This window comes from Bradyrhizobium sp. 14AA, assembly GCF_054185205.1.
Map to the genome: position 1 here is coordinate 1 of NZ_JAVAYM010000006.1, position 113,310 is coordinate 113,310.

Annotated in this window: 102 protein-coding genes and 1 tRNA gene (1 of these 103 only partly in view); 50 read left to right on the forward strand and 53 right to left on the reverse strand. The window is 65.3% G+C overall.

Annotation, left to right across the window (positions count from 1 at the left end):
• Together RAD15_RS13205 and RAD15_RS13210 are read left to right on the forward strand one after the other, a co-directional pair.
• Positions 1-295: hypothetical protein (locus tag RAD15_RS13205; protein WP_458178019.1), on the forward strand; the 295-nt coding region annotated here is incomplete at its 5' end.
• Positions 296-329: 34 nt separating this feature from the next.
• A complete protein-coding gene (locus tag RAD15_RS13210; RefSeq protein ID WP_458178021.1) occupies positions 330-710 on the forward strand; it encodes a thiol-disulfide oxidoreductase DCC family protein in 381 nt (126 codons plus the stop codon).
• 18 nt (positions 711-728) lie between these two features.
• Here RAD15_RS13210 and RAD15_RS13215 read toward each other — a convergent pair whose 3' ends face one another.
• The 3 genes from RAD15_RS13215 to RAD15_RS13225 form a co-directional block, all read right to left on the reverse strand.
• On the reverse strand, positions 729-965 hold the full coding sequence (locus tag RAD15_RS13215; RefSeq protein ID WP_014492112.1) for a hypothetical protein: 237 nt from the start codon (positions 963-965) through the stop codon (positions 729-731).
• Between the two features lie 496 nt (positions 966-1,461).
• Positions 1,462-1,803 carry a hypothetical protein gene (locus RAD15_RS13220; protein ID WP_458178024.1) on the reverse strand — a complete coding sequence of 114 codons (342 nt, stop codon included), beginning with the start codon at positions 1,801-1,803 and terminating at the stop codon, positions 1,462-1,464.
• A gap of 84 nt (positions 1,804-1,887) precedes the next feature.
• A complete protein-coding gene (locus tag RAD15_RS13225; protein ID WP_458178026.1) occupies positions 1,888-2,820 on the reverse strand; it encodes an OmpA family protein in 933 nt (310 codons plus the stop codon).
• Between the two features lie 175 nt (positions 2,821-2,995).
• Here RAD15_RS13225 and RAD15_RS13230 point away from each other — a divergent pair, with 175 nt between their 5' ends.
• Complete coding sequence (locus RAD15_RS13230; protein ID WP_458178567.1) at positions 2,996-3,802, forward strand: lytic murein transglycosylase; 807 nt, start codon at positions 2,996-2,998, stop codon at positions 3,800-3,802.
• 317 nt (positions 3,803-4,119) lie between these two features.
• Here RAD15_RS13230 and RAD15_RS13235 read toward each other — a convergent pair whose 3' ends face one another.
• Positions 4,120-4,950: an SDR family NAD(P)-dependent oxidoreductase gene (locus RAD15_RS13235; protein ID WP_458178028.1), complete on the reverse strand. Its 831-nt coding sequence runs from the start codon at positions 4,948-4,950 to the stop codon at positions 4,120-4,122.
• A 121-nt stretch (positions 4,951-5,071) separates the two neighbouring features.
• Between RAD15_RS13235 and RAD15_RS13240 the strand changes: the two genes are divergently transcribed.
• The 4 genes from RAD15_RS13240 (at position 5,072) to RAD15_RS13255 (ending at position 8,664) form a co-directional block, all read left to right on the forward strand.
• Positions 5,072-5,446, forward strand: a complete 375-nt coding sequence (locus RAD15_RS13240; RefSeq protein ID WP_458178030.1) for a response regulator — start codon at positions 5,072-5,074, stop codon at positions 5,444-5,446.
• A 133-nt stretch (positions 5,447-5,579) separates the two neighbouring features.
• Positions 5,580-6,191, forward strand: coding sequence for a LysE family translocator (locus tag RAD15_RS13245; RefSeq protein ID WP_458178032.1), 612 nt, complete (start codon positions 5,580-5,582; stop codon positions 6,189-6,191).
• Between the two features lie 600 nt (positions 6,192-6,791).
• The gene (locus RAD15_RS13250) at positions 6,792-8,003 is read left to right on the forward strand and encodes a GGDEF domain-containing protein (protein ID WP_458178569.1); all 1,212 of its coding nucleotides are present in this window, start codon (positions 6,792-6,794) and stop codon (positions 8,001-8,003) included.
• A gap of 34 nt (positions 8,004-8,037) precedes the next feature.
• Entirely contained in the window at positions 8,038-8,664 is a 627-nt protein-coding gene (locus RAD15_RS13255) for a peptidoglycan recognition protein family protein (protein WP_458178034.1), read from the forward strand.
• 9 nt (positions 8,665-8,673) lie between these two features.
• Here the strand turns inward: RAD15_RS13255 and RAD15_RS13260 are convergent, their stop codons facing one another.
• The 3 genes from RAD15_RS13260 to RAD15_RS13270 all read right to left on the reverse strand — a co-directional run bounded on the left by RAD15_RS13260 (position 8,674) and on the right by RAD15_RS13270 (position 11,516).
• On the reverse strand, positions 8,674-9,015 hold the full coding sequence (locus RAD15_RS13260; RefSeq protein WP_458178036.1) for a hypothetical protein: 342 nt from the start codon (positions 9,013-9,015) through the stop codon (positions 8,674-8,676).
• Positions 9,016-9,389: 374 nt separating this feature from the next.
• The gene (gene rpoH, locus RAD15_RS13265; RefSeq protein WP_458178038.1) at positions 9,390-10,289 is read right to left on the reverse strand and encodes an RNA polymerase sigma factor RpoH; all 900 of its coding nucleotides are present in this window, start codon (positions 10,287-10,289) and stop codon (positions 9,390-9,392) included.
• A 219-nt stretch (positions 10,290-10,508) separates the two neighbouring features.
• The gene (locus RAD15_RS13270) at positions 10,509-11,516 is read right to left on the reverse strand and encodes an RluA family pseudouridine synthase (protein WP_458178040.1); all 1,008 of its coding nucleotides are present in this window, start codon (positions 11,514-11,516) and stop codon (positions 10,509-10,511) included.
• Between RAD15_RS13270 and RAD15_RS13275 the strand changes: the two genes are divergently transcribed.
• The 3 genes from RAD15_RS13275 (at position 11,515) to RAD15_RS13285 (ending at position 14,150) form a co-directional block, all read left to right on the forward strand.
• On the forward strand, positions 11,515-11,859 hold the full coding sequence (locus RAD15_RS13275) for a hypothetical protein (protein ID WP_458178042.1): 345 nt from the start codon (positions 11,515-11,517) through the stop codon (positions 11,857-11,859). The genes RAD15_RS13270 and RAD15_RS13275 overlap by 2 nt on opposite strands.
• Positions 11,860-12,080: 221 nt before the next feature.
• Positions 12,081-12,155, forward strand: a tRNA-Glu gene (locus tag RAD15_RS13280).
• A 177-nt stretch (positions 12,156-12,332) separates the two neighbouring features.
• A complete protein-coding gene (locus RAD15_RS13285; RefSeq protein ID WP_458178044.1) occupies positions 12,333-14,150 on the forward strand; it encodes a DEAD/DEAH box helicase in 1,818 nt (605 codons plus the stop codon).
• Positions 14,151-14,173: 23 nt separating this feature from the next.
• Here RAD15_RS13285 and RAD15_RS13290 read toward each other — a convergent pair whose 3' ends face one another.
• Positions 14,174-15,199, reverse strand: a complete 1,026-nt coding sequence (locus tag RAD15_RS13290; RefSeq protein ID WP_458178046.1) for an alpha/beta hydrolase — start codon at positions 15,197-15,199, stop codon at positions 14,174-14,176.
• Positions 15,200-15,480: 281 nt separating this feature from the next.
• Positions 15,481-15,912, reverse strand: coding sequence for a hypothetical protein (locus RAD15_RS13295; RefSeq protein WP_458178048.1), 432 nt, complete (start codon positions 15,910-15,912; stop codon positions 15,481-15,483).
• 909 nt (positions 15,913-16,821) lie between these two features.
• Here RAD15_RS13295 and RAD15_RS13300 point away from each other — a divergent pair.
• Positions 16,822-18,312 (forward strand): amidohydrolase family protein, encoded by a 1,491-nt coding sequence (locus tag RAD15_RS13300; protein ID WP_458178050.1) that lies wholly within the window; start codon positions 16,822-16,824, stop codon positions 18,310-18,312.
• A 3-nt stretch (positions 18,313-18,315) separates the two neighbouring features.
• A complete protein-coding gene (locus RAD15_RS13305) occupies positions 18,316-19,245 on the forward strand; it encodes a CobW family GTP-binding protein (protein WP_458178052.1) in 930 nt (309 codons plus the stop codon).
• Positions 19,246-19,281: 36 nt separating this feature from the next.
• On the opposite strand, the gene RAD15_RS13310 is transcribed toward RAD15_RS13305, so the two are convergent.
• Both RAD15_RS13310 and RAD15_RS13315 read right to left on the reverse strand, forming a co-directional pair.
• Positions 19,282-19,677: a GFA family protein gene (locus RAD15_RS13310; RefSeq protein WP_458178054.1), complete on the reverse strand. Its 396-nt coding sequence runs from the start codon at positions 19,675-19,677 to the stop codon at positions 19,282-19,284.
• Positions 19,678-19,768: 91 nt separating this feature from the next.
• The gene (locus tag RAD15_RS13315) at positions 19,769-20,146 is read right to left on the reverse strand and encodes a tautomerase family protein (RefSeq protein WP_458178056.1); all 378 of its coding nucleotides are present in this window, start codon (positions 20,144-20,146) and stop codon (positions 19,769-19,771) included.
• Between the two features lie 160 nt (positions 20,147-20,306).
• Between RAD15_RS13315 and RAD15_RS13320 the strand changes: the two genes are divergently transcribed.
• Positions 20,307-20,906, forward strand: a complete 600-nt coding sequence (locus RAD15_RS13320) for a TetR/AcrR family transcriptional regulator (RefSeq protein ID WP_458178058.1) — start codon at positions 20,307-20,309, stop codon at positions 20,904-20,906.
• A gap of 104 nt (positions 20,907-21,010) precedes the next feature.
• On the opposite strand, the gene RAD15_RS13325 is transcribed toward RAD15_RS13320, so the two are convergent.
• Complete coding sequence (locus RAD15_RS13325; RefSeq protein ID WP_458178060.1) at positions 21,011-21,460, reverse strand: hypothetical protein; 450 nt, start codon at positions 21,458-21,460, stop codon at positions 21,011-21,013.
• Positions 21,461-21,491: 31 nt separating this feature from the next.
• Positions 21,492-21,992 carry a hypothetical protein gene (locus RAD15_RS13330; RefSeq protein WP_458178062.1) on the reverse strand — a complete coding sequence of 167 codons (501 nt, stop codon included), beginning with the start codon at positions 21,990-21,992 and terminating at the stop codon, positions 21,492-21,494.
• Between the two features lie 293 nt (positions 21,993-22,285).
• Between RAD15_RS13330 and RAD15_RS13335 the strand changes: the two genes are divergently transcribed.
• On the forward strand, positions 22,286-23,968 hold the full coding sequence (locus RAD15_RS13335; protein ID WP_458178064.1) for a methyl-accepting chemotaxis protein: 1,683 nt from the start codon (positions 22,286-22,288) through the stop codon (positions 23,966-23,968).
• On the opposite strand, the gene RAD15_RS13340 is transcribed toward RAD15_RS13335, so the two are convergent.
• From RAD15_RS13340 to RAD15_RS13360, 5 genes are all read right to left on the reverse strand, one after another.
• Positions 23,965-24,864 (reverse strand): polysaccharide deacetylase family protein, encoded by a 900-nt coding sequence (locus tag RAD15_RS13340; RefSeq protein WP_458178066.1) that lies wholly within the window; start codon positions 24,862-24,864, stop codon positions 23,965-23,967. The genes RAD15_RS13335 and RAD15_RS13340 overlap by 4 nt on opposite strands.
• Before the next feature lie 2 nt (positions 24,865-24,866).
• On the reverse strand, positions 24,867-25,676 hold the full coding sequence (locus RAD15_RS13345) for an ABC transporter permease (protein ID WP_458178068.1): 810 nt from the start codon (positions 25,674-25,676) through the stop codon (positions 24,867-24,869).
• Positions 25,666-26,523, reverse strand: coding sequence for an ABC transporter permease (locus tag RAD15_RS13350; protein WP_458178070.1), 858 nt, complete (start codon positions 26,521-26,523; stop codon positions 25,666-25,668). Before RAD15_RS13350 ends, RAD15_RS13345 begins: the two co-directional genes overlap by 11 nt.
• A complete protein-coding gene (locus RAD15_RS13355; RefSeq protein WP_458178072.1) occupies positions 26,524-27,513 on the reverse strand; it encodes an extracellular solute-binding protein in 990 nt (329 codons plus the stop codon).
• A 61-nt stretch (positions 27,514-27,574) separates the two neighbouring features.
• Positions 27,575-28,696, reverse strand: a complete 1,122-nt coding sequence (locus RAD15_RS13360) for an ABC transporter ATP-binding protein (RefSeq protein WP_458178074.1) — start codon at positions 28,694-28,696, stop codon at positions 27,575-27,577.
• A gap of 200 nt (positions 28,697-28,896) precedes the next feature.
• Here RAD15_RS13360 and RAD15_RS13365 point away from each other — a divergent pair, with 200 nt between their 5' ends.
• From RAD15_RS13365 to RAD15_RS13385, 5 genes are all read left to right on the forward strand, one after another.
• Positions 28,897-29,667, forward strand: a complete 771-nt coding sequence (locus tag RAD15_RS13365; protein ID WP_458178076.1) for a GntR family transcriptional regulator — start codon at positions 28,897-28,899, stop codon at positions 29,665-29,667.
• 1 nt (position 29,668) lies between these two features.
• The gene (locus RAD15_RS13370; RefSeq protein ID WP_458178078.1) at positions 29,669-30,325 is read left to right on the forward strand and encodes an aspartate/glutamate racemase family protein; all 657 of its coding nucleotides are present in this window, start codon (positions 29,669-29,671) and stop codon (positions 30,323-30,325) included.
• A gap of 146 nt (positions 30,326-30,471) precedes the next feature.
• Complete coding sequence (locus RAD15_RS13375) at positions 30,472-32,193, forward strand: AMP-binding protein (protein ID WP_458178080.1); 1,722 nt, start codon at positions 30,472-30,474, stop codon at positions 32,191-32,193.
• A gap of 12 nt (positions 32,194-32,205) precedes the next feature.
• Positions 32,206-35,511, forward strand: a complete 3,306-nt coding sequence (locus tag RAD15_RS13380; RefSeq protein WP_458178082.1) for a carboxyl transferase domain-containing protein — start codon at positions 32,206-32,208, stop codon at positions 35,509-35,511.
• Positions 35,512-35,607: 96 nt separating this feature from the next.
• Positions 35,608-37,473, forward strand: a complete 1,866-nt coding sequence (locus tag RAD15_RS13385) for a sigma-54-dependent Fis family transcriptional regulator (protein ID WP_458178084.1) — start codon at positions 35,608-35,610, stop codon at positions 37,471-37,473.
• Between the two features lie 165 nt (positions 37,474-37,638).
• On the opposite strand, the gene RAD15_RS13390 is transcribed toward RAD15_RS13385, so the two are convergent.
• Positions 37,639-38,193: a flavin reductase family protein gene (locus RAD15_RS13390; RefSeq protein WP_458178086.1), complete on the reverse strand. Its 555-nt coding sequence runs from the start codon at positions 38,191-38,193 to the stop codon at positions 37,639-37,641.
• 56 nt (positions 38,194-38,249) lie between these two features.
• A complete protein-coding gene (locus RAD15_RS13395) occupies positions 38,250-39,347 on the reverse strand; it encodes an LLM class flavin-dependent oxidoreductase (protein ID WP_458178571.1) in 1,098 nt (365 codons plus the stop codon).
• Positions 39,348-39,560: 213 nt separating this feature from the next.
• Here RAD15_RS13395 and RAD15_RS13400 point away from each other — a divergent pair, with 213 nt between their 5' ends.
• From RAD15_RS13400 to poxB, 3 genes are all read left to right on the forward strand, one after another.
• The gene (locus tag RAD15_RS13400) at positions 39,561-40,475 is read left to right on the forward strand and encodes a 2-dehydro-3-deoxygalactonokinase (protein ID WP_458178088.1); all 915 of its coding nucleotides are present in this window, start codon (positions 39,561-39,563) and stop codon (positions 40,473-40,475) included.
• Positions 40,476-40,488: 13 nt separating this feature from the next.
• Positions 40,489-41,121: a 2-dehydro-3-deoxy-6-phosphogalactonate aldolase gene (locus RAD15_RS13405; RefSeq protein ID WP_458178090.1), complete on the forward strand. Its 633-nt coding sequence runs from the start codon at positions 40,489-40,491 to the stop codon at positions 41,119-41,121.
• Positions 41,122-41,229: 108 nt separating this feature from the next.
• Positions 41,230-42,966: a ubiquinone-dependent pyruvate dehydrogenase gene (gene poxB / locus RAD15_RS13410; RefSeq protein ID WP_458178092.1), complete on the forward strand. Its 1,737-nt coding sequence runs from the start codon at positions 41,230-41,232 to the stop codon at positions 42,964-42,966.
• 53 nt (positions 42,967-43,019) lie between these two features.
• On the opposite strand, the gene RAD15_RS13415 is transcribed toward poxB, so the two are convergent.
• Positions 43,020-43,385 (reverse strand): hypothetical protein, encoded by a 366-nt coding sequence (locus RAD15_RS13415; RefSeq protein WP_458178094.1) that lies wholly within the window; start codon positions 43,383-43,385, stop codon positions 43,020-43,022.
• 68 nt (positions 43,386-43,453) lie between these two features.
• Positions 43,454-44,377, reverse strand: coding sequence for a PaaI family thioesterase (locus RAD15_RS13420; protein WP_458178096.1), 924 nt, complete (start codon positions 44,375-44,377; stop codon positions 43,454-43,456).
• A gap of 151 nt (positions 44,378-44,528) precedes the next feature.
• Between RAD15_RS13420 and RAD15_RS13425 the strand changes: the two genes are divergently transcribed.
• Complete coding sequence (locus RAD15_RS13425; protein WP_458178098.1) at positions 44,529-44,846, forward strand: hypothetical protein; 318 nt, start codon at positions 44,529-44,531, stop codon at positions 44,844-44,846.
• Between the two features lie 13 nt (positions 44,847-44,859).
• Here the strand turns inward: RAD15_RS13425 and RAD15_RS13430 are convergent, their stop codons facing one another.
• The 3 genes from RAD15_RS13430 to atzD all read right to left on the reverse strand — a co-directional run bounded on the left by RAD15_RS13430 (position 44,860) and on the right by atzD (position 48,515).
• On the reverse strand, positions 44,860-45,756 hold the full coding sequence (locus RAD15_RS13430; RefSeq protein ID WP_458178100.1) for a DUF1186 domain-containing protein: 897 nt from the start codon (positions 45,754-45,756) through the stop codon (positions 44,860-44,862).
• A gap of 62 nt (positions 45,757-45,818) precedes the next feature.
• Positions 45,819-47,288 carry an amidase gene (locus tag RAD15_RS13435; RefSeq protein ID WP_458178102.1) on the reverse strand — a complete coding sequence of 490 codons (1,470 nt, stop codon included), beginning with the start codon at positions 47,286-47,288 and terminating at the stop codon, positions 45,819-45,821.
• Positions 47,289-47,408: 120 nt separating this feature from the next.
• Positions 47,409-48,515 carry a cyanuric acid amidohydrolase gene (gene atzD / locus RAD15_RS13440; RefSeq protein ID WP_458178104.1) on the reverse strand — a complete coding sequence of 369 codons (1,107 nt, stop codon included), beginning with the start codon at positions 48,513-48,515 and terminating at the stop codon, positions 47,409-47,411.
• A gap of 441 nt (positions 48,516-48,956) precedes the next feature.
• On the opposite strand from atzD, the gene RAD15_RS13445 reads away from it, so the two are divergent.
• The 4 genes from RAD15_RS13445 (at position 48,957) to RAD15_RS13460 (ending at position 53,953) form a co-directional block, all read left to right on the forward strand.
• A complete protein-coding gene (locus RAD15_RS13445) occupies positions 48,957-51,293 on the forward strand; it encodes a Tex family protein (protein WP_458178106.1) in 2,337 nt (778 codons plus the stop codon).
• A gap of 258 nt (positions 51,294-51,551) precedes the next feature.
• Positions 51,552-52,097, forward strand: coding sequence for a hypothetical protein (locus RAD15_RS13450; protein WP_458178108.1), 546 nt, complete (start codon positions 51,552-51,554; stop codon positions 52,095-52,097).
• Between the two features lie 100 nt (positions 52,098-52,197).
• Positions 52,198-52,890: a response regulator transcription factor gene (locus RAD15_RS13455; protein WP_458178110.1), complete on the forward strand. Its 693-nt coding sequence runs from the start codon at positions 52,198-52,200 to the stop codon at positions 52,888-52,890.
• Positions 52,877-53,953, forward strand: a complete 1,077-nt coding sequence (locus RAD15_RS13460) for a sensor histidine kinase (protein WP_458178112.1) — start codon at positions 52,877-52,879, stop codon at positions 53,951-53,953. Before RAD15_RS13455 ends, RAD15_RS13460 begins: the two co-directional genes overlap by 14 nt.
• A gap of 12 nt (positions 53,954-53,965) precedes the next feature.
• On the opposite strand, the gene RAD15_RS13465 is transcribed toward RAD15_RS13460, so the two are convergent.
• Both RAD15_RS13465 and RAD15_RS13470 read right to left on the reverse strand, forming a co-directional pair.
• Complete coding sequence (locus tag RAD15_RS13465) at positions 53,966-54,337, reverse strand: response regulator transcription factor (RefSeq protein ID WP_458178114.1); 372 nt, start codon at positions 54,335-54,337, stop codon at positions 53,966-53,968.
• Positions 54,334-55,200, reverse strand: a complete 867-nt coding sequence (locus RAD15_RS13470; protein WP_458178116.1) for a S1C family serine protease — start codon at positions 55,198-55,200, stop codon at positions 54,334-54,336. The genes RAD15_RS13465 and RAD15_RS13470 overlap by 4 nt, the downstream gene beginning before the upstream one ends.
• Positions 55,201-55,404: 204 nt before the next feature.
• Between RAD15_RS13470 and RAD15_RS13475 the strand changes: the two genes are divergently transcribed.
• The 3 genes from RAD15_RS13475 (at position 55,405) to RAD15_RS13485 (ending at position 59,873) form a co-directional block, all read left to right on the forward strand.
• A complete protein-coding gene (locus tag RAD15_RS13475) occupies positions 55,405-56,370 on the forward strand; it encodes a VOC family protein (protein WP_458178118.1) in 966 nt (321 codons plus the stop codon).
• 56 nt (positions 56,371-56,426) lie between these two features.
• Positions 56,427-57,302, forward strand: a complete 876-nt coding sequence (locus RAD15_RS13480; protein ID WP_458178120.1) for a dihydrodipicolinate synthase family protein — start codon at positions 56,427-56,429, stop codon at positions 57,300-57,302.
• 246 nt (positions 57,303-57,548) lie between these two features.
• On the forward strand, positions 57,549-59,873 hold the full coding sequence (locus RAD15_RS13485) for a xanthine dehydrogenase family protein molybdopterin-binding subunit (protein WP_458178122.1): 2,325 nt from the start codon (positions 57,549-57,551) through the stop codon (positions 59,871-59,873).
• 81 nt (positions 59,874-59,954) lie between these two features.
• On the opposite strand, the gene RAD15_RS13490 is transcribed toward RAD15_RS13485, so the two are convergent.
• Genes RAD15_RS13490 through RAD15_RS13500 form a run of 3 tightly spaced genes read right to left on the reverse strand, consistent with a single transcriptional unit; the run spans position 59,955 to position 63,173 of the window.
• The gene (locus tag RAD15_RS13490; protein ID WP_458178124.1) at positions 59,955-61,151 is read right to left on the reverse strand and encodes an acyl-CoA dehydrogenase family protein; all 1,197 of its coding nucleotides are present in this window, start codon (positions 61,149-61,151) and stop codon (positions 59,955-59,957) included.
• 13 nt (positions 61,152-61,164) lie between these two features.
• Positions 61,165-62,313, reverse strand: coding sequence for an acyl-CoA dehydrogenase family protein (locus RAD15_RS13495; RefSeq protein WP_458178126.1), 1,149 nt, complete (start codon positions 62,311-62,313; stop codon positions 61,165-61,167).
• Positions 62,314-62,318: 5 nt separating this feature from the next.
• Positions 62,319-63,173 carry an enoyl-CoA hydratase gene (locus RAD15_RS13500; RefSeq protein ID WP_458178128.1) on the reverse strand — a complete coding sequence of 285 codons (855 nt, stop codon included), beginning with the start codon at positions 63,171-63,173 and terminating at the stop codon, positions 62,319-62,321.
• A 157-nt stretch (positions 63,174-63,330) separates the two neighbouring features.
• Here RAD15_RS13500 and RAD15_RS13505 point away from each other — a divergent pair, with 157 nt between their 5' ends.
• From RAD15_RS13505 to RAD15_RS13530, 6 genes are all read left to right on the forward strand, one after another.
• Positions 63,331-63,939 (forward strand): LemA family protein, encoded by a 609-nt coding sequence (locus tag RAD15_RS13505; protein ID WP_458178130.1) that lies wholly within the window; start codon positions 63,331-63,333, stop codon positions 63,937-63,939.
• A 168-nt stretch (positions 63,940-64,107) separates the two neighbouring features.
• A complete protein-coding gene (locus RAD15_RS13510) occupies positions 64,108-65,037 on the forward strand; it encodes a TPM domain-containing protein (RefSeq protein ID WP_458178132.1) in 930 nt (309 codons plus the stop codon).
• Between the two features lie 5 nt (positions 65,038-65,042).
• Positions 65,043-65,540, forward strand: a complete 498-nt coding sequence (locus tag RAD15_RS13515) for a TPM domain-containing protein (protein ID WP_458178134.1) — start codon at positions 65,043-65,045, stop codon at positions 65,538-65,540.
• A gap of 217 nt (positions 65,541-65,757) precedes the next feature.
• Positions 65,758-66,753 (forward strand): hypothetical protein, encoded by a 996-nt coding sequence (locus RAD15_RS13520; RefSeq protein ID WP_458178573.1) that lies wholly within the window; start codon positions 65,758-65,760, stop codon positions 66,751-66,753.
• A 93-nt stretch (positions 66,754-66,846) separates the two neighbouring features.
• Complete coding sequence (locus tag RAD15_RS13525; RefSeq protein WP_458178135.1) at positions 66,847-68,382, forward strand: hypothetical protein; 1,536 nt, start codon at positions 66,847-66,849, stop codon at positions 68,380-68,382.
• Between the two features lie 26 nt (positions 68,383-68,408).
• Complete coding sequence (locus tag RAD15_RS13530) at positions 68,409-68,573, forward strand: hypothetical protein (RefSeq protein WP_458178136.1); 165 nt, start codon at positions 68,409-68,411, stop codon at positions 68,571-68,573.
• Positions 68,574-68,673: 100 nt separating this feature from the next.
• Here the strand turns inward: RAD15_RS13530 and RAD15_RS13535 are convergent, their stop codons facing one another.
• The 3 genes from RAD15_RS13535 to putA form a co-directional block, all read right to left on the reverse strand.
• Entirely contained in the window at positions 68,674-69,321 is a 648-nt protein-coding gene (locus RAD15_RS13535; RefSeq protein WP_458178137.1) for a glutathione S-transferase family protein, read from the reverse strand.
• Between the two features lie 197 nt (positions 69,322-69,518).
• Positions 69,519-70,724: a CaiB/BaiF CoA transferase family protein gene (locus RAD15_RS13540; protein WP_458178138.1), complete on the reverse strand. Its 1,206-nt coding sequence runs from the start codon at positions 70,722-70,724 to the stop codon at positions 69,519-69,521.
• A gap of 116 nt (positions 70,725-70,840) precedes the next feature.
• Positions 70,841-73,840 carry a bifunctional proline dehydrogenase/L-glutamate gamma-semialdehyde dehydrogenase PutA gene (gene putA / locus RAD15_RS13545; protein ID WP_458178139.1) on the reverse strand — a complete coding sequence of 1,000 codons (3,000 nt, stop codon included), beginning with the start codon at positions 73,838-73,840 and terminating at the stop codon, positions 70,841-70,843.
• Between the two features lie 114 nt (positions 73,841-73,954).
• Between putA and RAD15_RS13550 the strand changes: the two genes are divergently transcribed.
• The gene (locus RAD15_RS13550; RefSeq protein WP_458178140.1) at positions 73,955-74,416 is read left to right on the forward strand and encodes an Lrp/AsnC ligand binding domain-containing protein; all 462 of its coding nucleotides are present in this window, start codon (positions 73,955-73,957) and stop codon (positions 74,414-74,416) included.
• A 167-nt stretch (positions 74,417-74,583) separates the two neighbouring features.
• On the opposite strand, the gene RAD15_RS13555 is transcribed toward RAD15_RS13550, so the two are convergent.
• From RAD15_RS13555 to RAD15_RS13570, 4 genes are all read right to left on the reverse strand, one after another.
• On the reverse strand, positions 74,584-74,784 hold the full coding sequence (locus RAD15_RS13555) for a cold-shock protein (protein WP_008134691.1): 201 nt from the start codon (positions 74,782-74,784) through the stop codon (positions 74,584-74,586).
• Between the two features lie 207 nt (positions 74,785-74,991).
• Complete coding sequence (gene sorB / locus RAD15_RS13560; RefSeq protein WP_458178141.1) at positions 74,992-75,300, reverse strand: SorB family sulfite dehydrogenase c-type cytochrome subunit; 309 nt, start codon at positions 75,298-75,300, stop codon at positions 74,992-74,994.
• 12 nt (positions 75,301-75,312) lie between these two features.
• The gene (gene sorA, locus RAD15_RS13565; RefSeq protein ID WP_458178142.1) at positions 75,313-76,512 is read right to left on the reverse strand and encodes a SorA family sulfite dehydrogenase catalytic subunit; all 1,200 of its coding nucleotides are present in this window, start codon (positions 76,510-76,512) and stop codon (positions 75,313-75,315) included.
• A gap of 235 nt (positions 76,513-76,747) precedes the next feature.
• Positions 76,748-78,481: an adenylate/guanylate cyclase domain-containing protein gene (locus RAD15_RS13570; protein ID WP_458178144.1), complete on the reverse strand. Its 1,734-nt coding sequence runs from the start codon at positions 78,479-78,481 to the stop codon at positions 76,748-76,750.
• 420 nt (positions 78,482-78,901) lie between these two features.
• Between RAD15_RS13570 and RAD15_RS13575 the strand changes: the two genes are divergently transcribed.
• Complete coding sequence (locus RAD15_RS13575; RefSeq protein ID WP_458178575.1) at positions 78,902-80,431, forward strand: glycosyltransferase family 39 protein; 1,530 nt, start codon at positions 78,902-78,904, stop codon at positions 80,429-80,431.
• Positions 80,432-80,608: 177 nt separating this feature from the next.
• On the opposite strand, the gene RAD15_RS13580 is transcribed toward RAD15_RS13575, so the two are convergent.
• Together RAD15_RS13580 and RAD15_RS13585 are read right to left on the reverse strand one after the other, a co-directional pair.
• A complete protein-coding gene (locus RAD15_RS13580; protein WP_458178146.1) occupies positions 80,609-81,637 on the reverse strand; it encodes a YcjF family protein in 1,029 nt (342 codons plus the stop codon).
• Positions 81,634-83,103: a YcjX family protein gene (locus RAD15_RS13585; RefSeq protein ID WP_458178148.1), complete on the reverse strand. Its 1,470-nt coding sequence runs from the start codon at positions 83,101-83,103 to the stop codon at positions 81,634-81,636. Before RAD15_RS13585 ends, RAD15_RS13580 begins: the two co-directional genes overlap by 4 nt.
• 184 nt (positions 83,104-83,287) lie before the next feature.
• On the opposite strand from RAD15_RS13585, the gene trhA reads away from it, so the two are divergent.
• Both trhA and RAD15_RS13595 read left to right on the forward strand, forming a co-directional pair.
• Entirely contained in the window at positions 83,288-83,983 is a 696-nt protein-coding gene (gene trhA / locus RAD15_RS13590; protein WP_458178150.1) for a PAQR family membrane homeostasis protein TrhA, read from the forward strand.
• A 65-nt stretch (positions 83,984-84,048) separates the two neighbouring features.
• Entirely contained in the window at positions 84,049-84,843 is a 795-nt protein-coding gene (locus tag RAD15_RS13595; protein WP_458178152.1) for an SDR family oxidoreductase, read from the forward strand.
• 91 nt (positions 84,844-84,934) lie between these two features.
• On the opposite strand, the gene RAD15_RS13600 is transcribed toward RAD15_RS13595, so the two are convergent.
• Positions 84,935-85,399 (reverse strand): MarR family winged helix-turn-helix transcriptional regulator, encoded by a 465-nt coding sequence (locus RAD15_RS13600; protein WP_458178154.1) that lies wholly within the window; start codon positions 85,397-85,399, stop codon positions 84,935-84,937.
• A gap of 75 nt (positions 85,400-85,474) precedes the next feature.
• Between RAD15_RS13600 and RAD15_RS13605 the strand changes: the two genes are divergently transcribed.
• Positions 85,475-86,251, forward strand: coding sequence for an SDR family NAD(P)-dependent oxidoreductase (locus RAD15_RS13605; protein ID WP_458178156.1), 777 nt, complete (start codon positions 85,475-85,477; stop codon positions 86,249-86,251).
• Positions 86,252-86,292: 41 nt separating this feature from the next.
• On the opposite strand, the gene mdlC is transcribed toward RAD15_RS13605, so the two are convergent.
• The 4 genes from mdlC to RAD15_RS13625 all read right to left on the reverse strand — a co-directional run bounded on the left by mdlC (position 86,293) and on the right by RAD15_RS13625 (position 91,207).
• A complete protein-coding gene (mdlC, locus tag RAD15_RS13610; protein WP_458178158.1) occupies positions 86,293-87,915 on the reverse strand; it encodes a benzoylformate decarboxylase in 1,623 nt (540 codons plus the stop codon).
• Positions 87,916-88,056: 141 nt separating this feature from the next.
• Positions 88,057-88,908 (reverse strand): FAS1-like dehydratase domain-containing protein, encoded by an 852-nt coding sequence (locus RAD15_RS13615; protein ID WP_458178160.1) that lies wholly within the window; start codon positions 88,906-88,908, stop codon positions 88,057-88,059.
• 15 nt (positions 88,909-88,923) lie between these two features.
• Positions 88,924-90,027, reverse strand: a complete 1,104-nt coding sequence (locus RAD15_RS13620) for a CaiB/BaiF CoA transferase family protein (RefSeq protein WP_458178162.1) — start codon at positions 90,025-90,027, stop codon at positions 88,924-88,926.
• A gap of 10 nt (positions 90,028-90,037) precedes the next feature.
• Positions 90,038-91,207: an acyl-CoA dehydrogenase family protein gene (locus tag RAD15_RS13625; RefSeq protein WP_458178164.1), complete on the reverse strand. Its 1,170-nt coding sequence runs from the start codon at positions 91,205-91,207 to the stop codon at positions 90,038-90,040.
• A 124-nt stretch (positions 91,208-91,331) separates the two neighbouring features.
• Here RAD15_RS13625 and RAD15_RS13630 point away from each other — a divergent pair, with 124 nt between their 5' ends.
• Entirely contained in the window at positions 91,332-92,252 is a 921-nt protein-coding gene (locus tag RAD15_RS13630) for a LysR substrate-binding domain-containing protein (protein WP_458178166.1), read from the forward strand.
• A gap of 203 nt (positions 92,253-92,455) precedes the next feature.
• Here RAD15_RS13630 and RAD15_RS13635 read toward each other — a convergent pair whose 3' ends face one another.
• The gene (locus RAD15_RS13635; protein WP_458178168.1) at positions 92,456-93,730 is read right to left on the reverse strand and encodes a cytochrome P450; all 1,275 of its coding nucleotides are present in this window, start codon (positions 93,728-93,730) and stop codon (positions 92,456-92,458) included.
• Between the two features lie 62 nt (positions 93,731-93,792).
• Entirely contained in the window at positions 93,793-95,058 is a 1,266-nt protein-coding gene (locus tag RAD15_RS13640) for a cytochrome P450 (protein ID WP_458178170.1), read from the reverse strand.
• A gap of 384 nt (positions 95,059-95,442) precedes the next feature.
• Here RAD15_RS13640 and RAD15_RS13645 point away from each other — a divergent pair, with 384 nt between their 5' ends.
• From RAD15_RS13645 to RAD15_RS13655, 3 genes are read left to right on the forward strand one after another with little or no spacing between them, the layout of a single operon-like run.
• Complete coding sequence (locus tag RAD15_RS13645; RefSeq protein WP_458178172.1) at positions 95,443-96,597, forward strand: YjgN family protein; 1,155 nt, start codon at positions 95,443-95,445, stop codon at positions 96,595-96,597.
• A gap of 3 nt (positions 96,598-96,600) precedes the next feature.
• Positions 96,601-97,713, forward strand: a complete 1,113-nt coding sequence (locus RAD15_RS13650) for a M48 family metallopeptidase (RefSeq protein WP_458178174.1) — start codon at positions 96,601-96,603, stop codon at positions 97,711-97,713.
• Between the two features lie 56 nt (positions 97,714-97,769).
• Positions 97,770-97,928 (forward strand): hypothetical protein, encoded by a 159-nt coding sequence (locus RAD15_RS13655; RefSeq protein WP_458178176.1) that lies wholly within the window; start codon positions 97,770-97,772, stop codon positions 97,926-97,928.
• Positions 97,929-97,936: 8 nt separating this feature from the next.
• On the opposite strand, the gene upp is transcribed toward RAD15_RS13655, so the two are convergent.
• From upp to RAD15_RS13670, 3 genes are all read right to left on the reverse strand, one after another.
• Entirely contained in the window at positions 97,937-98,566 is a 630-nt protein-coding gene (upp, locus tag RAD15_RS13660) for a uracil phosphoribosyltransferase (protein WP_458178178.1), read from the reverse strand.
• Positions 98,567-98,730: 164 nt separating this feature from the next.
• Positions 98,731-99,969, reverse strand: coding sequence for a URC4/urg3 family protein (locus RAD15_RS13665; RefSeq protein WP_458178180.1), 1,239 nt, complete (start codon positions 99,967-99,969; stop codon positions 98,731-98,733).
• 7 nt (positions 99,970-99,976) lie between these two features.
• Positions 99,977-101,233: a GTP cyclohydrolase II gene (locus RAD15_RS13670; RefSeq protein WP_458178182.1), complete on the reverse strand. Its 1,257-nt coding sequence runs from the start codon at positions 101,231-101,233 to the stop codon at positions 99,977-99,979.
• Between the two features lie 350 nt (positions 101,234-101,583).
• Between RAD15_RS13670 and RAD15_RS13675 the strand changes: the two genes are divergently transcribed.
• Entirely contained in the window at positions 101,584-102,711 is a 1,128-nt protein-coding gene (locus tag RAD15_RS13675) for a threonine synthase (protein ID WP_458178184.1), read from the forward strand.
• Between the two features lie 362 nt (positions 102,712-103,073).
• Complete coding sequence (locus RAD15_RS13680) at positions 103,074-103,742, forward strand: class I SAM-dependent methyltransferase (RefSeq protein ID WP_458178577.1); 669 nt, start codon at positions 103,074-103,076, stop codon at positions 103,740-103,742.
• A gap of 203 nt (positions 103,743-103,945) precedes the next feature.
• On the opposite strand, the gene RAD15_RS13685 is transcribed toward RAD15_RS13680, so the two are convergent.
• Both RAD15_RS13685 and RAD15_RS13690 read right to left on the reverse strand, forming a co-directional pair.
• Positions 103,946-104,761 carry a DUF2927 domain-containing protein gene (locus RAD15_RS13685; RefSeq protein ID WP_458178186.1) on the reverse strand — a complete coding sequence of 272 codons (816 nt, stop codon included), beginning with the start codon at positions 104,759-104,761 and terminating at the stop codon, positions 103,946-103,948.
• Positions 104,762-104,841: 80 nt separating this feature from the next.
• Positions 104,842-105,420 carry a L,D-transpeptidase gene (locus RAD15_RS13690; RefSeq protein ID WP_458178188.1) on the reverse strand — a complete coding sequence of 193 codons (579 nt, stop codon included), beginning with the start codon at positions 105,418-105,420 and terminating at the stop codon, positions 104,842-104,844.
• Positions 105,421-105,785: 365 nt separating this feature from the next.
• Between RAD15_RS13690 and RAD15_RS13695 the strand changes: the two genes are divergently transcribed.
• Entirely contained in the window at positions 105,786-107,333 is a 1,548-nt protein-coding gene (locus RAD15_RS13695; protein ID WP_458178190.1) for an acetolactate synthase large subunit, read from the forward strand.
• 39 nt (positions 107,334-107,372) lie between these two features.
• On the forward strand, positions 107,373-107,891 hold the full coding sequence (locus RAD15_RS13700) for a hypothetical protein (protein ID WP_458178192.1): 519 nt from the start codon (positions 107,373-107,375) through the stop codon (positions 107,889-107,891).
• A 124-nt stretch (positions 107,892-108,015) separates the two neighbouring features.
• Here RAD15_RS13700 and RAD15_RS13705 read toward each other — a convergent pair whose 3' ends face one another.
• Entirely contained in the window at positions 108,016-108,345 is a 330-nt protein-coding gene (locus RAD15_RS13705) for a nuclear transport factor 2 family protein (protein ID WP_458178194.1), read from the reverse strand.
• Positions 108,346-108,495: 150 nt separating this feature from the next.
• On the opposite strand from RAD15_RS13705, the gene RAD15_RS13710 reads away from it, so the two are divergent.
• Positions 108,496-112,806, forward strand: coding sequence for a LuxR C-terminal-related transcriptional regulator (locus RAD15_RS13710; RefSeq protein WP_458178196.1), 4,311 nt, complete (start codon positions 108,496-108,498; stop codon positions 112,804-112,806).
• A 116-nt stretch (positions 112,807-112,922) separates the two neighbouring features.
• On the opposite strand, the gene RAD15_RS13715 is transcribed toward RAD15_RS13710, so the two are convergent.
• Positions 112,923-113,310, reverse strand: the 3' end of a protein-coding gene (locus tag RAD15_RS13715; protein ID WP_458178198.1) for a peroxidase family protein. The gene runs 1,151 nt beyond the window's last position; only the last 388 of its 1,539 coding nucleotides appear in the window; its start codon lies beyond the right edge, outside the window; the stop codon is at positions 112,923-112,925.

Sequence of the window (113,310 nt, forward strand, 5' to 3'; positions counted from 1 at the left end):
ATACTGTATTGTGGTGCGGCATGGCGCTGATCTCCATTCGTGTCCCGGAACGCTTGCAGACGTCCAGGATCGAGTAGAATCAACGCCATGCGCTCTGTCCAATAATTTTGAACCGGACAGCCGTGGGTCCGACCCGGGCATCCATCGAAACGAAAACGGCGGGCCGAAAGCCCGCCGTTTTTGTTTGTGCCTCCTTGTCGTCAGCGTCAGCCAAAGAGGCTCATCTGCTTTTCCATCGGCTTATAATTCCGACGAGAACCGCGCATCGATCCTGGAATTCCGGGGATGGCTCTAGCCTCGACGTCGGGAGGATCGATATCTATGCTTCGATGATGCCGGCTAACCTCACCGTCTGGTACAACACCCGCTGCCCCGTCTGCGACGCGGGCATCGACTGGCAGCGCAACAAGCTGCTGGCGCTGGTGCGCGCGGGTACGATCGAGTTCAGGGACATCAACGAGCAGCCCGACGCGCTGGCGCACTTTGGCGCCTCGCTCGACGACATCAGGCGGCGCTTGCATGCGACCGACGAGGCCGGCCGGCTCGTCGTCGGCGCGGATGTCGCGATTGCGCTGTGGAGGCTGACGCCCGGGGAGGGGTGGCTTGCGGCGCTGTTCGGCAATCGCGTGGCGTTGCCGTTCACGCGGTTCTTCTATGACCGGTTTGCCGATCTGCTGTTTGCCTGGAATAAACGGCGCGGGCGCTGGTGAGCGCCTGCCTTTGTCGGCCTACTTCTTCTTCACCCCGACCCGCTCGATCCGCTTGATCTCGAGCGCGGGCCGGCCGCTCTTCTCCGCGATCTCGCGGTCCTGCTCCATGATGAAGCCGCGCGCGGGTTCGTCGCCGTCGAGGCCGCCGAGCAATTCGCTGGGAACGCGGCGGTTGGAGCGCTGGGAATCGTCTTCATAGAAGACGTTGAAGAAGGCAAATTCGCCTTTGGGGTTGGTTCCGGGTTTTTTGGCCATGGCCGGCTTGTCGTCGATAAGAAGGCCGCAGTCAAATGACTTCAGCGGTTATCGACGTCGGCGATCAGTCGAAGGCAGGGGGCGCGGCTGCCCGACGAGGTGTGTTGGCCGGGAGAGGTATCTACGGCCTTCCCTCAATAAACGGCGGGCCGCGAAGCCCGCCGTTTATTTTTGGTCTTCAGCGTCGCCCGGGGCTGGCGGGGCAACAACCTAAAATAGAATGCTATAGAATGCGCCATGCGATGGCAAGTTGAATCGTGACGGCGCTGATGTCGCAGTGTGCGCATCAGATATGCGTCGATCGCGACATCCGGTTCCGGTGTAGACCGAAACAAGTGCTTGGATCGTCAAATCACTTTGTTCACCTTGGCTGCTCTCGCAATGCAACGGGAGTCGCGCGGTTGTAGGAACGCGCGTCAGCCTGCACGCCTTCCCGCCTGCGTGCAGATGATGTCGGCTAACATATGTTAAGCGCCGGACGTTTCCGGACTGCGCCTCATCCCGTGCGGGCGCGCTGTGTCAGTTCCTGCACGGCGAGCCGCGATCCGTGTCCGCCGCCTTTGCCGCTCTTCTCCTTCCGTCCCTGCGCCATGATCGCGCTGCCCATCGCGGTGGAACCGAAGGTGATGAGGAAGGAACCAAGCAGCAGCAGGAGCGCGACGCCGGGCGAACGGTCGGCGACGATCAGCTCGCGCAGATGTCCGGGGTTGAGCCAGAGCAGCCCGCCGACAAGGAGAATTGCGGCGCAGGCGCCGATCGCGAGGTTGACGGCGAGCAGGCGGAACAGGGGGATGCGGAGGAGGGGGCGGCGGGTTGATGTCGGGCTGTCGTCGGGCATCGCTGGTTGCTTCACGTCGGTCGCGACTGTTCATCTCATGTCGCTCGCGCAGCGATGTTGACGCGCATCAAACTCGCGAGCGCATCACGGCGCCACCAGCTCCACGCGCCGGTTGAGCGCGCGGCCGGCATCCGTCGCGTTCGGGCCGACCGGCGCCAGCAAGCCGACGCCGGCGGTGCGGAGCCTCGTCGGCACAATCCGAAAACTCTTCACCAGCTCGGCCGCGACCGCCTCGGCGCGGCGCTTCGACAAATCCAGATTGTACTCATAGGCGCCCTGGCTGTCGGTATGGCCGACGATGAAGACGCTCAGCTGCGGCTGGCTGGTCAGGAGCTTTGCGATCTGCTCCAGCGTCGGGCGACTCTCGGGCTTCAGCACCGCCTTGTCGGTGTCGAAATAGATGCCGTAGAGCGCGATGTGGCCGGTCTCGCTAATGCCCTTCGCCATCGCGGCGGCATCGACCATCTTGTTCGCGATGGCGCCGAGCTCGGCGACGGTGACCTGCGCGGTGATGTCCTGGTTGTTCTGGCTGACGATGACGCTGGCATAGATCTCGCGCCCGCCCTCGGTCTTGCGGCCGGCATAATAACGGTAGTTGAAGCCGTCGACCCACATCTGCGGCACCGGCAGCGTGTCGATGCTTTCCGTGAAGGGAATGGCGCCGCAGGCGTCGGTGTCGCAGGCGAGCAGGGTCTCGAAGCCGGCTTTCGCCAGCTGCGTCTCGAAATTGCGCGACACTTCCAGGATCGAGGGGCCGGGATTGGTGCGATAGGCGATGCGGACAACGCGGCCCTCCAGCCGCCGCGCGTCGGTCGGCTGGCCGTCTTTGAACGCCGCCCCCTGCATCCGTGTCGCGTCAAAGTCCTTCACGACGTAGCCGGTGATGACGCTGCCGGCGAACCGGCCGATGCCGGGATAGTCGCGGCTACCCGCCACGTCGCGCGTCTGCGCGGTGGCGGGGACGGCGTGAAGGGCCAGCAAAGCGAGGACAGCGAGCATCCGGCAGGGAATGAGCATGGTCATCTCGATCGGTTGGGGCGGGGAGAGCGCTGCTCCTTAGTCGCGCCCATACGGCAATCGGTTCTGGCGAGGTTTTGCCGCTTTGACGCGAATCCGGTTCCCGGGCATGATCGCGCACTGATTTTCCACGCATGGTCCAAAAGGATTTTCCCGCATGCTGAGACACGCCCTGATGCTCGGACGAGGCTTGGCCACCGCTTTCGTCGTCTGTCTCGCCGGCGGCACGGCGCAGGCCGCGCGCTGCGGCGGCGACTTCAACAGCTTCGTCGCCAGCATGACCTCGGAGGCGCAGGGCGCCGGCGTCTCGGCCGGCGTGACCAGCGCGGCTTTCAGCGGCATCACCCAGGACGGCGCGGTGCTCGCCTTCGACCGGCGCCAGCGCTACACCTTCAACAAGAGTTTTGAGCAGTATGTTTCGACTCGCGTCGGCCCCGGCCGCATCAATGGCGGGCGCGCGCTGCTGCAACGTCATGCCGCGCTGCTCTCGCGCATCGAGCAGCAGTTCGGTGTGCCCCGCTATATCCTGGTCGCGATCTGGGGCCTCGAGAGCGATTTCGGCAAGGGCGACATCGGCAAGCTGCCGGTGATCCGCACGCTGGCAACCCTCGCGCATGATTGTCGCCGCACTGAGCTTTTCCAGGGCGAGCTGCTCGCCGCCCTCAAGATCGTGCAGCGCGGCGACCTGCCGCTGCGCGACCTGATCGGCGCCTATGCCGGCGAGATCGGCCAGACCCAGTTCCTGCCGTCGTCCTACATCAAATACGGCGTCGATTTCGACGGCGACGGCCACGTCGATCTCCGCCACAGCGTCCCCGACGTGCTCGCCTCGACCGCGAACCTGCTCCACACCAGCGGCTTCAAGATGGGCCAGCCCTACGGCGAAGGCACCGCCAATTTCGAGGCGATGCGGGAGTGGAACAGGGCGGTGATCTATCGCAAGACGATCGGCTATTTTGCCGATCGGCTGGCGGGGCAGTGAGGGCTGGTACACTGCTAACCCCACCCGTCATTGCGAGCGTAGCGAAGCAATCCAGGATTTCTCCGCGGAGAAAGTCTGGATTGCTTCGTCGCTACGCTCCTCGCAATGACGGCGCGGGGACGGGCGGGCGCGATCTGCCCCATTGTCGTCCTGGCGAAAGCCAGGACCCATTACCCCAGGGAGAAGTTGTTACGACGGCTGACAGCCACTTGCCTAAAGCTGAGTAACTGCTGGCCGTCGCCAAACTGAGTTCGGTGGTTATGGGTCCTGGCTTTCGCCAGGACGACGATGCGTAGTAACGCCATCGCACGAGGCGACTACTTCCCCTTCGCCATCTTCTCCAGCTTCCTTTGCAACGGCGCCCAATACGTCCCCGGGCGGAAGCGCTGCAACAGATCCATGAATCTGGCGTCGTTGCCGATCAGGATGCGCGGCTCGTTCTTTTCGATGCCCCTGATGATGCGCAGTGCGGCATCCTTCGGCGTGGTCTTGGCCGCAGTCTCGAACCGCTCGATCGATTGCGCGCGGCGGGTGTTGTCGGTGACGCCGACCCCGGTGCGCGAGTTGCGCGCAATCGCAGTGGCGACGCCGCCGGGATGCACGACCGAGAGCCGGACCGGGCTGCCCGCAACCGCAAGCTCGTGGCGCACGCTCTCGGAAAAGCCGCGCACCGCGAACTTCGCCGCGGCATAGGCCGACTGTCCCGGCGGCGCGATGATGCCGAAGATCGAGGAGAGGTTGACGATATGCGCCTCCGGCCTCGTCTTCAGGTGCGGCAGGAAGGCGCGCGTGCCGTGCACCACGCCCCAGAAATTGATGTCGAACAGCCAGTCCATCTGCGCCTGGTCGATCTCCTCGAACGAGCCCATCAACGCCACGCCGGCATTGTTGACGACGATGCCGAGCGCGGGATGCGCGGTGGTCGCCTCGTTTGCGAACTGTTTGATGTCGTCGGGCTCGCTGACATCGACGCGGTGCACGCTGATCTTGCGTCCCGCACCGATCTCGGCCGCGAGCGCCTTCAGCCCGGCCTCGTCGCGATCGGCGAGCGCGAGATCGCAGCCGCGGCTTCCCAGCTCAATGGCCAGCGCGCGACCGATGCCGCTCGCGGCACCCGTGATGGCGGCGGCGCCGCGAATCGCAGTCATGAAATCCCCCGTCAAGCCTTGGACCGCGGAACTATGATTTACATTTTTTCAGAATGGAACCGAACCGCAAGCGAGTTGGCTCTTTAACATACGTTACGCAAGCAAGCATTGGGAGCCGCCGATGGGACAAGCACAACCATTTCGCGCGACAGCGCTCATCGTTGAAGACGATGCCATGCAGCGGGAGATGCTGAGCCTTCTGCTGGAAGAGAGCGGTTACCAGGTGATCCAGTGCGAGAGCGCCGAGGCGGCCGAGCGTGTGCTCGACAAGAACGCCGGCGTGCTCTGTCTGATGTTGACCGACGTCCAGCTAGCGGGGCGCATGAACGGGGTCGAGCTCGCGTATGTCGCCAAGGACCGCAATCCCAGGCTCGACGTCGTCGTCACCTCCGGCCGCCCCTTGATGCAGCCCTTGCCGGACGGCGCAAAGTTCTGGGCAAAACCATGGGCACCGCTGGACGTGCTGCGCGAAGCCGAGCTCGCGCAAATGTCCTGACCGTTCTCAACCCGTCATCCCAGCGCAACGGCGAAGCCGTTGTCGCCCGCGCAACGGCTCGGGATGACGGTGTCAGATCCTGAAGGCCGAGGTCCGGCTTTCTTGCAGTGAGGCGGACTGATAAGGTCCGCCCATGTCCCTGTCCTTCCTGCTCACCTCGCTCATCGTCGTCGCTTCCCCCGGTACCGGCGTGCTCTATACGCTGGCCGCGGCATTGACGCGCGGCTCGCGCGCCAGTGTCGCTGCCGCCTTCGGCTGCACGCTCGGGATCGTGCCGCACATGATCGCGGCGATGCTCGGCCTTGCGGCCGTGCTCCACACCAGCGCGCTTGCCTTTGCCGCGCTGAAATGGGGCGGCGTGCTCTATCTGCTCTACATGTCCTGGCAGGCGCTGCGCGAAACCGGCGCGCTGGCGGTGGAGGGTGAGATCAAGGAGCGGTCGAGCGGCCGCGTCATCGTCACCGGCTTCCTGATCAACATTCTCAACCCGAAGCTCTCGATCTTCTTCCTCGCCTTCCTGCCGCAGTTCATCGCCGCGGACGAGGCAAACGTGCTGGCGCGGATGCTGGAATTGAGCGGCGCCTTCATGGCGATGACGTTTGCGGTGTTCGTGGTCTACGGCCTCTGCGCCGCCTCGGTGCGCGAGCGCGTGATCTCCCGCCCGCGCGTGATGGCCTGGCTGCGCCGCAGCTTCGCCGCCGGCTTTGCCGCGCTCGGCGCCAAGCTGGCGTTCGCGGAGCGGTAGGCCCTCCACCCAATAAAAAAGCGGGCCTCGCGCCCGCCCCCTTCACACACTCTCAACCCTGACCCGAAGCCCGGGCGGAGCGAGGCTCCACCCGGGCAAAGAAACAGAAGCCTCGTTACTTCTTCTTCGCCTTCTTGGCCTTCTTCGCCTTCTTCTTCGTCGCCTTCTTCGCTTTCTTAGCCATAGGATCCTCTTAAGGGTTAATGGTGAAACGCGACACGAGGAACGCTCGGCGGAGGGCCAGCCTCGCAGCATCCTCAGGCGTAAACTCAGCAGATTCGCGCCCGTCTGCCCCGCGCTGTCACATCCGTGTCATCGCGTTATCCACAGCTCAGATGCGTTTTCGGGTGATTTTGGCGCGCGAATCCGCATCGACGCGCGCCGCGATGCGACGGCGCAGGGGGGCGGCGACATGCCTAACGATCCGACAACACGGAAACGCCGTTCATGAATCCCAAACCAAGGGCGCGCTTCGAAGGAACACAGTGAGACTCCGTTAAGCGCGGCGGCCGCATTGTTCCCCGCAAGAAAACGGGGATGGATCATGGACGGACGGCTGTCAGGGACGGGGGGCGCGGCGCTGCGCGTGCCGCACGCGCCATGCTGAACGTACCGACACTCTGGACGGTGTTCATCGTCAACTTTCTGGCGCTCGGCCTGATCTGGGCCTACGTGACGCGCTCCTATCCGAAATTCGCGGCCGCGCGGTTCTGGATGGCATCGTCCTTCGTCGGCGCGACCGGCGCGATGACGGCCCTGATCCGCCTGTTCGTCGTCTCTCCCCTTCCGCTTCTGCTTGGCGCTGCCGGTGTCATCGCGGCGAGCTGCCTCGCGGCCATGGGCATCCAGCGCTTCTATCACCGCCCGGTCGCGTGGCGCGTCATGACCGCGACGGGAGGCTTGAGCCTCGCCGGCGTCGTGTTCTTCATGGTCGGCTTCGAGCACATGCAGCTGCGCATGTTCAGCTACACGGTCGGTCAGGGCCTGCCGCTGGTGCTGGCGCTGCGTCTGCTCTTGTTGCCGCCGGAGGGCCAGGTCAGCCCGGGCGCGCGGCTGTCCGGCATCGTCATCCTCGGCATCATCGGGATCCTGGTGGTGCGGACGGTGGGCAATCTGCTCGGCTACGATTTCTCGGCGGTCGCGGGCGGTCAGACCCACGCCGTCCTGGTGCTGGGGCTCCTGTTCCTGTCGATGACGCTCAATTTCGGCTTCCTGCTGATGGCGATGGACCGCCTGCGAGGCGAGGTCGCCGACCTCGCGCTGCTCGACGATCTCACCGGCGTCGCCAACCGGCGGCACCTGTTGCAGCGCCTGTCCGAGGAATGCGCCCGTTCGGAGCGCAGCGCCGAGCCGTTCTCGCTGCTGGTGATCGATCTCGACGGCTTCAAGACCATCAACGACACCCACGGCCATGCCGCGGGCGACGCATGCCTCCAGCACTTCACCCTGATGGCGCAGACGCGCTTGAGGCCCGGCGATATGCTCGCCCGCACCGGCGGCGACGAGTTCTGCGTCGTGCTGCCGTCCTCGTCCCTGCGCGAGGCCGCCGCGATCGCCCGCCGCGTGCTCGAGGTCTGCCGCCAGGATGCTGCCGGCTGCAACGGCAACGACATCCCGATCGCGATCTCGATCGGCGTGGCGCAATGGGACCGCGGCATCGGCCAATACCCCGACCGCCTGATCGCGCATGCCGACCACGCCCTCTATGCCGCCAAGAAGAACGGCAAGAACGACTTTGCCGTCTACGATCCGTCCCCGCCGCTCTCGCCGGAGCCGATCGGTCCGGGCGTGGTCGCGCGCAAGTTTGCGTAAAGCCTGCTAGGCTCGGGTCTCCTGCTGGACCCCCATGATGATATCCCGCCTGTTCGCGGCCGTTGTCGCCGCTCTCTTCCTGATCGCCCCAGCCGCTGCAACCGACGCCGAGCTCACGAAGCTCGCGCGCGCTTCGGGCACGCCTGACATTCCCGGCCTGAAGATGGTCTGGCTGGCGCCGTGGGGCGATGTCGACAAGGCTCATGCCTGGCGCAACATCATCGTTCACCAGACCGAGGGGCCGGCCGGCTCGGCGCGCGGCGGCGCGGCGGAGCAGTCGAAGAACCCGACGCGGCGTGGCGTCACGGTGTGGGTCGAGACCGACGGCACGGTCTATTGGGCGGTCGCAGAAAATCTGGTGCCGACCCATGGCGACGGCGCCAATCGCAACGACAGCAAATACATCGACAACAGGACGACCTATCGCCAGGTGGTGCGCGACAATTCGATCGGCGTCGAGTTCGCCGGCAATTATCCCGATGTCACCTCTGGTCCGACTGACGCGCAGGTCGCGGCCTGGAAGATCCTCGTAAGAGTGCTGCGCGCGCGCTACGACATCCCGCTCGATCACGTCTATGCGCACAACTGGATCGACTACAAGGATGCCCGCTATTGCGAAGGCTGCTGGCTCGCGACGCTGGCGCGGATTTGGGCGGAATGATGAGAGAGATCACACCGCCTGCGCCATCCACCCGAAGAACCGCCGCAGCAGTCCCGGCCGTTGCGGCAATTCGGGCGGACCGTCGGCGGCGAGCACGCGTTTGAGGAAGTAGTCCAGGAACACCATGTCGTTCGGCTCGGTGACGGAGAATTTCTCGTCACCGAAGAACACGCTGTAATCGTAGAAGAACGGTCCCATGATCGGGATCGCCACGGTCGAGGCGTAGTCCTTGGAGATCACGAACTCCGACGGCTCGAGCCCGTGCTCGCGCATCGCCTGCTCGACCAGCGGCAGCTTGCGCATGAACTGGGCAGAGAAGCCACCGACGGTGGATTGCAGGATGATCGACACGGTGTCCGTCCAATCGATGCTGTCGGTCCGGTATTTTTGGGTCGATTGACCGGATGCGCGGGTTCAAGGCGAGGCTCGGTTCTACGTCGGGCGAGAGGAGGGGACTGTGATGACCGTCTCACTTGGCTAGACGATGCGCCGACTGTAGCCACAACTATGCTGTCATCGCCCGGTTTAGCCGGGCGATCCAGTATTCCAGAGGCTTGGGTTGGATATCTCGCTGTCGCTACTGTCGCCGCGGCGTACTGGATGCCCCGCTTTCGCGGGGCATGACAGCGAGAGTGCTGTGATTCCCCCAAACAAAAAAGCCGGCGTTGCCGCCGGCTTTTCGTCTCTTTCGATCCGCCAATTTCTTGCCGTAGCGAAACCCGCGCTTAGTGCGCGGCTTCCAGCGCGGCCTGTTCCTGCCTTGCGATCGTGCCCTTGACCGCGGACTGCACCTTCTCGAAGGCGCGGACCTCGATCTGGCGGACGCGCTCGCGCGACACGCCGAACTCGGCGGCAAGGTCTTCCAGCGTCATCGGCTCATCGGCGAGGCGGCGGGCCTCGAAGATGCGGCGTTCGCGCGGGTTGAGCACGCCCATGGCGCCGTTCAGCGCGTCGCGGCGGTGATCATATTCCTCGTGCTCGGCCAGCATGGCTTCCTGGTTGGGCGAATTGTCGACCAGCCAGTCCTGCCATTCGCCGGCTTCGCCGTCGTCGCGGATCGGTGCGTTGAGCGACGCGTCGCCACCGAGGCGGCGGTTCATGTCGATCACGTCCTGATCGGTGACGCCGAGGCGCTTTGCAATGATCTTCACCTGGTCGGGGCGGAGATCGCCTTCGTCCAGCGCGCTGATCTTGCTCTTCGCCTTGCGCAGGTTGAAGAACAGCTTCTTCTGGTTCGCGGTGGTGCCCATCTTCACGAGCGACCAGGAACGCAGGATGTACTCTTGAATCGACGCCTTGATCCACCACATCGCGTAGGTGGCGAGGCGGAACCCCTTCTCGGGTTCGAAACGCTTCACCGCCTGCATCAGGCCGACATTGCCTTCCGAGACGACCTCGGAGATCGGCAGGCCGTAGCCGCGATAGCCCATGGCGATCTTGGCCACGAGCCGGAGATGGCTGGTGACGAGTTGGTGGGCCGCCTCGCGATCGTCATGCTCGCGCCAACGCTTGGCGAGCATGTATTCCTGCTGGGGTTCCAGCATCGGGAACTTGCGGATCTCGGCGAGGTAACGGGAAAGGCCGGATTCTCCATTGAGGACCGGCAGAGCAGCGGTACGGGCCATAGTTAAGCCCTCCAAAGGTTCAGGCCCCCGATAGCGGCGGGCCAGGCAGACGACCGCTTTGTTAAAGCCGGCCGTAGCTGCGATGTTCCGCGTTGGTCATTTCCAACGCAGGCGCAATATACCCCATGGGGGGTCAAAAAGGGAAGGATTGCTGACGTCACGTCCGCGTGTGGCAGCTATAACTTTTTGTAATGTAACGTTTTTCTTAAACGCCCTGCGTCATACCGCCGCTTTCAGGGTGCTCTGGAGGAGAAGCAAATCCTCCGGCAGAGGCGCCTCCCAGTGGAGTAATTCTCCGGTCCTGGGGTGCTCCAATACCAGCATATAGGCATGCAGGGCCTGCCGGCCGAGCGCGGCCAAAGCTGCCTGCGACTCGGGGCCGAGCTGGTTCGCCTTGGTCTTGAAATGCGGGCCATAGACCGCATCCCCCATGAGAGGATGGCCGATATGGGCGAGGTGGACGCGGATCTGGTGGGTGCGCCCGGTCTCGAGCTCGCAGGCGAGCAGCGCCGCCACCGGCTTGCCGTCGCGCCCGGCAAAACTCTCCAGGATCTCCCAATGCGTCACGGCTTCGCGGCCGCCCTGGCGCACCGCCATCTTCTCCCGCGCATGCGGGTGGCGGTCGATCGGCGCATCCACCGTGCCGCGATGGCGGCCGGGCACTCCCCAGGCGAACGCCATATAGCCGCGCCGCATCTCGCCGGTGCGGCCGTGATCGGCGAACTGGGCCGATAGCGAGGCATGGGCGAGGTCGTTCTTGGCGACCACCATCAGGCCTGTGGTGTCCTTGTCCAGCCGGTGCACGATGCCGGGCCGGCGCACCCCGCCGATACCCGAGAGCGAGCCTCCGCAATGGGCGATCAGCGCATTCACCAGCGTGCCGGTCTCGTGGCCGGCCGCGGGGTGCACGACCAGGCCCTTCGGCTTGTTGAGGACCACGATGTCGTCGTCCTCGAACACGATATCGAGGGCGATATCCTCGCCTTTCGGCTCGGCCGGCGCCGCTTCCGGCACGTCGATTATGATCGTATCGCCGCTACTGACGTGATAAGCGGGGTCGCGGATCGCGGAGGCCTTCAGGGTCACCGCGCCCGCCAAAATCAAGGCTTTCAGCCGTGATCGCGACAGGTCGGTGAGGTGCGCCGCCAGCACGCGGTCGAGCCGGGCCGAGCCCTCGTTGCCGGCGACGACAACCTCCAACCTTTGCGCAGAGCCTGAGCTATCCATGACGACGTCTGATACCGCTGTTCCCGAACCGAGCCCCGAGCAGGCCGCGCTGTTCGCGCGGGTGCGGCGGATGATGCTGATCGCGGGGTTGACCACGGCGCTGGCGATCTGCGCCGTTCTGATCGCGGTGGGCTACCGCCTTTTCAAGTCGGAGGGAAGGGCACCTGAACCCGTAGGCGACGTCACCGCCACTTTGCCCAAGGGCGCCAGAATCGTCTCGACCGGGGTCGCCGGCGACCGGCTCGTGGTCACGCTCGACGTCGGCGGGGTCACCGAGATCCGCACGTTCGATGCTCACACCCTGAAGCCGGCCGGAAAGCTGAAATTTGCCAATGAGCCGTGAGGCCGGGCTCGGAGCCCCTCGATCGTCGTCCTGGCGAACGCCAGGACCCATAGCCACCGAATCCGATTGTGTGAACGAGATCGTGGCTCCGGTCCTCCTTAACCATGACCATTCGGGGTAATGGGTCCTGGCTTTCGCCAGGACGACGCCAGAAGAGACAGTTTGAAACCCCAATCTCACCTTGCCGCCGGCAAATTTCGCGGCTATGTCCTCTCCCTCACGCTCCCTTCGTCTAGCGGTTAGGACGCGGCCCTCTCAAGGCTGAAACAGGGGTTCGATTCCCCTAGGGAGCGCCATTGTCTTCAGAATGCCGTCGCACGGGTGTTGACGTCGCCCCTGCCCAAATTGACCTTCCTGAAGAAGTAGCTCCGAGAACGCTCGATTAGCGATGGGCCGGCCCCCGCGGGCATTGATCAAAGCATCCTGAGGTCGTGTAAGCTTCCGAGCTGGGCTCTCAACCTCTCGGCCGCTGCATGGCAATCCTGATCCCCAGCCTTGGCTTCGCGCGCTTCGACACCCGCGGCGAGTTGCGACTCGCGGAGCGCCTCAAGGACTTCCTCGAAGAGAACGCCGTCGTTTGGCACAATCTGCCGGTCGGCCCGCGCAGCCGGCATCCGGACTTCATCATCGTTCACCCGGCGAACGGCCTGCTCGTGCTCGAGGTGAAGGACTGGCGGCTGGAGTCCATCGTGTCGGCCGACAAGACAAACGTCGAACTGCTGACGAGCCGCGGCACCGTGCGGGAGAGCAATCCGCTGGAGCAGGCCCGAAAGTACACGTTCGATGTCGTGCGCACGCTGGAGCGGGACGGGCAACTGCTGTTTCCGGCCGGTCACCGCTTCATGGGCAAATCCATCCTGCCGTTCGGCTTCGGGGCCGTGTTCACCAATATCACGCGCAAGCAGTTCGATCAGACCGACCTGAAGGAGGTGTTCGCCGAGCATCTCTGTGTGTGCAAGGATGACATGACGGAGGGCGCGGACCCCGAGGAATTCCGGTCCAGATTGTGGCGTATGGTCCATCCGCGCCTCGGCGAGCCTCTGTCGATGCCGCAATTCGACCGGCTGCGCGCGCTGCTCTTTCCCGAAATCCGCATACGACAGATTGCGCTGCCTCTGGACGAACCAATCGCGCCCGATCCATCCGACCGGACGCTTGCCGTCATGGACATGCATCAGGAGCAGATCGCGCGCAGCCTGGGAGACGGGCATCGCATCATTCGCGGCGTCGCTGGATCGGGCAAGACCCTGATCCTCGCCTTTCGAGCCGAATATCTGGCGCGTGCAGCGACAAAGCCGGTGCTGATCCTGTGCTACGCGAACGGCATCGCCGGGCGGCTCGAGGATGCCATGCAGGATCGCGGCGTCGAGGACCGCGTTCAGGTCCTGACCTTTCACGCCTGGTGTTACCGGATGCTGCGGACTTACGGGATTCCTGCCCCGTCCGAGCGAGACTATCCGGACTATGCAACGCGACTGGCTGCGAGCGTTGCGGAGGTCATGAAGGCCGTCGATCAGGGACATATCCCGGCGGAACAGTACGACGCCGTTCTCATCGACGAGGCACACGACTTCGAGCCGCAATGGCTCGCGCTCGCGGCCAAGATGGTGAACCCGCGCACGAGGGCGCTGATGGTCGTCTACGACGACATCCAGGCCATCTACAAGGGACGCGAGCGGCCGGTGTGGAAGCAGCTCGGAATTGAAGCGACGGGCAGAACGACCGTACTAAAAGTCAACTACCGCAACACCGCGCAAATCGTTGCCTTCGCCAGACGCTTCGCTTCCGACGTGATCGGCGCTCCGGGCACGACGGCCGATGATGAGCACCCCATCCTGTTGCCCGAAGATGCGGGTCGGCAGGGACTGGTGCCGGACGTGCGGCAGTGCGTGAGCATCGACGCGGAAGCTCACTGCGTCGCCGAGTGGTTTCTCGGGCGGAAAAAGGCGGGGTACGAGTGGCCGCAAATGGCTTGCCTCTATCCGGAGCACTGGATCGGAGAGCGGGTCGCTCAGGTCCTCGCCAAGCATGACGTGCCGATCGACATGGCCAAGAACAACAGGAACAGAGTGTCGACGAAGCGTGTCGCTGTGCGCTTCCTCAGCATGCACACGGCGAAAGGGCTCGAGTTTCCATGCGTCGCCATTGCAGGGTTGGGCTTGCTCGGTCGCCACGGCGAGGCGGTCGAGGAATGTGTTCGACTGACCTATGTCGGGGTGACCCGGGCGACGCACGAGGCGCTTTTGACGTACTCGAGCGAGTCGGCGCTGGTGCAGCGGTTGATCGCGTAGAATAGCGCCGCGCAGGTGTTCTCTTACGCCGTCGTACCGTCGATCGAGCGGCGGATCACCCGCTGCACTTCCGCATTCGACAGAAACAGATCGTGGTTGATGATGCCCCAGCCTTCCTGGGACGCATCGACCACGCGCACGCCGAGCCGCGCGATGGCGGCCTTCTCGGCGGCGCCGACCCTGGTCATTCCACCTGCGATCTGTCCCGATAGCGCCAGTGCGCGATCGTTCGTCGCGGCGATCACGGTGATCTTGCCGGCTAGAGGACCGACGCGCTGGATCGCCGACGAGAACACGTCCATGTCGATATCTGGCGCGGCAAACACGACCGCGCCGATCTTGCTCGTAACCGTGTCGCCGTATCGCGCATAGAGCTGACGCAGGCTTTCGAGCGCCAGCATGGTTCCCATGCTGTGCGCAACGATGTGCACGCGGCCGCCGCTTGGCGCCGACACGAGCGCAGAGAGCACGCGCTCGAAATCGTCGCGAGACCACATCGCGCTGTCGCGGTCATAGGCATAGTCGAACAGTCCCGCCTTGGAGGGCCAGGAGAACGCCATGGTCCGGCCGCGGAACTTGATCCCGTCGGAGAGATGGGCGGCATCCAGCACCGCCGTCTCGAATGTCTGCTTGAAGCCGTGCACGTAGATCAGCACGTCCCCTCCGCCGGCCTGCGCAGAGAGATCGCCAGCGTCCGCCGACACCGGTTCGATCCGATCAAGTCGCCAATCGCCTATTCCAACCGAGGTGAGAGAAAGACGGCTCTCGTCCGGGGCCACCAGCTTGGCCCGCGCGACCGTCATGCTCGTCGCGCGCTCCGGCCCGAACCAGGGTTTCGTGCGGCCGCCGTTGACGGGCTTGCGCGTGGTGGTGACAAGCAACGTGGGGTCAACGGAGAGGGAGGACGCGTCGAAGCGCGCGCCGGTCGCACCCAAGCCGGCGCATCCGCCGAGCGCGAGGGCACTTCCTGCCGACACAAATCCGCCGAGGAGAGCGCGGCGCGAGACAGGATGACGGGAGACGTGTTGCAGGGGACGTCGGTCGATCACACGGAACCTTCGGGAACTTTGCCCACCGTAACGCCGCCCCGGCTAGCTCACTGAACGACAATGGGGGCGAGAAGACGGCGGCGGAGCTTCGCGGTCGGTTCAAGTCGTGGCGTCCGCGTTCGCCTGGAACCCTGCGGCGCCCCGTCGAACGGGCCGCATCGCGCTCATACTCGGACGAAGCGGGTTCGCTTCAACGGCGCAGGTAGCCCGTAGAATGGGTCGAGCTCTTGGGAAACCCATCACCTGCCTCGGACGTGATCCGCTGTCTCGGGTGACGGCACCTAGCCCACGACCTCAATCCCCTGCTCCTTGCACCACTCACGCAAGGCCTGCTCTGTCGCTTTATTCTCGTACGCATGCCATCGATCGATCGCGCCTCGTCGGGCGATCAGGGCCTTGAATTTCGGATAGGCACCTCGCTTGCTGAAGAAATAACGGACGTCGTCGAAATCGTCCGGCAGGTGTTCGCGGGCAAATGCCAGCACCAGGGGTTTGCCGAGATCGAGGTCACGCTTGTCCGGCAGAGGGATGTATTTGGCCTCATCCTCGATGTCATCAGGCAGTTCGTCGTCGAAATCTTCGGAGCCCAGGCCCTCGGTCTGATAGTAGGTCTTTCCTGTCTGTCTGCATATGAAGGCACGAAACTCCGCCACGCCACCGTCGGTGTTGGCGAACTCGAAGGCTCGAATGATGTCTCCGATATGAGTTGGCATGGCCGGCTCCAGCGAAGCGTAGAATACGGAAATACGTCCATCCTGGAAGAGGTGCGGAGTTTTGCAAGGGGCTGCCCTGTCGGCGAAACAGCCCAGATCGCTGTCAACCCCTTTCCTCAAAAATATTCCACTTTACCGAAATTCGGATTTGTCGTATGTGTCGGCCATCCCAGCCCACCAAAGGGGCGGTCGTACGTCGTTTCGAGCGCGGGCTGGGAGTTGCGGTGGACGCGGGCGGCGTTAAAGGCGGGCTTGTTGTGTGCAGGGCGAGATGAACCTCGTGAGCATGGCACAAACCGCGAAGACGGACGGCGCTCATATCTGGCGAAGCCGGATGGTCTGCGTACGGCGAAACCGTGTGGTCCTGGCCGTCGTTGCTACGGTCAAGCCTTTGCGAAGGCGTCATCGCGTCAACCGGCGCGAGAAGCGTGAATTTCGCGAGGGCGAGGGAGGCCAGAAGGAACTCGGCTCCCGGGAGAGCGCGGCATAGGCCGTCAAACCATCGCGCAGGGAAGGCCTGGTTTCGGCTGCCCTGTGTTTCCCCTGTGCACTGCGTGTGCATTCGTTCAGCACGGGGGTTTTGTGGGTGCCAGCTGGCGCCCGGTCTTCCCTGCGCCCTTTCCTTCGAGGGGGTGTGAAGCGAAGCACAGCTCGGGCAAATCATGCCGCGAGGACGCGAGCGCGTGTCGATTGCTCCAGCAACTTGCCAAGCCAGAAACTTGCCAAGCAAGCTTGTTGCGCTCTGGCTTCGATATCTCCGGTCGGCACCGGCCTCCCCTGCAAGCATGCAGCATCGGCATCAGTGGTGGTGGTCGTTGCCCCGAAAATCTGCACTATGCGCGCCGACGTGCCTCCGAAGCTGCTGCCGGGCCTTTGGAGGATTTTGCATCTGCTTTTTGGAGTGACGAAATGAGCAGCTTGGTGATCTCTGGCGGCCGGGTGGTGGATCCCGCGAGCGGAATGGATGCCGTTGGCGATGTCGCGGTTGTGGACGGCAAGATCGCGGCCGTGGGTTCCTCGCTTGGCGGCGCCGAGCGGATGATCGACGCCACCGGCCTCGTGGTCGCGCCCGGCTTCATCGATTTGCACGCGCATGGCCAGTCGCTTCCCGCGGATCGCATGCAGGCGTTCGACGGGGTGACGACGACGCTTGATCTCGAGGCCGGCGTGCTGCCGGTCGCATCCTGGTACGAGCGCCAGGCGCGGAAGGGTCGCGTGCTGAACTACGGCGCCGCCACCAACTGGGCCTTTGCGCGCATCGGCGCGATGACGGGCTCCAATGCGGAGAGCTCGCTGGAGGCGTTCGGCAACGCCATGCGCGATCGCCGCTGGATGGACAACGTCGCAACCGATGCGGAGGTGGCCGGCATCCTCGAGCGTCTTTCGCGCGGCCTCAACGAGGGCGGCATCGGCATCGGCATCTTGAACGCCTATGCGCCAGGCGCCGGCGTGCAGGAACTGACGGCAGTCTGCCAGCTTGCGGCAAAGCAGGACGTGCCGACCTTCACCCATGTCGCCTTCATGTCGCGCATCGACCCTGAAAGTGCGGTGGAAGCCTATATCCGCCTGATCGGTTATGCCGGCGCCACCGGCGCGCACATGCACATCTGCCATTTCAACTCGTCCAGCAAGACCGACATCGCGCGCTGCCGCGTGCTGGTTGAGAAGGCGCAGGCGCAGGGCCTGCCCATCACGGTCGAGGCCTATCCCTACGGCACCGGCTCGACCGTGCTGGCGGCTGCCTTCTTCAGCGATCCCAAATTCGTCGAGCGCAACGGCACCGGCTATGATTCCGTGCAGCGTGTGACCGACGGTTATCGTTTCCACGACCGCGAGGAGCTGCTCAAGGCGCAGGCCGAAGAGCCGTCCTCGCTGGTGCTCTGGCACATCCTCGACACCGAGAACAATGCGCATCACCGCGATCTGCTCGACATGTCGGTGCTCTATCCCGGCGGCGCGATCGCCTCCGACGCGATGCCGTGGACGACGTCGGACGGCAAGACCTACACCGGCGATGCCTGGCCGCTGCCCGACGATGCCACCTCGCATCCGCGCTCGGCCGGCTGCTTCACGAAATTCATCCGCGAATGGGTGCGCGAGCGCAGAGCCGTGTCGCTGCTCGAAGGCGTGCGCAAATGCGCGCTGATCCCGGCGGAAATCCTGTCGCAAAGCACGCCGGCGACGCGCGCCAAGGGCAGGCTTGCAAAGGACGCCGATGCCGACATCGTCGTGTTCGACTTCGAGAAGCTCTCGGACCGTGCGACCTTCACGGCGATGAACCGTCCGTCGGAAGGCGTGCGGCATCTGGTCGTCAGTGGCCAGGTGCTGATCAGCGATGGCGTGCTGGACGTCGCGGCGCGGCCGGGTAGGCCCGTGCGCCGTCCCGTCGTCGGAGCCTGATCCATGCCGGTCCCCATTCTCCTGGTGACGGGCTTTTTGGGGGCGGGCAAGACCACGGTCGTCAACCATCTGCTGGCGGACGCCGAGGGGCGGCGCATCGCCGCCGTGGTCAACGATTTCGGCGCGATCAACATCGATGCGGAGCTGATCGCGGGCGCCAGCGACGGTGTGGTCAGCCTTGCCAATGGCTGCATCTGCTGCTCGCTCGAAGGCGATCTGCTCCGCACGCTCTCGACGCTGCTGCGGCGTGATCCGAAGCCGGACTATATCGTCATCGAGACCAGCGGCGTCGCCGATCCCGCCGACATCGTACGCAATCTGATGGACCCGGTGATCCTGCGCGAGGCGCCGCTGGAAACCGTGCTCTGCGTGATGGACGCAGCAACGCCGCCGGCCGCCCTTGACGACGCGCTCCAGCGTTCGCAGTTGCGCGTCGCCGATATCGTGGCGCTCAGCAAGCTGGATCTGGCGGGCGAGGGGGCAGGCGCGCGGATGCGCGAGGCCATCCGCGCCCAGCGCGTCCCCGCCGTGGTGGTCGATGCGCAACACGGCGAGATCCCGTCCGCGTTGCTGTTTCCCGCGGCCGCCGATCGCGCGCCGACGCCACGCGAGCCGGGGCCGAAACGTCCGGCAGAAGAGCGTTTTGAGACATTGAGCTGGACGTCGGACCAACCGCTCTCGCTGCCGCGCCTGCAGCAGGCCATCGGCCGCCTGGCACCAAAACTCGCGCGCGCAAAAGGCCTGTTCGAAACCGTCGAGCAGCCCGGACGCCTGATGGTGTTTCAGTTCGCCGCCGGCCGCGCCACACTCGCACCTGGCGATGCGCCCGCCCCGGGCGTGCCGCGCGCGCGGATCGTTTTCATCGCCGAACTGGGCGTGCTCTCGAAGGCCGAACTCGACGGGATCATGGAGGGGTGTGTTGCGGGCGGGTAGTGCGGTTTGCACCGATCGCGGGACGTATCAGCCGTCTCAATCCTCCACCGGCAGTCCATCCCCGTGCACATACCAGTCCGCACGTGACGCCCACTGCACGTGCCGGTCGGGTGCCGCGCCCAGCGGCGCGTCGAAGGCGCCGGCATGGATGATGGCCTCGCGCCCGCTGCGGGTGAGATGCGGCATCGGGCTGCCGCAGACCTTGCAGAAGGCGGTTGCAAAGCTTCGCGCGTTCGGCAGGTCGAAACGCGCGACGGACGGCTCTCCGCGTAGCCATCGCAGCGCGTCCGCCTTCACAATCACCTCGCAGGCATGCGCGGCTCCGGTCGCCTTGCGGCAGCGCGAGCAATGGCAGTTGAGGAAGTGGTCGAACGGGCCCTCGACCTCGAATGCCACCTCGCCGCACAGGCAGCTTCCCCGGAATGCGGCCATGTCACTCCCCCTCCGGCTCGGCCGGCTTCCACGACCCATCAGACCCTTCCCGCTGGCAATTCTCAAGAGGGCGTCGGCAGGTCCGGCAAGCTCACGCGAATTGCGCGAGGCCGTGGCCGACGGACCAGTTCTCCGCAGGCGCATCGAGCACGTTGACGAACACGTCCTCGGGCCGGATGCCCGGGTTGTCGCCGAGCAGCTCCGCGATCCGCCGGTAGAGCGCCTTCTTCTGCTCAGGGGTGCGCGAGGCGAACACGGTGATCTGGATCAGCAGCGCGTCGTCGCCACGGTTGACGCCGTAGGCATTGCCGCAGCGAAAGTTCGCAGGCGAAAGCTCGCTGATAGTCATGAACTCGTCGCCTTCAGGCACATTCAGCGCCTCGCGCATGGCGCGGTAGAGGCCGTCGAGGATCGCCTGCCGATAGGCGTCCGGCTTCCCAGTGCGCATCGAGATGTGAAGGAGAGGCATGAGCTGGTCCCTTTGCATGCGGGCCCGGCCGGCCAGGCGCATGATCCGCGCCGGCCGTGGGATTATTGACGAGACGGGATATCAATCCCAATTAGTTTTTGACATGGTGTCTAGAAAGCATGTTATTGACACCTTGTCAAATACCTCAGAGGAGCAGAATGTGAGGCCGCGCGAATTCGACCACGACGACGTCCTGCGCATCGCGTTCGACCAGTTCTGGCGCAAGGGCGTGCGCGGCACCTCGCTGTCGGACATCGCGCGCGATGCCGGCGTCCAGCGCGGCAGCCTCTACAATGCGTTCGGCAGCAAGGAGGCGCTGTTCCTGCAGGCCTATGAACGCTATGCGGGCGACTATCTCATCGCCCTGCAAAAAACGCTCGGCACGGGGAGCTTGCGAAAGCGCCTGACCGCGTTCTTCGATCTCACCATCACGAACTTCCGCTCGGGCACGCCGCCGCGGGGATGTCCGACCACGCGCGGATTGATGGAGCTCGGCGCGGCCGAGGGTGAAGGGCTCGATGAAGAGGCGCGCCAGGCTTTCGCAAATCTGGTGTCGCGCATCACCGCTCTGGTTCAGGACACGTTGTCGGCGGGCGCCAGGCGCGGCGAGTTCGGCGGCAATCCCGCCGCCGCAGCGCTGCACATCGTCACGGTGACGCGCGGCCTCGCCGTGCTCGAACGCGCTTTCAATGACGAGCCGCAGCTGCGCAAGATTGCCGCCCACACCATCGATCTCGTGCTCGCGAAGAAGGGCGGCTAGAGCATGATCCGGAAAAGTGTGCAGCGGTTTTCCGAAAAGATCATGCTCAAACAACAACCTAAAGCGCGATGACGATTCATCCTAATCACATCGCGCTTTAGGTGTCAGCACACGGCAAGCGCGTTGACGGCTCGCGTTGTCGCCATCTCGTTCGCATTGCCGACGAACTGGCAAACGATGGTCTCCAGCTCGCCCGGCTGCTTGCGGCGCGCGACCGCCAGCAGGCGCATCAATTCCGCCTCGTCTTTCGAGAGGCGCTTGCACGACGGCGGCATGAAGCACAGCTCGCATGGCCGGCCGCTGCGCAGGATCCTGACCAGCGCGGCAGCGCGCGCCACCAGCAGCGGACTGTCGGCAATGCCCGGCGCCTCATCGGCATAGCGATAGGCCGCTTCCCAGCAATCGGACGCGCCGGTCGCGTAGGCCGCGCCGATGAAGCGGAACAGCGACAGCGCGACGCGGCAGAAATCATCGTAGCCTTCGACGCACGGGCGCGTCGAAAGCGCGGCCTGGAGCGGACAGAGCCGCGCCTGGCCGGCTTCCTGAATTGGCATGGAACTGCATCCTGCATCATGAACGATCTCGTCAGTGCAACGTGGGGCTTCCCACGAGCCAGCTCTTCATTGCCATCGTCCGGTCATGGTCGAAGGACTGGGCGCGTCGGTCGGGCAGGATGAGACCTGCCATGCGGAAGATCGTTGCGAGTCCCCGCACCGGTGCGAGGGCCCAATCGGCACCCACCGGCGGCAGCCAGCATTCGAACTGCTCGCGCACGGTATCGATGCGGTCCTTCTGCGCCGCGGCAATGGCGTGCAGGATTCCGTGCTCGCTTTCCGACATGCGCGGACATGTCGGGCAGTGCACTTCGATCGCCGTATGCGCCGTGCACGCAAAGACCTCGATGATGGCTTCCAGCGAGGGCACCGCATCGCCGACGCGGAAATGGTCGTACACCTCCTGGATGTCGGCCGCGGTCGGAACGGCACCTCCGCTGCGTGCCTTGGCCCGGAATCCCCAGATGAACAGTCGCTCCGCCGCGCACAGCGCGGGGAGGTCGAGGGATCTTGCTGATGTCGATTGATGCATTGAGCCTCTGGCCTCTGGCTGCGCTCACGCCACAACTGGCGCGGATGATCTGCGCCGATCGTTCGGCCACGGGCAGGTGCAAGTCAACGCGCGGAGGGGCGATATCGAGGCCTTCTAGATTTGAAAAGCTCCGATCTTGGTGCAGCCGGACGCGCCGGCCTGCGAAGCCGTACGCAGGGCCGGCGGCGTCCCTACGCAATGTTGCGGGCATTCGGGAACCAGAATGCTTAAAGCTTTGCTAAGGGGCGTGGGATAAACTGGCATATCAGCCCTTCCAATTCTCGTGAGCACCAATGATTTTCTCCCGCATCAGTTTCAAGCTGGTCCTCATTGTCGGCATCAGCCTTCTCGGCATGATTGCGCTGGCGCCGATCGCGCTGTCGACCCTGCGCACGCAGATGGTCGCCGATCGCCAGGCCAAGACGCAGCACATGGTGGATGTCGGCTATGGCATCCTCGCCCACTACCAGAAGCTCGAAAGCGAAGGGAAACTGCCGCGCGAACAGGCCCAGGCCGCCGCGATCGCAGAGATCAAGAGCCTGCGCTACGACAAGGTCGAGTATTTCTGGATCAACGACATGGCCCCCAAAATGGTCATGCATCCGATCAAGCCCGAGCTCGACGGCAAGGATCTCTCCGGGATGAAGGATCCCGCCGGCAACGCGCTGTTCATGGGCTTCGTTGACGTCGTCAACAAGCAGGGCGCGGGCTTCTACGGCTACCTCTGGCCGAAGCCCGGCTTCGACCAGCCGGTCGGAAAAATCTCCTATGTAAAGGGCTTTGCGCCCTGGGGCTGGATCATCGGCACCGGCATCTACCTCGACGATGTCGATGCCGTGTTTCGTCAGAACGCGATGACGTTCGGCTACGTATGTCTGGCCGTGCTGGTCCTCGTCCTCGGCGCCTCCTTCGTGATCGGCCGCAGTGTCACCGGGCCGCTGGCAAAGATCACCGCGCTGACCGAGCGCCTTGCCGCCGGCGATAGTGCGTTCGAGGTGCCCTACACCGACCGCAGCAACGAGGTCGGCGGCCTTGCCAGGGCGCTCGCCGTGTTCAAGGACAATGCGTCGGCAGTGGGCCGGATGCATGCCGAGCAGCAGGAAGCGAAGCAGAAGGCCGACGACGAGAAGCGCCGCGCGATGACCGATCTCGCCGGCAAGTTCGAGGCGAGCGTCCAGGCCGTCGTTCGCGACGTCTTCAACGAGGCGCGCGCGATGCAGCAGGCCGCGCAGGGCATGTCGGAGACCGCGAACAAGGCGACCGACCGCGCGAGCTTCGTCGCCACCGCCTGCCAGCAGGCTTCGAGCAACGTGCAGACGGTGGCCTCTGCCGCCGGCGAATTGTCGTCATCGATCACCGAGATCAGCCAGCGCGTCGCGCAGGCTGCAAGCGTGGCCGACAAGGCCGCCGCCGACGGTCAGCGCACCAACGACACCGTGCAGGGGCTTGCCGCAGCGGCGCACAAGATTGGCGAGGTCATCGACCTCATCAACCAGATCGCCTCGCAGACCAATCTGCTCGCGCTCAACGCCACCATCGAGGCGGCGCGGGCCGGCGAAGCCGGCAAGGGCTTTGCCGTTGTCGCGAGCGAAGTGAAGTCGCTGGCGAGCCAGACCGCGAAGGCGACCGACGAGATCGGCGCGCAGATCACCGCGATCCAGGCCGAGACCAACCAGGTCGTCGGCAACATCGAGAGCATCCGCAAGACCATCATGGAGGTCAACGAGATCTCCTCGTCGATCGCGGCCGCGGTCGAGGAGCAGGGCGCGGCGACGCAGGCGATCGCGCACAGCGTGCAGGAGGCGGCCGCCGGCACCGACCAGGTCTCGCAGAACATTTCGGGTGTCACCGATGCGACCGCGGAAACCGGCCAGGCCGCGGGCCTCGTGCTGCAATCGAGCGGCCGGCTGTCGCAGAAGCTGCAATCGCTCGAAAACGAGGTCAGCGCCTTCGTTGCCGGCGTGCGGGCGGCCTAGCGCACGACGTTGCGAAAATGCGCCGCGATGTCGGCGCGTGTTGCGATCCAGACGCGGCCCTCCAGTCGCGCCAATTCGGCAAGAATGGCTTTGACCGCGCGAAAGCGCGCGGGCCGGCCGCAAATGCGCAGGTGAAAGCCGACCGACAGCATTGCGCATCGGCCGCGTTCGGCCTCCTCGATCAGCGTCGCCAGCGCGGCGCTGACATAGTCCGAAAAATCCTCCGGCTGCACAAAGCCGTTCGGATGGAAGAACTTCATGTCGTTGGTGTCGAAGCCATAGGGCAGGATCAGCATCGATCCCCGCAGCGACCGGCTCCAATAGGGCAGGTCGTCGTCGAGCGCGTTGGAATCGTAGGCGAAGCCGAGGTCGATCAGGAGATCACGCGTCCAGGCGCTCTGACTGCCGCGCGTCATGAAGCCGACCGGCGTGACGCCGGTCGCGCGGGTGATGACGTCGCGCGTCTTCTCGATGTCGCGGCGCTCGGTCTCGGCATCGCCGTAGAGCGCGTGCGGCCGCCAGCGCCAGCCGTGCACGGCCGGCTCGTGCCCCGCTTCGACGACGGCCCGGGCAAGCTCGGGCACACGCTCGACCGCGCGGCCGCACATCATGAAGGTCGAGCGGACATTGGCATCGGCGAGGGCGTCGAGGAAGCGCCACAGGCCGGCGCGCATGCCGTAGTCGAACACCTGCTCCTGCACGAGATCGCGAACGCCGGGCGGGAGCGTCGAAGCAACCTCGCCATAGCGCTCCGTCTCGGTGTCGCCCTGCTCGACGGCGAGCTCGGCGCCTTCCTCGAAATTCACCACCAGCGACACTGCGACGCGGGCGCCATTGGGCCAGACGATGTCAGGGCGAGCTCTTCCATATCCGCGTGGATCGCGCTCGATCGGCATGGTCAGCGGCTCCCGATCTGGCGGCTGACGCCGCCGAAGATTTCCGCGCAGACGAGGCCGGCCAGCGTCAGCAGCACGATCACGCCGGAGACGGCAGCGACGCGCACGTCGAGGCTGCCTTCGAGGATCGCCCAGAGCTTGATCGGCAGCACCTCGGTTCGCGCATCGGCCAGGAACAGCGATACCGGAACGTTGTCGAACGAGGTCAGGAACGCCACGAAGCAGCTCGCGACAATGCCGCGGCGGATCAGCGGCAGCGTGATGCGGCGGAACGTGTACCAGCGGCTGGCGCCCAGGCTCAGCGAGCAGGTAATCAGCACCGGATTGAGCTGCTGCACCGACGCGCCGACCATCCTGATCACGAATGGCACGCAGATGATGGTGTGACCGAGCACGAGCGTCGCCGCCGATAGGCGGATGCCAAGCAGGTTGAAGACAAGCAGCAGCGACAGGCCGAACGCCATTGCGGGCAGCACCATCGGCGACATGAACAGCGCATCCAGCACGCGCGCGATCTTGAGCTTGCTGCGTGCCAGCCCAAGCGCCGCGGCTCCGCCCAGCACCGCGGAAAGGATCGTTGCCGCCGCTGCGACTCTCAGGCTCGTCAATGCTGGTTCGATGATCTCCTGCGATTGCAGCAGCTCGACATACCAGCGCAGCGACCAGCTTGGGGGCGGGAATTTCAGCGTGATGCCGCCGGTGAAGGAAATGATGAGGACGACCAGCGTAGGCCCCAGCAGCAACAGCATACCGAAGCCCGTGGTTGCGCCGACGACGGCGGAATAGACGCGGTCGATGAGGCTACGTTGCATCGACGCCTCGCACGAAGCGGCGGGACAGGGCGCCGATCGCGAACACGATGCCGGTCACGACCAGCGTGAAGACCAGGGACAGCGCCGCCGCGAACGGCCAGTCCTGCACGCCGACCGCCTGCTGGTAGATGTAGGACGGCATCAGGATGATACGGCCACCGCCGACCAGTGTCTGGGTAATGAAGGCGGTCGCGGCGGCGGCGAAGACGAGCAGCCAGCCGGCGATGGCACCCGGCAGCGTCAGCGGCAGGATGACGGTGATGAAGATGCGGGCGCGACTTGCTCCCAATCCCTCGGCAGCCCGCGTCAGGTTGCCGTCGAGCCGCAACAGGCTGTTGATGACAGGCAAGGCCATCAGCGGAAGCTGGATCTGCGTCAGGGCCAGAACCATGCCCTCCCAGGTATAGAGTAGCCGCGCCGGCGCCTGCCAGAGACCGAGCGACAGCATCGCCGAATTGACGATGCCGTCGCGGCCGAGGATGACGATCCAGGCGAAGGTTCGCACCACCGTGCTGGTCAGCAGCGGCAGCATGATCAGGAAGGTGATCAGGGTGCGCATGAACGGGCCGCTCGCGACATAAACAAGTGCGAGCGGGTAGGCGAGGATCAGCGTCGCGAGCGCGACCTCCGCCCCCAGCCAAAGCGTGTCCGTCAGCACCTTGATGCTGAACGGATCGGAGAGGAATCGCAGATATTGCGCCAGCGACAATTCCGCGAATTGGGGTGTGCGAAACAGGCTGATCGCGACCAGCGCGGCCAGCGGCAGCACGAAGGCTGCGAAGAACAGCGCGGCCAGCGGAACCACTGGCAGCAACTGTCTTGATGCGCTCGTGCTTGCCGGCGTCATTCAGATCTTCACTTCCTTGCTAAAGCGGGTGATCCATTCGCCGCGCAGCGACTGGAACTTGGTCCAGTCGAGCAGGACGTTGTTGGCGACGAGGTCGTCGACGCTCCTGGCGACGATAAGGTTCGCGCCCGTCAGCGCCACCTTGCTGTTGGTCGGCATCATCACCCAGGGCGTGGCCTCGATGCCCTTCTGCGTCTCGACCGACATCACCGTATCGAGATAGTCCAGCACAGCCTTCGGATCCTGGTTGTTTTTCACGATCTGCGCACTGGTGCGGATCACGACCGCACCGGACTTCGGCTTGGCGAAGGCGATATCGACGCCCTTGGCGGCGAGCAGCGCGACGTTGTTCCAGAAGTTGAAGGCGATATCGATCTCGCCTTGCTGGAACAGGGCCGCCAGTGCGCCGGGCGAAGCGGCGATCGCGCCGATATTCGGCAGCAGCTTCTTCATGGCCTCGAAAGCCGGCTCGATGTTGGTCTCGGAGCCGCCGTTCAGCTTGGCGATCTCGACCATGAAGGCGGTGCCGAGGCTCGAGCCAAGCCCGGTGATGCCCACGCGTCCCTTGTATTCCGGCTTCCACAAATCCTCCCACGAGGTCGGAGGCGTCGTGATCTTCTTCGGATTGTAGGCGATGCCGATCAACTGACAGGTGATGACTGGCGCGTAACCGTCAGGATGACGGAATGCGCTTGGAATGTCGGCAAACGACTTCGATTGCTCGACCGGAAATTTCTCCAGAACGCCGCTGGCGATCGCCGGGATGAGCGGGCCCTCGTCGAACAGTACCACGTCGAACGGCGGGGCGTTGCGCGAGGCCTGGATCTTGCCGATCTGGTCGACGCCGAGCAGCGGCGTGAAAGTGACACCGCCGTCGCTGATCTTCTTGAAGGCCGGCCCGACCACCGAGCGGAAGGCTTCGTCGAAGCTGCCGGGATAGGTCGTTGCGACGATCGAGGCGGCCGCGCGCGATGACGTTGGCCAGCCCAAGCTTGCCGCTGCAAGCGCAGCAGAACCTGAGGTGAGCAGCGATCTCCGGGATAGGCTAATGTCAATCACTCCTTTGCTGATGCTTGGAAACGTCCTCGACCGGCGTGCTGAAAATACTGACGCGCAACGTGTCGGTGATCGAGAGCCAGGCCGTCTCTCCCGCCAGCGCTTTCGCGATGCCGGCGGCGCGGGCCTGGCTGATCTTCACGGCCTCGCCGCTCGTGGTGACGCCCTCGGTGACGCTGACGGCGCCGAGCGGCACGGTGGCGCGGATCGTGACTGGGATGGCGCCGGGCCGTTCGGCGCCGAACGCGATGTTTTCAGGCCGGACCGAAATTGTCACCGGCGTGCCGCGCCTGCGCTGAACCGAACGGCCGAGATCGATCTCGGGCCCGGCGTCCAGTTGCACGCGGTCCGTCTCGGTCACGGTACCGCGCAAAAGATTGGTGTGGCCGATGAAGCTCGAGATGAACAGGCTCGCCGGGCGGTCGTAGAGCGCATCGGGGCTGTCGATCTGCTCGATGCGTCCCCTGTTGAGCACGACGATGCGGTCGGCCATCGACAGCGCTTCCTCCTGGTCGTGCGTGACGATGATGGAGGTGACGCCAAAGGTCTTCAGCAGACTCTTGATCTCGATCTGCATGTCGAGGCGCAGATTCTTGTCCAGTGCCGAGAACGGCTCGTCGAGGAGGACGAGGCCCGGATCGATCGCAAGCGCACGCGCCAGCGCCACGCGCTGCTGCTGCCCGCCGGACAGCTCTCCGGGCAGCCGGCGCGCGAACGGCGTCATCTGAGCAAGGCCGAGCATCTGCTCGACCTTCGCCGCGACCACGTCCTTCGGCGTCTTGCGCGCCCGCAAGCCATAGGCAACATTCTCGAATACGGTCAGATGCGGAAACAGGGCATAGTTCTGAAACACCATGCCGATGCGGCGCCGGTTCGCCGGGATGTGCTCGACCCGCGCGCCGTCGAAGCGGACCTCGCCTTTGGACGGGCGCAGGAAGCCGGCGATGATCTGGAGCATCGTGGTCTTGCCGCAGCCGGACGGACCGAGCAGTGCGATCAGCTCGCCGGCTGCAACAGTGAGGTCGATCTCGTCCAGCGCAACCGTCGCGCCGAAGGCGTGGCCGATGCCCTTCAGATCCAGCGAATGTCCGCGTACGTCACTCAACGCCAGCTCCATCCTTCGCGTTGTCCTGCGCGAGGGGAGTTAGCAATCGCCGTGCCAGCGCGGTCTATTCGCTAAGACGTTGCAGGCGTTGCGATAATTTTTAGGCGCCAAATATTGGCGCCAATTTATTGACTATATTGTAAACAGTCGTCAGGCAGATTTGTATAAAAAATGGGCTGCGGCAACATGCCAGAATCCTGTAAAAACGAGACATGAAGCGAACCCGCCCCCTCAAGCGCAGGCCGAAGCGTCCCGAACCGAAACCAAGGGAGCCGGATGTCGCCGATCCGCGTAGCATCGACGACGACCCGGTCGTTCAGGGCATCTTGACCGCGATCAGCCAGAAGCGCCTCAAGCCCGGCGCCAAGCTCGGCGAGGACAAGCTCGCGGCGGCGTTCGGCACCACGCGGATTCACATCCGCCAGGCGCTCGCCCATCTCGCCTCGCGCAAGGTGGTGATGCAGATCCCCAATCGCGGCGCGTTCGTGTACCGGCCGAGCTGGGAGGAGGCGCAGGACGTTTTTGCCGCGCGGCGCATCATCGAGATGGCCACCGTCGCTGCGGCCGTCGACCGGCTGGACAAATCAGGCAAGGCCGCGCTGAAGGCGCACATGGAGCTGGAGGCGCGTCACGACCGCAACGACCGCTGGGCCTCGCTGTCGCTCACGGCGGAATTCCATGTCCTGGTCGCCAAGCTCGCGGGCAACCGCGTGCTGCTGGACATGTCACGCGAGCTGATGCTGCGGACCTCGCTGGCGATTGCGACCTTCGAGGCGCCGGGCGAGCCGGATTGCTCACCCGACGCGCACCCCGACATCGGAGCGTTGATCCTTGCCCGCGACAAGGCCGGCGCGATCCATGCCATGCGTCATCACATCGAGGAGATGGAGCAGCGGATCCGGCCGAAGGAAGGCGAGGACGAGGTCGACGAGCTCACCGCGATCTTCCAGGAAATCGGTGCGCGTTCGCGGGCGGGCGCCTAGCATGTCCGCCCTCCGCATCCTCCTGATCAATCCGAACAGCCTCGAGGCGACCACAGCGATGATGGTCGCCATTGCGAGGTCAGCTGCGGCGGCCGGCTTCGAGATCATCGGTGCCACGGCAATGCGTGCGCCGCCGATGATCGTTTCGGCGGAGGCGCTGGACGCAGCCGCGCCGGAAGTCGTGGAGATCGCGGGCGCGCATCAGAACCTTTGCGATGGCATGATCGTCGCCGCCTTCGGCGACCCCGGTCTCGCCGGGATCAATAGCGCGCTGAGGTTGCCTGCGGTCGGCATCGGCGAGTCCTCGATGCTGGAAGCAGCCGAAGGCGGCCGCCGCTTCGGCGTGGCGACCACGACGCCGCTGCTCAAGGCGAAGATCGACGCCTTGCCGGAGGCATTGGGATTGCAATCGCACTACACCGGCACCCGCTTTGCCGACGGTGATCCGCAGGCCCTGATGCGCGATCCGGCGCTGTTGCGAGACGCCCTCGCCGGAGCGGTCGAGGCCTGCATCGCGCAGGATGGTGCCGAGGCCGTCATCATTGGCGGCGGGCCGCTCGGCGAGGCCGCGCGCGAGCTTCAGCCGATGTTCGCCGTGCCGGTCATCGCGCCGATCCCGTCGGCCGTGCGGCGGATCATTCGTCTCGTCACGACGTGACGTCCGGTTTTTTCCGCGTCGCGGCATCGGCCGCGCTGCGGAAAACTGTTTTCCTTGACATGATCTCTGCCGTGCTCGACGTAACGACGTCGAGTGACGGCAGTTTGCGTCCCTCGCGACAAGAAAAGCAGCACGGGAAAGACGCCATGAGTGCGGGCCTCAACGAGCAGGACTACCTCGCCACCTTGCGCGGCCTGTGGGACAAGGCCTGGCCGAAGGGCATGCCGCGCTCGCCGAACTATCTGCACGGCGAAGTTCCCTTGACGGAATATCTGCGTGCCTGGGCGAAGCGGAGCCCGGAGCGGCCTGCGGTGATCTTCTACGGTCACGTCACGACCTACGCGGAGCTGGACCGGCAGAGCGACCGCTTTGCGGCGCTGTTGCAGGCGAAGGGTGTGCGCAAGGGCGATCGCGTCGCCGTCTTCCTGCCGAACTGTCCGCAATTCCACATCGTGTTCTTCGGCATTTTGAAGCTCGGCGCGATCCACGTCCCCGTCAGCCCGCTGTCGCGCGCCTTCGAGCTGTCCTACGAGCTCAACAACACCCAGGCCGAGGTGATCGTGGCGCTCGACCAGCTCGTCCCCGTCGTCGAGCAGGTCAGGGGCGAGGTGCGGCTGCGCGAGATCATCGTGACCAGCTTTGCCGATGTCGTGCCGGCAACGCCCGCGTTCCCAACGCCCGACTCGATCCGCATGCCGCGCGTCGCGGTCCCGGGCGCGACCGATCTGCTGCCTGCGCTCGCGGCGATGCCTGCGCCGACGCCGCTGCCCCCACCCGGCCTCGATGATGTCGCAGCCCTCAACTACACCGGCGGCACCACCGGCATGCCCAAGGGTTGCGTCCACACCCATCGCGACATGGTCTACACCGCCGCAGCCAATTACGGCATCTCGGTGCTGTCGGACGAGAGCAGCGTGTTCCTGTCGTTCTTTCCGGAGTTCTGGATCGCCGGTGAGAACTTTGGCCTGATCTTCCCGCTGTTCTCCGGTGCGACGCTGGTCCTGCTGGCGCGCTGGGACGCCGTCGGTGCGATGGCCGCGATCGACAAATACAAGGTCACGATCACGGCGATGCCGGTGGACGGTGCGGTCGAGCTGATGGACCATCCGCGCTGGAGCGAGTTCGACCTGTCATCGTTGAAGCAGGTGCGCGTGGTCTCCTTCGTCAAGAAGCTCAACGCCGACTATCGCAGGCGCTGGAAAGACCTCACCGGCACGATCCTGATGGAGGCGGCCTGGGGCATGACGGAAACCCACACCTCCAACACCTTCACATCCGGCTTCCAGGACGACGATTTCGATCTCAACAACCAGCCCATCTTCGTCGGCCTGCCGGTCCCCGGCGCCGAATTCAAGATCACCGATTTCGAGACCGGCGCGCTGTTGCCGCTCGGTGCCGAAGGCGAGATCCGCGTGCGCACGCCCTCGCTGCTCAAGAGCTATTGGAACAAGCCGGAGGCGACCATCGAGTCGCTCGTCGACGGCTGGCTGCGCACCGGCGACATCGGTAATATCGACAAGGACGGTTTTCTGCACTTCCTCGGCCGCCGCAAGGAGATGCTGAAGGTCAAGGGCATGAGCGTGTTTCCGCCGGAGATCGAGGCGCTGCTCGGGCAGCATCCGAAGGTGCTGGGCTCGGGCGTGGTCGGACGCGACGATCCCGACAAGGGGCAGGTGCCGGTGGCCTATATCCAGCTCAAGCCGGAGGCGGTCGGCACCATCTCGGCGGAAGACCTGCGCGCCTGGTGCGCCGAGCGCATGGCCGTCTACAAGGTCCCGGAAGTGCGTATTATCGATGCCCTGCCCCTGACGGCCACGGGCAAGGTGAAGAAGCAGGACCTTAATCCAAGTCTTCCTGCTGCTGTCTGAGTGAGAGATACGATGTCGTTCAAGAAGCTAATGATCGCCAATCGCGGCGAGATCGCCATCCGCATCGCGCGCGCGGCGGCCGACGCCGGCATCGCCACGGTCGCGATCCATCCCGCCGACGACGCGCTGTCGCTGCATGTGCGCGTTGCCGATGAGGCGGTCGAAATCCCCGGCCGCGGCGCGCGGGCCTATCTCGATATCGAGGCCGTGGTGAAGGCGGCAAAGAGCGCGGGCTGCGATGCCGTGCATCCCGGCTACGGCTTCCTCAGCGAGAACGCGGCGTTTGCCAAGGCTTGCGCCGATGCGGGCATTGCCTTCGTCGGGCCGAAGGCCGCGGCGCTCGAGCTGTTCGGCGACAAGGTCGCGGCGCGGCAACTGGCAAAGCGCTGCGGCGTGCCGATCATCGCCGGCACCAGCGGGCCGTCGAGCCTCGAGGAGATTACGGCGTTCTTCACTTCGCTCGGCGGCAATGCGGCGATCGTGATCAAGGCGATGGCCGGCGGTGGTGGCCGCGGCATGCGCGTCGTCGAGAACGCGTCCGATCTCGCCGAGGCCTATGCGCGCTGCCAGTCCGAGGCCAAGGCCGCGTTCGGCTTCGACGGCGTCTATGCCGAGCGGCTGATCCGGCAGGCGCGCCATATCGAGGTGCAGATCATCGGCGACCGCCACGGCGCGATCTCTCACCTCTGGGAACGCGAATGCACCATCCAGCGCCGGCATCAGAAGCTGATCGAGGTGGCGCCGAGCCCCTCGCTGAGCGATCCCCTGCGCGGCCGCATCATCGAGGCGGCAAGGCAGCTCGCGACGGCGGCGACTTACGACAATCTCGGCACGTTTGAGTTCCTGGTCGACGGCACGGCCGAGGACAGCTTTGCCTTCATCGAGGCCAATCCGCGGCTCCAGGTCGAGCACACCGTGACGGAAGAGGTGCTCGGGATCGACCTCGTCCGCGCCCAGCTCGCGGTCGCATCAGGTGCGACGCTCGTCTCGCTCGGCCTTGCGCAAGGTTCGATCCCGAAGCCGCGCGGCCATGCGATGCAGCTCCGTGTCAACATGGAGACGCTGGACGAGACGGGCGCGACGCATCCGACCGGCGGCGTGCTCGCCGTGTTCGAGCCGCCGTCCGGCCCCGGCGTTCGCGTCGATAGCTTTGGTTACGCCGGGTACAAGACCAGCGCGGCCTTCGACTCGCTGCTGGCCAAGGTCATCGTGCACACGCCGGGCGAGGCCTGGCACGACGTGGTCGCCAAGGCATCGCGCGCTTTGCGCGAGTTCCGGATCGACGGCGTGGTTACCAACATCGCGTTCCTTCAGGCCGTGCTCGCGCATCCCGATTTCCGGACCAACCGCATCGCGACCGACTTCATCGATCGCAACATCGGCAAGCTCGTGGAATCGGCCGATGGCGCAGCCAAGCCGCTCTACTTTGCTGCGACGGAACGAGGCGGCGCTCACGGCGCCGAGACGCACGTCGCGCAACTGGTGCCCGAAGGCGCGGTGATGGTTGCGGCGCCCCTGCAGGGAACCATTGTCACCATCCAGGTGAAGGAGGGCGAGATCGTGCGCCCCGGCCAGCAGCTCGCCGTGATCGAGTCCATGAAGATGGAGCATCTGGTCATGGCCGAGCAGGGCGGCCGGGTCATGAAGCTCGTTGCCGGCGACGGCGTCACGCTGCTGCATGGCGAGCCGATCATGTATCTGGAGCCGCTCGACGTCGCCGCTGATGCCTCGATGACTGAAGCCGATGTCGATCTCGACCACGTCCGCCCTGATCTCGCGGAGCTGATTGCGCGCCAGGCCAACACGCTTGACGAAAATCGCCCGGCCTCGGTCGAGCGCCGCCGCAACACCAACCAGCGCACCGCGCGCGAGAACGTTACGCAGCTCGTCGACGACGGCTCGTTCATGGAGTACGGCAGCCTTGCGATTGCGGCGCAGCGTCGCCGTCGCAAGCTGGACGATCTCATCAAGAACACGCCGGCCGATGGTCTCGTCATGGGCGTCGCCACCGTCAACGCCGGGAAGTTCGGGCCGGAAGGCGCGCGCTGCATCGTCGTGGCCTATGACTACACCGTGCTCGCGGGCACGCAGGGCCACATGAACCACAAGAAGATCGACCGCATGCTGACCCTGGCGGAAGACTGGCGCGTGCCGCTGGTGTTCTATGCCGAAGGCGGCGGCGGCCGGCCCGGCGACACCGACCGGCTCGGCATGACCGGTCTCGACGGTCCCTCCTTCGTGCAATTCGCGAGGCTCTCCGGCCTCGTGCCCGTGATCGGCGTCGTCTCCGGCTATTGTTTTGCGGGTAACGCCGCGATGCTCGGCTGCTGCGACGTCATCATCGCCACCAAGAACGCCTCAATCGGCATGGGCGGCCCCGCCATGATCGAGGGCGGCGGCCTCGGCGTCTATCATCCCGCCGAGGTCGGCCCTGTTACGTTCCAGTCGCCGAACGGCGTCATCGACATCCTGGTCGAGGACGAGGAGGAGGCGACGTCCGTCGCGCAAAAATACCTGTCCTATTTCCAGGGCGCGGTGACGGATTGGGAGGCTGCCGACCAGCGCCTGCTCCGCCGCGCCATCCCCGAGAACCGCCTCCGCGTCTACGATATCCGCAGCGTCATCGACCTCGTCGCGGACAAGGACAGTGTGCTGGAGCTGCGTCGCGACTACGGCGTCGGCATGATCACTGCGCTGATCCGGATCGAAGGAAAGCCGTTCGGCCTGATCGCCAACAATCCGCGCCACCTCGGCGGCGCGATCGATGCCGATGCCGGCGACAAGGCCGCGCGCTTCCTCCAGCTCTGCGATGCCTTCGATCTGCCGATCGTCTCGCTCTGCGACACGCCCGGCTTCATGGTGGGCCCCGAGGCCGAGAAGACCGCGATCGTGCGCCACGTCTCGCGCATGTTCGTCACGGGTGCGAGCCTCACCGTGCCGCTATTCGGCATCGTGCTGCGCAAGGGCTATGGGCTGGGCGCGCAGTCGATGATCGGCGGGGGCTTCCACACCTCGTTCTTCACTGCGGCGTGGCCGACCGGGGAATTCGGCGGCATGGGCCTGGAAGGCTATGTCCGCCTCGGCTTCCGCAAGGAGATGGAGGCGATCGTCGACCCCGAGGAGCGCGAGACCTATTACCGCAACAAGGTCGCCGAGCTCTATGCCAACGGCAAGGCGGTCTCGATCGCCTCGGTGTTCGAGATCGACAACGTCATCGACCCCGCCGAGACGCGGCGATGGATCATGGCCGGCCTGCGGTCGGTCCCGAAGCCGCCCGCGAGGACGGAGAAGAAGCGGCCCTGCATCGACACGTGGTGAGGGCGGTGCAGCAATAGCTGCGTTCCCGGTTCCCGATTGACATCCCCGCCTGTGGTGCCAGACTTTGCACAATAATACAGGGTGGAGACGTCCGCGATGGCCAGCCTTTCGGCCTCGAACCATGTCGCCCGCGTCTTGTCCGTCGCCAATCAATTGGCCGACGTCGATGCCTCTTCGCGCATTGCCGATTCCTGGCGACGCTGCCTGATCAGCCACAAGCTCGACCCCGCCCGCCAAGGCCCGCCGCAGACGCTGACTGAAGCCGAGGTCCGGCACGTCGCCGAACCGATGGAGCAGCTGATCCAGCTCGCGACGCCGGAGCTCGAAGGCCTCGCGCGGGTGCTGCGCGAAGCCGGCTATTGCGTCAATCTCGCGGACCCCAGCGCGACGATGCTGTGGAGCCGGCTGCCCGGCCCGGCCGATACTGAAATATTCATGCGCTGGAAGGTCTATACCGGCTCGAATTTTTCCGAGGCTTTCGAAGGCACCAACGGGCTCGGCACCGCACTTGCGGAGCAGAAGCCGATCCTGGTGCATCGCGATGAGCATTTTCGCGCGCAGTGGCACATGTTCTCCTGCGCAGTGGCGCCGCTGTTCGACCACGCCGGTCGCCTCGCCGGTGCCGTGAACATCACCTCATGCCGAGAGGATCTCGAACGCGCTGCGCATCAGCTCGCGCTCGCGGTGACGATGGAGGCGACGCGGCGCATGGAGGGCGCGATCTTCCGCGGTCATTTCCGCAACGCCTGGATCGCGACCGTGCCGGGCGACGGCGGCAGCGGTCTGCTCGCCTATGACGACGATCGCCGCATCGTCGGCGCCTGCCGTTCGGCGCGCGCACTGCTGGGTCTCACCGACGGCTTGATCGCATCCGGCATCGATCTGTCGCGCTACGTCAAGTTCGATCATCATGCCGCCCGCGGCGCGGACGAGACAGTCGAGTTGCGCCGCGCCGATGGCAGTGCGTTAGGGCAGGGGCATGTTGCGCCGCCGCTGCGGGCGAGATCATCGGCGCGTCCGCTCGCGCCGGGCCGCGATGCACCCGTCGATCGCTTCGACGCGTTGCACCGGCTCGCCGGCCGCGATCCTGGCCTGATCAGAAGCGTGAAGCGGCTCAGGAGCATCGGCGACCACAATCTGCCGGTGTTGCTGCATGGCGAGACCGGCGTCGGCAAGGACGTGTTCGCGCGCGCCATTCACGCGGCCAGCAGCCGCGCGCGCAACGATTATGTGGCGCTGAACTGCGCGGCGATGCCGGAGAGCCTGATCGACGCCGAGCTGTTCGGCTACGAGGCCGGCGCCTTCACCGGCGCGCGGCGCGAGGGCTCGAAGGGCCTGATCGTGCAGGCCGACCGCGGCACGCTGTTCCTGGACGAGATCGGCGACATGCCGATCGCGCTGCAGACACGCCTGCTCCGCGTGCTGGAAAACCGCGAGGTCTGGCCGCTCGGCGCACTCAAGCCCGTAGCGGTCGACATCCGCCTGATCAGCGCCACCCATCGCGACCTCGGCCGCATGGCGGAGGAGGGCGGCTTCCGCGCCGACCTCTATTTCCGCCTGCGCGGCCTGGAGGTGCGGCTGCCGGCCTTGCGCGAGCGTGCCGACCGGGACGACGTCATTCGCCAGATCGCCGGCGAAGAAGCGCCGAACTGCCGGCTCTCGGATGAAGCCTGGTCGGCCCTCACGGCCTATTCCTATCCCGGCAACATGCGCCAGCTTCGCCACGTACTGCGGCTTGCTGGCTGCACGGCGGAACATGGCGTGATCACGGATGCGGATCTCGATCTGCCGCCGTTTGGTGGAAGAGCAGAGCCGGATCTCGAAGCGGCTGAGCGCGCGACGATCGTCGAGGCCCTGCGCAAGCATGGCGGCCGGGTGACCGAAGCAGCTCGCGCGCTGAAGCTCAGCCGCGCGACGCTATACCGGAAGATCAAGCTGCTGAAGATCGAGACGGCGCAGTAGGGCCAATTTGCAAAGCGGCGAGCTCTCTTCCCCTCTCCCCCTTGGGGGAGACGGGTGAGGGGGATTCACTGCACCACTTAAGTGAGAGGATAGAGACCCCTCATCCGGTGCTTCGCGCCACCTTCTCCCGCAAGGGGAGAAGGGAAGGTACCGTCGCCGCCGCAGCTACGAAAAATCCGTCCAGCTGAGATGCCGCGCATCGAGGTCGCCGAGTGCGATCGCTTCGCGCATCTCCTGCGGCGTGTGGAAGTTGCTGCGCAGATACACCAGCGGCGTTGCCGTGGCCGAATGCGTCGCGCCGCGCACCTCGCCGACGAAGATCGAATGCGTCGTCGTCTCGAACTCCTGCGCCAGCACACAGTCGAACGCGGCCACCGCATCCGTCAGCACCGGCGCGCCGGTCTCACCCCGCGTCCACTGGCCAAAGGCGAAACGGTCGTCGCCATTGACGCCCTTCTGGCCGCTGAAGGTGAGCGCGAGCAGCGCGTGATCCTCGTGCAGGAAATTGATGGCGAAGGCGCCTTCCTCGCGGATGCGCGCATGCGCGCTGGCATTGCGGTTGACGCAGACGATCAGCGAGGGCGGATTGTCCGAGAGCGAGCACGCCGAGGTCACCGTCAATCCGGTGCGCTTGCCGTGCTCGGCGCCCACGGTCACCAGCGCAACGGCGCCGGCGCATTGGCGCATCGCCTGCTTGAAATCCTTTGCGTCGACGCTCACGCCGAGACCTCCGAATGGATGCGGGTACGGTACGATTGCGCCGCACCCGTATCGGGTCAAGCCGCCTTCTGCGCGGAGCCGAGATGCGTCAGGCGCGGCATCACCTCGTTCTTCAGCAGCGAGAGCGAGTGATGCCAGGCTTCAGCCTTGTGCTTGTAGTCGAAGCCGAACACCAGCAGCACGCCGAAGCCGCCGACCTCGTCGTAGATCGTCTCGATCTTCTCGGCGACCGTCGCCGGCGAACCGACGATCCAGTTCCGCTTGGCGCAATATTCGACGGTGACGTCGCTGTCGGGCACGTCGGGTGCGTGCTTCAGGTAGTCCTTGAAGCCGAAATGGCCGAGCAGTGGCAGGAAATACTCGCTCATCATCCGGCCCATCATGTCGCCGGTCGAGAGCTTCCAGGCCTCCTCATCGGTGTCGGCGACGAACACCTCACGCACCAGCCGCCAGTCGGCGCGGTTCGGCTTGCGCCCGGTCTTGGCGGCGCCGATCTCGACTGAATCCCAATGACTGCCGACATAGGCCGGGTTGAGGTTGAGACTCATCGGGATGAAGCCGCGCTCGCCGGCGAGCTTCAGCGTGTCCGAGTTCTTCGACAGCCCGGCAACCCCGATCGGCGGATGCGGTGCCTGCAACGGCTTGATGTGAGGCTTGAGGAAGTCGAACATCGTGTCCGGCTTGGTCACCGTCCAGAACTTGCCCTTGTAGGTGAAGGGCGCAGGATCGCTCCACAGCTTCAGGATGATCTCCAGCGCTTCGCGGGTCATGTCGCGGTTCTGTCCGCTCATGCCGTCGACGTTGAACATCGCCCAGTCGCTCGGCAGTCCGCTCGCCGCGACGCCGAAATTGAGCCGGCCCTCGGAGAGATGGTCGAGCATCGCGACGCGGTTGGCGAGCTCGGCCGGGTGGTGATAGGGCAGCAGGAAGCCGCCCGGTCCGATGCGGATGTTCTTGGTCTGCATCAGCGCCTGCGCGATCAGCAGGTCCGGCGTGGGATTGGGTTCCCAGGGCGCGGTGTGGTGCTCGCCGACCCAGGCTTCCTGGTAGCCGAGCTCGTCGAGCCAGCGCATGACCTGCAGGTCCCAGTCGTTTCCTTCCTTCAGGCCGCACTCCGGCGGATGCGAAGGCATCGTGAAATAGCCGATCTCCATGGGTTTCCTCATCTGATGTTGACGCGTCTTGTCGCGCGTTGACGGTGTGAGCAACGAGGTTCAGCAAGCGGTGTGCCAGCGCCGTGGGGCTTCAAATTGATGAGAAAGGGCTGGTTTGCCCGCACAATAGTCGGTATCTCGGCACAGGCCCGCAATCCGCCGTCTCATTGTCGCGAGACGGTGTCTTGCCGATGAGACGAGGATAGTTTCGATATGAATGAGCCCGCCTACGTCGCGGTGGATTGGGGCACCAGCAGCTTCCGGCTCTGGCTGGTCGATCGCGCCGGCAAGGTGCTGGCGGAGCGCCGCAGCGGCGAGGGCATGCTCGCCGCGGCGAAGACCGGCTTCGCTGCCGTGCTGCAATCGCATCTTGCGGCGGTCGAGGCGTCGGACCGTCTGCCGGTTCTCGTCTGCGGCATGGCCGGCGCGAAAACCGGCTGGGTCGAGGCCGGCTATGTCGATACGCCGGCGCCGCTCTCGGCAGTGCTGAGGCAGGCCGCGCGCGTGCCGGGCGAGGCGCGCGACATCCGCATCCTGCCCGGCATCGCGCAGCGCGACGCAAGCGCCCCGGACGTGATGCGCGGCGAGGAGACCCAGTTGCTCGGCGCGCTCGGCCTCGACGCTGCGGGCGAGGCGCTGGTCTGCATGCCCGGCACGCATTCGAAATGGGTGCGCGTGACGGACGGCACGGTCGCGCATTTCTCGACGTTCATGACCGGTGAGCTGTTCAGCGTCGTCTCGCGCGAGACCATCCTGTCGCTCGCGGTCGCCGGCGCCGTTGACGCCGAAGACGTCGCGAGCTTCAAGGCGGCGGTGAAAGCCGCATATGACGCGCCGGCCTTTGCAGCCAACCTGCTGTTCGGTGCGCGGGCGCGGCAGCTGCTGTTCGGCGGCACGCCGGCTGCGGCACGCGAGACGCTGTCGGGCACATTGATCGGCGCCGAGTTGGCGGCGGGGCTTTCCGGCATGGTGCCGAAAGCTGGCATCACGCTGATTGCCTCGGGCCGGCTTGCGCTGTTGTATCGGCTCGCCTTCGACGCGCTCTCGGTCTCCGTGATCCCGGTTGATGCCGATGAAGCGGTCCGTCGTGGCCTGTCGATGGCGGCTGCGGCGATTTGGACGAAATAGAAGGACTTTTGAGATGAGCGTTCCCTTTCCGCCGATGAAGCGCCCGCTGGTCGCGATCCTGCGCGGCGTCAAGCCCGAGGAGACCGAGGCCATCGTCGGCGTCCTGATCGAAACCGGCATGACTGCGATCGAGATTCCCCTGAACTCGCCGGATCCGTTCCGCTCGATCGCAACCGCCGTGAAGCTCGCGCCGGCCGGCGTCCTGATCGGCGCCGGCACGGTGCTGACCGCTTCGGATGTCGATCGCCTCCACGACGCCGGTGGCAAGCTCATGGTTTCGCCGAATGTCGATACCGACGTGCTGGCGCGCGCGCATCAGCACGGCATGGTGACGCTGCCCGGCGTGTTCTCGCCGACCGAAGCGCTGCTCGCGGCGCGCTCCGGCGCGTCCGGTCTGAAATTCTTTCCGGCGAGCGTGCTCGGCGCGTCTGGTATCGCCGCGATCCGCGCCGTGCTGCCATCGGGCGTGATGATCGCCGCCGTCGGCGGCGTCTCGGACCAGAATTTTGCGGAGTACATCAAGAGCGGCGTGACCGCCTTCGGGCTTGGCTCCAGCCTCTACAAGCCCGGCATGACGGCCGCCGATGTCGCGACGCGCGCGAAAGCGACGATCGCAGCCTACGATCGGGCGATTGCGAAAGACTGAGCCGGCAATAAACTAGCCGTGATCCTGTCATAGCTTATTGTGCCTCATTGTGCCGCGATGCTGCCGTTCGCGCATCGTGCAATGTGACCGGCGCAGCAGGAGGCCGACATGGCGATCAACAACGTAGCCGATCTGTTCGTGGCAACGCTCGAACAGGCCGGCGTCAAGCGCATCTACGGCATCGTCGGCGATAGTCTGAACGCGCTGACCGAGGCGCTGCGCCGCCGTGGCACGATCGAATGGATCCATGTCCGGCACGAGGAGGTCGCGGCGTTCGCGGCAGCCGGCGAAGCCGAGATGACGGGAAGCCTTGCCGTGTGCGCGGGGTCCTGCGGTCCCGGCAATCTGCATCTGATCAACGGCCTGTTCGATGCGCATCGCAGCCGTGTTCCCGTGCTGGCGATCGCGGCGCAGATCCCTTCAGCCGAGATCGGCGGTGGCTATTTCCAGGAAACCCATCCGCAAAACCTGTTCCGCGAATGCAGCCATTATTGCGAGCTGATCTCCGATCCGAGCCAGCTTCCTTTCGTGCTGGAGAACGCCATCCGCGCGGCGGTGGGTCTGCGCGGTGTCGCCGTCGTTGCCATGCCGGGCGACGTTGCTTTCCGCAATCCCCCGAAGCGCGCGCTGTCGACGACGCGCGGCCTTGCGCTGTCGGCGCCGAAAATCGTGCCGCAGGCAGATGAGTTGAAGGCGCTTGCGGACCTCCTCAACGGCGCCGAGCGCATCACCCTGTTCTGCGGCCGTGGCTGCGCCGGCGCGCATACGCCGCTGATGCAGCTTGCCGAGACGCTGAAGAGCCCGATCGTGCATGCGCTCGGCGGCAAGGAGCACGTCGAATACGAGAACCCCTACGACGTCGGCATGACCGGCTTTATCGGCTTCTCCTCGGGCTATGCGGCCATGCATGCCTGCGACGCGCTGGTGATGCTCGGCACTGACTTTCCCTACAAGCAGTTCTTCCCTGTTGATGCGAAGGTCGCGCAGGTCGACATCCGCCCGGAAAATCTGGGACGGCGGTGCAGGATCGATCTCGGCCTCGTCGGCGACGTCAAGCTGACCATCGAGGCGCTGCTGCCGCTGCTCGGGACCAAGACGCAGCGCAAGCATCTCGACGATGCCGTCGCGCACTACAGGAAGGCGCGCGAGGGATTGGACTCGCTGGCCAAGGGCACGCCTGGAGCCAAGCCGATCCATCCGCAATATCTGGCAAAAGTCATCAGCGATCACGCCTCCGACGATGCCGTGTTCACCGCCGATGTCGGCACGCCGACGGTGTGGGCCGCCCGCTATCTCGGCATGAACGGCCGTCGCCGCTTGATAGGCTCGTTCGTGCACGGCTCCATGGCCAACGCCATGCCGCAGGCGATCGGCGCGCAGGCCGCCCAGCCCGGCCGTCAGGTGATCTCAATGTCGGGCGATGGCGGCTTCACCATGCTGATGGGCGATCTGATCACGCTGACGCAGATGAAGCTGCCGGTGAAGGTCGTGATCTTCAACAATGGCGTGCTCGGCTTCGTCGCGCTGGAGATGAAGGCGGCCGGTTTCGTCGACACCAATGTCGACCTGGAAAACCCCGACTTCGCAGCGATGGCGCGCGCGATGGGCATCTTCGCCAAGCGTGTCGAGGACCCCGGCGAGCTTCCGGGTGCGATGAAGGAGATGCTGGCCCACAACGGGCCGGCACTGCTTGACGTCGTCACCGCCAAGCAGGAGCTGTCGATGCCGCCGACCATCACACCCGAGCAGATCAAGGGTTTCAGTCTCTGGGTCCTGCGCGCGGTGATGAACGGCCGCGGCGACGAGGTGCTCGACCTCGCGAAGACGAACCTGCTGCCGCGCTGATTTCGGCCGAGGCCGTTCGGTCCACCTCTGCCCAACGGGGGAGAGGTGCTTCCCTAACCCCGCTTCACCGACGGCACGGGCAACCGCTCGTGGCGGCGCTGGAAGCGCTGCCAATGCAGCACCATGCCGATCAACAGGGCCGGGACGAAGCCGAGCACGATCAGGAAATGCGGCAGCGCTTTCGGCGAGATGAAGGCAATGGCAATGTCCGAGATCAGCCAGAGAGCTGCGAACATCACCGCGAAATCCGTGCGCGGGCATCGCAGGTAGTAGAACACGGCGGTGATCACGATGGCGGGCCCGATCGCGATGGCGATCATGACCGCCGTCAGCTCTTTCGGCGTCAGCGCGTCGAGCACCATCGACGCCAGCAGCCAGATGGCAGCGAACATGGCGACGATGTCGAGCGGATGCCGCAACCCATTACCTCTCATGAGGGACGCGCTATCGTTGGGGCCGGAACCCGGGCCGTCAAGGGAAAATACGTCTATTCCTCGTCACTTCCGGGCGTCGGCCGCAACATGAAATGACCGAAGGCGGTGGCGATCGGCTTGGTCGCATCGTCCTGCCAGGCCCGCGCCTCGAAGGCGACGATGCGCCGGCCCTGCTTCACGATCGAAACGTCGGCAAACGTGTCGAGCGCGCGGCCGGAGCGCAAATAGTTGACGGTGAGGCCTATCGGCTTGGGCAGCGCGCCGGCGCCGAGTTCGCGCGCCACTCCGACGACCGCGGTGATCTCGAGAAAGGCCCCCGTCATGCCGCCATGGATCGCGGGCAGGATCGGATTGCCGATGATCTTTGGCGAGAACGGCATCGTCAGCGTGCCGTCGTCGTTGACACGAATGCCGAGACAGCGCGCGAACGGGCTGCTCGCGAACGGGCCATCCGGATCCTCCGGCGCCTCCAGCGTCGGGACATCAGGCGAATCCATCCGGCGATCCGCAAGCATGTTAGTGCGGTTGGCACCGATCATGAAACAGGCGGTCGCGGTCGCGACCGGATCGTCCTCGGAGTCCTGGTAGGCGGTGGAGCGCACGAAGGCGATCGAGCGCGTGGTGCGGTAGCAGACCGAATGCGCCTTGATGTCGAGGCCCGGCGTTGCCGGCTTCTGGTAGTCGATGCGCAAGTCCAGGGTTGCGATCGCGCGCGTGCCGTCGAGCGCAAGTTGCACGGCCATGCCGCAGCTCTCGTCCAGCATCGCGGTGACTACGCCGCCATGCAGAACGCCGGTCTTGGTGTCGCCGACGAAGACGGGCCGGTAGGGCAGGCTGGACCAGGCCTCGCCGGGCGCGAAGCGGTCGAGCTGGAGCCCGCTGATATGGCCGTAGTCGGAGCGGCGGCCCTTGATCGCCTCGGCGAGTTCCTCGAACGGGAGCGTGGCAGGGAGGGTGGACGTCGATGAGCTGGTCATGGCGACGTTCTAGACCAGTGTCGGGCGCCGCGCAAAACCCGTAAAATGCGCCATGCGCGGCCGGTCAGCCGGGGCCGGTTTGGCCTCGACAGGGCGGGCCGAAGCAACGATGGTGGGCGCTTCGTCCGCCGCCCAGCCGTAAGGAGTGCCCATGGCCGACCCCGAAACGCCCGCCACCAATCAGGGGCCCGTCATCATTTCGACCTCAAGCTCGGAGCGGGCGCCGATCATCTATTTTGACGGCGCGTCCTGTTTCGGCCACCACAACGGCGCGATCCAGATCGAGCTCGCCGCGAACCTCCTGATGCCGGTCGGCGCCGCCGTCAGGGTCGACGTGGTCCAGACCGCGCATCTGCGCTGCAGCGTGGCCGCTGCACTGGCGCTGCGCGAGGCGCTCGACAAGGCGCTCGCGATGTACCGGCAGGGCCAGCAGCAGCCGACGGAGGAGATTCCGGCGGTGAAGAACTAGTCTCTCCGGGCGCTCAGCCAGCGAAGTCCGCGTTCAGGCAGCATTTCTTGAATTTCTTGCCGCTGCCGCAAGGACAAGGGTCGTTGCGCCCGACCTTAGCAAACAGATTGGCTCGCGCGTCGGATACCGATGGCGTTAGAAGACGCTTTTGCCGTGCCCGATATTCTGGATCGAACGCGGCCCATGTCGATAGCTCGCGAATCGTGTCCTCGAACAAGGTCAGCTTGTCACCTGGGTGAGGCGGAGCCTCGCCGGGATGATCGACCGCATAGCGAAGGTCTTTTTCGAAATCATCGAATGAAAGCCAGGTTTTGTCGATCGATCCCCGAGCGAAGGCCTCCTGAACCAGTGGTCTCAGGTCGACCAATCCGAGCCACGCGATCGATTGCTGCCAACCACACCAGGCGTAGCAGTCCGCTTGTGGTTCGATTCGATCATAGCACTCGCGAAGAAATTGCGCGGTCCATGTGCGCGGGAGCAGACCGCCGAGGGTGAGTAGCGCGCTCGCATCGATCATGCGTGAACGGATGTACTCGTCGGCTGCCGGCGTGTAGACGAGCCTTCGCAGGGGTTCAGGGTCACCGTCAAAAACCGCCGCCATGACACGATGGGTCGTTGCAGTGATTGCGTCGCCCAATATCCGATCAATAGCCCTGCCGGGCATCCCCAAAAATTTCGCGAGGACGTGGTAAGCGCTGTTCGCGCGCCATTCTCCGAGTAAGTGGAATGCGAAGAAGAGACCGGGATCAGTTGGTGCTGGCCCTGACGACACGAAATTGTCGAAGGCCTCGATGAATACCGGGATCATCTTCTCCCGGCTGGCGCGCGCCGCCAGGATCGCTTCGGTGGGAAGTCCCTTCGAAGCGCTCAATCGCTCGAGAATCTCATGGGCTTCCATTGCGCTGGCCATCGGGTGATGCGGAGTGCCCAGAATGCCGTGATGCGCGTTTGAGGTCGAGGACTTTCGATCTCTCAGCCCACATGCACCTTCGGCTTCTTGCCGTCGTTCCACTTGCCGTCCAGCGCGCGCTCGATCTGGGCGGCGAGTTGCAGCAGCAGGCCGTCATTGGCCTGCTTGGCAATCGCCTGGATGCCGAGCGGCAGGCCGTGGTCCTGGCTCGCCATCGGCATCGAGATCGCGGGCATGCCGCAGAGATTGGCCAGCGGCGTGAAGGCGAAGAACCGCCAGAGATTGCCGAACCAGTCGAGCACGTCGGGGTTGTCGGAGATGGTGAGATACTCTTTCGTGCCGACCTTCGGCGTCGACAGTGCGGTGATCGGCGTCAGGATCACGTCCCACTGCTCGAAGAAGCTGCCGAAGCCGCGCGATGTCGTGTTGAAGACAGCCTGCATCTTGGCCCGCTCGGCGAAGCTGGTGTGGCGGCCGGCTTCCCATATCCGGATGTTCATGGGCTCGATCAGATCTTCCGGCGGCTTTTCCAGCCCGCGCGCGGCGAGCATGTTGGAGATCACCACCGCGAAATTGCTGATGTAGCAGATCGTCTGCGCCTCGAATGCGGCGCGGAAGTCGAGCTCGGGCAGCGCGTAATCGATGTGATGGCCGAGGCCTTCGAGGAAGCGGCCGGTCTTCTCCAGCTCGGCCGCGATCTCCGGCGTCGCGGTGTAGTCGCCCCAGGTGTGCGACAGCGCGATGCGAAGCTTTGACGGATCGCGCTTGATCATCTCCGAATAGGGCTGTGCCGTGGTCCAGAACGGCATGAACTCGCCGGGCGCAGGTCCCCTCGCATGATCGACGAAGGCGGCGGTGTCGCGCACCGAGCGCGACTGGCAGCCCTGGATCGAGACGAGGCCGGTGAGGTCCGACATGTGTGGTGCCAGCGAGAACACGCCGCGCGAGACCTTCAGCCCGATATTGCCGTTGACGCCGGCGGGAATGCGGATCGAGCCGCCACCGTCGGTGGCATGCGCGATCGGCACCACGCCGGCGGCGACCATCGCGGCGCTGCCCGCGGACGAGCCGCAGGTGGTGTAGTCGGTATTCCAGGGATTGCGCGTGACGTAGACGGCCGGATTGTCGGCCGAGCTGCACACGCCGAACTCCGGCGTCGTGGTGCGTCCGATCAGGTTGAGGCCGGCCTGGCGGAATTTACCGGTGAGGAACGTATCGGCCGCAGCGCGATTACCGCGCATCAGCAGCGAGCCCATCTCCTGGAGCCGGCCCTTCATGGTCGGGCCGAGATCCTTCATCAGGAAGGGCAGGCCGGCGAAGGGACCTGCGAGATTGGCGCCGTCCTTGGCGGGATCGGCGATCACGTCCTCGAACAGCTCGACCACGCCAGACACCGCCGGATTGACCTTGGCGACGCCAGCTGCGGCCTGCCGCGCCAATTCATTCGCCGTCAGCTCGCCCTTGCGGACGCGGGCCGCCAGCGCGAGGCCATCGTGCTGTGCCCATTCACTCCAGCTCATCGGCAAAGTCATGTCGTCAAATCCCCTTGATATGCGCCACCTTCCTTTCGCAAGGGGCCGCGTGAATCAACTGAGCCGGCGCGAGGGGCAGGGTTGCGCGGGGCGGAGAGGTCGCGGGAGATGCGGGGCGTATCAATCCGGCAGTCGCGCGATCGCTGCAACCGGGCCGCCGCCCGGAGGTCCCTGGTGCTCGGCGCCGCCGGAGACGTAGACCGCACTGGTGCCGGCAAGGCCCGCGATCAGGCCGCCGACGGCCGCGCGGGCGTGGCGTGTCGAGCTGATGTCGGTGTCCTCCAGCATGGTGTGGCGGAAGCCGCGCACGCTGCCGTTGGGCGAGGCCTCGGCCTTGGCGAAGATGTTGACGAGCTCGCGGCCCGGCCGCGGCGTGGCGCCAAGCCCAACGCTCTTCAATGCCGATACCACCGCCGGGGCATCGATGGCGTCGTTCATCACGGCATGGCCGATCTCGAACTCACTCGCTGAAGATGCCGAATTGCCGAGCACGATGACCACGTTGTGCATCAGCTCGATCCCGGACGAGGTCGAGGCGACCTTCGAGAACAGATCGTAGCGACGCAGCACGTCCTCGTCGCGGACATCGGCTGCGATTTCGCCGAGCGCGACCGCAACACCGAGCGCTGAGGCGCCGCGCGAATAGGCCATCGAACTGTAGGAGTTCGTCGTGGCCGTCTTGGCGCCGCGCGCCGCTGCGGTCTCGACGCGATCGCTGGTGAGCAGCGGGCACTTGATCTGCACGAAATGAACGTCGGCCGGGTCCGTGATGCCGGCATCTTCCATCGCTGCCGTCACCGCCTTGGCCGTCTCCGCGATCTGCGCCGAGCGGCCGATTTCTTCGGGCAAAAAATCCCGCGTGTGCGCCATGCCGATGGTCAGGCGCTTGCCGTCAATGCCTGCCGGTCGCTGCTGGACGTCTCGGCGCGTGAATACCGTAATGTGCGGGCTGAGCACACCCTCGGTGCCACCCGACATCACGAAGGCGATGCGCTGCTCGACCGCTTCTGGCGACAGGCCGAGTTTTGGGGCCAGCGCGGTGCACAGCGCCGCAACGGCATATTCCCGGGTGAAATCGTTGACGCCGCCATTGCCCTCGGTCTTGCCGAGGATGGCGAGGATCTTGCCCCGGTCGATTGCGCCGGAGTTGATCATGGCCATCAGCCCGGAGACGTCGCCGGGGCCCCTGGTGGCGATTCTGATGACGCCGACCGATGTGGTACGCATGGATGGTCCTTGGAGTTCGGTGGCCCGGCGGTGCAAACAGCCGCTGAACCGGGGTCCATGTCAAGCCACGGGCCGCAACCTTTCATCCGTCATCCTGAGGTGCGAGCCCTGCGGCGCAACGCGTCGCTGGGCGAGCCTCGAAGGATGCGCGGCCCGGCTGCATCTCGGCCGTTCATCCTTCGAGGCTTCCTCCGCAGCGCTATGCGCGCTGCGACGTTCGCGCCTCAGGATGACGGAGCGGCTATCTTGGTTTGCCGCGACGCAAGAGAGAAGCCGCCACATCCCCAGGATTGTGGCGAGAACGCATCGATCCAGTAAAAAAATCCTCTGTCGACGGTTGCGCGCCGCACCTTGATGAATCAACCTCGGTTGGTTCATAAGCGGCGTCCCGCGACCGGATTTCGGTTCGCGTCGCGTGCTTGGATATAGAGGGATTCTCGCGTGGCCAATATCAACCAGAAAATTGCGCAGGAGCTTGGGGTACGGGCGGAGCAGGTCGAGGCGACGGTGGCGCTGCTCGACGGCGGCGCCACGGTTCCCTTCATCGCCCGCTACCGCAAGGAAGCGACCGGTGCGCTCGACGACGCGCAATTGCGCACCCTGGAGGAGCGCCTGGTTTACCTGCGCGAGCTTGAGGATCGCCGCAAGGCCATCCTCGAATCAGTCCGCGAGCAGGGCAAGCTCGATGCGGCGCTGGAAGCCTCCATTCTCGCCGCCGACAGCAAGGCGCGCCTCGAAGACATCTATCTGCCGTTCAAGCCGAAGCGCCGCACCAAGGCCGAGATCGCCAAGGAAGCCGGCCTCGAGCCGCTCGCCAATCAGCTCATGGCGGAGTCCACGAATGATCCGAAGGTCGTGGCCGAAGCCTTCGTCAACGCCGAGAAGGGTGTCGCCGATGCCGCCGCCGCGCTCGACGGCGCCCGCGCCATCCTGGTCGAGCGCTTCGACGAGGACGCCGACCTGATCGGCGCGCTTCGCGAGGAGATGTGGACCAATGCGCGCATGGCCTCCAAGGTCCGCGATGGCAAGAAGACCGAGGGCGAAAAATTCGCCGACTATTTTGACTTCTCCGAGCCGCTGACCAAGCTGCCGTCGCATCGCATCCTCGCGATGTTCCGTGGCGAGAAGGAAGAGGTTCTCGACCTGCAAATCCAGGCCGAGGCCGAGGCGCCGCCGCCGGGCGTGCCGAGCGCCTATGAGCTGAAGATCATGAAGCGGTTCGGCATCGCCGACCTCAAGCGCGCCGGCGATCGCTGGCTGATCGACACCGTGCGCTGGGCCTGGCGCACCAAGATCCAGGTGCATCTCAACATCGATCTGCGGATGCGGCTGTGGAACTCGGCCGAGACCGAAGCCGTCCGCGTGTTCGCCTCGAACCTGCGCGACCTCCTGCTGGCCGCGCCTGCCGGCACCCGCGTCACCATGGGTCTGGATCCCGGCTACCGCACCGGCGTCAAGGTCGCCGTCACCGACGCGACCGGCAAGGTCGTCGATACCGCGGTGATCTATCCGCACGAGCCGCAGCGGCAGTGGAACGAGTCGCTTGCGATCCTCGGCAAGCTGGCATTGAAGCATCGTGTCGAGCTGATCGCGATCGGCAACGGCACCGCCTCGCGCGAGACCGACAAGCTCGCAGGCGATCTCGTGAAAGGCCTGGCCGAGCTGAAGATGACCAAGATCGTGGTGTCGGAGGCTGGCGCGTCGGTTTATTCGGCCTCGGCTTTTGCTTCGGAGGAATTGCCAGGCCTCGACGTCACCCTGCGCGGCGCAGTCTCGATCGCGCGGCGCTTGCAGGATCCGCTCGCCGAGCTCGTCAAGATCGAGCCCAAGGCGATCGGCGTCGGTCAGTACCAGCACGACCTCGGCCAGGCCAAGCTCGCCAAATCGCTCGATGCCGTGGTCGAAGACTGCGTGAACGCGGTCGGCGTCGACGTCAACACGGCCTCCGCACCGCTGCTTGCCCGCGTGTCGGGCGTCGGCTCCGGCCTTGCGCAGAGCATCGTGGCGCATCGCGACGCCAACGGCCCGTTCAAGTCGCGCAAGGCACTGAAGGATGTGCCGCGGCTCGGCCCGAAGGCGTTCGAGCAGTGCGCCGGCTTCCTGCGCATCCTCGGCGGCGAGGATCCGCTCGACGCCTCCGGCGTGCATCCGGAAGCCTATCCGGTGGTGCGCCGGATCCTCAGCGCCACCAAGAGCGACATCAAGGCGCTGATCGGCAGCAGCGAGATCGTGCGTACCCTGAAGCCGAAGGATTTCGTCGACGAGACCTTTGGTCTGCCGACCGTCACCGACATCCTGCGCGAGCTCGAAAAGCCCGGCCGCGACCCGCGTCCGGCGTTCAAGGCCGCAGTGTTCAAGGAGGGTGTCGAGGAGATCAAGCACCTCCAGAAGGGCATGATCCTCGAGGGCACGGTGACCAACGTCGCCGCCTTCGGCGCCTTCGTCGACATCGGCGTGCACCAGGACGGTCTCGTTCACATCTCGGCGATGTCCAAGACCTACATCAAGGATCCGCGCGAGGTGGTGAAGCCCGGCGACATCGTCAAGGTGAAGGTGCTGGATTTCGAGGTCGCCCGCAAACGCATTTCGCTGACCTTGCGCCTCGACGACGAGGTTGGCGCCAAGAAGGACGCCCCCGGCATGCAGCGCGACAACAGCTCGCGCAACAGCGCGCGCATGACTTCGTCGGCCCCGCGCAAGCAGGAATCCTCCGGCGGCGGCGCACTCGCCGAAGCGCTGCGCCGCGCGGCCGAGAAGAACAACGGCAAGCGGGCGTAAAGAGCTGAGTAGCTCGATGTAGGGCAAGTTCTACCTACGTCGTCATTGCGAGCGCAGCGAAGCAATCCAGAGTCCCTCCGCGGAAACGGTCTGGATTGCTTCGTCGCAAGGGCTCCTCGCAATGACGAGGAGAGGGACCGTCCCTAACTTCCGCGTCAGAATCTGGCGCATTTGTAAGTTGATGGAGACGGCGTGTTCTCCTCTTCTGATCCTCCGAGTGCGGCGGCGTGACCACCGCACTGCAAGGAGGATTTTCCGATGAACAACAGGCTTCTCACAGGCCTCGTCGCAGCGGCAGTTGCTGCGACGATGGCGGTCGCGTCGCCCGTTCTCGCGCGCGGTGGCGGTGGCGGCGGTGGCGGACATGGCGGGTTTGGCGGCGGCGGGCATTTTGGTGGTGGCGGGCATTTCGGCGGCGGCGGCATGCACGTCGGTGGTGGCGCCATGCACGTCGGCGGTATGGGTGGCGGCGGCATGCGGTTTGGCGGCATGGGCGGTGCTCATTTCGGTGGCGCCCGCTTCGCCGGCTCGCCGATGGCCGCTCACGCGGCCATCGGACCGCGCTTTGCCGGAGCGCCGTTAGCGACCCGCGCCGCTTTCGGCCCGCGGTTTGCCGGCACGGCCTGGCACGGCAGGCCTTTCGTCGGCCGCCACGCCTTCTTCTTCCGGCATCATCGCTTCCATCGGTTCGCCTTCGTCGGCGCGCCGTTCGTCTATGCCAACTATTACGACGACGGCTGCTGGCGCAGGAGCTGGACGCCCTATGGATGGCAATGGGTCAATGTGTGCGGGGACTATTGGTAGTCGCATCGCCGTACCGCACCATTGTCGCGATCGCCACCGGGCAGTTCCGCTCTGCCCCGGAACGGGATAGTCTGGTGGCGATCGTCGCGCGGAGTATTGCATGACCGGAGGTCACCGCCGCATCCTGGTCGTCGAGGACGATCCGGAAACCGCAGGCCAGCTCGTCGAGGAGTTGACGACCTCCGGCTATGACGTCGACCTCGCTGCCACGGGGCGCGAAGCCCTCAGCCACGGCGCCGCGCGCGACTATGCCGTGATCACGATCGACCGCATGCTGCCCGACATCGACGGCATCACCGTGATGCGCCAATTGCGCGACGACGGCATTGCCGCGCCGTTCCTGATCATCTCCGCGCTCGGCGAGGTCGACGACCGCGTCCGGGGCCTCCGCGCCGGTGGCGATGATTATCTCGTCAAGCCCTTCTCCTTCACCGAATTGCTGGCGCGGCTCGAGGCGCTCGGCCGCCGCAGCGAGACCATCGCCAAGGAAACGCTGCTGCGGGTCGGCGATCTCGCCATCGACCTGATCTCGCGCAGCGCCAGCCGTCGCGGCCGCAAGATTCCGCTGCTGCCGCGCGAATTCCAGCTGCTCGAATATCTCGTCCGCAACGAGGGCCGCGTCGTCTCGCGCGCGATGCTGCTCCAGCACGTCTGGGACCTGCATTTCGATCCCTCCACCAACATCATCGACGTCTATGTCGGGCGCGTCCGCCGCAAGGTCGACGATGCCCAGGCCTATCCGCTGATCCATACCATCCGCGGCATCGGATATTGCCTCCGTGCTCCTGGCTAAGACGCTCCGCTCTTCGACCTTCCGCCTGGCGCTGATCGCGATTGGCGCCTTCGGGCTGATCGTCGCGGCGATCATGGCCTATGTCTATGTGGGCACGATCGCCTATGTGCAGAGCCGGGTCGGCGATGCCGGAGACCACAGCGGCTTCACCGCGATGATCGAGCTCGCTATGATCGCCGTCGCCGTGCTGCTGCTGGTGCTCGCCGGGCTCGCCGCCGTGCTGGTGACCCGGCGCACGGTCGGGCGGATCGAGGAAATCAACGCCACCAGCCGCGCCATCATGCTGGCTGGTCTCGACCGGCGCATTCCCTTGCGCGGCAGCCATGACGAGTGGGACCGCGTCGCCGAAAACCTCAACCAGATGCTCGACCGCATCGAGACGCTGATGGGCGAGGTCAAGCAGGTCAGCGACAACGTCGCCCACGATCTGCGTACGCCGCTGACGCGCATGCGCGGCCGACTGGAAAAGGCCTATCACGCCCCGCGCAACAGCGAGGCCGATGCGACACTGATCGGCGACACCATCGCCGATCTCGACGCCGTGCTCGGCATGTTCGCCTCCATCACCCGGATCTCGGAGATCGAAACCCGAGCCCGCACGGGGGCTTTCCGCACGCTCGACCTCGCCGAGATCGCCGGCGAGGTCGTCGAGCTCTACGACGCCGCCGCCGAGCAGGTCGCAACGCGGCTCAGCCTCGTCGGCGACCGCGAGGTGGCGATTACGGGGGACCGCGACCTGCTGTTCGACGCCGTCGCCAATCTCGTCGACAACGCCATCAAGCACGGCCGCAAAGGCGGGCAGGTCACCGTCACCTGCCGCAGCGCCGACGGCGGCGCTGATATCGCGATCGCGGATGACGGTCCGGGCATTCCCACCGAGGAGCGCGATCACGTCTTCAAGCGTTTCTACCGGCTCGAGCAGAGCCGCTACACGCCGGGCAATGGTCTCGGTCTCAGCCTCGTCGCGGCCGTCGCGCGCCTTCATGGCGCCGAGATCGCGCTGCGTGACAATGCGCCGGGCCTGACGGTCCAGCTCAGCTTCCCACCGACACCCGCGCCGTGAGAGCCGATCGCGTCACAGCTCGATCACGCCGCGGCGCGCCGCATGCGCCACCGCGTCGGTGCGGCCGGTGGCATCGAGCTTGTCGAGCAGCGAGCCGACATGGAATTTCACCGTGTGCACGGAGATGTTGAGCTGACGCGCGATCATCTTGTTGGAGGCGCCCTCGGCCATCAGCGCCAGCACGTCGAGCTCGCGCTGGGTCAATGCGATGTCTTCGGGCATGATGCGCGGATCACGGGCGACGATCACCGCGGCGGCTTGCTCGCCGGGCGTGGCAAGGCGAAGCCCGGCGATATTGCCGAGCAGGGCCGCCAGGCGATCGGCGAGGACGGGATCGTCGATCTCCAACGACAGCACGATCTCGGGCGCGGTGCTCTCGCTCACGCCTCGGGCCTCTCGCCGACCGTGACCTTGAAGCTGACCGGCTCGCCGCCGCGGCGTGCGGCGACGTCGACCACCGCGCCGACGCTCGCAGGTCCCAGCGTTCGTGACAGTGCGCGCACGCCGGAGAGTTTCTGGTCGTTGACCGCGACGATCACGTCGCCCTGGCGGATGCCGGCCGCGGCAGAAGGCCCGGCCTTGTCGACATTCATCACCATCGCGCCGACGCCGTCGTCGAGCCGGACCGGCTGGAGCCCGAGGCCGAGATATCCGCGCGCGATGCGACCGCGCGTCTCGAGCTGGGTCGCGACGCGCTCGATCGTCGCCGCGGGGATGACCAGCACGCGCCGTGGTCCGAGCACGGCCATGCCGAAAGCGTCGCCCGATGCATCGAGCGCGAGGCCGCCCTGCTGGCTGCCGCGCAGGCGAACATCGAGTTCGATCCGCGCATCGATGTCGCCGCCGCGCAAGGAGCGCCAGCCCTTGCCGGATGCCGATACCATTCCGAGTGCGGCGCTCGGCGTCTCGCGGTTGGTGGCGACGACGACCGACAGCGCGCCGAGGGCAGGGACCGTCGCGCCGAGCTTGATCGGCGCGGCGCCCGTATCGGCGCGCAGCAGCGCGATGTCGGTCGTATGGTCGCGGCCGGCAATCGTGGCGGCCACCCGGCTGCCGTCGGGAAGGCCGATCTCGACCTCGCCCTCGTCGGCGAGCGCCTCGTCGGCCGTGACGATCAGGCCTGGCTTCCAGACGAAGCCGGTGGCGCGGGAGCGGTGCGAGTGCACGGAGACAATGGAGGGCGCGGTGCGCGCCACCACGTCCGCGAGCGCGGACGACAGTGAGGACAGAGGAGTTGGGTCGGTCATGGCGGGCTCCTGTAAGTTGTTCTCAATCTGGGATGTCGCGGGCGATTGCGAAACTGGCCGGGTGGCCAGGACAAGGGCAGGGACAGGGGCGGACCTCCGTAGGACCACGGCCGACGAACATGTGATTGGGAGCGGCTCACGGGAACGTGTAGCAATCCCGAAATTGCGCCTTTTGACCTCTAGGATTTCAGCGAGCCCTGACGGATGACCATCGATCTCACCCGCCGTACCCTGCTTCAACTCGCCGGCGCGACCTCGCTTGCGATGGCCGCCGCAGCCGCCGCGCGCGCCGAGGGCAATCCGCAGGGCGCCGGCCCGACCTATGCCAGCCGCACGCCGATGCGGGTCGGCATGGTGACGCTCCGGGTGAAGAATCTCGACAAGGTTGCGGACTATTACCGCGACGTGATCGGGCTCACCGTGATGGAGCGCTCGGCGACCGCCGCAAGGCTCGGCACATCAGGCATCACCCTGCTCGTGCTGGAGGCCCGGCCCGATGCTGCGATCGAGCCGCGCACCGCTGCCGGCCTCTACCACACCGCCTTCCTGATGCCGACCCGCAAGGATCTGGCGCGCTGGCTGGTGGCAGCCGCTTCGCACCGGGTGCCGCTGTCGGGCTTTGCCGATCATCTCGTCAGTGAATCCGTCTATCTCGACGACCCCGAAGGCAACGGCATCGAAGTCTATGCCGACCGCGATCCCTCGCAATGGCAGTGGAGCGAGGGCAGCGTGAAGATGGCGTCCGACGAGCTCAACATCCCAGACTTGCTGTCGCTGACCAACACGCGCGTCCCTGATTATGCCAAGGCGCCGGACGGAATGCGTGTCGGCCACATGCATCTGCGCGTTGGCGATCTCGCAGCGGCCCAGAATTTCTATCATGGCACGATTGGCCTCGACCCGACCCGCAGCCGCAACGGCGCCGCGTTCCTGTCGTCGGGCCGCTATCACCATCACCTCGGCATGAACGTCTGGCAGAGCCAGGGCGCCGGCCAGCGCGATGATCAGACGACGGGACTTGCCTGGTTCTCGCTGGTCATGGCGAAGCCGGAGCTGCTCGTCGCGCAGGAAGAGCGCCTGCGCAAGGGCGGCGTGAAGGTCACGGCGCTTGCCGACGGCGTGGAGGCGATCGATCCCTGGGGCACGCGCGTACGCCTGCTCAAGGTTTGATCGCCGGGGCGGGCATTGCTAATACCTCTGGGGTGTCAGCTTCCGGAGCCCCCGACATGTCCGAATTCCACGGCGTCTTCCCCTACCTCGTCTCCCCCGTTGATGCCGACGGCACGGTGCGGACGAACGTGCTCGCAAAGCTCTGTGACGACCTGATCGGCGCCGGCGTACACGGCCTGACGCCGCTGGGCTCGACCGGCGAATTCGCCTATCTCAATGCCGCGCAGCGCACGGCAATCGTCCAGACCACGATCGAAGTCGCAAGGGGCCGCGTGCCCGTGGTGGCCGGCGTCGCCTCCACCTCGACGGCAGATGCCGTGGCCCAGGCGAGGGCGTATCAAAAACTCGGCGCCGACGGCATTCTGGCGATCCTGGAGGCCTATTTCCCGCTCGCCGATGCGCAGGTCGAATCCTACTTCCGCGCTATCGCGGATGCCGTGGACATCCCCGTCGTCATCTACACCAATCCGCAATTCCAGCGCTCCGATCTCACCCTCGACATCATCGCGCGCCTCGCCGAGCATCCGCGCATCGGCTACATCAAGGATGCCTCGACCAACACCGGCCGGCTGCTCTCGATCATGAACCGCTGCGGCGATGCCTTGCGGGTGTTCTCGGCCTCCGCCCACATCCCGGCCGCGGTGATGCTGATCGGCGGGCTCGGCTGGATGGCGGGACCTGCCTGCATCATCCCGCGCCAGAGCGTCGCGCTCTACGACCTCTGCAAGGCCGGCCGCTGGGACGAGGCCATGGCGCTTCAGCGCAGGCTGTGGCGCATCAACGAAGCCTTTGCCCGCTTCAATCTCGCCGCCTGCATCAAGGCCGGGCTGGCGATCCAGGGCTACGACGTCGGCGACCCCGTGCCGCCCCAGGCCGCGCTGACGGCCGACGCGCGCAAGGTCGTCGAGGCGGCGCTGGGGGAGCTGGCGTAGAGGCCGTCATTCTCGACACGATCAGTGCCGTAGGGTGGGCAAAGCGTAGCGTGCCCACCACCCCGATCGCGTTGAGCGACGGTGGGCACGGCGCAAGCGCGCCTTTGCCCACCCTACGGAATCGCAGATTTGCGGCACGCATGACGAAATCGCGGATATCCCGCCTAAATCCGTGGCTGGCATGCCCCTGATCGATCCGCTAAAAGGCTGCCCGCAGTTTCGAAAAGACCCTGAGGACCCCACGGAATGAATATTCTTCCCGGCAATTTGCGTTTCGGAGCGGGCCAGCCCGTCAAGCGTTTGGAAGACCAGCGGCTGCTCACCGGGAAGGGGCAGTTCATCGACGACAAGCCGGAGGACGGCGCGCTGTGGTTGTACGTGCTGCGCTCGCCTCACGCCCACGCGAAGATCGTCTCGATCGACACCGCCGCTGCCGCCGCGATGCAAGGCGTCACCGCGGTGTACACCGGCGCCGACCTCGTCAAGGACGACATCGGCGTCATCCCGACGCTGAGCATCTTCAAGCGCCCTGACGGCAAGCCGATGACGGTGCCGCCGCGCCGCCTGCTCGCCCATGAGATCGTGCGCTACGCCGGCGAGGCGGTTGCGGCGGTCGTCGCCTCGTCGCGTGCTGAGGCGCAGAGCGCGGCCGAGGCGATCGTGGTCGAATACGATGTGCAGCCCGCGGTGGTCGACCCCGTCGAGGCCGTAAAACCCGGCGCGCCCGTGGTGTGGCCCGAGGCGCCCGACAACATCGTCGGTGCGATGGCTTACGGCGATGCCGCCAAGGTGGATGAGGCTTTTGCCAACGCCGCCCACACGGTCGAGCTCGATCTCGTCAGCCAGCGCCTCGTGCCCTCTGCGATGGAGCCGCGCTCGACCATTGCCGAGATCGACAAGAAGACCGGCCGACTTCTGCTGCATGTGCAGTCGCAGACCCCGGCCTCGACCCGCGACGTGCTCGCGGAAGCCGTGCTCAAGCGCCCCAAGGACAGCGTGCGCGTGCTGGTCGGCGATATCGGCGGCGGTTTTGGCCAGAAGACCAACCTCTACCCCGAGGACGGCATCGTCGCCTACGCTGCGACCAAGCTGAGCAAGAAGATCCGCTGGCGCGGCGACCGTACCGACGAATTCGTCGGCGGCACCCACGGCCGCGATCTCACCTCGACCGCCTCCTTCGCGCTGGACGAGAAGGGCAAGGTGCTGGCCTATCGCGTCAAGTCGATCGGCTGCACCGGCGCGTATTCCTCGGGCGCGGCCAACATCATCCCGCTGGTGCTCGGGCCGTTCGTGCAGACCGGCGTCTACGACCTGCCGCTGGTGCATTTCGAGGTGCAGTCGGTGATGACCCACACTGCGCCCGTCGGGGCCTATCGCGGCGCGGGCCGGCCCGAGGCGGTCTTCATCGTCGAGCGCCTGTTCGACGCCGCCGCGCGAAAAATCGGCATGGACCCGCGCGAGATCCGCAAGGCGAACTACATCAAGCCGGCGCAACTGCCCTACACGAATGCGGCGGGCCAAGTTTACGATTCCGGCGCCTTCGCGCACATGCTCGATCGCGCCGTGAAGCTCGCCGACTGGGACGGCTTTGCCGCGCGCAAGAAGGCAGCGAAGAAGAAGGGCCTGCTCTACGGACGCGGGCTCACCTCCTACATCGAATGGACCGGCGGTCGCGCCCACACCGAGAAAGTCAGCCTGCACGCGACCTCGCAGGGCCGCGTCGTCCTGCATTCCGGCACCATGGCGATGGGGCAGGGGCTGCAGACCACCTACACCCAGATGATCTCCGACTCGCTCGGCATCCCCATGGACAAGATCGACGTCGTCCAGGGCGACACCGATCTCGCCATGGGCTTTGGCAGCGTCGGCTCGCGCTCGCTGTTCGTTGGCGGCACGGCGGTGGCGGTCTCCTCCAACGACCTGATCCAGAAGGCGCGCGAGAAGGCCGCCAACGTGCTGGAGACCTCGGTCGAGGACATCGAATATCAGGGCGGCATGCTCACCGTGGTCGGCACCGACCGCCGCATCAGCCTGTTCGATCTCGCCGAGAAGGAAGGCGGCGCCAAGCTCAGCGTCGATTCCGAAGGTGAGGTCGATGGGCCAAGCTGGCCGAACGGCACGCATATCTGCGAGGTCGAGATTGATCCCGAGACCGGTGTGTCCAAGGTCGTTCGTTACACCACCGTCGACGACGTCGGCGTCGCCGTGAACCCGATGCTGGTCACCGGCCAGATCCATGGCGGTGTCGCGCAAGGCATCGGTCAGGCGCTCTATGAAGGCGTCTCGTATGACGCCGATGGCCAGCTCCTCACTGCGAGCTACCAGGACTATTGCATCCCGCGCGCCGACGACGTGCCGCCGATCGTGGTGACGCTCGACGACACCGCGCCCTGCCGCACCAATCCGCTCGGCGCCAAGGGCTGCGGCGAATCCGGCGCGATCGGCGGCCCGCCCTGCGTCACCAACGGCGTAATGGACGCGCTCGCCGAACTCGGCATCACCCAGCTGAACACGCCGCTCACGCCGCAGAAGATCTGGCAGGCGATCCGGGAGGCGAAGGCTGCGGGTTAGTAGGGCTCGGCTTAAGCTTCAAGCTCAGTGTCGTCCCGGCCTGCGCCGGGACGACAGTGGCGAATGCGGCGCCAGCGCCCCCTAAATCCCCAGCATCATCTTCGCGATGATGTCGCGCTGGATCTCCGACGTGCCGCCGAAGATCGTATACGCCCGGCCGTTGAGATATTCCGGCATCACCGTCAGCATCTCCTCGGGCGTCGCCGGCTCGTGGTTGAGCTTGTAGAGCGGGCGCATCGGTTCGACCGCGAGGGCGTCGTGGCCGATCACGTCGGCCCCGAGCCGCGTCACGGCCTGGCGGATCTCACTGTTGCGCAGCTTCAGGATCGACGAGACCGCGCCGGGGTTCTGTCCGGTCTGCAATGCCGAGAGCACGCGCAGCTCCGTCATCTCCAGCGCGTCGATGTCGACCTCGACCTCCGAGATGCGCGTCGCAATGTCGGCGCTGTCGATCGCGCGCCCGGTCAAATCCGACTCGGCAAGCTCCGTGATCGCCTTCAGCCCCTCGCGCAGCTTCGCTGACGCAATGCCGGAGCCGCGCTCGAACTCGAGCAGATATTTGCCATAGGTCCAGCCCTTGCCTTCCTCGCCGACGCGGTTGGCGACGGGCACGCGCAAATCGTCGAAGAACACCTGGTTGACCTCATGGTCGCCGCCGATGGTGAGAATGGGGCGCGTGGTGATGCCCGGCGTCTTCATATCGATCAGAATAAAACTGATGCCGTCCTGCTGCCGCGGCCCGTCGCTGGTGCGTACCAGTGCGAACATGCGGTTGGCGTGATGGGCGTGCGTGGTCCAGATCTTGGTGCCGTTGATGATGTAGTCGTCGCCGTCCCGCACCGCGCGTGTCTTCAGCGAGGAGAGGTCGGAGCCGGAGCCCGGCTCGGAATAGCCCTGGCACCAATAATCCTCGCCGGAGAGAATTCGTGGCAAATAGAAGTTTTTCTGCTCCGGCGAACCGAAGCCGATGATGACGGGCCCGACCATCTTCACGCCCATCACGTTGACATTGGGCACGCCGGCGCGCGCGGATTCGGTCTCGAAGATCCAGCGCTGCGCCGGCGTCCAGTTCGGTCCGCCATGGTCGACCGGCCAGCCCGGGGCGCCCCAGCCGCGGCGGTGCAGCGCGCGCTGCCAGGCCATGCCGATGTCAGGGTCGGAGAACACCGAGGGCGTCAGCGCGGTCGCGCGCTTCATTTCCTCGGTGAGATTCTCGGCGATGAAATCGCGCACCTCGTCCTGGAAGGCGCGCTCCTCGGCATTGAACGACAGGTCCATGATGCGCTCCTGTTCAGGCAGGTTGGGTGGTGCGGCCAAGCCGGGCGTGGCGGGCATAGTGGTGCGCGCTGCCGCCGAACAGCGTGTCGAAGGCGACGAGCCGCTTGAAATAGGCGCCGACCTCGAGCTCCTCGGTGACGCCCATGCCGCCGTGAAGCTGGATCGACTGCTCGCCTATGAAGCGTGCGCATTTGCCGATCTTCGCCTTCGCACCCGACGCGGCCCGTGCCCGCTCGACCGGCGCGCTGTCTGCCTTCAGCGCAGCGCGTAGCGCCATCGAACGCGACTCGTCGACCTGCATCGCCATGTCGGCGAGGCGGTGGCGGATCACCTGGTTGGCCGAGAGCGGTCGGCCGAACTGTTTTCGAATCTTGGTGTATTCCAGCGTCGTCTCCAGCAGCGTCTGCATGATGCCGACGGCTTCCGCGCCTAACGCCGCCATGGCGCGATCGACCGCCCATTCGATTGCGGGCAGCGCGTCGTGGCCGCCGCCGAGCAGGGCGTCTTCAGGAAGATGCACATCGGTCAGCTCGATGTTGCAGGCGCGTCCGCCGCCGAGCCGCTGATAATCGCTGATCGCAACACCAGGCGCCGTCGCCGGCATCATGAAGAGGCCTATCCGCCCCGAAGGCCCGTGATGATCGTGAACATGCGCGGAGACGATGATCTCGTCGGCGGCGTGTCCATCGAGCACAGCGATCTTGCTGCCGGAAAGACGCCAGCCCTGCGCCGTCTTGTTGGCGGCAGTCGTAACCTTGGCAAGATCGAACCGCGCCGCGCGCTCGGAATGCGCGAAAGCGAGCTTCAACGATCCGTCCGCGACCTTCGGCAGCCTCGCCTGCTTCTGCGCCGTGCTGCCGCACTTCTCGATCAGTGCAGCCCCCAGCACGACCGTCGCGACATAGGGCTCGGACACCAGCCCGCGGCCAAAGGCTTCCATCAAAATACCGGTCTCGACCGCGCCGCCGCCGAGCCCGCCAAACTCTTCCGCAATCGGCAGCGCCAGCCAGCCGAGCTCGGCGAACTGTTTCCACACCGCCGGACTGAAGCCGAGCGGATCGTTCGCCATCTTGCGGCGGTGATCGGCATCGTAGCTTTCGGCCACGAAGCGCTCCGCGCTCTCGCGCAGCAGGCGTTGCTCGTCACTGAGATTGAGATCCATCGCAACTACTCCGCGGCCGCCGGCGGCTTGCGCACGGAGGGATGCAGGCCGGATGGATCGACCACCATGCCGAACTCCTGAAGGTTATGGGCGTGGCAGAGCTGATGCAGCGCAAAGGCCTGGTCGATCGCAGCGGGCTGGCCCATCACGTCGACCGAGCGATTGACGGCCTCCTTGGTCAGCTTCAGCGCGAAGGACGGCTTGTTTGCGATCCGGCGTGCCAGCTCCAGCACGCGCGCCGACAGCTCCGCGCGCGGCACCACCTGGTTGACCATGCCGAGCTGGTGCGCCACCTCGGCGCTCCAGCTGTCGGCCGTGAACAAAAACTCCTTGGCCTTGCGCGGGCCGAGCTCCCAGGGATGCACGAACCATTCGACGCCGCAGACGCCCATGGTCACCACGGGATCGCAGAACTGCGCATCGTCACTGGCGACGATAAGGTCGCAGGCCCAGGCCAGCATCAACCCGCCGGCGATGCACTTGCCGTGCACTTCTGCAATGGTCGGCTTGGCGAGGTTGCGCCAGCGTCGGGTGATCTGGAGGTAGATTTCCTGCTCGCGTGCGAAGCGGCCGTGGGCGTTGGGCTCAGCAAAGCCGCCCCAATTTCCGATCGGCGGAAAGTCGACGCCGGCGGCATTCTTGCCGCCGGGACGCAAATCGTGGCCGGACGAGAAATGCGGACCGTTGCCTGCGAGGATGATCACCTTGACCGCATCGTCCTGCACCGCCGCATCGAAGGCGGCGTTGAGGTCGTAGGTCATCTGCAGGTTTTGCGCATTGCGCGCCTCGGGCCGGTTCATCACGACCCGCATGATCGCCGGCTCCGGCCTCTCCACGAGGATGGTCTCGAACGAGCTCATGGCGCTTCCCTTGGCGTTTGTTTTGCCCGAGTTGACAATGTCGGCCGGTGATAGGCAAGAGGCTTGCGTCAGCCGGCTGCTTTTCGCGCCTCCAGAGGTCTGGCGCCTCGCGTGTCCCATCTGGTAGTTTGCGCCAGATTCCACCGGGAGAAATTTGATGCGCAAGATCCTGACCGTGCTGGCGGCGCTGGCCTCGCTGAGCCTCACCAATTGCGGCTACAACGCGATCCAGGGCGAGGACGAGCAGATCAAGGCCAATTGGTCCGAGGTCGTGAACCAGTACCAGCGCCGCGCCGATCTCGTGCCCAACCTCGTCAACTCGGTGAAGGGCTTTGCCCAGCAGGAGAAGGACGTGCTGCTCGGGGTCACCAATGCGCGTGCCAAGGTCGGCAGCATCCAGGCGACGCCCGAGGTGCTGAACGATCCCGCGGCGTTCCAGAAATTCCAGGCCGCGCAGGGCGAGCTCTCCAGCGCGCTGTCGCGCCTTCTCGTCGTCACCGAGAACTATCCGCAGCTCAAGTCGGATGCGCTGTTCAAGGATTTGATGTCCCAGCTCGAGGGCACCGAGAACCGCATCACGGTGGCGCGTAACCGCTACATCAAGGCGGTGCAGGATTATAACGTCACCATCCGTTCATTCCCGAGCAATCTCACGGCAATGATGTTCGGCTACAAGGAGAAGCCGAACTTCTCGGTCGCAAACGAGAAGGAAATCTCGACCGCGCCGAAGGTCGATTTCAACCCGGCACCCGCGCCGTCGAAGTAAGTGCGTTCGGCCTCGATGCGAACCACACCAGCCACTGTCATTCCCCGCCACCGGGTCTCGCCTTTGGCGAGCCCGATGACAGGCTCCGGCGGGGAATCCAGTACGCCGCGGCTTCTCGGTAGCCCGCTGGCGTCTCTGGAATACTGGATCGCCCGGCCAAGCCGGGCGATGACAGCGAGGTTGTGGCTGGTTTGTTCGGCCTTCTCCTCGCGTATTGCCTTGGCCGTCGCGCTTGTCCTCATCTTCGCGTTCACGTCTGCCGCCTCCGCCGACGTCGCCGTCCCCCAACTCACCGGCCGCGTGGTCGACCAGACTGGCACGCTGTCCAGCGGCGACATCGCCGCGCTCACGCAAAAACTGCGGGACTTCGAGACGCGCAAGGGCAGCCAGGTCGCCGTCCTGATCGTGCCGACCACGCAGCCGGAGACGATCGATCAGTTCTCGATCCGCGTCGCGGAGGCCTGGAAGATCGGCCGCAAGAAGGTCGACGACGGCGCGATCCTCGTCGTCGCCAAGAACGACCGGCATCTGCGCATCGAGGTCGGCTACGGCCTCGAAGGTGCGCTGACCGACGTCACCTCGCGGCGCATCATCGACGAGATCATCACGCCGAAGTTCAGGAGCGGCGATTTTGGCGGCGGCATCACAGACGGTGTCGACCGCATGATCCGCGTGATCGACGGCGAGCCGCTGCCGGTTCCCTCGCCCAGCGTGAACTTCGGCAATCTGGACGATCTCGCGCCGCTCTTCATCGTGACGCTGTTCGCTTCCATCGGGGTCGGCGGGTTCTTCCGGGCCATGCTCGGGCGGCTGCTCGGATCGTTCGTGACCGGAGGCATCATCGCGGCGCTGACCTGGTTCATTCTCGGATCTGTCGCACTCGCCCTCGCGTTGGGCGGTCTCGGCTTCATCATCGGATTTGTCGCTGATCTGTTTTCGGCGATCACGCCGGGCACAGGCCGCTCGCGCGGTGGCTCGTGGTCGAGCGGGTCTTCCGGCGGCGGCTGGAGCAGCGGGTCGTCGAGCAGCAGCGACAGCGGTAGCTTCAGCGGCGGGGGCGGCAGTTTTGGCGGCGGCGGCGCCTCGGGGAGCTGGTAGCGGTCATGAGGATCAAGCGCATTGCCAGACATCTCGTGCAGCACCATTGGCGGGCAAAGCAGATCTTCCCGCAAGTCGTGCTCGACCGCATCGAGCAGGCGATCCGGCAGGGCGAGGCTACGCATTCCGGCCAGGTCCGCTTCGTCGTCGAAGGCGCGCTCGACGGCCGCCCGCTGTTCCGCAACCTGCCGGCGCGGGAGCGTGCGCTCGACGTGTTCTCGCATTTGCGCATCTGGGACACCGCGCATAACAACGGCGTCCTGATCTATCTCCTGCTCGCCGATCGCGACGTCGAGATCGTGGCCGATCGCGGCATCCACGCAAAGGTGAGCACCGAGGGGTGGGAGAGAATCTGCCGCGCGATGGAGGCCGAGTTCGCCTCCGGCCAATTCGAGCGCGGCGTGATCGGCGGCATCGAAGCGGTGTCGCGCGAGTTGGCGCGGCACTTTCCGCCGCAGGGCCCGCATGCGAACGAGCTGCCGGATGCGCCGGTGGTGATCTGACGGAGTCTGAATGGCCCGGCTGTTGCGCGGCCGTTCATCTTCGCCCGATTACAAATTGTTTCACGCCCGCCACACCGGTTCCACTTTCCCGGCCAAATTCGGCCCCGGATGACTTCCTAAAATTTCGGTAAGCGGGTCCTCAGGTAAGGATTTCGCAAGCAATGAAAGTTACCAAAAGGTCAACCCAGACTGGAGTATTTGAGCCGTGAGCGAACTAGTGTCCGAGCAGGCTGCCCAAATGACCGGCGAACAGACTGGCGCCGTCGAGGCCGCGACCGTGCCGCCGGCCGTCGAGGCTGCCGTCGGTATCGAGGCCCCCTCGATCGCCCCCGACCATGAGGCGCCGCCCAAAGCGGATGCCCCGAAAGTCGAGCCCCCTCGGATCGAGGTGCCCAAGTTCAACGCCACGCCCGCGGTCGAAGCCAAGGTAGAACCGAAGGCCGAGACCAAGTCTGAGCCGAAGCCCGGCAAGCTCATCGTCATGGCACCCTCGGAACGGTCCTGGGAGCGCGAGGACTTTGCGCCCCATGTGAAGGCGGAGGAGCCGCGCGAGACCGGCAGCAAGCGCCGTCTGTCGGCGATGGCTGCAGTGGTGGCGATTGCCGCGAGCGTCGGCGCGATCAGCGGCGCGCTCGCGACCGCCGGCATGATGCATTTCGCAGGCCCGGCTCCGGCGCAGGTCGCCGACACCAGCGCGCTGGAATCCTCGGTCGCCAAGATCGACGCCGACGTCGTCGCGCTCAAGGCGAATGTCGAGCACACCTCCAAGACCGGCCTCGGCCAGATCAACCGGGCCAATGACCGCCTCGACAAGCTCGAGAAGGCGCAGGCCGAGCCGATGGCCAAGATCGCGAAACTGTCCGAGACCGTCGACAAGCTCCGTGCCACGCCGCCTGCCGCGCCCGCTCAGGCTGCGGCAGCGCCCGCCAAGGAGACCACCGGCTCGATCGCGCCGACCCAGGTTGCGACCGCCGCAGCCGCGCCGGCTCCTGTGCCCGCCGCGCCCAAGACCGAGGTTGGCCGCCTGCCGACGATCGAAGGCTGGAGGCTGCGCAACGCCGCCAACGGCGGTGCGCTGATCGAGAGCCGTGACGGGCTCTACGAGGTCTATCCCGGCGATCCCATCCCCGGCCTGGGCCGCGTCGATGCGATCCGCCGCCAGGATGGCCGCTGGGTGGTCGTCACCCCCAAGGGCCTGATCACCGCACGCTGAGCTGTCGATATTCGACTTTCGAAGAGGCGCTTCACCACCATGTGAAGCGCCTTTTTGCTTGAATAGGCCGGCCAGCGCGGTGTTACTGGAGACATGAGCCGCGCGTTGCGAATTCTCGTTGCTGTCGTCGTGCTGTTCGGCGGCGCGGTTTCGCTTTTTGCCGCCGAGAATGCGCAGCTCGCGCGCGGCACGGCGATCACCGATCCCGATGTCTTGCGCAAGCTTGACGAGCACGATGTGCTGACGATCTCGCGCCTGCTATGGCCGGAGCGGAACGCGAACGTTCCGCTGACGAACGATCTGCTGTTCTCCTGGCTGTCGCAGCTCAAGCAAATTCACCCCGCGATCGATGCCGAGCTTGATCGCTATGTCATCAGGCAGAAGGCGGCCTATCCGACCGAGACCATCGGCGTCGGCGAAGGTTTTGACGTCCAGCTGTTCGATCGGGTCAATCTGAAATCTCCCGACACGCGTTTCGTGCTGGCCGGCATCGTCAATCGCATGGACCGCGCCTATGTCTCCGAAGAGTCCTGCGGAGAGATCAGGCTGATCTACCGTCTCGTGCGTTTCGAGATCAGGCCCGACGGCGGCAAGACCGCGACACGTCTGCCGATGACTTTCAATCTTGTGATGAAGGCGAGAGATGCCCGGCAGACGGATGCGAGCCGCAAGCCGGTCAGCTGCGCCGAGATCGCGCGACGCTGGCTCGACAATGGCGACTGGCAGGGGCTGATCGGTGGTACCTTCTATCCCAGCGACGCCATGCTCGACCGCATCGAGACCAATATCCAGCTCTCGGTCGCAGCGAAATCGGCGCTGCACGATTTCCGCTCCGACTATCTGCTCAAGGTGTTCAAGTACGACGCCGCGACGAAGACGTTCGAGGAATCGACGCTGGAGAACCAGATCGACCGCGACCGAATTCTGGCGGACGAGGCGCTCCGGCGTGATTTCAGGGATTGGCTGCTCGCACCCGATCATCTTCGCGAGTTCGATCGCGGCACCGTGCTGATCCCGGAAAAATTCCTGGCCAGGGCCGCGGTGGTGCCGACGCCGACCGGCCTCGATGCCTCCGCACTGCAGCCGGAATTCGGCATGATGCAGGGGGAAGGCAAGGGCGACCCCGTCTTCACTGACAACGACGTGGTCGGCGCGTTGAAGCAGGCTGCCGCACGCGGTGACATGCAGAACATCCGCTCGGTCGCCGGCTTCCAGCGTCGCCTCAACGACGTCACCTGCTCAGGTTGCCACCAGACCCGCGGCATCGGCGGCTTTCACTTTCCGGGCGTCGATTGGCAGGCGGACAAGCCGTCGAATTCCACGATCGTGCCGGCCTCGCCGCATTTCTTCGGTGACCAGCTCCGCCGCCGCGACATCCTGACCGCGTTCGCCGCAGGCAAACGCCCTGACTTCTCACGCGGATTTGCCAGCCGGCCGCAGACCCGCGGCAGCCCGGAACTCGCCGGCAGCGAATATCAGGACGGCTGGGGCGCGCATTGTTCCCTGGAAGACGCGGGATCGGGAACGCGGGACAAGAGTTTTATGTCATGGAGCTGTGCTAACGGTCTCACCTGTCAGGCGGCCGCGGCCTCGCGCCGGATCGGCATGTGCTTCATCAAGACGCGCTAGGCCGCCTCCATTGGTCTGGATGACCCATGACGCACACCAGCGAAGCCGACAAGGAGCGCAATCGCGAGATCGCGCGCAATGAGGAAGCCAAGCAGGTCACCGGCAGCATCCGCGTCAGCACCTGGGCGGTCGCGGTGGCCGTTCTCGTCGGCGGCATCCTGTTCACGCTCGGCTGGCTGTCGCTGAGGTAGCCGCACGCTCCTTCGTCGTGCCCAGGTTTGTCCCTCAAGATCGTGGATGGCCGGGACAAGCCCCAGCCATGACGACGCTGATGGTTTAGCGCTAGCTTCCTCACTTCGCGTAGTTCGTCATCCGCTTGCCCGGCAACAGCTCATACGCCGGCTTCCAGCCGGGGAGTGCGGCCATGCGGTCGAGCCAGGCGTGGATCGCGGGATGGCTCGTCGCAAAATCGAAGCCGTGCTCGTCGCTGGGATAGTGCAGATAGGCCATCATCGAGATGTCGGCGACGGTCGGTTTCGTTCCGATCGCGAAGGCGTTGTGCTGGAGATGGCCGTCGAGAATGCCGAGGAAATCCTCGAGCCGCCGCCGGAAATGCTTCAGCACCTGCGGATCGTTCTTCTCGGTGAAGGCGCGCATGAAGCGGTAGGTCGCCATGTAGCCGGTGAGCTTGTGGTTGTCCCAGAACAGCCAGCGCAGCAGCTCGAACTTTTCCTCCTCCGTCCCGGCGCCGAAGCGGCCGTACTGCTCGGCAAGCTTCAAGAGGAGAGGCGCCGTCTGCGTCATCTTCACGCCGTCAACTTCCAGCACCGGGATCTCGCCCATCTCGTTGACGGCCTTGCGCCACTCCGCCGTGCGCGTGACGCCGCCACCAAAGTCGGTCCACACCGGCTCGAACGTCTCGCCGCACAGCGTCAGCATCAGCGCCAGCTTGTAGCTGTTGCCGGATTCGGGGAAGTAATGCAGGCGGTAGAGGGGCATGGGACCTCGCGACGACCGTGAATGTTGAAGGGAGCCATTTCCTCGATGTCGTCCCGGCGAAGGCCGGGACCCATAGCCACCGAACGTGGTTTGGCGAGGACTCGGAGTTGGCCAGCTTCGTACGACAACACTCTCTCTGGAATATGGGTTCCGGCCTTCGCCGGGACGACCGCGGTGTGTGACGCGCGCGCTGAGGCTTACCCCACCGCCCCCGACCCGCGCAGCTGCTTGATCGCCGCTTCGTCGTATCCTGCCTTGCGCAAAATCTCGTCACTGTGCTCGCCGACGCCGGGCGGCTTGCGCGGCTGCACCTTTTTGGTGCCGTCGATCCAGATCGGGCTGGAGATCGTGAGCATGGTGTCGTTCTCGAACGGCACCAGCACCTCGTTGTCGAGCATCTGCTTGTCGTTGGGGATGTCGTCCAGAATGCCGACGACGCCGAACACGAGGCCGTTGCCGTCGAGGATCTTTCGCCACTCGGCGAGATCCTTCGTGGCGAATGTGTCGTCCAAAATCTTGATCAGCTCGACCGAGCGGGCGTGGCGATCGGGCTTGGTGGCGAAGCGCGGGTCCGCAATGAGGTCTTCGCGTCCCAGGCATTTGGCCAGCGTCGGAAACTGCTTCTCCTCGTTGAGCAGCGACAGGATCAGCCAGCGGCCGTCCCTGCATTGATAGTGGTTGGCCACCGCATTCAGCGCACGCTCCCGCGGCCGTCGCTCGCCGAACTTGGCGCCGCAGAGCTTGGCTTGGGCCAGCACGCTCGCCGCCCACACCCCGTTCGCCATCAAATTGGAGGCGACGTGCGAGCCCTTGCCGGTCTTCTCGCGCTGATAGAGCGCGGTGACGATCGCGCTATAGAGAGCCATCGCGCAGGGATGGTCGCCCATGCCGGCGACGGAGCGGGCCGGCGTTGTGTCGATGTCGGCGCGGACGAGGTCCATCAGGCCCGAGCGCGCCCAATAGGCGTTGCTGTCGAAGCCGGGCTTGTTGGCCTCCTCGCCCTTTTCGCCGTAACCGGTGAAGGAGGCGTAGATCAGCCGGTCGTTGAGGTGGGCGAGGTGGTCGTAGGTGATGCCGAGCTTGGCGCGCACCGGCGGCGGCATGTTGGTGATGAAGACGTCGGCCTCTTCCACCAGCTTGTAGAGCACGGCCTGCGCCTCCGGCTTGGAGAGGTCGAGCGCGATGCTCTTCTTGTTGCGGGCCTCCAGCAGCCAGGCGAAATTGTGCTCGCCGGTCGGATAGCCCGGCAAATTGGGCAGATTGCGGTAGGGGTCGCCGGCGCCGGGCGGCTCGATCTTGATGACATCAGCGCCGAAATCCGACAGCACGGTCGCGGCCGCGGGCGCTGCGATGAAGCTCGCGCAGTCCAGAACCTTCAGCCCCGCAAAAATGCCATTGTCCATCGCGGCGTTGCTCCCTCGCTCTTGTTGTTTCCCGCGCGCTGGAATTGGCGCAGGGCCCATCGTGGGAGCATTAGACCGATGTTTCGGCGGGATGCAACGGCGCCGGGCGCAGGGCCTCACTCCTCTCCCGCAAGCAACGCCGCGTTGCCGCCGGCTGCCGCCGTATTGATCGTCACGGTCTGCTCGGTCGCGAAGCGGGCGAGGTAGTGCGGGCCGCCGGCCTTGGGGCCGGTTCCGGACAGGCCGTTGCCGCCGAACGGCTGCACGCCGACCACGGCGCCGATCATGTTGCGGTTGACATAGATGTTGCCGACCTGGACGCGGTCGATGATGGCTTCGATGGTGTCGTCGATGCGGGAATGGACGCCGAGCGTAAGCCCGTAGCCGGTGCGCTCGATCGCCTGCAGCACGCGTTCGAGGTTTTCCGCGCGATAGCGCACGACATGCAGGATCGGGCCGAACACCTCCTCCTTGAGCTGGCCGGCGTCCTTGAGCTCGAAGATGTGCGGGGCGACGAAGCAGCCCTCCGGCGTCGTGCCGGCAAGGTGCAGCCGCGCCTCGCTCTTCATCCGCGCGATATGCGCATCGAGACGCTGCTTGGCCTCCTGGTCGATCACCGGGCCGACATGGGTCGCGACATCGCCGGGATTGCCGATCTTCAGTTCACGCGCGGCGCCTGCGATCATCTCGATCATGCGGTCGGCGACGTCCTCCTGCACGAACAGCAGCCGCAGCGCCGAGCAGCGCTGGCCGGCGGAACGGAACGCGGAGGTCACGACGTCGTCGGCGACCTGCTCGGGCAGCGCGGTCGCATCGGCGATCATGGCGTTGATGCCGCCGGTCTCCGCGATCAGCGGCACGATCGGCCCGTCCTTGGCGGCGAGCGTCCGGTTGATCAGGCGTGCAATCTCGGTCGAGCCGGTGAAGACGACGCCCGCGATATCGGGGTGCGCGGTCAGAACGGCACCGACGCGGCCATCGCCGGTGGCGAGATGCAGCGCGCTCCTGGGAATGCCGGCCTCGTGCAGCAGGGCGACGGCCTCGCGCGCGATGCGCGGTGTCTGCTCGGCGGGCTTTGCGACGACGCAATTGCCGGCCATCAGCGCGGCCGTGACCTGGCCGAGGAAGATCGCGAGCGGAAAATTCCAGGGCGAGATCGCGACGAAGACGCCGCGGCCGCGCAGGGCGAGCGCGTTGCTTTCGCCGGTTGGGCCCGGCATCGTCGCCTCGCTGCCGAACAGCTTGCGGCCCTGTGCGGCATAATAGCGGCAGAAGTCGGCGGCTTCGCGCAACTCGGAGAGCGCGTCGTCGAGCGTCTTGCCGCCCTCGGCTTGCAGCAGCGCGATGAAATGGGCGCTCCGGCTCTCCAGCAGATGCGCAGCCTGCTCCAGCGCAGCCGCACGCGTTCCGGCAGGCGTCCGGCTCCAGGCGGCAAAGCCTGCGTGGCTTGCTGCCATCGCCGCGTTCGCCTGATCCGGCGTGGCGTCGGCGATCGGCCTGAGGTCGGCCGTCGCGGTCTTGACGTCAGCGAGCAACTGATCGAGGGCGGCGCGCGCGCCGAATTCGACGCCGCGCGAATTGCGCCGCTCCGGCGCGAACAGGTCGCCCGGCAGCGGGATTTTCGGATGCGCCGCCTGTTGTGGTCGGACGATGGCATCCGCCGGACGCTGCAACAGCGCCGGCACCGGCACGCGATAATCCGCGGCCTGCGCCACGAACGAGGAGTTGGCGCCGTTCTCGAGCAGCCGTCGCACCAGATAGGCGAGCAAATCGCGATGGCTGCCGACCGGTGCATAGGTGCGGTGGGCGATGTCGGGGTGGTCCTTGGCGAGCTGCTCGTACAGCGCTTCACCCATGCCGTGCAGGCGCTGGAACTCGAAGCCGCCGCCGTCCTGCGCAAGCTCCAGCACGGTCGCGACCGTCAGCGCGTTGTGGGTGGCGAATTGCGGGAAGATGCGCGGCCGCAAGGCCAGCAGCTTCGCGGCGCAGGCGACGTAGTTCAGGTCCGTCATCGCCTTGCGCGTGAACACGGGATAGCCGTCGAGCCCGCGCTCCTGTGCGCGCTTGATCTCGGTGTCCCAATAGGCGCCCTTGACCAGCCGCACCATCAGCTTGCGGTCATGCGCCCGCGCCAGCGCATCGACATAGTCGATCACCGCGCCGGCGCGCTTCTGATAGGCCTGGATCGCGAGGCCAAAGCCGTCCCAGCCGGCCAGCGAGGCATCGGCCAGCGTTGCCGCGATCACGTCGAGCGACAGCTCCAGCCGGTCGGCTTCCTCGGCATCGACGGTGAAGTTGAGGTCATGCGCCTTGGCGCGCTGCGCGAGGTCCAGCAGCTGCGGCACCAGTTCACGCATCACGCGCTCGCGGCTGATCGTCTCGAAGCGCGGATGCAGCGCCGAGAGTTTGACGGAGATGCCGGGCCGGTCGGGCAGCGGATGGCCGCCGGCCGCCTTGCCGATCGTTTCGATCGCGCTGGCATAGGCGTCGAAATAACGCATGGCGTCCGCCGCCGTGCGCGCGCCTTCGCCGAGCATGTCGAAGGAATAGCGCGGCCTCTCACCGGAGCGCGACCGTCCCCGCTCCAGCGCCTGCTCGATGGTCTCACCCAACACGAAATGATTGCCCATCAGCCGCATCGCCTGGCGCGTGGCGGTGCGCACCGCCGGCGCGCCGAGCCGCTTCACCAGGCGGCCGATGGTGCCGTCCGGTGTCTCGCCGGGCTGGATCACCCGCGCCGACAGGCCGAGCGCCCAGGCCGAGGCGTTGACCAGGAAGGCGGTGGACTTGGTCTCGTGGTGGATGAAGTCACCCTCGCCGAGCTTGTCCTCGATGAACTGGTCGGCGGTGCGAGCGTCGGGTACGCGCAACAGCGCCTCGGCCAGCACCATCAAGGCGAGGCCTTCCTTGGTCGAGAGCGCGAACTCCCGCAGCATGTCCTCGACGCCGCCGAGCCGGTCGTCGCGCTTGCGGATCGCCTCGATCAGCCGCGTCGCGGTGCGGTCGATCCGCGCCTCCTGCGGCGGGCCGAGATGCGACGCCGGCAGGAGGCGCGCGGCGATCTCGGCATCCTCGGGCGTGTAGGGGGCGGAGAAGGGCGGCGGAATGTTCGGCATGGCGTGTCCTGTGGCTGAAATCCAGGATAGAGCCCGCGTTACCGTAGTTCGATAGACAAATTAGAGATTTTGCCTTAGGAAATGAAGATAGATAGCAGAACGATCTGATAAAATATGGAACTTGATAAGATCGACCGGAAAATCCTCGCGATTTTGCAGGAAGATGGCCGAATCGCCAATGTCGAGCTCGCGGAGCGCATCGGGCTGTCGGCGACCTCGATCGGGGAGCGGTTGAAGCGGTTGCAACGGGAGGGCTTTGTCGAAGGCTACGGCGCGCGGCTCAATCCGCACCGGCTCGGTCTCGGCCTTCTGGTGTTCGTCGAGGTGCTGCTCGACAAGACCACGCCCGACAATTTCGAGCGCTTTGCCCGCGCGGTGAAACTCGCGCCCGAAGTACTGGAGTGTCACATGGTTGCCGGCGGCTTCGACTATCTTGTGAAGGCGCGGCTTGCGGACATGACCGCCTATCGACGCTTCCTCGGCGAGACCCTGCTGTCGATGCCGGGCGTGCGCGAGACGCGGACCTATGCGGTGATGGAAGAGATCAAGCGCGACGCCCCGTTGCCGGTGGGCTGACGAAGTGCCGTCGCGATTGTCATTGCTGCGGCGTTGAACAGCGGTCTTCTCGGCAAAATAGCCTTCCGCGTGCAGTCGCAACGCCTGTCGTCGAATGCACTGACCGTCTTCTAAATTTTTTTGGCCCGCTCCCGGAGCGATCCGGGAGTCAGCAAAGGCCGGCGGGCTTATACTTTGAGGTTCTCTGCGGAGGTCTTGCCCCGGTTTGCGATCTCTTCGTATTCAACCGTCTGCCCCTCATTGAGGGATGACAGACCGGCTTTCTGCACTGCCGAGATATGCACGAACACATCCTTGCCGCCCGACGCAGGCTGGATAAATCCATAACCCTTCGTCGGGTTGAACCACTTGACCGTACCTTTAGCCATCACGTCTTCTCCGCGGGTCTTCCTCCGAGATCTCGAACCGCCAGTCCCCGCCAACCGGCCGGTTCGGTCCTAACAGGATACGCGGAATGTGGCCGGCTTGGTAGCTCAAACCACATCGGCCTTTTGCCGAATTCCGCTCAACTTCGCGGCGTTTTTACCGGTTTTGCCCGTTTCGCGGTCAATTGGCCGCACGCGCCGCATCGTCGGTCAATAAGTCGTGGCCAGGTAATCGACGATCTTGCCGACATCGGCATCGTCGATCGGCGCGCCATAGACCTTGATCATCTTGGTCACCTCGGCCTGCCAGAAGGCCTTCTTGTCCTTCATCGGCGGCTGCGTGTTGATGTAGTCGGCCGAGTGGCAGGCGCTGCAATTGCCCTGCACCACCTCGAGATTGGGTCCGGGCCTGAAGGCGGCGACCTCGTCCGGGAGCTTGTAATTGACCGGTGCCGCCGTCACGGCACCGATGCCGGTGGCGAGGGCGAGCGAGACGGCGAGGAGAGCGGTGCGTTGCATGATCATTCTCCTTCAGGCCACGCTGACGCGGACGGTTTCGACCACGTTGCGCAAATAACCCGCCGGGTTCCAGCGCGGCTGGTCCGGCTGCGTCTCGCCGCCATTGCCGGTGGCGCGCACCTTGAGCTCGACATTGCCCGCCGCGAGCTTCACCGGCAGCTTCCATTCGCGGAATGAGTATTTGCCGAGATCCTTGCCGAGCTTGGCGTTGGTCCAGGTCTTGCCGCCGTCGGTGGAGACCTGGACGTCCTTGATGCCCTTGCCGCCGTCGAAGGCGATGCCGCGCAACGTGATGCTGCCGGCCTTCAGCTTGGCGCCATCAGGCACGCTGGTGATGAAGGAGCGGATGGTGAAGCGGTTGATCGGGATCGTCGCCTTCGGCGCCGTACCGGGCTCGATCGCGTTGTTCGGCGTATCAGGAATGCGATAGGCCGACTTCATCCAGAAGCCGTCATAGACGCTGTCGATGACGGTGATCTCGTTGAGGTGCTTGACCCAGTAGGTGCCGTAATAGCCGGGCACGATCAGGCGCAGCGGAAAGCCGTTGAGGAACGGCAGGTCCTCGCCGTTCATGCCATAGGCCAGCATCACCTCGCCGTCGATGGCGTGATCGATATCGAGCGCCTTGACGAAATCAGGCGTCTTGTCGCTGACCGGCCCGTCCATGCCGTTGAACGTCACTTGCTTGGCGCCGCTCTGCACGCCCGCCATCTCCAGCACCGCCTTCAGCGGCACGCCGCGCCAGCGCGCATTGCCCATGGCGCCGTTGGCGAGCTGTCCGCCGGCGACGCGCGGCTCGGAGAAACCGCGGCTGTTGCCGGAGCACTGGTTGACGGCGACGATCTCGGTCGCCTTCATCTTCTTGATGTCTTTCAGCGACAGCTTGAGCGGCTTGTCGACCTTGCCCTTGACCTCGAGCGTGAACTTGTCGGGGTCGAGATTGTAGGGCAGGTCCGAGAGATGGTAGCGCACGAAGAATGCGTTGTTGGGCGTGATCGGGCCGTCGTTGAACACCGCGAACGGCGTCTCGAGCTGCGGCGGCCGGCTGGTCAGGCCGATCAACGGCCGCTTCTGAGGATATCTCACCAGCGGCCGTTCGCCATTGGCGAATGGCAGGGTGACGGTGTCGAGGGCCAGCGCCTTGGTTGAGTTCAGTGCTGCCGCCATGGCGGCAAGGCCCGCTCCTTTGAGCAGGTCGCGTCGATCGAACATTCTGGTCTCCTCCCGGAGCTTTTCGTTGGCCGGCGGTCATCACCGCGAGGCCCGCGCACATCTGTCGCAACGATTTGGATGAAGTCAATTCGTGCTTTCGCAGCAAGCCCATGCCGCTGCGTTGCAGCAAGCCGGTGTTACGCTTGTAACGAGATTGAGCCGAGCTGTAGCTGCAGCCTCGGTGCACCTCTCCAGCAAGCGGGAGAGGGAGCGCGCCGCCCTTGTGGCTTGCTTGTCACGCCGCGACCTGTGCTCCGCGATCGACCAGCGCCGCCAGCTTCCTCGCATCAGCGACCACGCGCACGGTCATTGGCTCGTCGCGGCCGCGGATTGCGGCCTCGTGCTGCGGCAGCACATCGTCGGGAAGGCCCGCGGTGCGGCGGACCTCCTCCGAGACGATCGCCTCGCAGGCCAGCGTCTTGGTCATGTCCTGGAGGCGGGCGGCGACGTTGACGGCATCGCCCAGCGCGGTGAAGACGACGTGATCGCGATAGCCGATGTCGCCGATGATGACCTCGCCGCCGTGAATGCCGATGCCGAAGCGGATCGGCTGGCGCAGATCGTGGCTGAGAAGCTCGTTGAGCTCGTCGATATGGGTGGCGATGCCGCTAGCGGCCTTCAGCGCCTGCCGGCAGGCTTCTTGCGGATCGGCGCTGAGCCCGAACAGCGCCAGCATGCCGTCGCCGACGAACTGGTTCGGCTGGCCGCCGTTCTCGATCACGGCCTGCGAGACCGCGCCGAGGAAGCGGTTGACGATGAAGACGGTGTCGAACGGCAGCCGTTTCTCGGCCAGCTGCGTCGAGCCGCGCATGTCCACGAACAGGCTGACGAGATAGCGCTCCTGGCCGATCCTCGCTGGCGTCGAGGCCTGTGCGTTTGCCGACAGCGTCTGCGCCGTGAACAGCTGGAAGAAGGAGAGGTCGGACGTCGGCCGCAGCTGGCAGGCGAGGCGGATCGAAGGATCGGCGGTGCCGACGCGGGTCAATACGAAGGCTTCGCGCTGCGACGGCTCGGGCAGGGCGCCATGATCGCCGATGATGCGGATGCGGCAGGTCGAGCAGCGGGCGCGGCCGCCGCAGACGCTGGCATGCGGCACGTTGTGGCGCAGGCTCGCTTCCAGCACGGAGAGGCCCTTTGGCACCCGGACCGTCTTGCCGTTGCCGTAGGACAGCGCGATCATGCCGCCGCGCCGCTCGCGCCAGGCGCGCACGCCGCGTGCCGCCAGCGCAAGTCCCAGCAGTCCGAAATAAGTGACGGTGAGTCCGCTCGTGATACGGTCGAGCGTCGCGGCTTCGGCAGTCGAGCCGAGCTGGCGGCGGGTGAGATTATGGGTGCGCCATTCCCCGTCGTCGGCCTCGATTTCGACGCTGCGGCCACCCTGGTAGACGCCGAGCAGCGACAGCGTCGGAACCAGCACGGCGGCCGCGAGCAGATAGGGCGCGGCGCGCGTGAAGAACGGCTTGAGGCGGAGCCAGAAATAGATGCCGATGCAGCCATGGACCCAGGCGATGATCAGCAGGATTGTCATGCTCCAGATGCGGTTCGACCCGATGAAGAACAGATAGAGTTCCTGCGGATAGAGCTTCTGGTGTCCATACAGGGTCTGGCCGAGCCGTACGCCGATCACATGCGCCATGACGAGCGCGGGGATGCTCAAGCCGAGCACGAGTTGCAGCGGCTCGATGGTCTTCCACCGGAACTGCCGGCGCTGATACAGCGCGTAGACGCCGAGCCCCATATGAGTGAGCGCGGCTGTGTAGAACACGATCGCAACAGGCAGGAACTGCCAGAACAGCATGTGGTAGTGGACGCCGGCCTCCATGGCATCGACCGAGATGTTGCCGAGCGCATGGTTGAGGAAGTGGCTAACGACATAAGAGAACAGGATGACGCCGCAGATGAGCCGCACCTGCCGCGCACTGGTGCCGCGGACAAGTTCGGACATTCGTGAAAGAGCGGTGGCGGCCATGATTCGATTGTATCAGTTCTCGAAGGAGATCAGCCAGCGTAGCGTTTAATTCCGGGGGTGGACAGCTTGCCCGATCACATGCGCGGCAAGGTTACAGAACCGTAGGGTGGGCAAAGGCGCGCCCTTGCGCGCATCCGTTGTCGTCCCGGCATAGTGCGCAATTGCGCACGGGAGCCGGGACCCATAACCCCAGGGAGGCGTTTGGCGAAGACTCGTGGTTACCCGCCCGCGCCACGACTCCACCCTGTGGTTATGGGTCCCGGGCTCGCGACTACGTCGCGCCCCGGGACGACAGTAGTGTATGCGGCGCCAGCCCTCCCTACATTGACTCCCCCTCCCAAGTCGGGGAAAAGCGCGGCCGTGACGATCGTTCCCGACATCTCTGCGAAGCCAGACGGCGCCGAACGCCGCCTCATCCTCATGGCCGCGCTGATCATTGCCGCCATGACCGTGCTCCGCATCGTCTATGCCTCCGCGATCGAGCTGCGCACGGACGAGGCTTATTACTGGACCTGGTCGAAGGAGGCAGCGCTCAGCTTCCTCGATCATCCCCCGGGCATCGCCTGGCTGATCCGTTTCGGAACCGCGATCTTCGGCGACACCACGCTCGGCGTTCGCTTCGGCGGCATCGTCGCGATGCTGGTGACGCAGTTGCTGCTCGCCGACATCGTCCGCCGCCTCACCCATGATGCGCGCGCCGTCGTGTTCGCGGTGCTGATGCCGGAGGCCGCGCTCTATTACGGCCTGCTGATGGCCAAGGTCGCGCCCGATGTCGCCATGATCCCGTTCGCGGCGGCGATGATGTGGTCGCTGGTGCGGCTGGCGCAGAGCGGCGATGGCCGCTGGTGGCTCGCGGCGGGCCTGTTCGCCGGGCTGTCGATGCTGTCGAAATTCACCGCGATCATGTTCGCACCGGCGGTTGCCGCCTTTCTGCTGGTGCCGGATTGGCGCTGGCGCTGGCTGCGCAGCCCTTACCCCTATCTTGCGGTGCTGGTCGCGATCGCGGCGTTCTCGCCTGTGCTGATCTGGAACGTGCAGCATGATTGGGCCTCGTTCCGCTTCCAGGGCGTGCGCGCCACCGCCAATTACGGCATCTCGTTCCGCACCCTCGGCGACTACATCGGCTTGCAATTCGGCCTGGTCGGCTTCGTCATGCTGCCGGTGGTGCTGACGGGCCTGGTGCTGACGGCATGGCGCGGCTATCGCACGCGTGAGCCGGTCGCGATTCTGCTCTCGACGTCGGTGCTGGTGCCGTTCCTCTATTTCCTCTTCAAATCGCTGACGCTTCGGGTCGGCGACACCTGGCCGATGTTCATGTGGCCGGTCGGCTTCGCCGCCGCCGCCGTCAACCTTGTGATGCTGTCGCGTGAGAAATGGTCGGCGGGGCTGATCCGGTCGAGCCTGTTCTGGGTGAATACGGCGGTGGTCTCGGGCATCGCCTTCGTCGTCATTGTGTTTCTCTATTACGTCGCGGCGCCCTGGAATCTGCTCGGCAAGATCGATCCGATCGGCGCCGAGTCCGGCTACGAGCAGGTTGCGGCGCGCGCGCAGGCCGCGCTGGACGAGACCGGCGCGACCTGGATCGCCACGACGGACTACCGCACCTACGCCATGATGCGCTGGCTGTTCCGGGGCCGCGTGCCCGTCATCGAAATCAACGAGCGCGGCCGCTTCCAGGATTTCCGCGATCCCGGCATGGACCGGATCAGGGGCCACGCCGGCATCTATGTCGGTCGTATGCCCGACAATCGCGCGCCGCTGTGGGAGAATATCCCGGCGAAACGCGAGCAGTTCGGCGAGGTCGAGCGCCGCTGGCGCGGCGTTCTCACGGATACCTATGTAATTGAAAGGCTCACCGGCTGGACCCCCGAGCTGTCCCCGCCGAAGGACTCGCCGCTGTTTCAATGGAAGGTGCTGGCTGGGGAGTTCGAAGTGCGTTCGCTCGGATAGAGCGGCAGCTCTTCTTTCTTCTCCTCTTGTGGGAGAAGGTGGCGCAAAGCGCCGGATGAGGGGTCTCCGTCCGCGCATTCAGATGAGAGTTGGACTCGCGGAGAAATACCCCTCACCCGTCTCGCCGCTTCGCGGCGAGCCACCCTCTCCCGCAAGGGGAGAGGGGGAAGAAGCGGGCTACTCCTCGTCCTCTTTTCTCCGCAACAAATCCGTAGCGAGGTCCGACAGTTTTGGCGGCGGCAGCGCCGCGAATGGCAACGGACGCGTGACGTCGATCGCGGCCAATCCAAGCCGCGCCGTCAGCAGACCATTGAGCACGCCTTCGCCCAGCCGCTGCGACAGTTTTGCTGCAATCCCATGGCCGAGCATCTGCTGCACCAGGCTGTCGCTTGCGGCCATGCCGCCGGTGATGGCGAGATGGGCGATGACGTGGCGGAGCAGGCGGATCATGCCGAGTGCGCCGGGACGGCCGCCGTAGAGGTACGCGAGCTGGCGGATCAGGCGCAGTGCGGCGACGAACACGAACAGCACGTCGATCGCCGCGCGTGGGCTCACCGCGGTGACGATCGAGACCTTTTGCGCAGCTGACGACACCAGCCGCCGCGCCTCGGCATCCAGCGGCGACATCAACTCGCGCTCGGCGAGGCGGATCATGTCGGCGCCGTCGATGATCTCACCGGTGTGGCTCTCCAGCGTGGCGCGGGCGCGCGCCAGCTGTGGATTCTGGTGTGCGATCTTCAGGAGATCCTGCACGATCACGCGGCTCTCCTTGCGGTCGTCGCTGGCGAGCACCGCGGCGGCGTGCTGATGCAGCTTCTCGATCGTCGCCAGACGTGCGAGGCCGAACGCCTCGCGTCCGATCACCACCGCGAGCGCGAGCGCAGTGACGAACGCGAAGGAGAGCCCGACGAAGCCGAGACTTTGGCTGCGCGCAAACAGATCCTCGATTAGCCGCACCACGCCGAGCCCTGTGCCGAGCAGCGTCAGCCCGGCGAGCCCGGACCAGAACAGTGCGCCCCAGGGGAAACCGCGCCGCGCCGGTCGCGCGGTTTGAACCGGCACCGGCAGCGCCTGAGGATCGTGCTCCGGCGTGATCTGGATGGTGGCGCGGCTCAGCCGGCTGGTCTCGTCGGATTCTGTGACGACGACGCCGGGATCGTCGAGCCGGAACGTCGCCGGCCGCCGTGGCTTCGATCGGTCGTTCATGCGAGCTTGTCTCCGATCAGGAACTGCAAGGCACGGTCGAGGCGGATATGTGGCAGCGCCGGCTCGTTAGCACCCTCGCGTTCGAGCTTGGGCGGCCGGAAGCGCAGGAAGCGGAAGTCGCTCTTTTCGGCGACCTGTGTCGATAGGCCCTGGAACGCATCCCTGCCGTTGAACAGCGGCTCGGGATCGAGCGGCAGGTCGCCTGGAAACGTTGCGACCTCCGTGTTGCCGTCGAAGAACTCGCCGCCGGCGCTTTCGCCCGCGGCCGGCGTTCCCAGGATCGACGGCAATTTGTCGCGGCCATGCGCGACCTGTGCCTCGCGGGTGGCGCGCACCGCGGCAAGCGCCACCACGTCGATCTCTGCGCCGGTATTCTCCGCGCGCGCGACCGCCTGGGTCACAGCACGGCGCAGCACGGCCTCGAGCCGGTCGTGGCTGGAATGATGCAGATGGTCCGCCTTGGTCGCCGCGAACAGGATGCGGTCGATGCGCGGCCGGAACAGGCTGGAGAGGAATGTGCTGCGGCCGGTATTGAAGCAGTCGAGGATTCCTGCGAGCGCCGCTTCGAGATCGTGCAGTGCCTCAGGGCCCGAGTTGAACGCGGCGAGCGCATCGGCCAGCACGATCTGGCGATCGAGCCGGGCAAAATGGTCGCGGAAGAACGGCCGCACCACCACGTCCTTGTAGGCCTCATAACGGCGCACCATCATCGCCCACAGCGATCCCTCCGGTGCCTGGCCGCCTGCGGGAACGTCGAGCGGCGCAAAGGTCAGCGCCGGCGTGTCGGCGAGATTGCCGGGCATCAGGAAGCGGCCGGGCGGCAGCAGGCTCATCGCGAAGCGCTCGTCGCGGCAAGCGCGCAAATAGCCGGTGAAGAGCTTTGCAGCCGTCAGCGTGGCCTGCTCGTCCTCGCGCGCCTCGGGCTTGAGCGTGGCGAGATGCGCGTGCCATTCGCCGGCAAGATGCGCGCGCGGCGCCTCGCGCGACAGCGCGAGGCTCTCCGCCGACCATTGCTCATAGCTCTTCTGGAGCAGCGGCAGGTCGAGCAGCCATTCGCCGGGATAGTCGACGATGTCGAGCGTCAAGGTGCGGTCCGCGCCGTTCTGGCGCTGATAGTCGATGACGAGGCGCAGCTCGCTGATATCCACGGTCGAGTTCGGCCAGCGCCGCTCCTCGACCAGTGCGCGCAGATGGTTCTCATAGGCAAAGCGCGGCACGGCATCGTCCGGTTGCGGCGCCAGATGCGCCCGCGCAACCCGGCCCGAGGCATAGGCCTCGAACACCGGAAACCGGCCGCCGCGGGTGAGGCCGTGGATCAGCGCGGTGATGAACACCGTCTTACCGGCCCGCGACAGGCCGGTGACGCCAAGCCGCACCGTCGGGTTGAAGAAGTGCTCGCCATAGTCGATCAGCGCCCGGGCCGACAGGCGCGCCTCCTCGACCATATCCTGGAAACTGAATGCCATATGAACGTGAGGGGGCTCGGGCGCGGGATACGCAAAACGGACTAGTCACAAAAGTGGCAACTGCCTGAGGAAAATCAAGCTTTCATACTTCCACCGTCTTTGTCGGCAAATCAGCCGTTTGAACGACGCGCCGGTCCCGAAAGACCCATACAAGAGGGCATTGCCTTAGCCTTTGCGGATTGCCATGACCGTCTTCCAACTGAAACAGTTCGCGTCCACCTCCGTTCACGTCGCAGCCGACGTGATCGGCTGGAACTATGACCGCGCCGAGCTGATCGCCGACGGTGTCGTCCACGCGATCGGCGTGCTCTTCGGCATCATCGCCGCGACCGTGCTGGTGGTGCTGACGGCGGTCTATGCCGATGCGACCAACATCGTCGGCGTCTCGATCTATGTCGCCGGGCTGCTGTCGATGCTGGTGCTGTCGGCGACCTATAATCTCTGGCCGGTGTCGCCGGCCAAATGGCTGCTGCGGCGGTTCGATCATTCCGCGATTTACCTCCTGATCGCCGCGACCTACACGCCGTTCATCCTGGAGGTGAAGGACAGCGTGTTCGCGCTGGTGCTTCTCGCCGGCGTCTGGTGCGTCGCAATCCTCGGCATTGTGCTCAAGCTCTGTTGCCCCGGCCGGTTCGACCGCCTCTCGGTCGGCATCTATCTTGCGATGGGCTGGAGCGGCGTGATGCTCTACGACGCCGTGGTCAGGGCGCTGCCCGCGCTGGTGCTGGGCTTCATCCTTGCGGGCGGCCTGCTCTACAGCTTTGGCGTGATCTTCCACGCCTGGCGGCGGCTGCGCTTCCAGAATGCGATCTGGCACGGCTTTGTCTTGGCCGGTGCGGCGTGCCATTATACCGCGGTGCTCGACCTCGTGTTGAGCTAAGCAGAATCCGCGACGCGGAATAAGCGACGCGGTATAAAGCGGTATAAGACAAGAGGAGACGTCGCATGCAGGTGACCGGCAAGGTCGTGGTCGTCACGGGCGGCGCAAACGGCATCGGCAAGGCGCTGTGCGAGGCCTTTCACAGGGCGGGCGCCGCCAAGGTCGTCGTCGCGGATATGGATGCCGCCAATGCGCGGGCGGTCGCCGCCATGGTGGATGGCGCGGCCTTCAAATGCGACGTCGCGCAGGAAAAGGACGTCGCCCACGTCATCGAGGAGACCGAGCGGCAGTTCGGCCCGATCGCATTGTTCTGCTCCAATGCCGGCATCGGCGGCGGCTTCGACCCGATGTCGGTGAACGCCGGCGGCGCCTCCGACGAGCCGTGGCAACGCAGCTGGGCGATTCACGTCATGGCCCACGTCTATGCGGCGCGACATCTCATCCCCCGCATGAAGACGCGTGGCGGCGGTTATTTCCTCAACACCATCTCGGCCGCGGGCCTCTTGTCGCAGGTCGGCAGCCCGGCCTATTCGACGACGAAGCACGCTGCGGTCGGCTTTGCCGAAAACCTCGCGATCTCGCACAAGGCTGACAACATCAAGGTCTCGATCCTCTGCCCGCAGGGCGTCGACACCAACATGCTGCGCTCGATCCCCAAGGGCCCGCAATCCGGCGACGGCGATCTCACGGCCGAGCAGGTGGCGAAGGACGTGCTCGCCGGCCTCGATCAGGAAACCTTCCTGATCCTGCCGCACCCCCAGGTGCTCGGCTACATGCGCAAGAAGACCGAGAATTACGACCGCTGGATCGGCGGCATGGCCAAGATCCAGGCGAAGATGCGGGAGGAGTTCGGGAAGTAGGGGAGGGGCGCCACAATTTCGGTGTCGTCCTGGCGAAAGCCAGGACCCATACCGCGTGATCTCTCTATGGTGTGGTAATGGGTCCTGGTGGTTAAGCAGCAGACGCCGCCGCCTCATCCTCCACCCGGCTCTGCCGTAACGCTCGCGCATAGAGCATCATCCCCTCGCGCACCGTACGTTGCTCCGCCGCCGTCAGCGCCGCCAGCGCGCCGCTCACCTGCTGCCGCCCGAACCCATGCAGCGCCTCCATCGTGCGGCGTCCCTTCGCCGTCAGCGACAGCCTCTTGCTGCGTGCATCAAGCTCATCCGGCGTCTCCCTGAGCTCGCCGCAATCGATCAGCTTGCGCACCAGGCGGCTGACGCTGGATTTCTCCAGCCGCAGAAAATCGCCGAGCTCGCCTGACGTCATGGGGCCGCGGATGCCGATCTCCAGGATCGTATGCACGGCCGAGGGCGGATAGTCCGACGCCGCCACCGTCGCATCCATGAAGCCGAGCTCGCGCACCATCAACCGCGAAGCGGCGCGGATGTCGTCGATCAGCGAAAGCTCGGCCATCTTGACTCCCTGCGCATAGTTGTATCATACAACTATCTGCGCGCAGCGCCGCGCGCAAGCGTTTTGGAGTGAGCCATGAGCGGAACTTTGCCTGCGGGGATGCGGATGAAGGGCAAGGTGTGCCTGGTCACGGGCGGCGGCAGCGGCATCGGCCGCGCCACGGCCTTGCGGATGGCGTCTGAAGGGGCGGAGGCGGTCATCGTCGCCGGCCGGCGCGAAGCCGAGATCGAGGCGACAGCTTCAGCGTGCCGCGAGCTCGGTGCGGAAGCGATTGCGCTCAAGACCGACATCACGCGGGAAGACGACGTCGCGCGCCTCGTTCGCACAGCCGTCGAGCGTTGCGGCCGGCTCGACGTCGCCTTCAACAATGCCGGCTTCCAGGAGCGCCGCGCGCCGCTGGAAGAGCAGGGCACTGACATCTACGACAGCGTGTTCGACACCAATGTCCGGGCGCTGTTTTTGTGCCTGCGCCATCAATTGCCGGCGATGCTGGCGCAGGGACGCGGCAGCATCGTCGTCAACGCCTCCGTCAGCGGCGTGCGCAATCCCAATCCCGGCTTCTCGCTCTATTCGGCTTCGAAGGCCGCCGCGATCTCGCTGACGCGCTCGGCGGCGATGGAAAACGCCCCGCGTGGCATCCGTATCAACGCCATCGCGCCAGGCCGCGTCGTCACCGACATGATGCTGCGCGCCGGCGTCGGTGATATCGCAACCGTCAGTGCCGGCCTGCCGCTGCGGCGGATGGGCAGCCCGGAGGAGGTGGCGGAAGCGGTGGTGTGGCTGTCGTCGGATGCGTCGTCGTACGTGGTCGGGCACGTGCTGGCGGCGGATGGGGGATTTTTGGCGTCGTAGTGTGTGGAGCGGTCGCGCCACACCTTCGCCGGGACGACAACCTAATGCTTCTGCCCGTACAGCACCGGCACCGCGGAATCCACGACGACCTCCACCAGGCTCGTGCCCTCAAATGCCATCCCGCGCTTCAGCGCATCGCCGAGCTCCGCTGCCTTGCGTACCCGCACCGCATGGCAGCCCATGCCTTCGGCGAGGCGGACGAAATCGATTCCCGGCAGCTCCAGCCCGGGCACGTTGCGCACCTGCATCACCTGACTGAACGAGCGCATCGCGCCGTAGCCGGAATTGTTGATGACGACGATGGTCAGCGGCAGCTTGCGCTGCGCGGCGGTCCACAGCGCCTGGATCGAATACATCGCCGAGCCGTCGCCGATCAGGCAGACCGTGCGCTGTTTCGGCTTGCCGAGCGCCATGCCGACGGCGGCGGGCAGCGAGTAGCCGAGGCCGCCGCTCGCCATGGTGTAAAAACTGTCCTGGCCGCGCATCGGCAGGAACTTTTGCATCGCCGGCCGGTGCGAGGGCACTTCCTCGACGAGTGATGCGCCATCCGGCATCGCCTGCGACAGCGAATGCAGCAAAAACTCCACCGGCAGCGGATCGGCGGCCTGCGGCGCCGACGGCAGCGTGCGGCCTTTTGGCGTGGCGCGTTTGCTCTCGGGCAATAGCTCGAGCAGCATTGCAAGCGCCGGCTTCATGGTGGCGACGATGCTGGTGCCGACGGGCGTCACCGCCGCGGCATCCGGATCATCAGTGATCTGGAAGATCGTTGCCCCGCCATCGAAGATCGCAGCATGGCCCTCGACATGGAAGGTGAACACCGGCGCGCCGATCACGACGACGAGGTCGTGCTCGCGCAGCGCATCGGAGAGCTGCGCCGGCGAGGCGTGCAAGAAGCCCGCGAACTGCGGATGGCGTTCGGGGAACGAGCAGCGCGCCGAGAACGGGCTGACCCAGACCGAAGCCTTGGCCTTCTCGGCGACGCGCACTATCAGATCGACCGCACCGGCGCGGTCGATGCCGGGGCCGACGACGAGGGCAGGGTGTTTTGCAGTACCGAGCGCGGCAACCAGCGCTTTCATCGCGTCAGGCTCGGGGCCGATCTCGCGGCTGACCTTGCGCGCTTCGATCGGCGCCGTGGCATGCGTCCAGTCGTCGATCGGGATCGATACGAAGGTCGGCCCGCAGGGCGGCTGCATCGCGGTGTAATAGGCCCGGGCGATCGCGGCCGGCACGTCCTCGGGCCGCGCCGGCTCGACGCTGTATTTGACGTAGGGCCGCGGAAACTCCGACGCGCGCTCGGCATAGAGGAACGCCTGCAGCGGCAGGATCGAGCGCGCCTGCTGGCCCGCGGTGATCACCAGCGGCGTCTGGTTGCGGTGTGCGGTGTAGATGTTGCCGAGCGCGTTGCCGACCCCGGCCGCCGAATGCAGGTTGACGAAGCCGGCATTGCGCGTCGCCTGCGCGTAACCGTCGGCCATGCCGACCGCGGAAGCCTCTTGCAGCGCCAGCACGTAGTCGATGTCGTCGGGCCAGTCGCTCAGGAACGGCAGCTCGGTGGAGCCGGGATTGCCAAACACCCTGCCGATGCCGAAGGAGCGCAACAGGTCGAGCGTCGCCTGCTTCACGGTGACGGATTTGCCGCCGGTCTTGCCGTTCTTGGCCATGGTTTCCGTCCCTTGTTCATTCCTCATCCTGAGGAGCGCGTCTTCGCGCGTCTCGAAGGATGAAGGCCCGGCTGGTGGCCTCGCCCTTCGAGACGCGCGCGAAGGGCGCGCTCCTCAGGGTGAGGGTCTAGCAGCAGCGTATCACCAAACCGCCGTGCCCTTCATCGTCGGCTGTCCCTCCGCGTTCGCAGTCCACACCTCCATGCTCTCGCCGCTGTCGTTGGCGTTGATCGAGAACTCGGTCCCCTCGAACAGCGGCTGCAGCCCGCGATAGGTGAACTTCTTCGGCGCCTTGCCATCACGCAGCTTTGCCGCCATCTCGATAATCAGCGCCGCCTGCAACGGGCCGTGGAAGATCAGCCCGGGATAGCCCTCGACCTTGGTGACGTAGTCGCGATCGTAATGAATGCGGTGGCCGTTGAAGGTCAGTGCGGAATAGCGGAACAGCAGCACGGGATCGGAGACATGAGTCTCGCGATGCTGCGCCTTCGGGGGCGGGGGCGGGGCCTTGCCGCCAGCGGGCGCACTGGTCGTCATCTCGCGATAGACGATGTCCTGGCGCTCGCGGATGGCCACGCCGCGTGGACAGGAGATGCTGTGCTCGACCGAGACGAAGCACAGCGTGCCAGTCGAGCCTGATTTCACCTGAACGTCGGCAATGCGCGAGGTCCGCGTCGATTCATCGCCGACGCACAGCGGCTGCAAAAACTCGATCTCGCCGCCGGCCCACATCCGGCGCGGCAGCGGCACCGGCGGCAGGAAGCCGCCGCGGGTCGGATGGCCGTCGGGCCCCAGCATCGACATCGGGAACACCGGCTGCGCGAGACACCAATGTACCGTGAACGGCGCGGCATCGCCCGTTTTGGGCGCGCCCACGTCCTGGAATAGCGTCGCGCGCAGGCCCATGACGAGCTGCGCGGTGACGATGTCTGTGGCCTCCGTGCTGCGGCCGATCCATTGCCTGAGATGATCGATGTCGAGCTTCTCGGTCATGACGCCTCGCTCTTCTTACTTTTTGGATTGCGGCTTTTCGCCGATGGCCGGCACGGCACCATAGCTGCGCGTCTCGCCGACGATGATCGGCGCCGGCGCGGGATAGCTGACGCGTCCCTGCGGCGTGTCGACCTCGATGCGGCGCAGATGCGGATGGTTGGTGAGGTCGGCCATGGTGTTGACCTCGGCGAAAGCGATGTCAGCGTCCGACAGCCGCTTGAGCAACTCGTCGCGCGTCATCTTGCCGAAGATGTCGGCAACCGTTGTGTCGGTGAAGTCGCGGTTGCGTACGCGCTCGACCATGTTGGCGACGCGGGGATCGGCGGGCAGATCCGGCTGATCCAGCACCTTCACGCAGAGCGTCTTCCACTCGCGCTCGCTCTGGATCGAGATCAGGATGTCCTTGCCGTCCCTGGAGGTGAACACGCCATAGGGCGCGATCGAGGGATGGCGCAGGCCCATGCGCTTGGGCGGATTGCCGGCTTCGGAGTTGAGCAGCGGCACGGTGCACCAGTCCGCCATCACGTCGAACATGGAGATGCGGATGTCGGCGCCCTTGCCGGTGCGCCCGCGCCCGATCAGCGCTTCCAGAATTGCGGCGTGCGCGGTGGCGCCGGTCGCAACGTCCACGATCGACATGCCGACGCGCGAGGCGCCGTCGGGATTGCCGGTGATCGAGGCAAGGCCGCTCTCGGCCTGGATCAGGAGGTCATAGGCCTTGCGATGCGCGTAAGGGCCTTCGTCGCCATAGCCGGTGATGGTGCAGGAGATCAGCTTTGGATAATCCTTCAGCAGCCGCTCGCGCGAGAAGCCGAGCTTGTCCATCGAGCCCGGCTTGAGGTTCTGGATCAGCACGTCGGCGCTGGCGATCAGCTTCTCCAGCTCGGCGCAGCCTTCTTTGGTCGCAAGATCGACCACCGCCGATTGCTTGCCGCGGTTGAGCCAGACGAAATAGCTGCTCTGGCCCTTGGCCGCCGCGTCATAGCCGCGGGCGAAGTCGCCTTCGGGCCGCTCGATCTTGATGACTTCCGCGCCGGCGTCCGCCAAGCGCGAGGAGCAGAACGGCGCCGCCACCGCCTGCTCGACCGCAATCACCCTGATCCCGTCAAGTGCTCTCATGATGGCTGCCTCAGTACGAGCGGGGCATGCCGAGCACGTGCTCGGCGACGAAGGACAGCACGAGGTTGGTCGAGATCGGCGCCACCTGATAGAGCCGCGTCTCGCGGAATTTGCGCTCGACGTCGTATTCCTCGGCAAAGCCAAAGCCGCCATGGGTCTGGATGCAGGCATTGGCCGCTTCCCAGGATGCGTCTGCCGCCAGCATCTTGGCCATGTTGGCCTCGGCGCCGCAGTCGAGCCCGGCCTCGTATTTGCGCGTGGCTTCCTTCACCATCAGCTCGGCTGCGCGCATCGAGGCGTAGGCCTTGGCGATCGGAAACTGGATGCCCTGGTTCTGGCCGATCGGCCGGCCGAAAACGCTGCGCTCCTTGGCGTAGTTCGTCGCCTTGGCGATGAACCATTTGGCGTCGCCGACGCATTCCGCCGCGATCAGGATGCGTTCGGCATTCATGCCGGACAGGATGTAGCGAAAGCCCTTGCCTTCCTCACCGATCAGGTTCTCCGCCGGCACCTTCATGTCGGTGAAGAACACTTCGGTGGTGGCGTGGTTCATCATGGTGCGGATCGGGCGGATCTCGAGGCCATTGTTCTTGGCCTCGCGCATATCCACGATGAACACCGACAAGCCGTCCGTGCGTTTCTTGACCTGCTCCTTCGGCATGGTGCGCGCCAGCAGCACCATCAGGTCGGAATGCTCGGCGCGACTGGTCCAGATCTTCTGGCCGTTGACGATATAGCCGTCGTTGCCGTCCTTGCGCGCAAAGGTCTTCAGCGAGGTGGTATCGGTGCCGCTGGTCGGCTCGGTGACGCCGAAGGCCTGCAGGCGCAATTCGCCGCTGGCGATCTTCGGCAGGTACTTTGCCTTCTGCTCGGCATTGCCGTGCCGCAGCACCGTGCCCATCGTGTACATCTGGGCGTGGCAGCCGCCGCCGTTGCAGCCGGCGCGCTGGATCTCTTCCAGGATCGCCGCCGCCGCGGAGAGCTTCAACCCCGCGCCGCCATACTCTTCCGGGATCAGCACCGAGAGATAGCCGGCCTCCGTCAGCGCATCGACGAAGGCCTTCGGGTACGCCATCTCGCGATCGAGCTTGCGCCAGTATTCGCCGGGAAACTGCGCGCAGAGTTTTGCGACGGCCTCGCGGATGTCGGCGTGATCTTCGGTGTGGTGTTCTTCACTCATGGCGTTTCCCGTCTGTGCGGCTGTTAAGATAACGCCGGCCAACGCTCCGGCGTTGTGAAAACAACGCCGGCCCCCTATGCTCATTTGCTATAGCGTATGAAGTAGCCTTCGAGGATTGGCAAGCATGGATTTCCGGCAGCTCAGGACCTTCAGTTGCGTGGCGGAGCTCGGCAGTCTCTCCAAGGCGTCCGACACGCTGCGCGTGGCGCAGCCGGCGCTGAGCCGCCAGATCAAGCTCCTGGAACACGAGCTGCGCACCGAATTGTTCACGCGCAACGGCCGCGGCATGGTGTTGACCGAGGCCGGTCGCCTGTTGCTGGCGCGCACCTCCGGCATCGTGCGGCAGATCGACCAGATCCGCGACGACATTCAGTCGTCCAAGGGATCGCCGTCCGGCCAGGTCGTGCTCGGCCTGGTTCCGACCGTGAGCTGCGTGCTGTCGGCGCGCTTTGCGCGGCGCTGCGTCGAAAAATTTCCCGGCATCTCGCTGCGCATCGTCGAGAGCTACAGCGGCCATCTCGTCGAATGGCTGCATCGCGGCGAGATGGACCTTGCCATCCTCTACGGCCGCTCGGCCGATTTGCACCTCAACGTGCAGAGCTTGGGGCGCGACAACATCGTCGCGGTCGGCCCGCGCGGCTGTGGCCTCGCGCGCAAGAAGAGCGTCGATGTCGGCTGGCTGCTCCGGCAACGTCTGGTGCTGCCCAGTCATTCCCACGGCCTTCGCGCGCTGATCGAGCACGCGGCGGCCCAGCGCAAGATCAAGCTCGACGTCCAGCTCGAGGCGGATTCGTTCCGCGTACTGACGAGCCTCGTCGAGGAGGGGCTCGGCTTCGCGCTGCTGCCGCCGTCGTCGGTCCGCGGTGAGGTCGCGGAGGGCCGGCTGGAAACCGCTGTGGTCTCGAAGCCGATGTCGCGCGAGCTCATTTTCGCCTCTCCAATCGACCGCCCGGTCTCGACGGCTTCGCTGGCCGTCACGGCGCTTTTGCGCGACGAGGTCGCCGCCTGCCGCAAGGAAGGCGTGTGGGACATCAGGCTCGCGTGACGGCCGGCGCTGAATTCTCGGTGGGATTTAGGACACAAGCCGCCGGGCGGCCCTTCGCATATTGAGCGAGCTGTCATGCCGGAATTTTATAGCTGGGGCGGGGCTCGTCATTGCGAGCGCAGCGAAGCAATCCAGAATCCCTCCGCGGTGGCAGTCTGGATTGCTTCGTCGCAAGAGCTCCTCGCAATGACGGAGGATGGAGCCTACCCCGGTATCCTTACCGGCAGCGATTCATATCCCTTGATGAAGCTCGAATAGATCCGCTTGGGCTCGCCGACCACCTCGATGCGGTCGAAGCGCTTCAGCATCTCCTCCCAGACGATCCGCAATTGCAACTCAGCAAGCCGCATGCCGACGCAGCGGTGGATGCCGAAGCCGAAGGAGAGATGGGTGCGCGGCCGCGGGCGGTCGATGATGAAGTCGTTCGGCTTCTCGAACATCTCCTCGTCGCGGTTGCCGGAGACGTACCACATCACGACGCGGTCGCCCTTCTTGATCTGCTTGCCGCCGATCTCGGTGTCCTGGAGCGCGGTGCGCCGCATATGCGCCAGCGGCGTCTGCCAGCGGATCACCTCCGGCACCATGGAATCGATCAGCGCCGGATTGGCGCGCAGCATCTCGTACTGGTCCGGGTTCTCGTTCAGCGCCAGCACCGAGCCGGTCATGGTGTTGCGGGTGGTGTCGTTGCCGCCGACGATGAGCAGGATGATGTTGCCCATGAGGTTGTCGGGGTCCATGTGGCGCGTGGCGTCGTTATGCGCCATCAGCGACAGCAGATCGTTGCGCGGCGCGGAGTTGACGCGCTCGTTCCACAGCCTGGACATGTAGGCGTAGCACTCGTCCATCTCGCGGCGGCGCTCTTCAGCGGAGGCGACGATGCCGCTCTTGGGCAGCGCGGTCGAGACGTCGGACCAGCGCGTCAGCTTGCGCCGTTCCTCCCAGGGAAAGTCGAACAGGGTCGCGAGCATCTGCGTCGTCAGCTCGATCGAGACGCGCTCGACGAAGTTGAAGGTTTCGTTGCGCGGCAGATTGTCGAGCACGGTCTGCGAGCGCTGCCGGATCAGCTTTGCAAGTTCGTCGAGGTGCGTCGGCGTGAACATCGGCGACACGGTCTTGCGCTGCGACGAATGCTTGGGCTGGTCCATCGCGATGAAGCTCGGCCAGTCGTAGCCTTCCGGCACGTCGCGGATCGAGATGCCGCCAAGCGTGGAGTCCGAGGAGAACAGGCCGTGGTTGGTATCGACATGCATTATGTCGTTGTATTTCACCACCGACCAGTACGGATCGATCGGCGCATTGGTGCAGTAATGCACCGGCTCTTCCTTGCGCAGCCGCTCGAACCACGGCCACAGCGTGTCGTCCTGGAACAGCCTGGGCGCGCCGGGATGGAATTGCGACAACGGCGTCGCATAGGCCTCCTCGCGCGCCCGGCGCATACGTTCGGCCTTGTCCACCTTAACCGGTGCTTGGATGTTCATGGTCGTGGCTCCAGTGTTTTCTCGCATCGCCTTTCCCCGCCGGGAGAGGGAGTTCTCACGCATCACGCCGCAATCTTCACCGGCAGCTCTTCCAGACCCTTGACGAAACTCGAATAGACCCGCTTCGGCTCGCCGACCACGTCGATATGGTCGAAGCGCTTCAGGATCTCTTCCCAGATAATCTTCAGCTGCAGTTCGGCAAGCCGCAAGCCGACGCAGCGGTGGATGCCGAAGCCGAAGGAGAGATGCGTGCGCGGGCGGGCGCGGTCAATGATGAAATCGTAGGGCTTTTCGATCGCCTCCTCGTCGCGGTTGCCCGAGACGTACCACATCACGACCTTGTCACCTTTCTTGATCTGCTTGCCCCGGAACTCGAAGTCGGCAAGCGCCGTGCGCCGCATATGGGCCAGCGGCGTCTGCCAGCGGATCACCTCCGGCACGAAGCTGTCGAGCAGCGCGGGATTTTCGCGCAGCTTGCGATACTGCTCCGGATGCTGGCTCAGCGCGTGGAGCGAGCCCGACATGGTGTTGCGCGTGGTGTCGTTGCCGCCGACGATCAAAAGAACGAGATTGCCGAGGAAGTTCTTCGCGTCCATGTCACGCGTCGCGGCGCCATGCGCCATCATCGACAAGAGGTCGCTCTTCGGCGGCTGCTCGATACGCTCCTTCCACAGCCGGGCGAAATAGCCGGCGCATTCCGTCAGCTCGGCCTGCCGCTCGTCTTCGGTCGCGACGAGGCCGTCGGGGCCGGGAATAGTGGTGGCGATGTCGGACCAGCGCGTCAGCTTGCGGCGGTCCTCCCAGGGGAAGTCGAACAGCACGGCCAGCATCTGCGTGGTGAGCTCGATCGAGACGCGGTCGACCCAGTCGAACACCTCGCCGCGCGGCAGATTGTCCAGGCACTCGGCCGAGCGTTTGCGGATGTTGAGCGCGAGATTGTCCAGATGCGTCGGCGTGAACATCGGCGCCACGGTCTTGCGCTGCGCGGCATGGCGCGGCGGGTCCATCGAGATGAAGCTCTCGCGGCGCAGGTCGGGATCGATGTCCCGGATGGTGATGCCGCCGAGGGAGGAGGCCGAGGAGAACACCGAATGGTTGGTCTCGATCTCCATGATGTCGTTGTACCGCGTCACCGACCAGTACGGTCCGAACATCGAGTTCTTGCAGTAATGGACGGGATCCTCTCGGCGCAGGCGATCGAAATAAGGCCAGAACGTATCGGTCCTGAACAATTCGGGGTCGCCCGGATCGAATTGCTCCAGCGGCAATGACGACGCGCGTTCGCGCAATGCGTCGAGCTTGGACGCGTTCTCGATGGTCCCGTGCATGACCGCTCTCCCTGACGTTCTTCCGCGCGCTTTTTTATGAATTCTGCACTGCGGTATTTGATTTGCAATTACAGCCGGTTGTCTGCGCCGGAGCAAGGGAGACTTTTGCCACGTCCAACCTTTGCGAGAGATGGGTAGCTCGTAGCCCGGATGGAGCGGAGCGCAATCAGGGTCCGCTTTGGCTTGTGGCAAGACCCCGGATTGCGCTCCGCTCCATCCGGGCTACGGGACAGCGCGAACGTGATCTCTCGCACGCCGCCCAACCTGAAATCATGTGAGAAAATCGGCTGGAATCGAGGTAAATCGAACCCGCCCGCCTTGGGGATCGACCAATCTCTGATCTATAGTTTGACTGCAATAGGCCCGCACCCCGAGGTTGCCGCCGTGAACGACATGCAATGGGCCCCCATCGGCTCCGAACCCGTCCCCCCGCCGCTGCCGCCGACGCGGGTCGACTTCACCGGAAACCGTTCCGAGTTCCGCAAATTGGTCACCAAGGGTGCCATGCTGGAGCTCGTCACCTTCGGCTTCTACCGCTTCTGGCTCGTCACCGACATCCGCCGTCATCTCTGGACACACACCGCGATCGACGGCGATGCCGCCGAATATACCGGTCGCGGCAAGGAGCTGCTGATCGGCTTCCTGTTCGCGCTCGCGATCCTGGTGCCGATCTATCTGGCCTATTTCCTGATCGGCATCGAGTTCGAGCGCTGGCAGGGCTTTGCCTCGACACCGCTGTTCATCAGCTTCTACGCCTTCGGCCAGTTTGCGATTTTTCGCGCGCGACGTTACCGGTTGACCCGCACGGTCTGGCGCGGCGTGCGGTTCTGGATGGACGGCTCGGGCTGGGCCTATTCGTTCCGCGCCATGGCGTGGGGCCTGCTGGTGTTTCTGACGCTCGGCCTGGCGCTGCCCTGGCGCGCGGCTTCGCTCGAGCGCTACAAGATGCGCCACACCCATTACGGCGATTTGCGCGGCGATTTCGAGGCCGACGGCTGGACCTTCTTCAAGCGCGGCTGGTGGCTGTGGCTGCTCAGCCCGATCGCGCTGCTGATCTTCCCGCTTGCGCCGTTCTTCTACGCCGAGTTCAAGGCGCGGGAATGGCGCTGGTGGCTCGACGGCATCCGCATCGGCGGCGTCAGCCTGTCCTCGGAGTTGCCGCACGACGCGTTCTACGGCCTGTACTGGAAGGTGATCGGCTGGTGGATGCTGCTCTCGACCATTTTCGCCGCCTATCTCGGCGGCGCCACCATGCTCGTTGTGCAGCTGAGCGGCCTTCCGGCCGAGCAGGTGTTCGGGCCCGACAATAGCGCCAAGAGCATCCCGATGGTGGTGATGATGGTCATCGGCTATTTTGCCGTGGCGCTTGCGGTCAACATCGTCATGCGGGTCTATCTGCAGCGTGATCTCTGGGCCAAGGTGCTGGCGACCGTCCAGGTGCACAACATCGGCGCCGCGGCGGACGTGCGCGGCAGCGGCGAGCTTGCCAGCGCGCTCGGCGAGGGTTTTGCCGATGGGCTCGATGTCGCAGGATTCTGAGCTGTGAGTGAGTTGTCTACCGAGCCACCGGCGCAGTCGGCCAAGCCGACCATCTTCTTCGACGGCGTGTCGAGCCGCAGGCGGCAAGTGGTGTTGACCCTCGGTGATGCGCTCGAGATCGCCGAGGAGGGGGCAGCGCCGGTTCGCTGGGCCTATGCCGACATCCGCCGCGCCGACAGTCCCGCCGGGGTCTTGCGTCTGGCCTCGACGTCCGCGCCGCCCCTGGCGCGGCTCGAAATCCGCGACGCCGCGCTCGCCACCGACGTGACCGTCCGCTGCATGCGGCTCGACGAGCACCAGACCTCGCGCCGCGGTGTTGCAAAAATCGTCGGCTGGTCGGTGGCTGCCGCCGTCTCCATCGTTGGCGTCGTGCTGTTCGGCGTCCCGCTCGCGGCCGACCGTCTCGCGCCGCTGGTGCCGAAACCGATCGAGCGGCGCATTGGCGATGCGTCGGAAGTCCAGGTGAAAACCATCTTCGGTCGCAACGTGTGCGAAGACCCCGCTGGCAAGGCGGCGTTCACAAAGCTCGTCAACCGTCTGCGCGATGCCGCCGGCCTCGACGACGATTCCATGACGGCCGGCGTGCTGCCGACCTCGGTGCCGAATGCGTTCGCACTGCCCGGCGGCAAGGTGTACGTGCTGAGGGGCCTGCTCGACAAGGCGCAAAACCCCGACGAGCTTGCCGGGATCCTCGCCCACGAGCTCGGTCATCTCAAGCATTACGACAACATGCGCGGCCTGATCTACAACGGCGGCACCTCGTTCCTGATCGGGCTGCTGTTCGGCGACGTCACGGGCTCGAGCGCCGTGATCTTCGCCTCGCGCAGCGTGGTCGAGGCGTCTTACTCGCGCGAGGCCGAAGCCGCCGCCGATACGTTCGCGATCGAGATCATGCACAAGCTCGGCCGCTCGCCGAAGCCCGCGGCCGAGCTGATGTTCCGCATCACCGGCAAGGAAGGCGGCTCTGGCCTGACAAATATTCTCGCCAGCCACCCGCTGACCGAGGATCGCCTCGCCCGCATGACCAGGGAAGACCGCCCGGCCAGCGGCCCGCCGTTGCTGACGGACAAGGAATGGCAGTCGCTGAAGCTGATCTGCGGCAGCGGGAAGATCTGAGCGCGATGCGACTTAGGCCAGGCAATCTCGTCAGGCACAGGAGCGGCGGTCCGATCATGATCGTTGATCGTGAAGTGTCGCACTCGTCCCTTGAGCCGCTAGTCAGTTGCTTCTGGGTTGAAGCCGGTCAGCGCCACGCTGCCTCCTTCAAGGAAGACTCGCTCCAGGCGGTCAACGGCGACGGCTCGCCTCGGGACTACGACGCCGAGACGTAACGTCGATCTTATCTCGTCCCGTAAGCGCGGTCGCCGGCATCGCCAAGGCCCGGCAGGATAAAGCCGTTCTCGTCGAGACCTTCGTCCACCGCAGCTGTCCAGATATGGACGTCCGGATGCAGTCCGCGCAGCCGCTCAAGGCCTTCTGGCGCTGCAATCAGGCAGGCGAGGCGGATCTCCTTGGCGCCACGTTCCTTCAGCCGGTCGATCGCGGCGACGGCGGTGTTGGCGGTTGCGACCACCGGGGTGACCACAATGGCGAGGCGTTCGCTGAGATCGGACGGCGATTTGAAGAAATACTCGACCGCGGCAAAACTGTGTGGCTCACGGTAGAGGCCGATATGCGCGATGCGCGCGGTCGGCACCAGGTCCATCATGCCGTCGACGAAGGTCGTGCCGGCGCGCAGCATCGGCACGAACACCAGCTTCTTGCCGGCGATCTTGGCCGAATGCATCGTCGCCAGCGGCGTCTCGATCACGGTGTCGGCGAGCGGCAGGTCGCGCGTCACCTCGTAGCACAAGAGCATGCCGATCTCCTTGATCAGCTCGCGGAACGACTTTGTCGAGATGGACTTGTCGCGCACCAAGGTCAGCTTGTGCTGCACCAGCGGATGATCGACGATCGTGACGCCTTCCATGATCGGATGCCTTTCTTCCTTCTCCCCTTGTGGGAGAAGGTGGCGCAAAGCGCCGGATGAGGGGTCTGTCTCCGCGAATTCAAGCGAGAGATGTGCCCGTGGAGACAGACCCCTCACCCGGCTTCGCTTTCGCGAAACCACCCTCTCCCACAAGGGGAGAGGGTTTAGAAAACCGTGCCGTCGCTGATGACCTTGAGCGGCGGTGAACCATCGGGACGGCGCGCGAAGGCGATGGCGCGGCCCGCGGCCCAACTGCCGCCTTCCAGAATGCTGGCGAGCGGCAATGTCTCTGGCGTGCGGCCGAGCTTGGCGCGGATGCGCTCCGCCAGCCGGTCGAGCAGCGCAACCGTCAGCGCGCGCCACTCCACGACGAGCAGCGAATCCACCGCATGCGCGCGCTCGGCATCCGTGGCGTTACGCAGGCGCAGCACCTCGTGATCGACGAACAGGCCGCCATTGCGGTATTCGGCAAGCCCGGTCAGGCCGTCGATCTCGGTGACGTCAAATCCGGCGCGCTGAAGCGGCTCGATCAGCGAATAGCTCAGCCATTGCGAGAGCTTGTGCAGGGGCACGAGGCCCGCGGTTTCGTCGTCCGTCCTGAGCGCCGGGTGGCGCCAGCAATCGCCGAGTGGAATGCCGGCAAGTTCGAGGCGCGATGGCCAGATCGGTCCCAGCTGGTTCAGCACTGCCGACAGGATGGCGGGCGCGGCGATAGCGCCGCCCACAGCTTGCGCCGCGATGTGATCGAACAGCCCGCCCGGCCGAGGCGCATCTTGCAGGCCGAAAATCCCGGCGCGCTCCCCGACCAGCTTGCCCAAACGCCGCAGCAGATCCGCGCGCCCCTCGAGGCTGAGCAGCGGATTGCTGTCGCTGACCTGAAAGGCGGAGGTGAGCGCGGCGAGCGGCAGCTGCGCGAGCACGTCCGCATCGGCCCTGAACGGCGAGCCGGCGTCGCGCGAAAAGAGACCGCTCGCGAACATGTCGAGGCTCGCGATCGCAAGCCCCTCTGACCGGCCGATGCTTTCGCCGGTCACGGCGTCGCGATAGCGCCACGCCGCGCCGGCGCCGGCGTCGAGCAGTACGGAGACGATCGCAAGGTCGAACTCCGCGCGCGCCCGCGCCGCGCGATCCGACCACGAAGCCGCGTTCGCAAGGCTTGCCCAGCGATCGACGCCGCCGAACACAAAATGCCGCCACCGTGCATGGAAGGGAACGTCCAGCGTCGGATAGGCTTTTCGCGTGACAGCCAGCACGGCGTCGGCGACGCCGTCCATGCGGTCGAGATTGATCGTGAAGTGGTTCAAGCCGCCGGCGAGGCCGAGCTCGAGCATCTGTCCGGCCCGCGCGCGCACCGCTGCTGCGGAGAGCAGCGCGCGCGCTTGTAATTCCAAAGCCTCCGCCATCACGTGATCAGTATTTTTCCAGCGAGCGGCCGACCACGCCGTCCACGTCCTTCTCCGGCGCGATGTCGGTCGTGTAATAGCCGGCGGCTTTCTTCGCGGCGATCTCGACATGGGCGTCGGCCGGGATCAGTTCCAGCGGGATCGGCACGCGCTCGACGATGTCGATGCCCTGCGAGGTCAGCGCGTCGTATTTCATGTCGCTCATCGACAGGAAGCGGTCGATGCGCTTCAGGCCGAGCCAGTGGATCGTATCGGGCATCAATTGCTGGAAGCGGGCGTCCTGGACGCCGGCGACGCATTCGGTGCGCTCGAAATAGGCGGCGGCCGCATCGCCGTCCTCCTGGCGCTTGCGCGCGTTGTAGACCAGGAATTTCGTGACCTCGCCGAGTGCGCGGCCTTCCTTGCGGTTGTAGACGACGAGCCCGAGCCCGCCCTCCTGCGCGCCGCGCGCGGATTCCTCGATGCCGTGGATCAGATAGGGACGGCAGGTGCAGATGTCGGAGCCGAACACGTCGGAGCCGTTGCACTCGTCATGCACGCGGCAGGTGATCTTGGTGCGATGGTCCGGCAGCTTGGCGACGTCGCCGAACATGTAGACCGTGGTGCCGCCGATCGGCGGCAGGAACACCTTCATGTCCGGCCGCGTCACGAGTTCGGGGAACATGCCGGCGGTCTGCTCGAACAGCGTGCGGCGCAGCTCGGTCTCGCCGGTGCCGAAGCGCGCTGCAAGGCCCGGCAGATACCAGACCGGATCGATCGCGATCTTCACCACGGAGACGCTGCCATTGGCATGCACGACCTCGCCGTCGGCGCGCAAGCGTTTCGCGGCCAGCGCCTCGCGGATCTCCGGCAGGTCCAGCCGCGCGCGCGTCACCGCGATGCTCGGGCGGATGTCGACGCCCTCGGCGATGTCCTTGCCAAAATTCTCCGCGACCAGGTGCCCCCAGGGATCGAGCGCGACGATTTTTGCGGGATCGCGCCACTGCTCGAACGGTCCGATGGTCGCGGCCGGAAAGGTGTTGGTGAGATCGGGCCGCCGGATCGGATCGAGCGCGCCGGCAGAGACGGCGAGCGCCCGGTACATCGCATAGGAGCCGCCATGGCTGCCGATCACGTTGCGATCCCCGGCGCGCGACACCGTGCCGATGATCGGACCGCGGGCGCGCGCATCCGCGGCACCCCAGTGGATCGGGAAGGCGGCCTTCCGGCCCGGCTCCGGATGGGAGGTCAGGCGGATGTGGTCGGTACGGTTCGCGCGGCTCATGTCCAGGCTCCCAAAAAGCCAACGGCCCGCCGCTCGGACGGGCCTGGCTCGCTTGCGTTGCCGATGCGGAGCGCCGGTGACGCGAGCTCAATCCAACATATTGTAGCGGCGAGACGCGACAGACAAGTTAATCGTGGCGCGCGGGCTCGGCCGTTCGTGGCCAAATTCTCGTCATCGACGCGCCCGCAGGCCTCGCCTGAACGCCGCCCGGTGTCCTTTAAGGTATTGAAATATATCTCTTTCTCATGTTTTCAAGAGGCGCTGCATGGTTTGCACCGCACGCGTCGAGTCCTGGACAGAACGTGCGATCACACCAATTGTACCGACCGCCTTTGTCTTGGAGACTCTGAATGCCCGCCGCCAGCTACATCGACCCCCGCAACGGAAAGCTCTATCCGCTGGACCAGCCGCGCTGGTGCTCGGACGAGCGCACGCCGCTTCTGGTGACACCGGGCGCGGGCATCTCGCGCGACGATATCGACACGCGCACGCGCTCGCTGTGGCGCTACCGGGCAGCGCTGCCGGTCGAGATCAAAGATCCGATTTCGCTCGGCACGGGCTGCACGCCGCTCGTGCAGCAAAACTGGGGTGACCTGCGCCCGCTCTTCAAGCTGGAATGGTTCAACCCGACCGGCAGCTTCAAGGACCGCGGCTCGGCGGTCATGCTGTCCTTCCTGCGGCAGATCGGCGTCAACGCCATCCTGGAGGACTCCTCCGGCAATGGCGGCTCGTCGATGGCGGGGCTTGGCGCGGCCGGCGGTATGCGCGTGAAGATTCTGGCGCCGGCCTCGACGTCACCGGCGAAGATCGCGCAGGTGCGCGCCTACGGCGCCGAGGTGCAGCTCGTCGAGGGGCCACGTGAGGAGTCGGAAGCCGAGGCGATCCGCCAGTCGAGCCAGACCTTCTATGCCAGCCACAATTGGCAACCGTTCTTCCTCGAAGGCACAAAATCGTTCGCCTACGAGATCTGGGAGGATCTCGGCTTTCGCGCGCCCGACAACGTCATCGTTCCCGTCGGCGCCGGCAGCAGCCTGCTCGGCTGCGCCTTCGGCTTCCGCGAGCTGCTCAGGGCCGGCCAGATCGCGAAGCTGCCGCGGCTGTTCGCGGCGCAGCCGCTCAACTGTTCGCCGATCGATGCGAGCTTCAAGGCGGGTGTCGATACGCCAGTGGCGCGCGAGGTGAGCAAGACCATCGCCGAAGGCACCGCGATCAAGCATCCCTTGCGCCTGCGCGAGATCATCGGCGCCCTGCGCGAGAGCGGCGGCGGCACGGTCGCGCTGACGGAGGACGAGATTGTCGCCGCCCTCCGCCGTCTTGCGCGGCAGGGCCTGTTCGCCGAGCCGACCAGCGCCAGCGCGGCGGCGGCACTTGAAAAGCTCTCCGCCGCCGGCGCCATCAAGGCGACCGAGACGACGGTCGCCGTCCTCACCGGCACCGGCCTGAAGGCCGCAACCACCGTCGCCGATCTCGTCCAGTAGGGCCCGATCTGTTGGGCCGTGTTGCGGCGCGGCCCCGCGCGGGACGAGGCCTTTGCAGATACGGGATACCGTCATGCCCGGGCTTGTCCCGCCTGCGCGGCCGAAGCCGCTTCGGCGAGGCGAAGGCCCGGGCATCCACGTTGCCGCGCGCCATGCGAACGCGTTGAACCTTCGCCGTCCCTCGCCAGCCTCATGAGGATCGAGCTCGCGCAACGGGAGAGTTCCATGACCGCGCAGGATCCGTTTGCAGGTTTCAAGGCTATCCAGAAGGAAGCCTGGTCGCTGTTCACGCCGATGGAGTTTTTACGACACCGACCGCCGCCAAGCTCGTCGGTTTTGCCGGCGTTGCCGCCGGCCAAAAGCTGCTCGACGTCGGATGCGGCACCGGCGTGGCCGCGATCACGGCGGCGCGCCGCGGTGCAAAGGTCAGGGGTCTCGACCTCTCGCCGGTTCTGATCGAGCGCGCCCGCGAGCACGCGCAACTGGCGAACCTCGATATCGACTTCGTCGATGGCGATGCCGAAAGCCTGCCCTATGGCGACAACGAGTTCGACGTGGTGCTCAGCCAGTTCGGCCACATGTTCGCGCCGCGTCCGGACGTCGCCATCGGCGAGATGCTGCGCGTGCTGAAGCCCGGCGGCACCATCGCCTTCTCCACCTGGCCGCCGCATCTGTATGTCGGGCGGATGTTCGCGCTGATCGGCCGCCATCTGCCGCCGCCCGAGGGCGTGGCATCGCCGGTGTTGTGGGGCGATCCGAAGATCGTCGCCGAGCGCCTCGCGGGGAAAACGAAGGATCTCTCGTTCGAGATGGACATGATGACGCCGTCCGCCCTCAGCCCGCAGCATTTCCGCCGCACCATGGAAACGACGATCGGGCCTTTGATCAAGCTCGTCGCCCAGTACAAGGACGAGCCGGACAAGCTCAAGAGTTTCCGCGTCGAGTTCGAGGCGCTGATCTCGGAATATTTCGACGCCGGCCACAATGTGATGCGCCAGCAGTTCCTGATGTCGAAGGCAAGGAAGGCGTGAGGGGGAAGCGATAAGCAGCTGCGATCGCACGTGCTTTTCCTTCTCCCCTTGTGGGAGAAGGTGGCGCGAAGCGCCGGATGAGGGGTCTCTCTCCGCGTACTCAGTGAAATTGAACTTGCGGAGAGAGACCCCTCACCCGTCTCGCCGCTATGCGGCGAGCCACCCTCTCCCACAAGGGGAGAGGGTGCAACGAGCAAGCGCCCTCACTCCTTCAGGTCATTCACCCGCTTCACCCAGGCGCGTACGTCGGTGAGCACGGTGGGCAGCACCGCCTTGGCCTCCGCCACGGTCATGCCGGGCTTGATGCGGGGATCGTAGAGCAGGTTGAGGATGTACTGGTCGTAGACGTCGAAAAAGCCCATCGAGACGTTGTCGTTGAACATCGTCCAGGGCACGCTCGTGGTGTCGTTGATCGGGCCGAGCGATTGCAGCAGTTCCTCGTAGGCGCAGTCGAGGAAGGTGAAATCGCCGTTGTCGACGGTGAGGATGACGTCGGAATGCTCGATCTCGAAATTGTCGTTCTTGCGGAAGCCGGACAGGCATTGCGGGTCGAGCGAGCTGCGGATCTCGCGCGCTTTCTCCACGCCGTAGAAGCTGGTGAGAGTGCGGAAGAAATCGCGGTCGCGCACCAGCTTCACCCGCACGTTCGCTGCTTCGCTGGTGTCGATCATGGCGATGTCGAGATGCTGCACGCGCTTGCCGATGTCGGCCACGACTTTTGCGAGCTGCGTCTTGCGGTCGGCGCGGTCGCTCTCGGTGTAGACGCGCACCGGTCCGTCGAACTTGCGGATGCGGTCGACGCGGCCGGCGAGGTGGTATTCGGCGCCGAACGCCGTCTTCAGGAAGCCTTCGACGATCTCGCCGTCGGTAAAGCTCTTCTTCTCGGCGCGCTGGCGTGAGGCGATCGCGGGCAATTCGCCCGCGCCGGCCATGGTAGCGGTATCAGGCACACATATGAGCGCTGCGAGCGCCAGCAGGGCGGCGCGAAAGGCGGGCGAGGGCGGGCTCGAGGCACTCATCGTTGCGCGACGCTGCCGTATTCGCGCCGCGCACACAAGTCCGCAAATTCACGCGCCCTGCGGGTTCCCGCCGCAGCCGGTTAGTTGTTGAGCACGACCACGGTGGTGCCGACCCCGACGCGGCCGTAGAGGTCGCTGACGTCGTCATTGGTCATGCGGAAGCAGCCGGAGGAGACCGCCTGGCCGATCGTCTCCGGCTCGTTGGAGCCGTGGATGCGGTAGAGCGTCGAGCCCAGATACATCGCGCGCGCGCCGAGCGGGTTCTCGATGCCGCCCTTCATGTGGCGCGGCAGGTCGGGGCGACGGGCCAGCATCTGCGACGGCGGCGTCCAGTCCGGCCATTCCTTTTTGGCGGTGATCTTGTGCACCCCGCCCCAGCGGAAGCCGTCGCGGCCGACGCCGATGCCGTAGCGCAACGCCTGGCCGTTCTGGAGCACCAGGTAAAGCCGGCGCTCCGAGGTGTTCACCACGATCGTGCCGGGGGCGTAAGCACCGCTATAGTTGACCGTGGTGCGGGGGATCGGGCTCGAGCCGCCGCGGAAGAAGTTCGGGCCGCCGCCCATGATGTCACGCGAGTCGAACTCCTCGGCGAATGCGCCGCCGGCCGTGGCGGTCAAGAGTGCGATGGCGGCGATCGGCGCGGCAAAAAACCGGATCATTGTCTCCCCCGGAAAAAAATCGATTCAACAGAGGTCACAGGCCATATTTGCGGGCTTTCCGCAAGCCACGGCCCCGTGAGGGCGCCATGCTTAACGATTGGCGTTACCAAATCGGCAACCGCGCCAATTTGCCGGAAAGCGATTAGAGCGTTTTCAAGCGAAGTGGATACCGGTTCGCATAAAGAAAACGCGTCAAAATCAGAATCTAACGCCCCGTTCCGATGGAATCGGAACGGGGCGTTAGCCAAACCAGTGGGTCGTCCTGCGGGGCAGGGCCGCGATGCCCGCTATTGCTTTGACGAAGGCGGCGAACAATGATTGGTCGAACGGATCACTCGAAATCGTCGGTTGCGGGAGCAAGAAGAATGAACGGTGCGGAAAGCCTGGTGCGGACGATGGTCAAGGGTGGGGTGGACATCTGCTTCTCCAACCCTGGGACCTCCGAGATGCATTTCGTCGCAGCGCTCGACCGCGTGCCGGGCATGCGCTGCGTGCTCGGCCTGTTCGAAGGCGTCGTGACCGGTGCCGCCGACGGCTATTTCCGCATGAAGGGAACGCCGGCCTCGACCCTGCTGCATCTCGGTCCCGGCCTCGCCAACGGCCTTGCCAATCTGCACAACGCCAAGAAGGCCAATTCCGGCATCGTCAACATCGTCGGCCAGCATGCCGTCTACCACATCGACTACAACGCGCCGCTGACCTCCGACATCGAGGGCCTGGCCCGGCCGATGTCGTCCTGGGTCCGGACCTCGCCGAATTCCCGATCGGTCGCCGCCGATGGCGCCGCAGCGATTGCCGCCGCCAAAAGCGCGCCGCCGCAGATCGCGACCCTGATCCTGCCCGCCGACACCGCCTGGAACGAGGCCGACGGCATCGCCGAGGTGCCGGCCGAGCAGCAGCGCGTCAGCTATTCGCCGCAGGCGGTCGAGCAGGCCGCCAAGATCCTGCACGGTGACGGCGAAGGTACGTTGCTCCTGATGACCGGCAGCGCCCTCAGCGAGCAGGGCCTGGCGCTGGCCGAGCGCATCGCGGGCAAGACCGGCTGCACCGTGATGGGCCCGACCTTCCGCCCGAAGATGGCGCGCGGCCGTGGCCGCTACTCGATCGACCGCATCCATTACGTCATCGAGAACGCGCTGCCGATGCTGGCGAAGTTCCGTCACATCGTGCTGGTCGAGTCCGACGATCCTGTGGCGTTCTTCGCCTATCCGAACAAGCCGAGCATGCTCAAGCCGGAAGGCTGCGACGTGCATCGCATGACCTCGTGGGGCGAGAATTCGGTCGCGGCCCTCGAAGCCCTCGCCGGCGCCGTGAAGGCCAGCGCAAAGGACGTCAAGCCGCAGGCTTTGGCTGAGCTGGTCAAGCCGACCGGCGCGCTGACTTTCGCCTCGATCGCGCAGGCGATCGCATGTGCGATCCCCGAGAACGCGATCATGGTCGATGAGTCCCTGACGACCGGTCGCGGCTTCTTCCCGCCGACCGCGGCGGCGGCTCCCCATGACTGGCTGCAGAACATGGGCGGCTCGATCGGCTTCTCGACGCCACTGTCGATTGGCGCGGCGATCGCCTGTCCGGACCGCAAGGTCATCACCATGGTCGGCGACGGCAGCGCGATGTACACGATCCAGTCGCTGTGGACGCAGGCGCGCGAGAATCTCAACATCGTCACCATCGTGTTCGCCAACCGCATCTACCAGATCCTGCGCGGCGAGTTCGACAATGTCGGCGCCGGCGAACCCGGCCAGCGTGCCAACGACATGCTGCGGCTCGATCGTCCGACGCTGGATTTCGTGGCGCTGGCCAAGGGCATGGGCGTGCCCGGCCGCGCCGTCACCAACGCCGACGAGTTCAACAAGGCGCTGGCCGAAGCCGTCGCCGAACCCGGCCCGCGGCTGATCGAAGTCCAGATGTAGGGCGCACCCGTCACGGAGTGCCAAAGGCCCGGAGGCACGATGCAGACCGAGCTGAACAAGGTGATCGCGGCGCTCCGGGACTTCTACGCCCACGAGGACTTCCTGTTCGAGAAGGACATCGGCGAGCGGGCGGTGACTCACCGCTTCGCCGTCTATCTCGAGCGGCAGTTTTCGGGCTGGTCAGTCGATTGCAATTACGACCGGCTCGGCGAGCGCACGCTGCACCTGCCGCACGGCACCATCATCTCGACCGATGACCATCTGGGAAAGTCGATCTACCCCGATGTCGTCGTGCATCAACGCGAGATCCCGAACAATCTGCTCGCCGTGGAGATCCGCAAGGCGAGCAATCACACGCCGCTGGAGCACGATCAGCACAAGCTGAGGGCGCTCACCGACGCGCATGTCTGGTTCGCCTATTGGATCGGCGTGCTGCTGGTGCTCGACAGGCACCATGTGACCGTGTCGGAAGTCTATGTCGGCGGCCTCGTCGATGAACCTCTGTCGCGCTGGTTCGCAACGCGGCTGGAGGACATCGGTCTCCGGGCGGCGCATTAGGACGTGGACCCAACGTCCGATTTCGAGGACGAAGCGGAAGTCCCTCGCCTGGCTAATGCATGATCCGGAAAAGTGTGCAGCGGACCTAAAGCGCGATGACGATTCATTCTAATCGCATCGCGCTTTAGTGCGGGGGACTGCAGTCCAGCTCCTTGATCCTCCCGGCGTCGTCGAACGCAAAAAGCGCACTCATGACGCCAGCATTCGTGACGTACGAGATGAGGGTCCCGTCGTCGTCCAGGGGATTGAGATCGTCCAACGTGCCTGCCGGATATTCCCGGAGGCGATCGACCCAATAGGCACGCAGTGCCTCCCGGCCTTTGATGGTTTTGGCGCCGCAGCAACCGCAGTGAACCACGGCATCGTCGGCATACATATCCAGGATCGCTTCGATATCGCCCGCGCGGTAGGCGTCGAGCCAGTCAACGGCAACGGCCATCGGGTCAAAGGACATAATTCTCACCTGCATACCGTCAAAACCTATTAATATAGATCGGGTTAACCCCGCTAAGCCTCTTTCTCCAATCGATTAATTGTATTTTAATACCCCCTACCCGGCCCCGGCCATATGCCGAAGGACATAGACCGGGCTGAGGCAGGGTCCATGTTAGACGCGACTGCGAACCAGGGGATCACCGCGCGTATTCGGCTTGTGATCGTCGATCGACAGCCGATCGTTCTCCAGGGGCTGAAGTCTGTACTCGGGGCACAGCACGACTTCGACGTTGTCGCATCGTCCAGTGATCGGACAAGTTGCCTCGAAGCCATTCGGAAATTGAAACCCGATGTCGCGCTTCTTGCAGACACCCTGCCGGATCTGACGGTCTCCGAGATCGTCGCGATTGCGCAAGCTGAGAAGCTTCCCACGCGCCTGGTGTTCTTTACCGAGTCCGACGCCGGCCACGATCTGACCGCAGCTATTGCGGCTGGCGCCTGCAGCGCAATTTCGAAGTATGCCTCCCCCGACACGATGCTGCGATCGCTGAGGCTGATGGCGAAGCGTGGTGTGTCGCTGCAGCAGTCCGATCTCTCTCCGACCGACAAGGAAGCCGACGGCGGCAAGATTGAAAAGATGCTGGCGCTATTGACGCACCGGGAGCGTCAAATTGTACTGCTGGTGTCGGAAGGCATGTCGAACAAGGAGATCGCGCGCCGGCTCAACGTGTCCCAGGGGACAGTCAAAGTCCATCTGTACAATATTTTTCAGAAGCTTGAGATCACCAACAGAACTGTGCTCGCAACCCTCTCATTGTTGCAGCGTACCTCCGCCTTCAGCACGCTCTCGCTTGCCCTTCTGGCGCTCGCAATTGCGGACGAACTCAAGGCGGCGGAAGCGAACGACGCGTTTCCGCATGACAACGGCATCGGCCACGCGAGCGAGCACGCCGAATATGAGCCCTGGAAAAAAGCCATTCTCCGGCACCTCATCATCTCGGAATTCAGCGAGAGCCCGTCGCTCACCCAAAGAGACTTTCTGGCCAAGGTGGGCCAAGTCACGAACCCGGCGGCGGCAATGGAAGCGCTGCGCGCGGCCGAGCAATCCCTGGGCTCGAAGCCGTGGAACGGTCCTGTCGGATCGAGCACGCTCAATCTCCCTGCGCCTTTACTGCGAGGAGCCAGCGACACACAGATTGGAGGTGACCCGACCCCGGAACATCAATTGCCGCGGCTTGCTTCCAATCCGATGTCGATTCACGGAGGCTATGCCAACTTCGCCGCTCTTGCCGGCGCGTTGATCTACGGACTGCAGGACTCCCATGTCGCGGCACACTCGCATGACGCGGGGCAAGCGTCGATCGATGGCCTCCTGGCCGTCACCGGAGAGAATGCGACCACCAATGCTGACGCTACTCATGTAGGCAACTCAGTCCCGGATTTCCTTCACGAGTCCCGCCTGCCTTCCACGTTGGTGACCACTGGAAACGAAAGCGCCGCCGCAGACGGCGCTCGGAGCCAAACGAGTCATGACGCCGCGGGTGCCGACCTCCAAAAATCGGCTGGCTTGGCGGACTCTGGTCACGATGCCAGTCTTGCCGGATATGGCGGCGATCAACTGACAGGCGGCAACCCCGGTGAAAACGCTGTCGATCGCTCCCCAGGCGATTCCAATTCTACCTCTTCCGCCCCCGGCTTCGATTTCGGATCCGGGGCGAGCCGGATCAATCTTGCGGCTTTCGGAGCGCTTGCCTGGCTGCATATGACCGCAGCAGGCAAGTCCGTACCACCACATACCATTGCCTGGATCTACGACGCCGCAAGCAACGAAACGATCGTCTATGTGAATGCGACCGATCATGCTCTCGATGTCGGGGATCGCAGCCTGGTGGAAGTCCATCTGCAGGGGATCGTATCTGTTGCGCAGTCGGATGTCGTCGGCCAGCCGGAAGTCACGGCTGCCGCAATCACCCTGGAGCAGCTCGAAGAACTGCTGACAGAGGCGTCCGCAACCGATGAGACTGGTCTCAGTACGGACAATGTCCATGCCATTGGCGGGGCGAGCGAGAGCACACTCGGCGCGGCTGGAGCTTGGAGCATTCCGTCCGACGACGGCTTGAGGTTCCACTTCGGGCAGACTCGGACCGGCTTACGGGATTCGACGAAGTTCAGAACCTCCACGAGCGATTCGAGGGATGCAACGGAAGAGAGCGATGGTGCGTCTGCCGTGCCGGCTCACGTATCATCAATCGCGGTTGCTCATAGCGCGACGGCTACGAGTGCGACAGCTGCGGCAGTCGAAAATCCCACATCGAAGAGTCAGCCGGTCAATGCGGACACCGGCGTGATGTCGACCGGGCTGAACCAGATCGTCGCAACGGACGACAGCACGGGCCGCGGTAACTCGCACGCTTCGGAGACAGCGTCTGCAAAGATGGCAGCCGCGGAGTCGTCGGAAGATGACTCCACTCCGGGTAATGCGGGCGGCAACAGCGCCGAGCATCGCGCTGAGGCTTCGGAGAAGACCGAACACGGCAACTCCGGGCACTCGAACTCTGCGAACGCGGCGGACGCAGCCGAGGGCGCCGAGTCGGACGTCGCAACGGGCGCCAATGCGGGCCACGGTAACTCGCACGCTTCGGAGACAGCGTCTGCAAAGGCGGCAGCCGCGGAGTCGTCGGAAGCTGACTCCACGCCGGGCAACGCGGGCGGCAATAGCACCGAGCATCGCGCTGCGGCCTCAGAGACCGCGCAAGGATCAGCGAAGGCGGAACACGGCAATTCCGGGCACGCAAAGTCTGCAAACGCAGCGGACGCAGCCGAGAGTATCGAGCCGGACGTCGCAACGGCCGCTAATGCGGACCACGGTAACTCGGACGCTTCGGAGACAGCGTCTGCGAAGGCGGAAGCTACGGAGTCGACGGAAGCTGACTCCACGCCGGGCAACGCAGGCGGCAATAGCGCCGAGCATCGCGCTGCGGCCTCAGAGACCGCGCAGGGATCAGACAAGACGGAACACGGCAACTCCGGGCACGCAAACTCTGCAAACGCAGCGGACGCAGCCGAGAGTGTCGAGCCGGACGTCGCAACAGCCGCTAATGCGGGCCACGGTAACTCGCACGCTTCGGAGATAGCGTCTGCAAAGGCGGAAGCTACGGAGTCGACTGAAGCTGACTCCACGCCGGGCAACGCGGGCGGCAACAGCGCCGAGCATCGCGCTGCGGCCTCAGAGACCGCGCAGGGATCAGAGAAGACGGAACACGGCAACTCCGGGCACGCAAACTCTGCAAACGCAGCGGACGCAGCCGAGAGTGTCGGGCCGGACGGCGCAACGGCCGCTAATTCGGACCACGGTAACTCGGACGCTTCGGAGACCGCATCTGCAAAGGTGGCAGCCACAGAGTCGACCGAAGCTGACTCCACGCCGGGCAACGCGGGCGGCAATAGCGCCGAGCATCGCGCTGAGGCTTCGGACGCTGCGGGGGCGTCAGCGGCAGAGAAGACGGAGCACGGCAACTTCGGGCGCGATCTACCCTCAACCTCTGCAAACGCGCCGGACGCAGCCGGGATCGTCGATCCGAGCGTCGCAACGGCTGATGGCCCGGGCGGCGGCAACTCGCAGCACGCGTCGGACCCAGCGTCTGCAAAGGCGGCCGCCACGCAGTTGGCTGAAATTGACTCCACGCCGGGCAACGGCGCCGGCAAGGACAACGGGCATGGCGCTTCGGCTTCGGACGCTGCGGGACCGTCAGCGGTAGCGAACACGGCGGCGGTCGTCGAGCACGGCAACTTCGGGCACGACTTAGACTCAACCTCCGCAGGCGCGCCGGACGCAGCCGGGATCGTCGATCCGAGCGTCGCAACGGCTGATGGCCCGGGCGGCGGTAACTCACAGCACGCTTCGGACCCAACGTCTGCAAAGGCGGCAGTCACGGAGTTGGCTGAAGCTGACACCACACCGGGCAACGGCGCCGGCAAGGACAACGGGCATGGTGCTGCGGCTTCGGACGCTGCGGGGACGTCAGCGGCAGCGAACACGGCAGAACCCGTCGTCGTGGAACACGGCAATTCGGGGCACTCAACCTCTGCGGACGCATCGGATGCCGCCGGGAGCGTCGATCCGAGCGTCGCAACGGCTGATGGCGCGGACAGCGGCAACTCGCAGCACGCTGCGCAATCTGCTGTAGTCGCATCAGCAGCCGCACAGCCGGCCAAAGCTGCGCCCGAGACTGGCAGCGCAGATCAAGACCTGGTGTTCCGCTTCGATAGCGCGGCAACTCCTTCTACTCTCGTCGTCGCGGTCGTTGAGCCACAAGATCTGAACAATGCGCTCGACCCGCACGTTCCGCCCGGTCAGAACACCGGCATCGCGGCGATCGTCAACATCGTCTCTGCTGCACTGGACGATCACACAGCCAGCCACGGCAATAGCGGTTCGCATCATGCCGCTGCATCTGCGCATCATGACTTGCTGATTTGAAGCGTTGCCTTGTCATTGACTGAAACTGGGCAGGCGCGCGACAGCGAGGGCCGGATGTTGAGCAGGCTGCCGCCCGCACAGCGCGGGCGGCCTCTACGTCATCGATCCTTGCAAGCTCAGTGCAGGGGATCGCCCTGGCCGAGTGCGTAGGCGACGAGGTCCTTCAGCGCGAAGCTGGCGCCGGTCACCGGCGTCCATTGCGGATCGAGCGACAGCACCGAGGAATTGTCGCCAAACATCATGCCGAGGAAGACCTCGGCCACGATGCGACCGCCGACGGGCCCGAGCTGCGGCGTGTTGATTCCGGCCGCCGGCGTGCCCGTGGCCGGGATCATCACGGCGGTCTGGAACTGCCGCGCCTCGGCCAGGATGTAGGTCCAGAGCGGGCAATTGCCGGCAAACACGCCGTTCGCGATGGTCGCGATCGGAACTTGCGGATCGTCCGGGCCGGGCTCGTCGACGGCCTTGCCGATGATGATCTGATCGTCGGTCAGCGGCGTCAGG

Excerpts from the sequence above, each read along its gene's own strand:
- RAD15_RS13210 (WP_458178021.1), top strand. The coding sequence starts at position 330 with ATGATGCCGGCTAACCTCACCGTCTGGTACAACACCCGCTGCCCCGTC.
- RAD15_RS13215 (WP_014492112.1), bottom strand. The coding sequence starts at position 965 with ATGGCCAAAAAACCCGGAACCAACCCCAAAGGCGAATTTGCCTTCTTC.
- RAD15_RS13220 (WP_458178024.1), bottom strand. The coding sequence starts at position 1,803 with ATGCCCGACGACAGCCCGACATCAACCCGCCGCCCCCTCCTCCGCATC.
- RAD15_RS13225 (WP_458178026.1), bottom strand. The coding sequence starts at position 2,820 with ATGCTCATTCCCTGCCGGATGCTCGCTGTCCTCGCTTTGCTGGCCCTT.
- RAD15_RS13230 (WP_458178567.1), top strand. The coding sequence starts at position 2,996 with ATGCTCGGACGAGGCTTGGCCACCGCTTTCGTCGTCTGTCTCGCCGGC.
- RAD15_RS13235 (WP_458178028.1), bottom strand. The coding sequence starts at position 4,950 with ATGACTGCGATTCGCGGCGCCGCCGCCATCACGGGTGCCGCGAGCGGC.
- RAD15_RS13240 (WP_458178030.1), top strand. The coding sequence starts at position 5,072 with ATGGGACAAGCACAACCATTTCGCGCGACAGCGCTCATCGTTGAAGAC.
- RAD15_RS13245 (WP_458178032.1), top strand. The coding sequence starts at position 5,580 with ATGTCCCTGTCCTTCCTGCTCACCTCGCTCATCGTCGTCGCTTCCCCC.
- RAD15_RS13250 (WP_458178569.1), top strand. The coding sequence starts at position 6,792 with ATGCTGAACGTACCGACACTCTGGACGGTGTTCATCGTCAACTTTCTG.
- RAD15_RS13255 (WP_458178034.1), top strand. The coding sequence starts at position 8,038 with ATGATGATATCCCGCCTGTTCGCGGCCGTTGTCGCCGCTCTCTTCCTG.
- rpoH (WP_458178038.1), bottom strand. The coding sequence starts at position 10,289 with ATGGCCCGTACCGCTGCTCTGCCGGTCCTCAATGGAGAATCCGGCCTT.
- RAD15_RS13275 (WP_458178042.1), top strand. The coding sequence starts at position 11,515 with ATGACGACGTCTGATACCGCTGTTCCCGAACCGAGCCCCGAGCAGGCC.
- RAD15_RS13270 (WP_458178040.1), bottom strand. The coding sequence starts at position 11,516 with ATGGATAGCTCAGGCTCTGCGCAAAGGTTGGAGGTTGTCGTCGCCGGC.
- RAD15_RS13285 (WP_458178044.1), top strand. The coding sequence starts at position 12,333 with ATGGCAATCCTGATCCCCAGCCTTGGCTTCGCGCGCTTCGACACCCGC.
- RAD15_RS13295 (WP_458178048.1), bottom strand. The coding sequence starts at position 15,912 with ATGCCAACTCATATCGGAGACATCATTCGAGCCTTCGAGTTCGCCAAC.
- RAD15_RS13300 (WP_458178050.1), top strand. The coding sequence starts at position 16,822 with ATGAGCAGCTTGGTGATCTCTGGCGGCCGGGTGGTGGATCCCGCGAGC.
- RAD15_RS13305 (WP_458178052.1), top strand. The coding sequence starts at position 18,316 with ATGCCGGTCCCCATTCTCCTGGTGACGGGCTTTTTGGGGGCGGGCAAG.
- RAD15_RS13310 (WP_458178054.1), bottom strand. The coding sequence starts at position 19,677 with ATGGCCGCATTCCGGGGAAGCTGCCTGTGCGGCGAGGTGGCATTCGAG.
- RAD15_RS13315 (WP_458178056.1), bottom strand. The coding sequence starts at position 20,146 with ATGCCTCTCCTTCACATCTCGATGCGCACTGGGAAGCCGGACGCCTAT.
- RAD15_RS13325 (WP_458178060.1), bottom strand. The coding sequence starts at position 21,460 with ATGCCAATTCAGGAAGCCGGCCAGGCGCGGCTCTGTCCGCTCCAGGCC.
- RAD15_RS13330 (WP_458178062.1), bottom strand. The coding sequence starts at position 21,992 with ATGCATCAATCGACATCAGCAAGATCCCTCGACCTCCCCGCGCTGTGC.
- RAD15_RS13335 (WP_458178064.1), top strand. The coding sequence starts at position 22,286 with ATGATTTTCTCCCGCATCAGTTTCAAGCTGGTCCTCATTGTCGGCATC.
- RAD15_RS13340 (WP_458178066.1), bottom strand. The coding sequence starts at position 24,864 with ATGCCGATCGAGCGCGATCCACGCGGATATGGAAGAGCTCGCCCTGAC.
- RAD15_RS13345 (WP_458178068.1), bottom strand. The coding sequence starts at position 25,676 with ATGCAACGTAGCCTCATCGACCGCGTCTATTCCGCCGTCGTCGGCGCA.
- RAD15_RS13350 (WP_458178070.1), bottom strand. The coding sequence starts at position 26,523 with ATGACGCCGGCAAGCACGAGCGCATCAAGACAGTTGCTGCCAGTGGTT.
- RAD15_RS13360 (WP_458178074.1), bottom strand. The coding sequence starts at position 28,696 with ATGGAGCTGGCGTTGAGTGACGTACGCGGACATTCGCTGGATCTGAAG.
- RAD15_RS13365 (WP_458178076.1), top strand. The coding sequence starts at position 28,897 with ATGAAGCGAACCCGCCCCCTCAAGCGCAGGCCGAAGCGTCCCGAACCG.
- RAD15_RS13370 (WP_458178078.1), top strand. The coding sequence starts at position 29,669 with ATGTCCGCCCTCCGCATCCTCCTGATCAATCCGAACAGCCTCGAGGCG.
- RAD15_RS13375 (WP_458178080.1), top strand. The coding sequence starts at position 30,472 with ATGAGTGCGGGCCTCAACGAGCAGGACTACCTCGCCACCTTGCGCGGC.
- RAD15_RS13380 (WP_458178082.1), top strand. The coding sequence starts at position 32,206 with ATGTCGTTCAAGAAGCTAATGATCGCCAATCGCGGCGAGATCGCCATC.
- RAD15_RS13385 (WP_458178084.1), top strand. The coding sequence starts at position 35,608 with ATGGCCAGCCTTTCGGCCTCGAACCATGTCGCCCGCGTCTTGTCCGTC.
- RAD15_RS13395 (WP_458178571.1), bottom strand. The coding sequence starts at position 39,347 with ATGGAGATCGGCTATTTCACGATGCCTTCGCATCCGCCGGAGTGCGGC.
- RAD15_RS13400 (WP_458178088.1), top strand. The coding sequence starts at position 39,561 with ATGAATGAGCCCGCCTACGTCGCGGTGGATTGGGGCACCAGCAGCTTC.
- RAD15_RS13405 (WP_458178090.1), top strand. The coding sequence starts at position 40,489 with ATGAGCGTTCCCTTTCCGCCGATGAAGCGCCCGCTGGTCGCGATCCTG.
- poxB (WP_458178092.1), top strand. The coding sequence starts at position 41,230 with ATGGCGATCAACAACGTAGCCGATCTGTTCGTGGCAACGCTCGAACAG.
- RAD15_RS13420 (WP_458178096.1), bottom strand. The coding sequence starts at position 44,377 with ATGACCAGCTCATCGACGTCCACCCTCCCTGCCACGCTCCCGTTCGAG.
- RAD15_RS13425 (WP_458178098.1), top strand. The coding sequence starts at position 44,529 with ATGGCCGACCCCGAAACGCCCGCCACCAATCAGGGGCCCGTCATCATT.
- RAD15_RS13430 (WP_458178100.1), bottom strand. The coding sequence starts at position 45,756 with ATGGCCAGCGCAATGGAAGCCCATGAGATTCTCGAGCGATTGAGCGCT.
- RAD15_RS13435 (WP_458178102.1), bottom strand. The coding sequence starts at position 47,288 with ATGACTTTGCCGATGAGCTGGAGTGAATGGGCACAGCACGATGGCCTC.
- atzD (WP_458178104.1), bottom strand. The coding sequence starts at position 48,515 with ATGCGTACCACATCGGTCGGCGTCATCAGAATCGCCACCAGGGGCCCC.
- RAD15_RS13450 (WP_458178108.1), top strand. The coding sequence starts at position 51,552 with ATGAACAACAGGCTTCTCACAGGCCTCGTCGCAGCGGCAGTTGCTGCG.
- RAD15_RS13455 (WP_458178110.1), top strand. The coding sequence starts at position 52,198 with ATGACCGGAGGTCACCGCCGCATCCTGGTCGTCGAGGACGATCCGGAA.
- RAD15_RS13470 (WP_458178116.1), bottom strand. The coding sequence starts at position 55,200 with ATGACCGACCCAACTCCTCTGTCCTCACTGTCGTCCGCGCTCGCGGAC.
- RAD15_RS13475 (WP_458178118.1), top strand. The coding sequence starts at position 55,405 with ATGACCATCGATCTCACCCGCCGTACCCTGCTTCAACTCGCCGGCGCG.
- RAD15_RS13480 (WP_458178120.1), top strand. The coding sequence starts at position 56,427 with ATGTCCGAATTCCACGGCGTCTTCCCCTACCTCGTCTCCCCCGTTGAT.
- RAD15_RS13485 (WP_458178122.1), top strand. The coding sequence starts at position 57,549 with ATGAATATTCTTCCCGGCAATTTGCGTTTCGGAGCGGGCCAGCCCGTC.
- RAD15_RS13490 (WP_458178124.1), bottom strand. The coding sequence starts at position 61,151 with ATGGACCTGTCGTTCAATGCCGAGGAGCGCGCCTTCCAGGACGAGGTG.
- RAD15_RS13495 (WP_458178126.1), bottom strand. The coding sequence starts at position 62,313 with ATGGATCTCAATCTCAGTGACGAGCAACGCCTGCTGCGCGAGAGCGCG.
- RAD15_RS13500 (WP_458178128.1), bottom strand. The coding sequence starts at position 63,173 with ATGAGCTCGTTCGAGACCATCCTCGTGGAGAGGCCGGAGCCGGCGATC.
- RAD15_RS13505 (WP_458178130.1), top strand. The coding sequence starts at position 63,331 with ATGCGCAAGATCCTGACCGTGCTGGCGGCGCTGGCCTCGCTGAGCCTC.
- RAD15_RS13510 (WP_458178132.1), top strand. The coding sequence starts at position 64,108 with ATGACAGCGAGGTTGTGGCTGGTTTGTTCGGCCTTCTCCTCGCGTATT.
- RAD15_RS13515 (WP_458178134.1), top strand. The coding sequence starts at position 65,043 with ATGAGGATCAAGCGCATTGCCAGACATCTCGTGCAGCACCATTGGCGG.
- RAD15_RS13525 (WP_458178135.1), top strand. The coding sequence starts at position 66,847 with ATGAGCCGCGCGTTGCGAATTCTCGTTGCTGTCGTCGTGCTGTTCGGC.
- RAD15_RS13530 (WP_458178136.1), top strand. The coding sequence starts at position 68,409 with ATGACGCACACCAGCGAAGCCGACAAGGAGCGCAATCGCGAGATCGCG.
- RAD15_RS13535 (WP_458178137.1), bottom strand. The coding sequence starts at position 69,321 with ATGCCCCTCTACCGCCTGCATTACTTCCCCGAATCCGGCAACAGCTAC.
- RAD15_RS13540 (WP_458178138.1), bottom strand. The coding sequence starts at position 70,724 with ATGGACAATGGCATTTTTGCGGGGCTGAAGGTTCTGGACTGCGCGAGC.
- putA (WP_458178139.1), bottom strand. The coding sequence starts at position 73,840 with ATGCCGAACATTCCGCCGCCCTTCTCCGCCCCCTACACGCCCGAGGAT.
- RAD15_RS13550 (WP_458178140.1), top strand. The coding sequence starts at position 73,955 with ATGGAACTTGATAAGATCGACCGGAAAATCCTCGCGATTTTGCAGGAA.
- RAD15_RS13555 (WP_008134691.1), bottom strand. The coding sequence starts at position 74,784 with ATGGCTAAAGGTACGGTCAAGTGGTTCAACCCGACGAAGGGTTATGGA.
- sorB (WP_458178141.1), bottom strand. The coding sequence starts at position 75,300 with ATGCAACGCACCGCTCTCCTCGCCGTCTCGCTCGCCCTCGCCACCGGC.
- sorA (WP_458178142.1), bottom strand. The coding sequence starts at position 76,512 with ATGTTCGATCGACGCGACCTGCTCAAAGGAGCGGGCCTTGCCGCCATG.
- RAD15_RS13570 (WP_458178144.1), bottom strand. The coding sequence starts at position 78,481 with ATGGCCGCCACCGCTCTTTCACGAATGTCCGAACTTGTCCGCGGCACC.
- RAD15_RS13575 (WP_458178575.1), top strand. The coding sequence starts at position 78,902 with ATGGCCGCGCTGATCATTGCCGCCATGACCGTGCTCCGCATCGTCTAT.
- RAD15_RS13580 (WP_458178146.1), bottom strand. The coding sequence starts at position 81,637 with ATGAACGACCGATCGAAGCCACGGCGGCCGGCGACGTTCCGGCTCGAC.
- RAD15_RS13585 (WP_458178148.1), bottom strand. The coding sequence starts at position 83,103 with ATGGCATTCAGTTTCCAGGATATGGTCGAGGAGGCGCGCCTGTCGGCC.
- trhA (WP_458178150.1), top strand. The coding sequence starts at position 83,288 with ATGACCGTCTTCCAACTGAAACAGTTCGCGTCCACCTCCGTTCACGTC.
- RAD15_RS13595 (WP_458178152.1), top strand. The coding sequence starts at position 84,049 with ATGCAGGTGACCGGCAAGGTCGTGGTCGTCACGGGCGGCGCAAACGGC.
- RAD15_RS13600 (WP_458178154.1), bottom strand. The coding sequence starts at position 85,399 with ATGGCCGAGCTTTCGCTGATCGACGACATCCGCGCCGCTTCGCGGTTG.
- RAD15_RS13605 (WP_458178156.1), top strand. The coding sequence starts at position 85,475 with ATGAGCGGAACTTTGCCTGCGGGGATGCGGATGAAGGGCAAGGTGTGC.
- mdlC (WP_458178158.1), bottom strand. The coding sequence starts at position 87,915 with ATGGCCAAGAACGGCAAGACCGGCGGCAAATCCGTCACCGTGAAGCAG.
- RAD15_RS13615 (WP_458178160.1), bottom strand. The coding sequence starts at position 88,908 with ATGACCGAGAAGCTCGACATCGATCATCTCAGGCAATGGATCGGCCGC.
- RAD15_RS13620 (WP_458178162.1), bottom strand. The coding sequence starts at position 90,027 with ATGAGAGCACTTGACGGGATCAGGGTGATTGCGGTCGAGCAGGCGGTG.
- RAD15_RS13625 (WP_458178164.1), bottom strand. The coding sequence starts at position 91,207 with ATGAGTGAAGAACACCACACCGAAGATCACGCCGACATCCGCGAGGCC.
- RAD15_RS13630 (WP_458178166.1), top strand. The coding sequence starts at position 91,332 with ATGGATTTCCGGCAGCTCAGGACCTTCAGTTGCGTGGCGGAGCTCGGC.
- RAD15_RS13635 (WP_458178168.1), bottom strand. The coding sequence starts at position 93,730 with ATGAACATCCAAGCACCGGTTAAGGTGGACAAGGCCGAACGTATGCGC.
- RAD15_RS13640 (WP_458178170.1), bottom strand. The coding sequence starts at position 95,058 with ATGCACGGGACCATCGAGAACGCGTCCAAGCTCGACGCATTGCGCGAA.
- RAD15_RS13655 (WP_458178176.1), top strand. The coding sequence starts at position 97,770 with ATGATCGTTGATCGTGAAGTGTCGCACTCGTCCCTTGAGCCGCTAGTC.
- upp (WP_458178178.1), bottom strand. The coding sequence starts at position 98,566 with ATGGAAGGCGTCACGATCGTCGATCATCCGCTGGTGCAGCACAAGCTG.
- RAD15_RS13665 (WP_458178180.1), bottom strand. The coding sequence starts at position 99,969 with ATGGCGGAGGCTTTGGAATTACAAGCGCGCGCGCTGCTCTCCGCAGCA.
- RAD15_RS13670 (WP_458178182.1), bottom strand. The coding sequence starts at position 101,233 with ATGAGCCGCGCGAACCGTACCGACCACATCCGCCTGACCTCCCATCCG.
- RAD15_RS13675 (WP_458178184.1), top strand. The coding sequence starts at position 101,584 with ATGCCCGCCGCCAGCTACATCGACCCCCGCAACGGAAAGCTCTATCCG.
- RAD15_RS13685 (WP_458178186.1), bottom strand. The coding sequence starts at position 104,761 with ATGAGTGCCTCGAGCCCGCCCTCGCCCGCCTTTCGCGCCGCCCTGCTG.
- RAD15_RS13690 (WP_458178188.1), bottom strand. The coding sequence starts at position 105,420 with ATGATCCGGTTTTTTGCCGCGCCGATCGCCGCCATCGCACTCTTGACC.
- RAD15_RS13695 (WP_458178190.1), top strand. The coding sequence starts at position 105,786 with ATGAACGGTGCGGAAAGCCTGGTGCGGACGATGGTCAAGGGTGGGGTG.
- RAD15_RS13700 (WP_458178192.1), top strand. The coding sequence starts at position 107,373 with ATGCAGACCGAGCTGAACAAGGTGATCGCGGCGCTCCGGGACTTCTAC.
- RAD15_RS13705 (WP_458178194.1), bottom strand. The coding sequence starts at position 108,345 with ATGTCCTTTGACCCGATGGCCGTTGCCGTTGACTGGCTCGACGCCTAC.
- RAD15_RS13710 (WP_458178196.1), top strand. The coding sequence starts at position 108,496 with ATGTTAGACGCGACTGCGAACCAGGGGATCACCGCGCGTATTCGGCTT.